Below are 112,961 nucleotides of genomic sequence, written 5' to 3'. Positions count from 1 at the left end.
AGCCCGGCGACCGCCCCAGAAGTCCACTTCGTAGCTGGCGCTGAGGCCGGCGGAGAAGGAGTCGACGGCATCGTTGTCGGAGGTCGCGTCGGTACCGCTGTAGCCCGAGTCGCGCAGGAGTTTCTGCCGGCTGGCGCCGAGCGTCGCATTCAGCTCCGGCAGCAACGGCGCGCCGGCGATCACCGCCGAGGCCTGGGCCTGGCGCACGCGGGCCACCGCTGCGCCGAGGTCCTGGCTGTTCAGCAGGGCGCGTTGCAGCAGGCTGTCCAGTTCCGGCGCGCCGAAGGCCTTCCACCACTGGCGGATCTCGCTGGCATCGCTGCGCCCGGCCGCCAGGTAGCGCCACTGAGGGGGCGCGGCCAGGCCGCTGTCGAGGGGCGCCGGCGTGCTGCCGCAGGCGCCGAGCAGCAGGCAGGCGGAAATCAGGGAGAGATTCTTCATGGACATATCCGTCATTGGCTGGCCAGGGCGGCCACCGGGTCCAGCTGGGCGGCCTTGCGCGCCGGCATGAAGCCGAACACCAGGCCGGTGACCAGCGCGCAACTGAAGGCGCCGACGATGGCCGACAGGGAAAAGGCCACCGCGACCTGGCCGAGCAGCAGCACGCCGCCGATGCACAGGGCCAGGGCGATCCCGGCCAGGCCGCCGACCACCGAGAGCATCGCCGCCTCGGTGAGGAACTGGCGGAGGATATCGCCCTGGCGGGCGCCGGTGGCCATGCGGATGCCGATCTCGCGGGTGCGTTCGCGCACGGTCATGAGCATGATGTTCATCACGCCGATCCCGCCTACCAGCAGGGAGATCGCGGCGATCGAGCCGAGCATCAGCGACAGGGTGTTCTGGGTCTTCGCCTCGGCCTGGATCATCGCCGCGTTGTTGGTCAGCTCGTAGTCGCGCTGGCCGCGGTGCAGGCGCAGCATCAACTGGTCGATGGCGCGTTCGGCCTGGTGCACGCGCTGGGCGTCGGCGGCGGCGATGATCACGTACTCGGGGTTGCGCGTGCCGAACAGGCGGATGCTGGCAGCGGAGTAGGGGATGGCGATGCGGTTGTCGGCATCCTTGTCGCCGGAGCTGGAGCCTTTCTCGGCGAGCACGCCGATGACCTGGAACGGCACGTTCTCGATGAGGATGTAGCGGCCGATCGGGTTGGCGCTGCCGAACAGCTTCTTGCGCACCTTGTAGCCGATCACCGCGACCGTGGTGGCGGCGTCTTCGTCGCGCTCGGTGAAGTAGCTGCCCTCGGCCACCGGCCAGTTGAGGATTTCCGGGAAGTCGGTGTTGTTGCCGCCGACGTAGGCGTGGTAGTCGATGTTGCCGTAGCGCACCACCAGCTCGCCGCCGTTCACCGGCATGACCTTCTTCACCTGGGGCAGGGTGGCGATGGCGGCGACGTCGTCGCTGCTGACGATGCCCATCGGCGCGCGCGGGTTCGGCGAGTAGCCGCTGAGATAGATGATGTTCGAGCCGAACGCGCCCATCTGCGCCATCACCTGGCGCTTGCTGCCCTCGCCGACGGCGAGCATGACCACCACCGAGGCGACGCCGATGATGATCCCGAGCAGGGTCAGCGCGGTGCGGAACCGATTGATCCACATCACCCGCCAGGCGGCGCGCACCGCCTCCAGCAGTTCGGCGCGCCAGGCCCCCGAGGGTTCGCTGCTGCCCTCGGCGAGGCGCTGGCTGAGATCGTCGGCCTGCAGGTGGCGCTCGACGCCGGCGCTCGGTTGCGCCGGGCGCTCGTCGTTGGCGCTGTCGCTGACGATCTCGCCGTCGCGCACCTCGATGATGCGCTTGGCGCGGGCGGCGACGTCGCGATCGTGGGTGATCAGGATCACCACGTGGCCCTGGCTGGCCAGCTCGTCGAGCAGCGCCATGACTTCCGCGCCGCTGTGGCTGTCGAGGGCGCCGGTGGGTTCGTCGGCGAGGATGATATGGCCGCCGTTCATCAGCGCGCGGGCGATCGACACCCGCTGCTGCTGGCCGCCGGACAACTGGTGCGGACGGTTGGCGGTGCGCTCGGCCAGGCCCAGGCGTTCGAGCAGGGCCCGCGCGCGGGTGTGCCGCTCGCTCGCCGGGGTGCCGGCGTAGATCGCCGGCATCTCGACGTTTTCCTGGGCCGAGGCGGAGGGGATCAGGTGATAGCCCTGGAACACGAAGCCGAATGCCTCGCGGCGCAGCCAGGCCTGCTCGTCGCTGTCCAGTTCGGCGACGTCGTGGCCGGCGAAGTGGTAGCTGCCGGAGCTGGGCCGGTCGAGGCAGCCGAGGATGTTCATCAGGGTCGACTTGCCGGAGCCGGAGGCGCCGACGATGGCGACGAACTCGCCGGCGTGGATCGACAGCGATACGCCCTTGAGTACCTCGACTTCCGGGGTGCCATTGCCGCCGTAGCGCTTGCGGATGTCGCGCAGTTCGATCAGGGGGACGGGGTGCGTGGCGTTTTCCATCAGCTGTCGCTGCCGTCGGGAGCGGCCATCAGCAGGCGGTCGCCTTCCTCCAGGCCGGCAAGCACCTGTACCCGCAGGCGGTCGCTGATGCCGGTCCTGATCTGGCGGCTCTGCGGCTTGCCGTTGCTGCCGACCACCCAGGCGACCTGGCCGCCCTTGCCGTCGTCATGAATGGCGGCGACCGGCGCGGTGAGGATGTTTTCCGCGGTGGCGGCGACGAAGAACACCTGGGCGGTCATTTCCGCCATCAATTGGTGGTCGCCGTTGTCCACGTCGACCAGCACGGTATACAGCACCACCCGGCCGCTGCCGCTCTGCCCGCCGCTGCCGCTGGTGGGGCTGCCGCCGCCCTGGTTGCTCTGGTCCAGCGGCTTGGGTGGCACCGGGAGGATCTGCCGGACCTTGCCGGTCCAGCGCCGGCCTTCGCCGCTGAGGGTCGTGAAGTAGGCCGGCATGCCAGGCTTGACCCGGCCGATGTCGGCTTCCGAAACCTGGGCCCAGACGGTCATCGGCGACAATTTGGCGATCCTCAGGATCAACGGGGTCTGCTGCTGGGCATTGAGGGTCTGGCCTTCGCGCGCATCGACCGCCACCACCGTGCCGGACATCGGCGCGTAGATGCGGGTATAGCCGAGTTCGGCTTCGTCGCTGCGCAACGAGGCCTGGGCCTGGCGGATCTGCGCCTGGTACATCTCGATCCGCGCCTGGGTGGCGAGCATCTGCGCCTGGGCGCTCTGCACGTCCTCGGTACGCGTCGCGCCGCCGGCGGCCAGCCGCTGCTGGCGCTGGTACTGCTGGCGGGCGAGGGTGTACTGGGCACGTTGCTCGGCCAGCTGGGCCTTGAGCATCTCGATCGAATAGCGGCCGGCATCGACCTTGGCCTGCTGGGTGGAGGGGTCGATCTCGACCAGCAACTGGCCTTCCGTCACATCGTCCCCGGCCTCGACGTGCAACTTGCGGATCTGCCCGGAGGCCTGGGCGCCGACGTCGACGTAGCGCCGCGGTTGCAGGGTGCCGAGCGCCGAGACGCTGCTCTCGATGCTGCCGCGGCTGACGCTCACGGTATCGAAGCTGTTGCTGCGGAACGGATAGGCCTGCCAGGCGGCCAGGGCGATCAGGGGGCTGAGGCAGACTGCGACGAGCAGTGCGCGACGAGTACTACGGGTTCGTCTCATTCGGGAATCCGGCCGGTGCGTGGAGAGACCGCCGCCGCTGGATCGGCAGGCTGGGCACTGCCAGATATACGAGGCCAGGGCGGCTAAATTTAACCTGGGTTCAGAGCTGGGCGTAACGGCTGCTGATGCGGATGCTGCCGTCCTCGCGATGTTCCAGGTCCACGGGCAGGACTTTCGGCAGGGCGTCGACCAGGCTGCGGATGTCGCGGGTGCTGTAGATCCCGCCAATGCGCAGTTTCGCAGCGCTCCTGTCGCCCAGGACCAGCGGAGCGTCGAGGTAGCGGTTGATCAGCGGCAGGGCCTTGGACAGGGGCAGGTCGTCGAGTACCAGGCGGCCCTCGCGCCAGGCTAGCGTCTGGCGGGTATCCACGGCCTCGACCAACGGTTGCAGCAGGCCCGGATAGTAGCTGGCCTGCATGCCGGGAGTCAGGCTGCTGTCGTTGCCCGAGCCTTCGCTGCGGACCTTCACCGAGCCCTCGGTGACGGTGACTACCACGTTGTCCTGGTACTTCCAGACGTTGAAGCGGGTGCCGGTGACGGTGATCGAGCCGTTGCCGGCCTTGACCACGAAGGGGTGCGCGCTGTCGTGGGTGACATGGAAGTAGGCCTCACCCCTGTCCAGGGAAACCCGGCGGATGTCCTTGAAATTGGCGAAGCTCAGCTGCGTATTGAGGTCCAGTTCGACCTCGCTGCCGTCGGGAAGAACGGCATGCCTGACGTTGCCCTCGGCCTCGTAGCGCTGGTAGTTGGAGGGAATCCAGCCTTGCAGCCAGCCGAGGTAGCCGGCCGTCGGTAACATAAGCAGGGCGAGGGCGGCGGCGCGTGCCTGGCTCTTCCAGCCCCTGCGGCGACGGCCGAACGGGCGGGTTGCGGCGTGGTTGCGAAGCTCGGGCGCCGGCGTTCGCGGCAGCAGTTCGCTGAGCGCCCAGATCTCCTCCATTTCTGCGTATTCGGCGGCGTGCCGGGGATCGGCTGCCAGCCAGCGCTGGAACTCGCCACGCTCTTCCTCGGAGAGGTCCTCGGCGTGCAGGCGCATGCACCAATGCGCGGCGTCCTGCACAAGGGTGTCGCTGTCGGCGGGAGAGGGTGTCTTCATCGAGGGTTCCAGTTATGCCTTCGGATTGCGCTGCGAGCGAAACAAGGCTTTAAAGCTTGATGAGAATTATTATAAATTTAATGATTTCATACTGCCAATGTCGCCGGCAGGCGATCCCGCCCTTGGAAGGACAGTGCCGTAGAGGCAGCGAGCAGGAGTCGTCTTGGAAAACCATTATCGGGAGCTGCTGCGATTCCTCAGTGCCAGGCTCGGGGATCGACACGCAGCGGCGGATGTCGCCCACGACGCGTATTTGCGCGTTCTGGAGCGCTCCAGTCAAGCGCAGATCGAGCATCCGAAGGCTTTTCTGTACCGGACGGCGCTCAACCTGGCGGTGGACGAGCACCGTCGCAGCCGGGTGCGCCGGGCGGAACCCCTGGAGGTCCTGGATGACGAGGAGGGCCTGGCCAGTCCCTCGCCGCAGACGGTGGTCGACCAGGGGCAGCGCCTGGACAACCTGCAGCGCGCCCTGGCCGAGTTGCCGGCCATCTGCCGCAGTTCCTTCCTGTTGCGCAAGCTGGACGGCCTGTCCCATTCGCAGATCGCCGAACATCTCAATATTTCCCGCAGCCTGGTGGAAAAGCACATCGTCAACGCGATGAAGCATTGCCGGGTGCGCATGCGCGAATGGGAAGCCGACTGATTTCACTATTCGTGTTCGGCAACGCTTAAATTTCATTTCCCTGTCCTCGTTCCTAGTCAACAGATGGCCCTCCAGGGCTGCTCTCGACTTATCGCTCCCGCTTGAAAGGGGGCCAATCCAGAGGAACTGGAAATGACTCAGGCAACTGCAACCGCCGTGGTTCACGATCTCATCGGTGTCGGCTTCGGCCCTTCCAATATCGCCCTGGCGATTGCCCTCCAGGAACGGGCCCAGGCGCAGGGCGCCCTGGAAGTGCTGTTCCTGGACAAGCAGGGCGACTACCGCTGGCACGGCAACACCCTGGTGTCGCAGAGCGAGTTGCAGATCTCCTTCCTCAAGGACCTGGTGTCCCTGCGCAACCCCACCAGCCCGTATTCCTTCGTCAACTACCTGCACAAGCACGATCGCCTGGTCGACTTCATCAACCTGGGCACCTTCTATCCCTGCCGGATGGAGTTCAACGACTACCTGCGCTGGGTCGCCAGCCACTTCCAGGAGCAGAGCCGCTACGGCGAAGAGGTCCTGCGCATCGAGCCGATGCTGAGCGCCGGCCAGGTCGAGGCGCTGCGGGTGATCTCGCGCAACGCCGACGGCGAGGAACTGGTGCGCACCACCCGCGCCCTGGTGGTCAGTCCCGGCGGCACCCCGCGTATCCCGCAGGTGTTCCGTGCGCTCAAGGGCGACGGCCGGGTGTTCCACCACAGCCAGTACCTGGAACACATGGCCAAGCAGCCCTGCAGCAGCGGCAAGCCGATGAAGATCGCCATCATCGGCGGCGGGCAGAGCGCGGCGGAGGCCTTCATCGACCTCAACGACAGCTACCCGTCGGTGCAGGCCGACATGATCCTGCGTGCCTCGGCGCTCAAGCCGGCGGACGATAGCCCGTTCGTCAACGAAGTGTTCGCGCCGAAGTTCACCGATCTCATCTACAGCCGCGAGCATGCCGAACGCGAGCGTTTGCTGCGCGAATACCACAACACCAACTATTCGGTGGTGGATACCGACCTGATCGAGCGCATCTACGGCGTCTTCTACCGCCAGAAAGTCTCCGGCATCCCGCGCCACGCCTTCCGTTGCATGACCACCGTGGAGCGCGCGACCGCCACCGCCCAGGGCATCGAGCTGGCGTTGCGCGATGCCGGTAGCGGCGAGCTAAGCGTAGAGACCTACGACGCAGTGATCCTGGCCACCGGCTATGAGCGCCAGTTGCACCGCCAACTGCTCGAACCGCTGGCGGAGTACCTCGGCGACCACGAGATCGGCCGCGACTACCGCCTGCAGACCGACGAGCGCTGCAAGGTGGCGATCTACGCGCAGGGCTTCAGCCAGGCCAGCCACGGCCTCAGCGACACCCTGCTGTCGGTGCTGCCGGTGCGTGCCGAGGAAATCTCCGGCTCCCTGTACCAGCACCTGAAGCCCGGTACTGCGGCCCGCGCCCTGCACGAGCACGCCCTGGCCAGCTGACCGGCGCCACGCCGCCACGCCCTGTGTTGCCCGTTTCCCCGCCAGGGGATGCCCGGCACGCAGGGCGTTTTCGTTGCATGTCCCGGCCGTTCCGGCCACCACTTTGCAGAGAAACGACATCGATGGGGATGCGTACCGTACTGACCGGCCTGGCCGGCATGCTGTTGGGTTCGATGATGCCGGTCCAGGCCGATATGCCGCGGCCGACCGGGCTGGCCGCGGATATCCGCTGGACCGCCTATGGCGTGCCGCACATCCGGGCCAAGGATGAGCGCGGCCTGGGCTATGGCATCGGCTACGCCTACGCGCGCGACAACGCCTGCCTGCTGGCCGAGGAGATCGTCACCGCGCGCGGCGAGCGGGCGCGCTATTTCGGCAGCGAGGGCAAGTCGTCGGCGGAGTTGGACAACCTGCCGTCCGACATCTTCTACGCCTGGCTCAACCAACCCGAGGCGCTGCAAGCCTTCTGGCAGGCGCAGACGCCCGCGGTGCGCCAGTTGCTCGAAGGCTACGCCGCCGGTTTCAACCGCTTCCTCCGCGAGGCCGACGGCAAGACCACCAGTTGCCTTGGCCAGCCCTGGCTGCGGGCCATCGCGACCGATGACCTGCTGCGCCTGACCCGGCGCCTGCTGGTCGAAGGCGGGGTCGGCCAGTTCGCCGACGCGCTGGTGGCCGCCGCGCCGCCCGGCACGGAGAAGGTCGCCCTGAGCGGCGAGCAGGCGTTCCAGGTCGCCGAGCAGCGGCGCCAGCGCTTCCGCCTGGAGCGCGGCAGCAACGCCATTGCCGTTGGCAGCGAACGTTCGGCGGACGGCAAGGGCATGCTCCTGGCCAACCCGCACTTCCCCTGGAACGGCGCGATGCGTTTCTACCAGATGCACCTGACCATTCCCGGCCGGCTCGACGTGATGGGAGCCTCGCTGCCCGGCCTGCCGGTGGTCAACATCGGCTTCAGCCGCCACCTGGCCTGGACCCACACGGTGGATACCTCCAGCCACTTCACCCTGTATCGCCTGGCGCTGGATCCGAAGGACCCGCGGCGCTACCTGGTCGACGGTCGTTCGCTGCCGCTGGAGGAGAAGTCCGTCGCGATCGAGGTGCGCGGCGCCGACGGCAAGCTGTCGCGCGTCGAGCATAAGGTCTACCAGTCGATCTACGGCCCGCTGGTGGTCTGGCCCGGCAAGCTGGACTGGAACCGCAGCGAGGCCTATGCGCTGCGTGACGCCAACCTGGAGAACACCCGGGTACTGCAACAGTGGTACTCGATCAACCAGGCCAGCGACGTCGCCGACCTGCGCCGGCGCGTCGAGGCGCTACAGGGCATCCCCTGGGTCAACACCCTGGCCGCGGACGAGCAGGGCAACGCCCTGTACATGAACCAGTCGGTGGTGCCCTACCTGAAGCCGGAACTGATTCCCGCCTGCGCCATTCCGCAACTGGTCGCCGAAGGCCTGCCGGCCCTCCAGGGGCAGGACAGCCGCTGTGCCTGGAGCCGCGACCCGGCCGCGGCCCAGGCTGGCATCACCCCGGCGGCGCAACTGCCGGTGCTGTTGCGCAGGGACTTCGTGCAGAACTCCAACGACAGCGCCTGGCTGACCAACCCGGCGAGCCCGTTGCAGGGCTTTTCGCCCCTGGTCAGCCAGGAAAAACCCATCGGTCCGCGGGCGCGCTACGCCCTGAGCCGGCTACAGGGCAAGCAGCCGCTGGAGGCGAAGACGCTCGAGGAAATGGTCACCGCCAACCATGTCTTCAGCGCCGACCAGGTGCTGCCGGACCTGCTCCGCCTGTGCCGCGACAACCAGGGCGAGAAGTCCCTTGCCCGCGCCTGCGCGGCCCTGGCGCAGTGGGACCGTGGCGCCAACCTCGATAGCGGCAGCGGCTTCGTCTACTTCCAGCGCTTCATGCAACGCTTCGCCGAACTCGACGGCGCGTGGAAGGAACCGTTCGATGCGCAGCGTCCCCTGGATACGCCGCAAGGCATCGCCCTCGATCGGCCGCAGGTGGCGACCCAGGTGCGCCAGGCGCTGGCGGACGCGGCGGCGGAGGTGGAGAAGAGCGGGATTCCCGACGGCGCGCGCTGGGGCGACCTGCAAGTGAGCACCCGTGGCCAGGAACGCATCGCGATTCCCGGCGGCGATGGCCATTTCGGGGTCTACAACGCGATCCAGAGCGTCCGCAAGGGCGACCACCTGGAGGTGGTCGGCGGCACCAGCTACATCCAGCTGGTGACCTTCCCCGAGGAAGGGCCCAAGGCTCGCGGGTTGCTGGCTTTCTCCCAGTCCAGCGATCCGCGCTCGCCGCACTACCGCGACCAGACCGAGCTGTTTTCCCGCCAGCAATGGCAGACCTTGCCGTTCAGCGACAGGCAGATCGACGCCGACCCGCAACTGCAACGGCTAAGTATTCGCGAATGATAAGCAATGCCTATCAGATCTGATGGGAAAAAAACTGACGGTTTTTCCGCGCTCGTTCGTCTTTAACCATAGAGGCGGCCCATAGCCGCCCGGTTCCAGGGAACACGTGCAGGCAGCGAGCAGGGATGCTCGGCTTCGGCGGGGACCCGCTACCCACTCGTCCACGAAAGGAGCGTCACGATGACCCATTCGCCCGTCAAACAGATGTTGAAGGAGGCCGGCCTGAAGATGAGCCTGGCCCGGCTGAAAGTGATCGATGCGCTCTGGGAAGCCTCGGGGGAGCAGGGCCGGGTGCCGATCCGCACCTTGCACCGGCGTCTCTCCGAAACCGGTACGCCGCTGTCCCTGGTGAGCATCCGCCAGGTCCTCGGGCGCCTGGTGGAAAGCGGCCTGGTGACCCTCGACGAACAGGATGTCTACAGCCCCGGCAAGGTTTCCTGGGGCGGTGCCGCCGGTTCCGCGGCGCCCGAGCGCCGCGCCGCGGCCAACGAGCAGCGGCTCTGACGCGGTATCCCTGATCTCGGGCAGCGGGTAAAGTCTGCCCCATGCTCAATCCCGACGATTTCCGTTTTCCTTCCATCGAAGCGTTGCAGGCGTTCGAAGCGGCTGCCCGGCTGGGTACCTTCGAGCGCGCCGCCGAACTCCTGTCGATCACCGGCAGCGCCGCCAGCAAGCGGGTTTCCGGTCTCGAGGGGATGCTCGGGGTGAGCCTGTTGCAGCGCGACGGCCGCTCGCTGGCGCTGACCTCCCACGGCCGCGAGTACCTCGAACAGATCGCGCCGATCCTCGCCCAGCTCGCGGCGGTTCCGCTGCATCGTCGCCAGGTCCAGCGCCAGCAGCGGCTGACCCTGCGCACGCCGCCGACCTTCGCCCGGCAGATCCTGATTCCGCGCCTGGCGTCCTTCGCCGAGGCCTGTCCGGAAATCGAGCTGGAGATTCTCCTGTCGAGTCCTTCGGACGGCCAGGACCTGCCGCTGGCCGACGTCGAGGTGCGCGGCGACAGCCATGGCGTGGCGGCCGGCGAGCGGCTGCTGGAGGAGCGCGTGCTGCCGATGGCCGCGCCGGGGCTGCTGCTCGGCCTGCCGCGGCCCTGGACGCCAGCCATGCTCGCCGGCCTGCCGTTGCTGCGCTCGCCGCTGGAGCCCTGGCAGCCGTGGTTCCGCGTGGCCGGGCTGGACTGGCCGGAGCCCTGCGCCGGGCCGCGCCTGCTCGATTTGGGCATGACCCTGGAAGCCGCCGCCAACGGCCAGGGCGTGGCCCTCGCGCGACCCTCGCTGGCGCGCGCCTGGCTTGCCGAGGGGCGGCTGGTGGTGCTGTTCCCGCTGCGTTCGGCGCCGACCCACCATTACCACCTGCGCAGCCACCAGGCCTCGCCGGCCAGTCAGCGTTTCGCCGCCTGGCTGGCGGCGATCTGCCGCGAGGCGGTGGTCCAGGGCAGGGAATTCCTTCCGGCGGCGGACGACTGAAACGGCGGAATTTCCTTCCGCCGATGCCGACAATTATTCCGCCTGCGGCGGTACGTCGCGCTCTACCATCCAGCCACCCCCGAAGGAGTGGACTGCATGAGCGTCATCACCGATATCGAAGACCTGCGCCGCCTGGCGCGCAAGCGCGTGCCGCGGATGTTCTACGACTACGCCGACTCCGGTTCCTGGAGCGAAGGCACCTACCGCGCCAACCAGGACGACTTCGCCGCGATCAAGCTGCGCCAGCGGGTCGCGCGGAATATCGAGAACCGCTCGCTGCGCACCCGCATGCTCGGCCAGGAGATGGCCATGCCGGTGGCCATCGCGCCCACCGGGCTGGCCGGCATGCAGCATGCCGACGGCGAGATCCTCGCCGCCCGCGCCGCCGCCGAGTTCGGCGTGCGCTACACCCTGTCGACCATGAGCATCTGTTCCCTGGAGGACATCGCCACGGAAGTCGGCCAGCCGTTCTGGTTCCAGCTCTACGTGATGCGCGACCGCGATTTCATCGAACGCCTGATCGACCGCGCCAAGGCCGCCGGCTGCGACGCGCTGGTGCTGACTCTCGACCTGCAGATCATCGGCCAGCGCCACAAGGACCTGAAGAACGGTCTCTCGGCGCCGCCGCGGCCGACCCTGGCCAACCTGCTGAACATCGCCACCAAGCCGCGCTGGGCGCTGGGCATGCTCGGCACCCGGCGTCGCGGTTTCGGCAACATCGTCGGTCACGTCAAGGGCGTCGACGACATGGGCTCGCTGTCCGAGTGGACCGCTCGCCAGTTCGACCCGCGACTGAACTGGGGCGACGTCGAATGGATCAAACGCCGCTGGGGCGGCAAGCTGGTGCTCAAGGGCATTCTCGATGCCGAGGATGCGCGGCTTGCCGCCGACTCCGGCGCCGATGCGCTGGTCGTCAGCAACCATGGCGGACGCCAGCTGGACGGTGCGCCCTCGACCATCAGCGCGCTGCCGGCGATCGTCGAGGCGGTGGGCGAGCGCATCGAGGTCTGGCTCGACAGCGGCATCCGTTCCGGGCAGGACGTGCTCAAGGCCATCGCCCTCGGTGCGCGCGGGACCATGATCGGCCGTCCCTATCTCTACGGGCTGGGCGCGCTGGGGCAGGCCGGAGTGACGCGGGCGCTGGAGATCATCGCTCGTGAGCTGGACCTGACCATGGCCTTCTGCGGCCATACCGACATCCGCGAGGTCGGCCGGGACATCCTGTTGCCGGGAAGCTATCCGCGATAGCCGCGAACGGCGAAGGGGAGGGAAGAGCGCAAGCCGCGCGGCTCGACGGCCGCGCGGCAAACAGGATCAGGCGGCGGAACTCCAGCGCAGGACGATGCTGCCGTCGCGCTGCGGGTCGAGCAGCCACTGGTTGGAACGGTCGAAGCTTTCCAGCAGGTGGGCCCAGTCGCCCTCGTCTTCGCCGGGCAATCGGGAAATGCAGGCCTGACAGGCCTGTTGCGCAGCCGGGGCGTGGATGATGCGCTGGATGCGGGTGTTCAGCAGGTCATAGGCCGTGGGCAGGGCGGGGATCGATGCAGTGTGGTTCATGGGTGCCTCCGCTTGCTTTCTCGGTTATGGGTGGGTGGACAAAGGAACCCTCGGTTCCGGCGAGATACCTTTGTAGCGGAACTCGTGTGAAGAAAGTATTGCAACGTTGTCGCAGGGGCGCGCCGCAGGGATGTACGGCTCTTGGCAACGGCTCTGGCGGTAGGCGACACTGCGTCGCGAGGAAAATCGTTGCGCATTGTTTCAATTCGCGGAAAGGCGTTTTTCCAGGGATGGGCTTTGACCGGCACCCAGTGCAAGGCAAGGTGACCGGTACTTCTCGACGGATACGACTGCATGGCGTTAGAACCTTCCGATGTTTTGCTCGAATCGGTGTTTTGTCAGCTGGATGCCGACACCCCGCGTTCCCTCCATGATCTCAAGGGCGACCCCAGGGCCAACCTGCTGGCGATCCGCCTGCTGTTCCGCCAGGGCCGCATCACCGGCGTGCTGCTGGACGACCCCAGCGGTGCCGAGGACCAGCATGGGCCGTTGATCTACCACGCCGAGCGCCTGCGTGTGCGGCGCGGCTAACGCCGTTTCCCCTGGCCGAGCCGCTCGCTTTTCCGGCGAGCGGCGAGGAGCGGGCCACCGGGAACGCGGCCTCGCCCGGGCGATTTCCGCCCGGCTTGGGTATCGTTGAATTCCATTCAACGATACGTTCAGTTCTGCCAGGTTATCCGCCGCAGTCCTCTCGCCAATAATCTCCCTTCAGTCCGATGAGAGACTCGCCGCGCCCATGGGGGCGGCGCAGTCGCCGTGCGACTCCATAACCAGAAACCAGAAAAGGCGTGCACCGATGATTACCCTGAACCTCAATGGCAAGGATCATCAGCTCGATGTCACCGAGGATATGCCCTTGCTCTGGGCCATCCGCGACGTCGTCGGCTATACCGGGACCAAGTTCGGCTGCGGCATGGGCCTGTGCGGCTCCTGCACCATCCATATCGACGGCCAGGCCACCCGTTCCTGCATCACGCCGGTGAGCCTGGCGCAGGGCAGGAAGGTCACCACCATCGACCACCTGCACACCGACAAGGTCGGCGAGGTCGTCCAGCAGGCCTGGCTGGACATCGGCGTGGCGCAGTGCGGCTACTGCCAGGGCGGGCAGATCATGTCGGCCACGGCGTTGCTGAAGAGCAACCCCGCGCCCAGCGACGAGCAGATCGAGGCGGCCATGGCCGGTAACATCTGCCGCTGCGGCACCTACAACCGGATCAAGACGGCGATCCACAACGCCTCCGCCAAGTTGCAGGAGGCCAAGGCATGAAGCGCTCGTACCCCGACGATCTGGTCATCGGCAATCTCAGCCGCCGCGGTTTCCTCAAGGGCGTCGGCGCCACCGGCGTGCTGCTGGTGGCTGCCAACTGGGGCTGGCGCGACGCCCTGGCCGCCGAGAAGAAGGCCTTCGGCGCCGACGCCATGCCCCACGGCTGGGTGGACAACCCGAAGATCTATGTGAGCATCGACCGGGACGGCACGGTCGGCATCGTCTGCAACCGCTCGGAAATGGGCCAGGGCGTGCGCACCAGCCTGGCGATGGTGGTGGCCGACGAGCTGGAGGCCGACTGGAGCCGGGTCAAGGTGATCCAGGCGCCCGGCGACGAAGCGCGCTACGGCAACCAGGACACCGATGGCTCGCGCAGCATGCGCCATTGGTTCGAACCCATGCGCCGCTGCGGCGCGGCGGCGCGACAGATGCTCGAACAGGCCGCGGCCAACCAGTGGAAGGTTCCGCTGGGCGAGTGCCGCGCCGAACAGAACAAGGTGCTGCATGCGCCCAGCGGCCGTTCGCTGTCCTTCGGCGAACTGGCCGAGGCCGCCGCGGGCCTCGAAGTGCCGGCGCGCGACAAGCTGCTGCTGAAGAAGCCCGAGCAGTTCCGCTACATCGGCAAGGACGTGGCGCGCGCCATCGACGGCGCCGATATCGTCAATGGCCGCGCCGGCTTCGGCTTCGACGCGCGCTTCGACGACATGCTCTACGCCGTGGTCGCCCGGCCGCCGGTCTACGGCGGCAAGCTCAAGCGCTACGACGCCGCCGCGGCGCTGAAGGTGCCGGGGGTGGTCAAGGTGATCGAGATCGAGGGCCGGCCGATCCCGTCCGAGTTCCAGCCGCTGGGCGGGGTCGCCGTGGTGGCGCAGAACACCTGGGCGGCGATCAAGGGGCGCGAGGCACTGGTGGTCGAGTGGGACGCCGGGGTCAACGGCGGCTACGACTCGGTGGCCTACCGCAAGCAACTGGAAGAGGCCGCGCGCAAGCCGGGCAAGGTGGTGCGCGACAGCGGCGATGCCGCGGCACTGTTCGCCAAGGGCGGGGATATCGTCGAGGCCGAGTACTACCTGCCGCACCTGGCCCAGGCGCCGATGGAACCGCCGGTCTCCACCGCCTGGTACAAGGACGGCGCCTGCGAGGTCTGGGCCCCGACCCAGGCGCCGCAAGTGACTCGCGAGCGCATCGCCGAGCGCCTGAAACTGCCGTTCGACAAGGTCACGGTCAACGTGACCCTGCTCGGCGGCGGTTTCGGCCGCAAGTCCAAGCCCGACTTCGTGCTGGAAGCGGCGATCCTGGCCAAGGCGTTCCCCGGTCGCCACCTGCGCGTGCAGTGGACCCGCGAGGACGACCTGCATTTCTCCTATTTCCACACGGTCTCGGTGGAGCGCCTGCAGGCCGTGCTCGGCGCCGACGGGCTGCCGCAGGCCTGGCTGCATCGCTCGGTGGCGCCGAGCATCACCGCACTGTTCGGCCCGGACAGCAAGCACCAGGGCGCCTTCGAGCTGGGCATGGGCCTGACCAACCTGCCGTTCGCCATCCCCAACGTGCGCCTGGAGAACCCCGAGGCCCCGGCGCACACCCGGGTCGGCTGGTTCCGCTCGGTCTCCAACATCCCCCACGCCTTCGCCATCCAGAGCTTCGTCGGCGAACTGGCGGCGAAGGCCGGCCAGGACCCGAAGGACTACCTGCTCAAGCTGCTCGGCCCGGCGCGGCGGATCGACACCGCCGAACTCGGCGACAGCTGGAACTACGGCGAGTCGCCGGAGCGCTACCCGCTCGATGTCGGCCGCCTGCGCGGGGTGATCGAGGAGGCGGCGCGCCAGTCCGGCTGGGGCGGCGAGCTGCCCAGGGGCAGGGCGCGGGGAATCGCCGCGCACTACAGCTTCGTCACCTACGTGGCGGTGGTGATCGAGGTGGAGGTGAAGGACGACGGCGCGCTGCTGGTGCACAAGGCCACCATCGCCGCCGACTGCGGTCCGCAGATCAACCCCGAGCGCATCCGCTCGCAGCTCGAAGGCGCCTGCGTGATGGGCCTGGGCCTGGCGGCGCTGGGCGAGATCAGCTTCAAGGATGGCAGGGTCCAGCAGGACAATTTCCACCAGTACGAGCTGGCACGCATGCCGCTGGCGCCCAAGGCGGTGTCGGTGCATCTGCTCAAGCCGGATGGCGACCTGCCGTTGGGCGGGGTCGGCGAGCCCGGCGTGCCGCCGATAGCGCCGGCGCTGTGCAACGCGATCTTCGCCGCCACCGGCAAGCGCATCCGCGAGTTGCCGATCCGCAATCAGTTGCAGGGGTGGCGGAAGGCCTAGGTCCTAGGTCCTGATCGTCGCCTGCGTGAGTTCGCGCGAGCGCAGGCGATGGATCAGGTTCTACGCGGAAGTCGTTGTCGAGGAAGAGTTTTCCGTGCCGCCGTCCCTCCCTGGCAGAGGCCTGTCGGCGGATAACGCGCGTGGCCTCGTTCGCCCTGCGCAGCGAAGGCGGCAAGCGGAGGCCAGGGCGGACAACGGGTAGCGTTATGCGCCGCCTTGTCGTCTCAACTTAAAGTGAATTCTAGTATTTTATTTATCTTATTAATCAATAGGATAAATCGTTTATTAAAAGTATTTTATAAGAAGTGGGCGTCTTCCCAGCCGCTCCAGGCCGCCTGCTTGCCGTCGAAACCTGATTGGCAATTCTCCAGGATCGACGACCCCGCGTCGTCCGTGCGCGAGGCCGTCATGGCGGTTCAGTAGATCGGCAGGTCCGGTTCGGGCAGGGCGACGATGTCGTTCGCCGTCAGCCCCAGCAGGCTCATCAGCGCCGGGTCGCGCAACGGCGACTCGCCGCGTACCGGGCCGAAGATTTCCGCCATGTGCCTGCGCAGGCTGGCCACCCGTCGGCGATCGGCCATCCAGCGGGTGAAATCGTGCACATCGACGTTCTTCAGCGACTCCAGTGGCGGCAGCCCAGGCGCTTCGCCGACGTCGGCGCGGGCGCGCCAGCCGCCGTAGCTGGACTGGAACTCGGCCGAGCCCAGGTAGGACAGCAGCAGCTTGGCCGTGGCCGGATGACGGGCGGCCTTGAAGATCGCCGCGCGCTGGTTCCAGACGATGAACGGCTCGTCGGTCGGGATGAAGTAGCCGGCCGGCGTATCGCTGTCGGTCGCATAGCCGGTCAGGTTGCCCAGCGAACCGATGGAGTCGGTGCCCACCGAGGCCGCCGGCGCCGCCGTGCCGCGCAGGAAGTTCGGCTTCTGCGCCGCCAGGGCGCGCAGGAAACCGCTGCCGTAGCGCCGTTCCAGCTTGTCGTAGACGTACAGCACCGCATCGTCGTCATGGGGATAGGTCAGCACCAGCTTGCCCTTGAAGGCCGGCTTCAGGTAATCGGCGAAGCGCGTCGGATAGTGCTCCGCTGGCAGCCGGACGGAAGCGTAGGTCGGCACGAAGGCGTTGTTGTAGGCCGTGACATAGGCGCCGTCGGGATCGGCGTAGCCTTTCTTCTGCCGGGCGAAGCCGACCGGCTTGTAGCGCAGCAGCACGTCGCGGGCCTTCCATTTGTCGAAATCGAAGGTGGTTTGCAGCATCGCCACGTCCGGCGTCAGGGTGCCGGCGGCGAGTTCCTGGTCGATGCGCAGGTCGTGGAACTTGGAGAGGTCCACCGTGACGTCCAGGATCACGCCGGGAAAGCGGCTCTCGAAGGCCGTCTTCAACCAGTCCATCTGGTTCGGCGCGTCGCCGCCGGCCCAGAGCACCACCTTGCCGCCTTCGCTCCGTGCGCGGGCGTAGAGCGAAGCGAGCCTGTCGGTCTCGCCGGGAATGACCAGGGTCGCCCCCGCGGTTTCCGGCCCTAGAGCTGGCTTTCGTGGCAATTTTCCCGCCGTTTCGCCGGCGAACGAAGAAGATGCGAAGATCAGAACCCATGCCGCCATCAGCGGCTTCACCCTGTCGATCATGTGCCGTTCCTCTGCTGAAAACGAGCGTCGCCGCTCCCGGTGAGGCCGGCGCGCAGGCGCGCCCCTCATGGATGGGACTGGTCCGCTGCGCCGGGCTTCAGCGCCGCGAGGAGACTTCGCGGAAAATCGCGGCAGACTTCTCGTTTCGGCATTCTCGGATGCTTGCGCGGGAACTCCGGGTACGGTCGCGTAGAGCCTGCCTAGAAGCCGGCCTTCGCCGCCAGCGCCGCGGCGGCCGTCCGCGTGTTCACTTCCAGGGCGCGCAGCAGCGAGGAAACGTGCACGCGCACGGTGAACGGCGAGATCGACAGCGCGCGGCCGATTTCCTTGTTCGACAGGCCATCGGCGATCAGCCGCAGTACCGCTTGCTGCCGTGGGGTCAGTGCGTCCAGGAGGGCGCGTTGCCGACTGCCGGCGCTCGACCCGCCGCCGCGCAGGCGCACCACCGGTTCGCCGCTGCCGAGCGTCTGCAACGCCGTGCCGATCTCCCCGGCCTCCAGGGATTTGCCGAGGTAGCCGTCGGCGCCGGCGGCCAGCACCTCGTCCACCAGGCGCGGGTCGTCGAGCATCGAGACGATGACGATTGCGCTGTGCCGATAGGCGCGACGCAAGCGCTCGATGGACTGGGAGGCGGCGAAGCCGGGGAGCAGCAGGTCGAGGAGGAAGAGGGCGGGAGGTTCCGGCGAGACGCTCGAGGCCAGACGCAGCACCTCGTCGAAGCTGTCCGCTTCGCTCACGGCGGCTCGCGGGAGGTAGCGGCGAACGACCCGTTTCAGGCCATCGCGGAACAAGGGGTAGTCATCGGCGACGATGACCCGTGCGGGGAGGCTTCTTGTGCTAGGCATTGTCGTCCCGTCCTTGGGGGCGGCCAGGGTGCGGCAACCCCTGCATCGACCGGCCGCGGGCCGGCCGGCGAGGGCGCTGCGGGCACCGTTCGATCCGCCGAAAATCCTTTTTCGTCGATCCCTGTCGCGGGGCTCCGCCCCGCATGACAGCGGAATTCTAGCGCCGCTGGCGACACGCATGTCGGGCATTCGTCAGAAAAACAGCAAGCCAGCCCCACGGCGAGCGCGATGGGCTGGTCTATCCTGCTACAACGCCATCGCGCTCGGGAGGACGGCATGGGCTGCCCGCAGGTCTGCGCCGGCGCCACCCTGCAATGCAGCTTCGGGGCGGCGCCGACGGTGCTCAACGTGTTGCCGCAGAACCGCACCCTGACCAGCGGGATGCCGGCGGCGAACATCATGGACCACATCCCGCTGCTGAACATTCCCACCTTCGGCCTCTGCCAGAGTCCGGCCAACCCCGTGGTGGCCGCCGCCACCGCCGCCGCCCTCGGCGTACTGACGCCGATGCCGTGCATTCCCGCCACCGCCAGCCCGTGGATCCCCGGCGGTCCGCCGACCTTGCTGCTGGGCGGGATGCCCGCGCTGGACGCCAACGGCACGCTGATCTGCACCTGGGGCGGGGTGATCAAGATCAGCGTGCCGGGACAGGTGCAGATGCTGATTCCCTGAGCGCCGCCTGGCCGATGCGCGCCTAGGGCTCCGCCAGCCTGATCCACCACCAGCGCCAGCGCGCCATGGGCCTGCCCTCGCTGTCCAGCGGCCGGCCGTCATCGGCGAACGGCTGGGCGCCGTCCAGTAGCTGGCCGTTCAGGTAGCGTCCGTCGAAGGCCAGTTGGCCATTGCCATGGAAGCGCTGGTGGACCCCGTCGCGCACGCCGTCGCGGTAATGCTCGCGCTCGGCCACCTGGCCGTTGGCGAAATAGGTGAGCGCTTCGCCGTGGAGCAGCCCGTTGCGGTAGTGCGCCTTGCGCTGCAACCAGCCTTCCGCGGCATGGAAACTGGCCGGCCCGTGCAGCTTGCCGTCGACGAAGGCGAGTTGCGCGGAGACCTTGCCGTTGGGATGGAACAGGGTGCTGGCGCCGTGCAACTGGCCCTGCCGGTAGCCGAGGCTGGCCTGCGGCCTGTCGTGCTCGTCGATGCGCAACGGACCTTCCAGGCTGCCGTCGAGCAGGTTGCCGGCGAGATGGCTGTCGCCACGAACCAGGTCGAGCTTGCCGGATGCCGCCATGCGCTTCTCCTCAGTTGACCTTTACCAGACCGCCCTTGATGGTCAGCATGCCGCCGCCGTCCACCGTCTGTTCGGCGCCGGCCTTGTTGGTCAGGCTGACGCCGGCATCGTTGGTCAGGCTGGTGCCGGCCTTGTTGGTGAGGGAGGTGCCGGCCTGGTTGGTCAGCGACGTCCCGGCCTTGCTGGTCAGCGAGGTGCCGGCCTGGGCGGCGAGGTCGGCGTCGCTCTTCAGGGTCAGGCTGCCGCCGCTCTGCAGGGCGAGGGTGCCGCTGACCTTGATGGTCAGGTTGCCGTCCACCGTCAGCTCGAAGTCGCCGCTGACCTTGTGGCTGTAGTTGCCGCCGGTGCTGTGGGTCTGGTCGGCGCCCACCGTCACCGTGCGCGTGTCCTTCACATCCAGGCTGTCGCTGCCGGTCTGGATGGTCACGCTGCGCTTACCTTTCTCCAGGGTGACGGTCTCGTCGCCTTCCTTCACCGTGCGGGTGCGGGCGTTCTGCACCGTCAGGGTCTCGTCGTGGCCGATGCTGGCGGTGCTGTCGTTGAGCACGTTGACGTTGAGGTCCTTCTGCGCCTGGAGGAAGACTTCCTCGGCGTCCTTCTTGTCCTCGAAACGCAGCTCGTTGAAACCGCCGCCGCCCTTCGACGAGTTGGTCTTGATCCCGGACTGCGTCTGGTTGTCCGGCAGCGCGTAGGGCAGGGCGTTGTCGCCGTTGTAGACGCAGCCGGTGACCAGCGGGCGGTCCGGGTCGCCGTCGATGAAGGTGACGATCACTTCCTGGCCGATGCGCGGCACGAACTGCATGCCGAAGCCCTTGCCGCTCCAGGGCAGCACCACGCGCACCCAGCAGGAGGAGGTCTCGTCGTTCTTGCCGTCGCGGTCCCAGGGGAACTGGATCTTGATCCGGCCGTACTGGTCGGTCCAGATCTCCTCGCCGGCCTTGCCCACCACCAGGGCGGTCTGGGTGTGCATGCGCGGCTTGGGCGTGACCCGCGCGGGGCGGTAGGCGGTGGCCTTGGGGATCGCCTCGAAGCGGTTGCGGTAGTGCGCGTGACTGGCGTCATGGGTGACCGAGGTCAGCACCCAGTCGATATTCAGCGAATCGTCGTCATGCCCGCTGAGGGTGAACCAGTGGCCGGGCACCAGCCAGCGGCAGTCGCTCTCGCCGATCAGGCGCGTCTCCTGGCTGCGCAGGCCGTCGATGCGTTGCTTGGTCAGGCTGTCGCCCTGGGCCTTGGCGGTGTAGCCGCCGGGGTGCTGGTAGACGCCGGCGGCGCCGGAGACCGCCTCGGCTTGGGAGTACAGCGAGGTGCTCGGGGTGGTGAACTCGTAGTCGGTGGCGCTGTAGGTCCCGGATACCGCCTGGAGGCTGTACTGCGCCGAACGCACGCCCTGCAACTCGCGCACGCCGATTCCTTGGCCCAGGTAGGCCACTTGCGGGCCGTTGGGAATCGGCGGGAAGGCGTCGTTGCTGTCGGCCAGCACCAGGGTGTGCTTGCCGGCGGCATGGGTGAAGAACCAGAAGATGCCGTCTTCCTCCAGCAGCCGCGAGACGAAGGCGAGGTCGCTCTCGCCGTACTGCACGCAGTATTCGCGGGGCTGGTAGCTGCCGCTGAGCTGCAACTGGTAGTCGCTGAAGCCGTGCTGGTCGAAGACCTGGGTGACGATGTCGCTGGTGGCGAGGTTCTGGAACACCCGGTTGTTGCTGGCCAGCGTCAGCCACCAGAGCCAGGGGCGCAACAGCACCTGGTAGCGCTCGGCGCTGGCATCGCCGGGGAGTTGGCGGATCTCCGCGACCAGGCCGTCGAGCGGACGCTGGTCGGCGTCGTTGTGCAGGGTGGCGGTGAGATGGGTGGCGATTGCGCCGTCGAGGGCTAAGGGGCTGGCGCTGTAGCCCAGCAGTTCCCAACCGGGCAGTGCGTTCAGGCGTTCTTCCCCGGCCAGACGCTCCGGGAACAGGGCTGCCAGCGCCGAGGCGGTCAGGGAGAGGCTGGTAGTGCTATCGGTGGGACGGGGCATCTGGGTCCCTCGTTTCTGTCGGGACAGCGGCGACGACTACATGTAACTGATGCGTTTGCCGATGGCCTTCCTGTTCTCTGGGTCGCTTCCGGGCACCTGCTGGCAGGCATAGCTCCACCATTCCTTGCGTAGGGCGTTTTCCGATAATGGTGCTTCGTCCCAGGGGCCGAGGCCGACGCAGCGGTATTCGAACAGTACCGTGGAGTAGTGGTTGTCGTCGTAGCCGGGTTGTGCGCCTCGGCAACTGTAGTAGGCATGCAGCAGCTCATGAGCCAGGCCGATTGCCGGAGGACGTATCCGGTTCAGCGGGTTGGTCGCTGTGGGGTTCCATCTCACATGGGCGGAACAGCCAGCCGAAGGCGGCGAAACGTCCTTAAGGGCAACTATGGTCGCAAGCCGCGCATGGTTCTGCTGGGCATCGCTGAGGCGGTGGGGTAGCGGCTGTCCGGCAAGCCAGGCCGCCACTTCGTGGTTGGTGATGGCGATGTTGTGGGCGGAGATACCGAAATGTCCGCTGTAGCTCTGCTCATTGAAATAGCCTTCATTGCTGTCGCTCCAGCGGAAGTAGCGGTGGTCGAACAGCAGCATCCAGCGGTTGGCATACTGGCGGGCGCGCTCTAGATAGCCGTAAAGGCCACCACCGTTGCCCGGCACGCCGTCCAGGGCCCAATGCGGCGAACTGTTGATGACATAGGTCAGCCACTGGGTCTGCGCCTGCGGGGCGATGCCTGTCTGATTGAGCGCGATCTGGGTCTGGGGGCCGGGACCGGTTCCTACGATGATTTCTCTGGCGACCTGATTGAGCGCCATGGGCTGATTGGTGGACTGGACATTGTTGCCCAGCGACGAGGGGGTGATGTCGACGAAATTGTTCGTCGTGTAGAGGTTCCAGAGCAGCGATGCGCCCGTCGGCGTAGCGTTTATGTAGTTCAGCGCGCGATACACCTGTCCCTTGAAGGCGGAGGGATACGGGCTTTCCTCGTAGAAGCCGGTGGCTTCGTTGAGCACCTCCCAATCGCTGTCCTGGGTCAGCACGGCGATTCCGGGCGGGGTCGCATGATACAGGCCGTTCGTGGGGCGCCAGTATTCGATGGTTCGGGGCATGACGGCAGTCCTCGAAGGTGGGGCAGTTCGGCGGGCGTTCAGCGTCGATAGAACACCAGCCCGGTGGGTGCGAAGAGGAAGATGGTGTTGTCGGGGGCGCCGTCGTAGCCGTCATCGCTGGAGACGACGATAGTACGTGGTCCGTTCTGGGCGAGCTGGCGGTAGCCGGCGCGGCAGCGCGTACAGGGTGCGACGCTCTGGCGCACGATGATGTTGCCAACGATGGCGTTGATGCGACCGACCAGGGCATCGTTGAACAGTGTGTTCTCGTAGCACACGGCGGAGCCGGCTTTCTGACCGACGAACTGGCTGGTGATGGTCAGAGACGCGCCACCGGGCACGTATTGGGCGATGTGGAAGGAAATACCGTCGGACACACCACCGCGCCTGGTCCTCGGAGCCTCGGTCAGACGTAGGGCGTCGGCAGCGTTCATCATGGCGGTCAGCGTCGCGCCGTTGGGCATTCCGGTCCTTCCACGTCGGTCGTGGTCGACGCCGGGACCGACCAGGGTCGGGATGTCTATGGCTTTTCCGGCTACCGTGTTTATTCCGCAAAGATCGTTCCAGTTCATGAATTCGTCCGCTGTTCTCTAGCCGATACGTTCTCCATCGGAAACGGGCGGATGCCGCGATGCCTCGGGACGCTCATTCGAGTACCCACTCCGCCAACTTCCCCGTCACCTGCGCCATCAGCACGTTCTCGATATCCCGCGCGCCCGCCGCGCTGCACTTGGCGAGCACGGCCTTGACGATGGCCGGGTCGAAGTCGAACTGTTTGCCGGTAGCGGCCTTGTAGCGTTCCCGCAGTTTTTCCAGCTTGGCCACGACGATGCCTTCCAGGGTGGCTTCCTCCAGCGGCCGGTAAGGCACCACGGTCATGCGCGCGAGGAACGCCGGGCGGAAGGTTTGCAGCAGGACTTTGCGCAGGCGCTCGTCGAAGGCTGGGGTGGCGACCTGTTCGGCCGGGCTGTCCAGCAGCAGTTCGGCGCCGACGTTGCTGGTGGCGAGGATCACGGTGTTCCTGAAGTCCACCACCAGGCCGGTGCCGTCTTCCATCACACCCTTGTCGAACACGTTGTAGAAGGCTTCCAGCACGTCCGGATGGGCTTTCTCGATCTCGTCCAGCAGCACCACCGAATAGGGCTTGCGGCGCACCGCTTCGGTGAGCACGCCGCCGCTGCCGTAGCCGACGTAGCCGGGCGGGGCGCCCTTGAGCTGGCTGACGGTGTGGGCCTCCTGGTACTCGGAGAGGTTGATGCTGATCAGGTTGCGTTCGCCGCCGTAGAGGGCGTCGGCCAGGGCGTAGGCGGTCTCGGTCTTGCCCACGCCGGTGGGGCCGGGCAGGAGGAATACGCCGACCGGCTTGGCCGGGTCGCTGAGTCCGGCGCGATAGGCCTGGATGCGCTGGGCGATGGCGCCCAGGGCGGCCTCCTGGCCCATCACCCGCTGGCCCATTCGTTGCGCCAGGGAACGGATGGCGTGGGCTTCGTCGGCGAGCATCTTGCCCACCGGGATGCCGGTCCAGCCGGCGATCACCGCGGCCACGGTACGCGAGTCCACCTGCTCGGGAACCAGCGGGTCGTCCTGGCGGATGGCTTCGAGGCCGGCCGCCAGGCGCGCCAGTTCGGCGGCCAGGTGGTCGATGCGACCGTCCAGTTCCTCGTCGGGTTTGGCCGCGTCGGCGCTTTCGCTGAGGGCCAGCAATTCGCGGCGGGTGTCGAGCAGTTCGCGCACCGCTTCGCGTTCCTCGTCCCAGCGGGTCTCCAGCTCGCGGATGGTCCGGCGGTTATCGCCCGACTCGCTTTCCAGGGCGGTGATACGCGCGCTGTGGTCGAGGCCGGTGGCCTGTTCCCGGCGCAGGCGTTGCAGTTCCTCTTCCAGCGCCTGCTCGCGGTGGCGCAGGCTTTCCAGCGGCGGCGGCACGTCGTGCTGGCCGAGGGCGACCCGCGCGCAGGCGGTGTCGAGCACGCTGATCGCCTTGTCCGGTAACTGGCGGCCGGAGATGTAGCGGTGCGACAGCTTCACCGCATCGACGATGGCCGCGTCCATGATCTGCACGCCGTGATGCAGTTCCAGCTTGCCGGCGACGCCGCGCAGCATCTCCACGGCGGTGGCCTCGTCCGGCTCCTCGACCTGGACCAGCTGGAAGCGCCGGGTCAGCGCCGGGTCCTTCTCGAAGTATTTCTTGTATTCCAGCCAGGTGGTGGCCGCCAGGGTGCGCAACTCGCCGCGCGCCAGGGCCGGCTTGAGCAGGTTGGCGGCGTCGCTGCCGCCTTCCGCGCCGCCGGCGCCGATCAGCGTGTGCGCCTCGTCGATGAACAGGATGATCGGCTGCGCGCTGTTGCGCACGGCGTCGATCACGCCCTTGAGGCGCTGCTCGAACTCGCCCTTCATGCTGGCGCCGGCCTGCAACAGGCCGAGATCGAGCACCCGCAGGATCACCTCTTGCAACGACGGCGGCACCTCGCCGGCGGCGATGCGCAGGGCCAGGCCCTCGACCACCGCGGTCTTGCCGACGCCCGGCGCGCCGACCAGGATCGGGTTGTTCTGCCGCCGGCGCAGGAGGATGTCGACGCACTGGCGGATCTCCCCGTCGCGCCCGACTATGGGGTCGATGCGCCCGGCGCGGGCCTCGGCGGTGAGGTCCTGGGTGTACTGGTCGAGCAGCGGGTCCGGGGCGCTTTCCGGCTTGTCACCGCCTGCCGCCGGGCGGTTCGGCGCGGGCGGCTGTTCGCGGGAGGTCTGGATCCACTCCAGCAGGTTGGCCTGCAAGGCCTCGTGGGGAATCCGCAGCAGCGACGACGCGCTGTTCAGCAGCAGGGCGCGGCGCTCCTCGCGGTCGAGCAGGGCGAGCAGCAGCAGGCCGGAACGGATCTGCGCCTGGCCGAGCACGCTGGCGTGGACCACGGCGTCCTCGAGCAGGCCGATGGTGTGCGCGGACAGCGCCGGAGTGCGGGTATTGCCGGCCTTGAACAGCTCCAGCGACAGGTTGATCTCGGCGACCAGGGCGTCGCGCTCCAGGCCGAAGTGCGGCAGCAGGCAGGCGAAGTCGCCGCCGTCGATGTCCAGCAGCTCCAGCAGCAGGTGCTCGATCTCTACGTAATGATGGGTGCGTTGCAGGCAGCGTTGCGCGGCGCGCTCCAGGGCGCGGCGACAGTCCGGGTTGAGGCGGCCGATCAGGGCGGCGAGTTCCATTTCAGGCTACCTCCGGCTGCCGCAGGTCGAGATCGATGCGCTGCCGCTGGCCGTCTTCGACGCGCCGCAGGCCGGTGTTCCAGCTCAGCCTGGGCGGTGCACCGCGCTCCAGGCGCAGCGGCGCGCCGCCGCTCACCAGCAGGCTCAGGCGACAATCCAGGTCGGGGCCGAAGTACAGCGCGGCGAGGCTGGCCAACTGGCCATGGGCGTCGCCGTCGGGGAAGAAGCGGGCGGCTTCGCGGGCATCCAGCGGACCGAGGCTGAGGGCGATGCCGGCGTGTTCGTCCCAGGTGCGCGTGCCGGCTATGGCGTCGCGGCCCAGGCGCAGGTTGCGCCCGCCGCGTTGCAGCCGGCTGCGGCTGGCCGCGGGGATTTCCTTCCAGGCGCCCTGGTAGGCATCCAGCCGTGCCTCCACGCCGAAGTGCTGGCGCACCAGGCCGGCGAAGCCGGCCAGGGAGCGACGCCCGCCGGCGAACAGCGCGGTGCGTGCCAGCACCGCGCTGTCCGGCAGCGCCAGGCGCTCTTGCAGGGCCTTCGGCAACAGGCCGCTGAGGGCGCGTAGCTGCGCCTGCACCGGGGTCGCCGCCGGCACCGCGAAACCGAGCGCCACGCGATGCTTGCGCAGCACCCGGTAGAGCAGGCTGAGCAGGCGGTGCTGGAACAGGTCGAGGAACTCGGCGGGGGCATGGTCCTTCTGCCGGGCACGCTGTTGCAGCCATTCCTGGTAGGCATAGGGCAACGGGCCGTCGGGGCCGCCGAGGCCGAACACCGGGGTGGACAGCACCGGTTGCTGCGGGTCGTCGAGCAGGCTTTCCACCTCGCTCGAGGCGAACAGCGGCAGCAGCGGCCCGCGCAGGCGCAGGGCCTCCGCCCGCGGCGCGTTGCCGGTGCCCAGCGGCAACGCCTGGGGACGCTCGCGTTCGAGCAGCAGCAGCGCCTGCAACAGTTCGAAGCGCTGCGGCGTGCGGCGCAGCCGTTGGCTCAGAGGGAGAGCGGCGAGCCGGCCTGGGGTTGCCATGTCTTCACCTCCTTGTCGGCTTCCACCAGCACCGTGCGCACGAAGCGGTTGGCGGTGGCATACAGCGAGAAGAACTGCGCCAGCACGGCGGAGAACAGCACGCCGCTGGCGCCGACGAAGTGTTGCGGATCGAGTCGCAGGCGGATTTCCAGGCCATTGCGCCAGCCGCGCCAGGCATCCTCGCCGACGTGCGCCACCACCCGCTGGCAGTCGAGTTGCCGCAGGCCTTCTATCTGCCGGCGGGCGCTGGCGTCGTCGCGCAGGTTGTGCAGGGCGAGGATTTCCCGCAGGGCTTCGAGGGCGCGCGGGCCCTCCACCAGCGACAGGTGGTTGAGGGTCAGCTGCGAGACCAGTCTCCAGCGCGACTGGCCGTCCAGGCGCGGCTGGCTCTGCGCGCTGGGCGCGTTGCGCAGGCGTGCGGCGGCGACCGGCCCGGGCCGTTCGAAGCCCAGCGCGGTGCCGGCACCCAGGCGCTCGGCCAGATAGCGATTGGTGCATAGCAGCTCGGCGGTCAGGCTGAAGGCCGGGGCCTCGCGCAACGGGTCGAAGCCGGTATCCACCAGGCTCAGCAGCAGGTCGCTGCCCAGCCGGTTCGGGGTCAGCCCGGCGATGCGCCGGGCGTGCCAGTAGAGCGTGCCGAGGTGGCTGTCGTGGCGGCAGCCATAGTAGGCCGGGACTGGCTGCACGGTGCTCCCGGCAACCGAGCGCACGGCGCGGATGCTATGGATTTCCACGCTGTTCTCGCGGTGACTGTCGGCGACCAGGCGGTACTCGCTGCGGGTGCCGTCCGGGCGCAGCGGCTCCGAGGTCCGCGGAAAGAGGTTGATCGCCGGCGCGCAGCCGAGCTGGAAGTCTTCCGCCTGCAAATGCAGGCGTGCCGTCGGTGCGCGATCGAAGACCAGGTACAGGTAGAGCGTCTGTCCGTCGGCGAGTGCGCCGGACAGCGGCAGGTCGAAGAAGTGGAACTTGTCGGGGAAGGCGAAGTACTCGGCGAGCAGGCGCAGGCCCGGATGTCCGCCGTCTTCCTCCGGCAGCAGCGCCTCGTCGGCGGCGAAGCCGACGATCTCCGGCAGTCCGCAGAGCGCCGCCGGCGGCGTGCCGGGCGCCCCCGCCATGACCTGCACGGCATGCGCGGCGAGCAGGTCGTAGAGGGTCGCGCAGCCCATCGGCGAAGCCGCCAGGTGGATGCGCAGGCGCTCGATCGACAGTTCGTCCCAGCGGTACTCGCCCAGGCAGCGCAGGCTCAGGCGCAACGCCGAGCGGGCGGCGCCGACTCCGGTCAGGGCTTGCGCCTCCTCGCCGCCGAGCAGGGTCGCTTCGTCGATCGCCAGCGGCCACAGGGTCGCCTCGGCGCTGCTGCGGAAATGCACGCTGTCGCCGCCGCGGGTGGTGACGAACAGTGCGGTATCGCGCGGCAGCCGGTAGCCCTCGGCGAGGTTGCCCTGGGTCGGGTCCGGTTCGAACTGGACGATCGCGCAGGACGGCAGCGGGCGCAGCGCCAGGGGGTAGAGCTGTTCGAGGAGGGCGTCGCTGAACTCCGCGTAGTCGTCGTCGAGGCGCCGTTGCAGGCGCGCGGTGAGCAGCGAGAAGCCTTCCAGCAGACGCTCGACGTGCGGGTCGGGGCATTCGCCGGGGGCCAGTTGCAGGCGCCGGGCGACCTTCGGATAGCGCTCGGCGAAGGCGCCGCCGGCATGCCGCAGCCAGGTCAGCTCGCGCTGGTAGTAGTCGAGCAGGTCGGCATCAATCGAATCGCTCATGGCGCACCTCGAGGCCATCGTTGCCCTGTTCGATGACGAATAGCGCAGGCATCAGGCGCGACCCGCTGCGCAGGCGGCCACCGAGCTGGATACGCAGGCGCTGCGGATTGTCCGGGTCAGGTTCGACCTCGACCTCGGCCAGTTGCAGGCGCGGCTCGAAATGCTCGACCGCCGCCCGCACCTCGCGTGCCAGCTGGCGCCGGTCCTCGGCGCGCAGGCGTTGCACGGCGGTCCAGTCGGCGAGCCCGTAGGCGAGGATGCCGCTGCGCGCATGCGCCGGGCGCCGTGTGTTGAGCAGGCGCAGCAGCTCGCCGCGGACCGACTCGGCCAGCGCCCGGTCGTCGAACGCGGGACGTTCGTCGGCCTCGGCGCTGAGGCGCTCGAACAGCGGCGGCAGGGCTCCGGACATGTCGGCGCCCGGTCACTTGACCAGCTGGTTGGCGGCCAGGTCCCAGGTCGAGGCGGCCGTGCCTTCCTTGGTGCCGTCGTCCTTCTGCGCGGTCAGCTCCCACTTGATCTTGGTGAAGTTCAGCGACAGGGTCTCCACCGGCTTGCCGCCGGCGCCGCCGCTGACGCTGACGTTGGAGAGCACCACGTTGTTCAGGGTGTAGACGATGAAGGGCATGATCTGCCCGTTGCCCTCGGCGGCGTTGCGGCCGATGGTGATGGTCGCCTCGGCGATCGGCTTGCCGGCGCAGCAGTATTCGTTGAGGGTCGGGGTCGAGGTGTCGATGAACTTGGTGAGGGTGAATTCGCCGACGTGGGGTTTGCCGGAGGTGCGCTCCGAGTTGCTGACGTCGTTGGTGACCTGCATCGCCACGTTGTGGCTGTAGGACATGATTTCGATCTTGTTTTCGTAGCCGACGAGCAGGCTGTCGCCTTTGATGTCGCTGCCGAAATCGAGAATGATCGCATCCATCGCATCTGACTCCTGGAGAGGGGCTGTCTGGAACGGGAAGGGCGCCCCGCCGGCGCTGCCGGCGGGGGCGGACTCACGCCGCTACCGGCGGCGGCAGGTTGGCGACCAGGCGGATCGACGCGCTGAGTTCCTCGAGCTGGAAGTGCGGCCGGAGGAACACCGTGGCGCGGTAGGCCCCCGGTTTGCCGGCCACCTCGCTGACATCCACCCGCGCCTCGCGCAGCGGGTACTGCGCCTTGATTTCCTGCGGTGCGTTGTCGTTGATCAGCACGTAGTCGGCGATCCAGTTGTTCAGGTAGGTCTGCACGTTGTCGCGGGTCATGAAGCTGCCGACCTTGTCGCGCATGATCACCTTCAGGTAGTGGGCGAAGCGCGATGCCGCCAGCACGTACGGCAGCATCGCCGACAGGCGCGCGTTGGCGTTGGCCTCGTTGGTGTTGTAGAGCCTGGCCTTGTTGGTGGTCTGGCCGCCGAAGAACACCGCCACGTCGCTGTTCTTCTTGTGGCACAGGGAAATGAAGCCGAGATCGTTGAGTTCCTTCTCGCGGCGGTCGGTGATCGCCACCTCGGTCGGGCACTTCAGCGACAGGTCGCCGGAGCTGGTGCGGAACGTGTGCGCCGGCAGGCCCTCGACCGCGCCGCCGCCTTCCGCGCCGCGGATCGCCGCGCACCAGCCGTACTTGGCGAAGGCCTCGGTGATGCGCTGCGCCAGGACCCAGGCGGCGTTGCCCCAGAGGTACTTGGAGTGGTCGGTGCCGTTGACGTCCTCGACATAGTTCATGCCTTCCACCGGTCGCGTCTCCGGGCCGTAGGGCAGGCGCAGGAGGAAGTTCGGCAGCACCAGGGACACGTAGCGCGAATCCTCGCTCTCGCGGAAGGCGCGCCACTTGATCAGTTCCAGGCTCTCGAAGATCTTGGTCAGGTCGCGCGGCACGGCCAGTTCGGTGAAGCTGTTCATGTCGAACAGGCGTGGGCTGGCGGCGGCGATGAATGGCGCGTGGGCAGCCGCGGCGACGTTCGACAGCTTCTCCAGCAGGCCGATGTCCTGCGGATGGCGGCCGAAGGTGAAGTCGCCGATCAGCAGGCTGAAGGGGTGTCCACCGAAGGTGCCGTATTCCTCTTCGTAGATCTTCTTGAACAGTGCGCTCTGGTCGAACTCGACCGCCTTCTCCAGATCGTTCTGCAGTTCGTTCTTGCCGACGTTCAGCAGGCGCAGCTTGAGCCGCGCGCTGGTCTCGGTGTTGCTCACCAGTTGGTGCAGGCCACGCCAGGAGGCTTCCAGCTTCTGCAACTCGGGGTGGTGGATGATCTGGTTGAGCTGGTCGCTGATCAGCGCATCGATCTGGCTGATGCGGTCGTTGATCATCGCCACGGTGTCCTTGTCGACGGCCATGCCCTCGTCGAGGACCTGGGTGGCGAATTCCGCGAGCATGTCGCGGGCGTAGTCCTGCTGGCTGTCGTCGTGGGCCATGCGGCCCTTGGCAATGATCTCGTCGAGCAGGGACAGGGTCTGGGTCGAACTCTCGCCGGATTGTTCGGCGGCGGATGACTTGGGCATGGCGGCTTCTCCGGGAAGAGGGTCAGGCCGGCTGGTCGGCCGGGGGTTCGCTGTCGCCGGCCGGGGCCGCTTCGGCTTCCGGGCGGGCCGCTTTGATTTCCTGCAGGCCTTCGGTGTTGGCCACCACGTCCTGCAGCAGCTGGTCGAGGTCGTCGTTGCCGTCGAGCTTGGTCAGCAGGTCGCGCAGGCGCTGGCGCGCTTCGAACAGGCGACGCAACGGGACCACCTGCTTCACCAGGTTGACCGGGTCGAAGTCCTCGATGTGGTTGAAGCGCAGCTCGACGTTCAGCTTGCTGTCGTCGCCGCTGATGGTGTTGTCGACCTGCAGGGTGGCGCGGGGGGAGATGGAGGAGAGGATCTCGTTGAAGTTGTCGCGGTCGATGTCGACGAAACGCCGTTCGACCAGCTTCGCCGGCGGGGTATCCGGCTTGCCGGAGAGGTCGGCGAGGATGCCGACCACCAGGGGCAGCTCCTTCTTCTCGATGGCGTTGCCGATCTCGACGTCGTAGGTGATCTGCACGCGCGGCGGGCGCACCCGGTCCAGCTTGTGCTGCGTACTCTCGGCCATGGCGGCTGACTCCGATGCAATGGTGGGGGCGCAATGCATCGGGGGATGCCCTGATCATCGCAGTCCCTTGCTGGATCACAGGCATGACAGGGAAAACGGCGCAGAACCTGTCCTTGGCGATCCCTCTGGTCCGTCACTGGCGACGAACTACAAAAGACGCTAGAACAGGTCTATGGATTTGCAAAATAAAATTTTCGTTGGACTCCCATGAAGCACGGATGTTTCACCATATGTCGGAAATTCTCCCTGGCGCTGGCGATCCTGGCGCTGTCCGGCTGCTCGTATTTCTTCGCGCCGCGGGTCGAGTTGCAGCGGCTGACCCTGGATGTCGCCGCGCGCGCCAACGACGACTCGCCGATCGCCGTGGACTTCGTCGCGGTGAAGGATGCGGAGCTGTTCAAGGAGCTGGCCGGACTGCCGGCCAGCCAGTGGTTCGCCAATCGCGAGCAGTACCGCCGCGACTACCGGCAGCAGTTCGCGGTATGGAGCCTGGAGCTGGTCCCGGGGCAGTTCATCGAGTCGGAGTCGTTCCCCTTGCGCGGCGACCGCGCAACTGGACTTTTGGTCTTCGCCGGCTATAACACACCCGGCGCGCACCGCTTGCGCCTCGACCAGCAGCAGCGCGTCTGGCTGCGTCTGGATACCCGGGAAATGCGACTGGTCAACGATCCCGCCGCGCCCTAGCGAAGGGGCAGGCGAGCGACCGTCGTGCACGACAACGTAGGACGTCGAAGGGGAGTCGTATGAGTGTTCTGCCTGACGCGGTGTGCTGGCACGAAGGGATGCAACTGCTTCCCCAGCATTTCCAGTTGCAGGGATTGCGTGCCGAGGCGCTGGCGGCGCGCACCGGACAGGCCTGCAACCCTTGGTTCTGGGGCGTGACCGCCCTGGAACTGGACCCCTCGGCGTTATGCGCCGGCCAGGTGCGGGTCCTGCACCTCGAAGCGATCCTGCCCGACGGCCTGCCGGTGAGCGTGCAGGCTGGTGTCGACGCGCCGCTGGAGTTCGACCTGGAGACAGCGCTGGCGGCCGCCGAAGGGCCGCTGCTGAACGTCCACCTGGCGGTCAGTCCGCTGTGGCGGGCGGGTCAGTTGCTGCCGCTGAAGGGCCGTCTGCAATCGCGGGTCGGCGCGCCGCTGCCGGACCTGGCCAGCGGCGAGCACCCCGAGCCGATCACCGTCTGGCGAGCGTCGCTGCGGCTGGTCGGCGACGACGGCAAGGCCGACTCCGTGTGCCTGCCGTTGCTGCGCGTGGCGAAGGAGGGCGGCGCCTACGTCAGCCTGCCCTACGTCCCGCCGACGCCATTGGTGCTGCCGGAATCGCCCCTGGGCAGGCGCGTGCAGTCGCTCTGCGCGCGGGCCCGGGAGAAGGCGCTGTTCCTCGGCGGGCGCCTGCGCCTGGCGCAGCAGGCGGGCAACCAGGACGACGCCGTGGAAGTCCGTCGCCAGCTCGCCGCGCTCTGGACCCGCCTGCCGGAGGTGGAAGGCCTGCTGGCAAGCCGCGCGGCCTCGCCGCTGGCCCTGCACGGCAGCCTGCTGGGCCTGGCCGGGGCCTGGGCGGCGCTCGATCCGCTGGCCGGCGTGCCGGCCTTCGAAGCGCTCGACTTCCTCGACCTGCGGCGTGGCTACGAGCCGCTGCTGGACTGGCTGGAGCGCGCCATCGAGTCGATCCGCGCGGGCTACCGCTGCCTGCCGTTCGAGCAGGAGGAACAGGTGTTTTCCGTGCGCCTGCCCGATCCGGCGCCGCGTCAGCGCCTGGTGGTCGGCCTGCGGATGCCCGCCGGCGCCGGCGAACAGGCGGCGGCTGACTGGCTGGAGCGCGCCATCGTCGCCTCCGATCCGCACCTGCCGTTGCTCGCCCGGCAGCGCATGAGCGGGCTGGCGCGGCAGCCGATGAATCGCCAGGAACAGGTGGCCTACAGCGTCGGCGACGACACCCGTTTGTTCGTCGTGCAGGGCGCCGGCGACTGGTTCGATGCCGGCCAGCCGCTGCGCATCGTCGCGCCGGTCAGCGGGGTCGCCAGCAGTCCCTGGCAGATCGTGCTGTTCGTCGCCGACGGCAGCGACAACACCTAGACAGGAAGGAGCCGCCAATGCCCGAAGGGAGTGCAGGGCCTTTTTCCCAGGCGTACCAGGAGCAGCCGCTCAGCACGGCATTCCGCCAGGCCTGGCAGGAATGGCTGGAGGCCTGGGGCGCCCTCGACCGCGACGCCCAGGATGTGCCGCGGATGGTCGAGCGCGCCCTCGAACTGTCCACCCGCATCACCCGGCGTCTGTGGCGCAGCGCCTTCGCCAGCGTCGGCGACGCGGCGGGCGTGCAGGTCAAGGCGATGGTCTATGCCTTCGTCGCCCTGGTCGACGAGACTCTGGTCTTCAGCGCCTGGCCGGGACAGGGCGCCTGGCAGGAAAAACCGCTGGAGTCGCATCTCTACGGCAGTCGCCAGGCGGGCGAATACCTGCCGCTGGCGATCAAGCGCCTGCTCGACGAACGCGCCCCGGCCAGTCGCGACCTGGCCAACGTCTACCTGCAATGTCTGATCCTCGGCTTCCGCGGTCGCCTGCGCGGGCCGCGCGGCGAGGCGCTGCACGAGAAGTGGCGGCAGGCGCTGTTCGCCTTCGCCTGGCAGCGCGAGGCGGACGCCGCCGACCTCGGCCGTCGCCTTGAGCAGCCTGCCGCCGCGCCGCCACGGCGCCTGCCGGTGCGCGCGGCGTTGCCGGACGGTTTCCGCCTGGGCCTGGCGGTGCTCGGCCTGGTGCTGCTGATGAGCGGCATCGGGCACCTGTTCTGGCGCGACATCCAGCATGAAATGGCGGCGGTGACCCACCTGGCCGATGCGGAGCAGGCGCCATGAGCGGCGCGACGCTGTTCATGCTGGTTCTCCTCCTGCTGCTGCTGGCGCTGCTGCTGGGGGCGCTGGGCTGGTGGTGGCGGACCCGGGGCGGTACGGAGATCCGCAGCTTCTACGCGGCGGTCCGGCAGATGGAGCGCGAGCAGGGCTGGCAGGGCCGCTACGAAGCGCCCTGGCTGCTGATGCTCGGCAACGAGACCGAGGGCGAGCAGTTGTGCGCCACCTGGCGCCTGCTGCCGGTGGCGCGTCCGGCCTGGTTCGGCCGCTGGTGGTCGGACGGCGAGGGGGCGATCCTGCTGGTGCCGGAGTCGGTGTTCCTGCCCGACGAGGGCCTGCGCCGGCAAAGCGGCGCCTGGCTGCGCCTGTTGCGTCTGTTCCTGCGCCTGCGCGGCAGGCGCGCGCTGGACGGGGTGGTCTGGAACATTCCGCTGGCGCGGTTGCAGGATGGCGAGCAGGCGGCCGCCCTCGGCCTCGCCGCCCGTCGTCGCTACGTGGAGCTGACCCAGCGCCTTGGCCTGAGCCTGCCGGTGTACGTGGTGATCACTGGCCTGGAAGACCTGCCGGGTTTCCAGGAACTTCTCGCGGCGCTGCCCGAGGAGGCGCGCGAGCGCGCCCTCGGCTGGTCCTCGCCGTTCGCCGCCGAGGCGGCCTGGCAGTCGCGCTGGTGCGAGCAGGCGCTGGAGGAAATCACCGTCACCCTGACCGAGTCGATCGTCGAACTCGGTACCTTGCGCGGCCAGGTGAACAACGACCTGTATTGCCTGCCGCCACGCCTGGAAAGCCTCCGCGGTTCGTTGCAGGCGCTGCTCGAACCGGTCTTCCAGGGCAACGCCAGGGGCGAGGCGCCGCGCTTTCGCGGTCTCTACCTGAGCGGCAGCGAGGCGGCGGGGGCGGCAAGCGACGAAGCCCTGCCGGCGGTCGACGCGCCGCGTCGGCGCAGCAGCTTCGCCAGCCAACTGTGGGCACGGCGGATCCTTGCCGAGGAAGGCCTGGCCCAGGCGGTGCCGCGCATCCTCCAGCTGCGCCAGCGCTGGCAGCGCGGTATCGGCCTCGCTGCGCTGTGCCTGTGCCTGCTCTGGGGCGGCCTGATGACCTGGGTCTGGCGCGACGCGCTGCGCGACGCCGGCGAACTGTCGCAACTGCTGCATGGCGCCAGCGAGCGCTACCAGCCGCTCGACGACGACACTCGGCGCGCCGCCCAGGTCCGGCAGAACGTCCAGGCCTGGTGGCAACTGGTGTCACAGGCGCCGCGCTGGCGCTTCACTTCGCTGGCGTTTCCCAGTTCCTGGTTTTCCTCCCTGGATGCACGTATCGACAGCGCGTATCGCCGCGTTTCCGAGCGCCTGCTGGTACGCCCGCTGCGCAGCCTGCTGGAAGGCGAGGCAAGCGACCTGCGGGCGATCCGCAGCGACGGCCAGCCCGGCCTGAAGGAGGGCGACGACCCCAGCCAGTGGAAGGACTACCTGGCGGCGAAGGACCTGGTCGCCCGCGCCACTACCCTGGAGCGCCACAATCGCCTGTTCGCCCAGGCCATCGACAACCGCAAGACGCCGCTCGACGATCTCCTGCAACTGAGCAACGACGCCCTGGGCAGCAGCTACAACGCCGGCAGCCTGGCGCGCCTGGCCTACTACAACCGCACGCTGTTCGCCGAGCGTCCGGCCGATCTCGCCGCCCTCGACCTGGGCCGGGTCGGCGCCACGGCGGCGGATAACTTCCATGACCTGATGGCCCGCTGGCTGAACGCCTACTTTCTCACCGACAGCCTGGAACGCACCGGCAATGCCCTGACCCAGGAACTCGCGCAGCTCGGCCAGGAACGAGATGCCACGGCGGCCCAGTTGCTGGGGGTCGGCGAATTGATCAACCACCTGCAGCAGCAGGTCAACCGCATCAACCTGATCTGGGGCAATGGCGTCGGCCAGGATCTCGTCCCTGGCTACCAGAACCTGCTCAAGAGCGCCCAGCAAAGCAGCCTGCTGGGAGACCGCGTGGAGGAACTGCAGAACCTCACGGTGCAGTTGCAGCAGCAGTTCCGCAGCGAATGGATCGCACCTCCGGAGGCTGCCGGCGACGGCCTGCTGGTGAAGCAGGGGGCGACCCTCAAGCTGGCCGATGACCTGCTCGGCCTGAAACGCGCCATCGATGACCTGAAGACCAAGGACTTCGTCTCCGTGGCCCTGGCCGGCAAGACGCTGGCGGAGCACTCCCTGCTGAGCATCGACGACATCGGCGTGACCCAGGCGTTGAGCTTCTTCAACGACTTCAGCGGCTACTACGAGAGCACCCTGCCGTCGCTCAACCCGCGCTATCGCTACTCGGTCCTGCACGCCGCCGCCAGCGCGACGACCGAGGCCATGTGGCAGAGCCTCGGGCCGCGCAGTCGCAGCCTGACCAGCCGCAATGCCTCGCGCTTCGACGTGCAGGTCAAGCAGGTCCAGGCATTGCAGGCGGCGCTGCTGGAGTTGCAGGACATGCAGGCCGGCGCGCGCCTGCTGGCCAGCCTCAACGCGCTGGCCGTGGCCGATATCGGCCAGGCCCTGCGCGACATCGACGAGCAGGCGGTGCTGCGCGAGCCGGTCGATTTCAGTCGCTGGTCGGGCGCGCCGAATTTCGGCCTGCAGGCGTTCCGCGCCCAGGACAGCGCCGAGCTGAAGCAGAGCCTGACCAGCCAGTTCAATGCCATGGCCGCGGTCGCCGAGCGCCACGCCCCGGCGCTGGAGTGGCTGCAGGCGCAGCAGTCCAGCCTGGCCACCGCCGACTACAACGCGTTCGTGCGCTTCAGCGCGCTCAACGCCGAACTGCAGAAATTCAAGGCCGACAACCCGGCGAGCACCGCGGCGCAGCTGGCGAAGCTGGTGGGTAACGATTTCAACCAGATGGACATCGGCAGTTGCGTCGACATTCTCAACGGCGTGCTCCTGCCGTCCAGCCGCAGCGACCTGGCGACGCGCCTGGTGGACCTGCGCCAGGGCGCGCTCGGGCGCTGCCAGTCGTTGCAACAGCAGCAGGCGGCGCAGGCCTGGAAGGACCTCGCCGACTACTTCAACCAGTACCTCGCCGGACGCTTCCCGTTCGCCTACAGCCTGGAAGCGGCCGATGCCGAGCCGGGGCGGGTGCGGCACCTGCTGAAGCTGATGGAGACGCGCTTGCCGCAGGTGCGCGAAGGGCTGGCCCAGGTTCGCTCGCCGGACCTGCCGGCCGCCGAGGACTTCGTCCGCCGCCTGGAGCAGGCGCAGCGCTGGCTCGGCCCGCTGTTCGAGCGCGACAAGTCGGGCCTGCTCGGCGTCGCCCTGGACATCGACTGGCGCAGCGACCGCAGCCTGGAACGCGGCGCCGACCAGGTGATCGCCTGGAGCCTGTACTCGGGCGTCCAGGAAAGCCGGTTCCCCGGCGCGCAGGACAAGGGCCTGACCTGGAACGTCGGCGATCCGCTGAAGATCATGCTGCGCTGGGCGAAGAACGGCTCGCAGCGTCCGGCAGACGACCCGCGCCAGGCCAGCCTGGCGGTGGCCGACCTCGAGGCCGGCTGGAGCTACCAGGGCTCCTGGGCGCTGCTGCGCATGATGCGTGCGCACTTCTCCCGGCAGCGCCCGCCGAACGTCGACTACACGGAGTTTCCGCTGGTCCTGCAACTGCCGGTGTATGCGCCCTACAGCCCGGAAAACGAGGCGCGGATGTTCCTCCGCCTGTCGTTGATGAGCCTGGGCGGCAAGACCCCGCTGTCCATCCAGCCGCTGCCGGTGCGCGCGCCGCAATCGCCGTTCGCGACGCTGTTGCCGGCCACCGTCGCCAGCACCGGAGGTATCCCATGACCCTGCCTCTTTCCGGCAACGCCCTGTCCCTGGAAGTGCTGCTCGAGCCCATCGCCGCGGAACAGCCGTGCGGCCCCAGCCTGCGCTACGACCCGGACTACGACCGCCTGCGCGAGTTGCGCCGGGAGGACGACAGCAGCCTGCCGACCGGCGTCTGGCAGGCGGAGGCCAAGCGCGCCGACTGGGCCGCGGTGGAGCAGTTGGCCAGCGAACTGTTGCAGCGGCGCAGCAAGGACCTGATGCTCGCCGCCTGGCTCGGCGAGGCCTGGCTGCAACGCGGCGGGCTGGGCGGATTGCAGCGCGCGCTGGTGCTGCTGGCGGAACTCTGCGAGCGCTACCCCGAGGAGGTGCATCCGCAAGCCCAGGACGGCGACCAGTCGTGGCGGGTGCCGCCCATCGACTGGCTGTTGCGCCGCTATGCCGAGCTGCTGCACACGCGCCTGCCGCTGATGGGGCAGGGCGCGTTCGCCGAGATCACCCTCTATGCCTGGCAGAGGTTGCAGCGCCAGCAGGTCGCCAGCGGCGACAGCAAGAGCGCCAAGGCGGCGCTGGAAGCGGCGCAACTTCAGCAGAAGAAGCTCGACGAAGCGTTGCGCGCGGAGCCCCTGGTGCAATGGCAGCGCAAGCAGGCCAGCCTGTTCGCCTGCCAGCAGCAACTGCAACGCCTGGAACAGTGGTGCGACCGCTGCCTGGGCGAACTCGCCCCCAGTTGCCAGCCGCTGCGCGAGGTCATCGCGCAATGGCTGGCCTTGCTCAAGGAGTTCATCGCCATGCACCCGCAAGCGCCGCTGCCCGAAGAACAGCCACCGGTCGCGGAGGCGGACGCCGCCGAAGGCGACGCGGACGGCGAGGAAAGCGTCCCGGCGAGCGCGCCGAGCGGACCGGCTGGCGCGCCGACCAGTCGCGAGGACGCCTATCGGCAACTGCTGCTGATCGCCGACTACCTGGCGCGCACCGAGCCGCACAGCCCGGTTCCCTACCTGATCAAGCGCGCGGTGGAATGGGGCAACAAGCCGCTGAGCGAGCTGCTGGCGGAGCTGATCAATGCGGACTCGGAGGCGCGCCGGGTCTGGTCGCTGCTTGGCGTACTGCCCTAGGAGGCGTGGCTATATCTTTTATTCGAATATATAAATACGAATTCAGAATTTTTTAATCTATGGGTTCCTGGGGCAAGATGGGCGCACATTCCCCGGCTCGGAACCCAGCATGTCCGTCATCACCCATCCCCACGCCCGCGAGCTGACCAAATCGGTGCGCGCCACCGTGCTGGTGTTCAACGACCCCCGTTCCCGCGAGCTGCTGGAGCGCATCGAGCGCCTGGCGCCCAGCGAGGCCAACGCGCTGGTCATCGGCGAGACCGGCACCGGCAAGGAGCTGGTGGCGCGCCATATCCATGCCCTCAGCGGACGCAGCGGCGGCCCGTTCGTCGCGGTCAACTGCGGTGCTTTCGCCGAGAGCCTGGTGGAGAGCGAGCTGTTCGGCCACGAGAAGGGCGCCTTTACCGGTGCGTTGCAGAGCAAGGCCGGCTGGTTCGAGGCGGCCAACGGCGGCACCCTGTTCCTCGACGAGATCGGCGACCTGCCGCCGAGCATCCAGGTCAAGCTGCTGCGCGTGCTGCAGGAGCGCGAGGTGGTGCGGCTCGGTTCGCGCCAGCCGATCCCCATCGACGTGCGGCTGGTGGCGGCGACCAACGTCGACCTGGCCGACGCGGTGGTCGCCGGGCACTTCCGCGAGGACCTGTTCTACCGCCTGCACGTGGCGACCATCCAGCTGCCGCCGTTGCGCGAGCGCCGTGGCGATATCCTGCCGCTGGCCGAGTACTTCATCGCCGAGCACTGCCGGCGCCTCGGCTACACCAGCGCGAGCCTGAGCCCGGAAGCCGAGCGCAAGCTGCTCGGGCATTCCTGGGCGGGCAATATCCGCGAGCTGGAGAACGCCATCCACCACGCGCTGCTGGTCTGCCGCAACCGCCTGATCCAGCCGGCCGACCTGCACCTCATCGACATGCGTGCGCGCCAGGAGCCGAGCGGCTTGCGCCGCGCTCCCGAGAGCGCCGCCGGCTCGGCGCTGGAAGCGGCGCTGCAGGCACTGTTCGAGGAAAACCGCGAGGATCTCTACGAGCACATCGAGGAAACCGTGTTCCGCGCCGCCTATCGCTTCTGCCACGGCAACCAGTTGCAGACCGGACGCCTGCTGGGGATCAGCCGCAACATCGTGCGCGCCCGCCTGGAGAAGATCGGCGAGCTGGAAACCTCGCCACGGCACAACGTGGTCTCGCTGGTGGGCAAGTGAGCGTGGTGCTTTACAGTCTTTCACAATTCCCCCACAAAACCGGCAAGAACCCGGACGGCGGCTGTTCTACAACGGAGCGATGAATCTCGTTGGCTGGACCAGGGACGTCGCCATGCCTCGCTCCGCTCGCCTGTGTCGCTCGCTCTCGGCAGCCGCTTTCCTGGCCGCGCCGAGTCCGCCCGGCCCTCCAGTCACAGCAACCTTGGTTTCCCGACCCGGCGAAGAGGATCGCTGCATGCCGTACTGTTCGCCGGAACAACTCGCCGACCTCGACCCGCTGCTGGATTGCCTGCGCCGCTGGCCGCGCATCCGCGAGCCGCGGCCGGGGGTGTTCTACCTGGGCGACCAGCCGTTCTGCCAGTTCCATTCGCGCAATGGCCAGCGCTGGGCCGACGTCAAGCGCCGCAAGGGGCGCCTGCCGCCGTTCGTCCTGCCGCCGGGCGACCAGTATTCGGCGCGGGCATTCCAGATATTCCTGCTCCAGGCCTACAAGCTGAACTGAACTGTTGCCCGGGCAACAGTCGGACAGCAGCGCTGTTGCGTGGCTGACAGACCGAGGCCGGAAACCTGCCGCAACTGCCCGGAAAACGCACATTTCCCCGTTGGTACGGCCCTTGCTCCAGGGCACTGCACCTAGCGCAACAGTCCACAGGGAAATCCCATGACCAGCCCCTTCAAAGTCGTCGCCGTCTCCGGCGGCACCTATCGCCCGTCCCGCACCCTGGTACTCACCCAGGCCCTGATCGCCGAGCTTGGCCAGTCGCTGCCGATCGACAGCCGGGTCATCGAGCTGACCGACATCGCCGCACCGCTGGGCGCTACCCTGGCGCGCAACCAGGCGCCGGCGGAACTGCAGGCGGTGCTCGACGAGATCGAAAGCGCCGACCTGCTGCTGGTCGCCTCGCCGGTCTACCGTGGCTCCTATCCGGGCCTGCTCAAGCACCTGTTCGACCTGATCGACCTCAACGCCTTGATCGACACCCCGGTGCTGCTCGCCGCCACTGGCGGCACCGAGCGCCACGCGCTGGTCCTCGACCACCAGTTGCGCCCGCTGTTCAGCTTCTTCCAGGCGATCACCCTGCCCATCGGGGTCTACGCCAGCGAGGCCGACTTCGACAACTACCGGATCGTCAGCGAGCCGCTGAAGGCGCGCATCCGCCTCGCCGCCGAGCGCGCCGCGCCGCTGTTCGGCGGACGCTCCGAACTGTTGAAGATCGCCTGAGGTGCGCCGATGAACGTGTTCTGGTTCCTCCCGACCCACGGCGATGGCCACTTCCTCGGCACCAGCCAGGGCGCGCGGCCGGTCTCGCTGCCTTACCTGAAGCAGGTGGCTCAGGCGGCCGACAGCCTCGGCTACCACGGCGTGCTGATCCCCACCGGACGCTCCTGCGAGGACTCCTGGGTGGTGGCCTCGGCGCTGGCGCCGCTGACCGAGCGCCTGCGCTACCTGGTGGCGATCCGTCCGGGAATCGTTTCGCCGACCGTCTCGGCGCGGATGGCGGCGACCCTCGACCGCCTGTCCGGCGGGCGCCTGCTGATCAACGTGGTCACCGGCGGCGATCCCGACGAGAACCGCGGCGACGGCATCCATCTTGGCCACGCCGAGCGCTACGAGGTCACCGACGAGTTCCTTCGGGTCTGGCGGCGCGTCCTGCAGGGCGAGGCGGTGGACTTCCACGGCAAGCACATCCACGTGGAGAACGCCAAGGCGCTCTATCCGCCGGTGCAACGGCCGTATCCGCCACTGTACTTCGGCGGCTCCTCGGAGGCCGCCCACGAACTGGCCGGCGAACAGGTGGACGTCTACCTGACCTGGGGCGAGCCGTTGCCGGCGGTGGCGGCGAAGATCGCCGACGTGCGCCAGCGGGCGGCTCGTCATGGGCGTACGGTGAAGTTCGGCATCCGCCTGCATGTGATCGTCCGCGAAACCGCCGAAGAAGCCTGGCGCGCCGCGGACAGGCTGATCGAGCACATCTCCGACGAGACCATCGCCGCCGCGCAGCAGTCCTTCGCCCGTTTCGACTCCGAAGGCCAGCGGCGCATGGCCGCGCTGCACGGCGGCCGCCGCGATCGCCTGGAGATCCAGCCGAACCTCTGGGCCGGGGTCGGCCTGGTACGCGGCGGCGCCGGCACCGCGCTGGTCGGCGATCCGCGGCAGGTGGCGGAGCGGATCGGGGAGTACGCCGAGCTTGGCATCGACAGCTTCATCTTCTCCGGCTATCCGCACCTGGAAGAGGCCTACCGCTTCGCCGAACTGGTCTTCCCGCTGCTGCCCGAACCCTACGCCAGCCTGGCCGGCCGTGGGCTGACCAACCTGACCGGGCCGTTCGGCGAAATGATCGCCAACGACGTGCTGCCGGTTCGCGCCGGCGCTTGAGCAGCCGGGCCCCCGAGGAGAAACGCCCTGTGAATGCGAAGACCCGCCCCGAGGCGCAAACGCCGTTGCAGATCGCCCGGCGCCTGGCCGCCGATTTCGCCGAGAACGCCGCCGAGCGCGACGTCGCCGGTGGCACCCCGAAGGCCGAGCGCGACGCGTTGCGCCGCAGCGGCCTGTTGTCGCTGATCATCCCGCGCGAATACGGCGGCCTGGGGGCGAGCTGGAGCGAAACCCTGCAAACCGTGCGCGAACTGGCCCGGGTCGACAGCTCGATCGCCCACGTCTACGGCTTCCAGCACCTGATGCTGGCCACCGTGCGCCTGTTCTCGCGGCCCGAGCAATGGCAGCCGTGGTTCGAGCTGACCGCGCGCAACCGCTGGTTCTGGGGCAACGCGCTGAACCCGCTGGACAACCGTACCGTGGCTCGGCGCTTCGACGGCTGGCGCGAGTTCTCCGGGAAGAAGAGCTTCTGCTCCGGCGCCCGCGATTCGGAGATGCTCATCGCCTCGGCACTGGACGGCGAGGGCGGGCCGCTGCTGATCGCCGCCATCCCCACCGCGCGCAGCGGTATCAGCCTGGGCCAGGATTGGGACAACATGGGCCAGCGGCAGACCGACAGCGGCAGCGCGATCTTCGAGCGGGTGCGGGTGGAGGAGAGCGAGTTGCTGCTCGATCCCGGGCCGCTGAGCACGCCGTTCGCCTGCCTGCGGCCGCTGATCGCCCAGTTGATCTTCACCGAGGTGTTCCTCGGCATCGCCGAAGGCGCCTTCGAGGAGGCTCGCCAGTACACCCTGCGCGAAGCGCGACCGTGGTTCCGCTCCGAGGTCGCCGAGGCCAATGCCGACCCCTATGTGCTGGCGCGCTACGGCGAATTCTGGGTCGGCCTGGAAAGCACCCGGGCGCTGGTCGAGCGCGCCGCGCAACGCCTCGACGCCGCCTGGTCCAAGGGCCCGGCGCTGGACGCCAGCGAGCGCGGCCAGTTGGCCCTGGCCATCGCCGCCGCCAAGGTCGCCGCGACGCGCAACGGCCTCGACCTGTGCAACCGCATGTTCGAAGTCACCGGCGCCCGCTCCACTCACGCCGCCCTGCGCCTGGACCGCTACTGGCGCAACCTGCGCACCCAGACCCTGCACGACCCGCTGGACTACAAGATCCGCGAGCTGGGCGACTGGGCGCTGAACCAGTCACCGCCGCAACCGACCTTCTACTCATGAACGCTTCTACCCATACTCCCGACCGGCTGCTGACGCTGCCACGTTCGCCGAACCTGGCGACCTCGATCCGCGCCACCGCCCAGGTCTTCGAGGACCCGAAGTCCCAGGCCCTGCTCGAACACCTGCGCCAGGTGGCGCCGAGCGAGGCCAGCGTGCTGGTGATCGGCGAGACCGGCACCGGCAAGGAACTGGTGGCGCGGCATATCCACAACCTCAGCGCGCGGCGCAACGGCCCGTTCGTGGCGGTCAACTGCGGGGCTTTCTCCGAGTCGCTGGTGGAAGCCGAGCTGTTCGGCCACGAGAAGGGCGCCTTCACTGGCGCCCTGGCGGCCAAGGCCGGCTGGTTCGAGGAAGCCAACGGCGGCACCCTGTTCCTCGACGAGATCGGCGACCTGCCGATGCCGATCCAGGTCAAGCTGCTGCGCGTGTTGCAGGAGCGCGAGGTGGTGCGCCTGGGTTCGCGCAAGAGCATCCCCATCGACGTGCGCGTGCTGGCGGCGACCAACGTGCAACTGGAGCGGGCGATCAACGCCGGGCACTTCCGCGAGGACCTGTACTACCGGCTCAATGTCGTCAGCCTGGAGCTGTCGCCGTTGCGCGAGCGACCCGGCGACATCCTGCCGCTGACCCGCCACTTCATCGCCGAGTACAGCCGTCGCCTGGGCTACGGCCAGAGCCAGTTGAGCCCGGAGGCGGCGCAGAAGTTGCGCGCCTATTCCTGGCCGGGGAACATCCGCGAGCTGGAGAACGTCATCCACCATACCTTGCTGATCTGCCGCGACGGGCTGATCCGCGCGGATGACCTGCACCTGTCCAACCTGCGCCTGGAGCGTGGCGAGGAGCTGGCGCGCGGGGTCCCGGCGAGCGGCGCCGCCGAGCACTTGTTGCAGCAGGCTTTCCAGAGGCTGTTCGAAGAGCAGGGCGAGAACCTCCATGGGCGGGTCGAGGATGCCCTGCTGCGCGCGGCGTACCGTTTCTGCCACGGCAACCAGGTGCATACCGCCAACCTGCTGGGACTCAGCCGCAACGTCACGCGCACGCGGCTGATCGCCATCGGCGAGCTGGTGGTGAACAAGCGCGGTGGCCAGCGGATCGATGGCGAGCGGGCGGTGCGGTTGTCGATCTGAGTTCAGGCGCTCGGGATCGCGGCGGATAAGCGCAAGCGGTTATTCGCCCAAACCCAGTCGGGCGCAGTAGACTCGGCGCTTTGCGGAGCGTCTGGCTCCGCGCTCTGCGCCAGGTGGAACCGCCCGATGCCCGATACCTCTCCCGATCTGCCGGCCACGTCGCCGCTCGCCGCCTATCGCCAGGCCGTGGAACAGCGCGGTTTCGCTCCCGACGAGGCGCAGCGGCGCGCCGCCGAGGCGCTGGAGCGTTGTTTCCAGGCCCTGCACGAGCCGCACCGCCACGGCGCGATCCAGGGCGTCTACCTGTGGGGGCCGGTAGGGCGCGGCAAGACCTGGCTGATGGACCACTTCTACCAGTGCCTGCGCGTGCCCGCGCGGCGCCAGCACTTCCACCACTTCATGCAGTGGGTGCACCAGCGCCAGTTCGAACTGACCGGCACCGCCGACCCGCTGCGCGCCCTGGCCCGCGAGTTGGCGCGGGACGTGCGGGTGCTGTGCTTCGACGAGCTGTTCGTCAGCGACATCGGCGACGCCATCCTGCTCGGCAGCCTGCTGCGCATCATGTTCGAGGAGGGCGTGGTGCTGGTCGCCACTTCCAACCAGCCGCCGGAGCAGTTGTACGCCGACGGCTTCAACCGCGAACGCTTCCTCCCGGCGATCGAGGCGATCCAGCGGCACATGGCGGTGGTCGCGGTGGATGGCGGCCAGGACCACCGCCTGCATCCCGGCCGGGCCGAGCAACGCTACTGGGTGGTGGAGGCGGGGCAGGCGGGCGGTTTCGCCGAACTCTTCGCGCGCCTGAGCGCCGGCGAAGTGGTGTCCGCGCAGCCCATCGAGCTGGGGCACCGCCCGCTGGCGGTGCGCCGGCACAGCGAGTCGGTGCTCTGGTGCAGCTATGCGCAGCTCTGCGAGGTACCGCTGTCGGCGCTGGACTTCATCGGCCTTTGCGACCGCTACCGGGCGATCCTGATGGACGACCTGCCGTGCCTGAGCGCCAGCCAGCGCGAAGGCCGCATAGCCCGTGGCACCGAGGACGGCGCGCAACTGGTGGAGGCGGGGGATCGCGAATTGCCGCAGTTGTCGGTGCACGACGACGGCGTGCGGCGCTTCATCGCCCTGGTGGACGAATGCTACGACCGCAAGGTGCCGCTCTACCTGGAGGCCAGGGTGCCGTTGGAGGCACTTTATACCGAGGGCTACCTGGCCTTCGCCTTCCGTCGCACCCTCAGCCGGCTGCGCGAGATGCAGCTGGCACGCTTCGGCAGCGACAGCGCCGGCTAGCGCCGCGCCGCCGAAGCGGGAACTGCGGATGGCCGCCCGCGCTCATCCGCCGGCCAGGCCGAGGCTCAATAGCCGTGCCGGCGCAGCAGCGCGTCCATGTCTTGCGCCGCCGGGCGGCCCTGGAACTTCAGCAGTTCCGAGGTGCGGTTGGTGAAGAAACCGTCGACGCCGGCCGCGCCTAGGGCCTTGAAGTCTTCCGCCGAGTCCACCGAGTAGGCATGGATGAACAGCCCGCGCGCGTGGGTCATGCGGTTCATCCAGGGTTTCACCAGGTCGGCGTAGCTCTGTTCGCCGCGTTCGCTGAGGGTCGCCGAGGGCCCGGTGCCCAGCGCGCCGTGGGCCTTGGCCCAGTCCAGCCAGGCGCCGAACTCGGCTTCGGACTTCACTTCCTGCCTGGCGTAGAAGGCCGCCTTGTCGGTTTCCCCGGATTCCTTGAAGGTCACTGGCGAACGGGCTTCCAGGTAGCCGTCACCGAGCCACAGCAGGAGAATCTTCGGCACTTGCGGCATGCTTTCTTGCAGCAGTTCCAGGCTGCTCTTCTCGAAGGTCTGCAGGATCACCCGGCCATTGCCGTGGGCCACGTCGACATGCCCGGCGGCGGCGCGCTCGCGGGGTTGCAGCCAGCCGCGGCGTTCCAGCAGCTTGCGCAGGTCGTCTTCGATGCCGGGGAATTGCGCCGGTACCTTGGTCTCCAGGTACAGGCCCGGCTTGTTGGCGCCGCCCTCGGCGATGTCGAGCATCTCGTCGAGGGTGAGGATGCGCAGGCCGACGAAGCCGGGCCGGGCGCGCTCGGGGAAGGCGCGATTGAACCAGGAGCCGGCGTCCAGGCGCTTGAGTTCGGCGAGAGTGAAGCTGCTCACCGGGTCCTTGGCGCGTCCCGGGAAGACCTCGGCGACGTCGGTGGTGCGCTCCAGGGTGTCGTCGTGGAGGGCGACCAGTACGCCGTCGCGGCTGCGCTGCACGTCGGCTTCCAGGTAGTCGGCGCCGAGGTCGCGGGCCAGCAGGTAGGCCGCGGCGGTTTCCTCGGGGGCGTCGTACGAGGCGCCGCGGTGGGCGATGACCGCCGGCCAGGGCACGCCGGCGGCGGCGCTGAGGGCCTTGCCGGACGGCTCCGCGGCCTGGGCGGCGAGCCCCGCCGTCAGGCCGAGGAAGCCCAGGGTCTTGAATGTTCCTTGCCAGAATCTTTGCCGCATGAGGCGCCTTTCCTTCTTTCTTTTTCACGGGATTGCCGACCAGTCTGGCGTCGCCGGATGACCGGAGGACGACAGATACAGGTCTGTCCGGCGCGGGGAAAGATGCGCTGTCGCGGCGACGCTGGTTCCTGTCGCCCTCGGCAAAGCGCCAGCCCTCCCAGGCCGGGAGGGCGGATTCTACAGGCGTTTGTTCAGCAGGCGGGCCAGGCGGTCGCCGCCGAACTGGATCAACGTGACCAGCAGCACAAGGACGATGATCACGGTGAGCATCACCTGGGTGTCGAAGCGCTGGTAGCCGTAGCGGTAGGCCAGGTCGCCGAGGCCGCCGGCACCGATCGCGCCGGCCATGGCCGAGGAATTGATCATGGTCACCAGGGTGATGGTGAAGCCGCCGACGATGCCCGGTCGCGCCTCCGGCAACAGTACGTTGCAGATGATGTGGCGGCGTTCGCAGCCCATCGCCTGGGCCGCCTCCACCAGGCCGTGGTCGACTTCGCGCAGGCTGACCTCGGCGATCCGCGCGAAGAACGGCGTGGCGGCGATGGTCAGCGGCACCACCGCGGCCCAGACGCCATAGCTGGTGCCGACGATCATCCGGGTAAAGGGAATCAGCGCCACCATCAGGATCAGGAAGGGTACCGAGCGCAGCACGTTGACCAGACCGCCCAGGATGCGATTGAGCAGGCGCGCCTCGAAGATCCCGCCCGGCCCGGTGGTGACCAGCACCAGGGCCAGCGGGATACCCACCAGCAGGACGATGGCGGAGGACGCGCCGATCATCAGCAGCGTATCGAGGAAACCTTGCCAGAGCCGTTCAAGCATGGGCGACATGGCCGAGCACCTCCACCTTGTCCGCCACCAGCGCGGCCTTGGCCAGCACGCCGGGAAGCTCGCCGGGCGGCGCGCCGACCTGTAGCAGCAGGCGCCCCAGGGCGCGGCCCTGGATCCGCTCTATGCCGCCGTGGAGCAGGTCGACGCGCTGGCCGATGGCCCTGGCGATGGCCAGCAGGTCCGGCACCCGTCGGCTGGCGCCGGTGTACTGGAGATCGAGCAGCACCGGGTCGCCGGCGCCGGGAGCCTGGCGCAGGCGCGCCTGGAGGTCGGCCGGGAGGGCGGCGCGCAGGCTGCCGAGCAGGCTTCGGGTGACGGCATGGCGCGGATCGCCGAAGACTTCCCAGACTTCGCCCTGTTCGACGATGCGGCCGCATTCGAGGACCACCACGCGGTCGCAGATCTCGCGGATGACCGCCATCTCGTGGGTGATCAGGACGATGGTCAGGCCCAGCCGACGGTTGATGTCGCGCAGCAGCGCGAGGATCGCCTGGGTGCTCTCCGGGTCCAGCGCCGAGGTGGCTTCGTCGCAGAGCAGGATCTGCGGCTGGTGCACCAGCGCGCGGGCGATGCCGACGCGCTGTTTCTGCCCGCCGGAGAGCTGCGCCGGATAGGCGTCGCGTTTTTCCTCCAGGCCGACCAGTTGCAGCAGCCCGGCGACCCGCTCCTCGATCCGTGCCCGGGGCACCCCGGCCACCCGCAGCGGCAGGGCGATGTTCTGCCGCACGGTCTTGGCCGACATCAGGTTGAAGTGCTGGAAGATCATGCCGATGCGTCGGCGCAGGGCGACCAGGCGCTGGCCGTCGTAGCCGCCGATGTCCTCGCCGTCGATCAGCACCTGCCCCTCGCTGGGACGCTCCAGGCGATTGAGGGTGCGGATCAGCGAGGACTTGCCGGCGCCGCTGCGGCCGATGATGCCGAACACTTCGCCGCGGCGGATCTCCAGGTCGATCTCCCGCAGGGCCTGGACCCCGCCGGGGTAGCGCTTGCCCAGGCCGTGGAGGCGGATGTGCGGTGTGGAGGCGCGCGTGTCGGGCGCCATCGGGAACGGTTCGAGGGGCAGCAGGCTCGGGGGAACGGTCATGGTCGTCACTCCCAGCCCGGCTGGTACAGCGTGCCATGGGCCTTGTCCAGCGCGGCGCGGACCACCGGCGAATGCTGGTAGATATCGACGAAGCGCGCCAGGCGGCCGTCGCGGTCCTGGTAGTCGCCGCGGGTGACGAACTGGATCACGTATTCCCGGTTGTCGATCCCGTCGAACAGCAGCGCCCGGGCCGGGTCGATGGTCCCGGCCAGGCGCAGGTAGTGCGGGTAGCCCTGGGCCAGGTCGAAATCGTCGAGGGCGCGCGCCAGTTGCACCGCCTCCAGCTCGGTGATGCGGATGTCCTTCGGGTTGTCGACGATATCGTCGAGGGTCGCCTTGTAGCCGACGCCGTCCCTGAGCTTCAGCAGGCCGGCCTTCTGTAGCAGTTGCAGGCCGCGGCCGCCATTGATCGGGTCGTTGGCGATGGCCACGCTGGCGCCTTCCGGCAACTCTGCGAGGCTGGCGTAGCGCTTCGAATAGAGCCCGACGTTGTTGATGATCCCCGGCGCGAACGGCTTCAGCCGGAAGCCGCCTTCGCGGTTGGCGTTTTCCAGGAAGGGCACGTGCTGGAAGTAGTTGGCGTCGATGTCGCCCTGGGCGAGGGTGATGTTGGGGGCGTTCCAGTCGCTGAACTCGACCAGTTCGACCTTCAACCCCTGCTTGCCGGCTTCGCTCACGGCGACTTCCAGCGGCGGGGCGAAGGCGGCGGTGGTGCCGATCTTCAGCGGGGCGTCGGCGGCCTGGACCGGGCCGCTGCCGAGGAGGACGGCCAGGCTCAGGGTTTTCAGGGTGTTCAGCATGGTGGGCTCCTGAACGAAAGGGAAAGTGGGGTCAGGCCTGGCGCTGGCGCGCGGCCGGGGGCTGGCGGAAGGCGGCGCCGGCGTGTTCCGCCTGCAGGCGCGCGCGGCCGCCGCCGAAGAGCTTCTCCCGCAGGGTGCCGGGGGCGTAGGCGGTCTTGTAGCTGCCGCGTGCCTGCAACTCGGGCACCACCAGGTCGATGAAGTCGGCGTAGCTCTCCGGCTCCACGGTGCGGGTCAGGTTGAAGCCGTCCAGGCCGGTATCGGCGATCCAGCCTTCGAGGTCGTCGGCGACCTGGCGCGGGTCGCCTACCAGGGTCACGTAGCGGCCGCCCAGGGCCAGTTGGTCGAGGAGCTTGCGCACGGTGGAGTCGGTGCGCGCCACGGTGAGGTTCTTCACCACCGACTCGATGGCGTTGTTCTTCTCGTAGCGGATCGGTTCGTCGAGCCCGTAGCGCGACAGGTCGATGCCGCTGGAGCTGGCGAAGTGCGCCAGGCCGGCCTCGGGGCTGGCGTAGCGGCGGTACTCGGCATGCTTGTCGCGGGCCTCGGCCGCGGTGGCGGCGACGATCACGTTGATGCCCATGAAGATCCTGATGTCCTCGGCGCGACGGCCGGCGCCGACCACCGCCGCGCGGATGCGCTGCACCAGTTGGCGGGTGGCCTCGCGGGTCTGTCCGGAGACGAACACGCATTCGGCGTGGCGCGCGGCGAAGGCCAGGCCACGCTCCGAGGAGCCGGCCTGGAACAGCACCGGGGTGCGCTGTGGAGAGGGCTCGGCGAGGTGGTAGCCCTCGACCTGGTAGAACTCGCCATGGTGACGGACCTTGTGGATCTTCTCCGGCCGCGCGTAGACCCGTCGCTGGCGGTCGGCGAGCACCGCGTCGTCTTCCCAGCTGCCCTCCCAGAGCTTGTAGAGGACCTCCAGGTACTCGTCGGCGCGGTCGTAGCGGCGGTCGTGCTCGATCTGCGCGGACTGGCCCATGGCCTTGGCCGCGCTTTCCAGGTAGCCGGTGACGATGTTCCAGCCGATCCGCCCGTCGCTCAGGTGGTCGAGGGTCGAGAGCCGCCGGGCGAACGGGTAGGGCGCCTCGTAGGTGAGGTTGGCGGTGACGCCGAAACCCAGGTGCTCGGTGACCCCGGCCATGGCCGAGACCAGCATCAGCGGGTCGTTCACCGGCAACTGGACGGCTTCGCGGGCGGTCACCTCGATGCCGCCCTGGTAGACGTCGTAGACGCCGAGGATATCGGCGATGAACAGGCCGTCGAACAGGCCGCGCTCCAGCAGCCGGGCCAGCTCGGTCCAGTGGCGCAGTTTGCGGTAGTCGCTGGAGCGGTCGCGCGGGTGGGTCCAGAGGCCGTGGTTGATATGGCCGACGCAATTCATGCTGAAGGCGTTTAGGAGAATCTGCTTCTTGCTCATGGCGGTTCCTTCGGCGTTCAGAGCGTGCCGCGGCGTGGCGGCAGGCGGCCGTTGAGGTAGTAGTCGCCGACCGCGTGGTACTTCCAGCGCACCGGGTCGTGCAGGGTGTGTACGCGGGCGTTGCGCCAGTGGCGGTCGAGACCGAGTTCGGCGAGACAGGCGCGGCTGCCGCCAAGCTCGATCAGCTTGCTGCCGGCCAGCAGGGCGACCTCGGTGGTCAGCGCGCGGGCTTCGGCGACGGCGATCGAGGCGGCCGCCACGCTTTCCGCGTCCGGCTCGGCGGTGGCCCGGTCGAGCACCCGCCCGGCACGCTCCAGCAGCGCTTCGGCGGCGTGCAGGCGGATCGCCAGGCGGCCGATCTCGTGGATGGTCAGTGGGTCGTCGCTGGCCTTGTCGACGCCGGAGTCGACCCAGGGCCGGGCGCGCTCGCGGACGAAACGCAGGGTGTCCTCGAAGGCGCCGCGGGCGATCCCGGCGTCGATCGCCGCGTGGAGGATCTGCGCCAGCGGGCCGACGGTGGTCGGGCGCTCGAAGGCGTCCTGGAACGAGACCACGTCCTCGGCGGCCACCGCTACCCGGTCGAACAGCGCCGAACCGCTGCCGGTGGTGCGTTGACCGAAGCCGGACCAGTCGTCGACGATTTCCAGCCCGGCGCTGTCGCGCGGGACGAAGGCCAGTTGCTGGCGGCCCTCGTCGTCCACCGCCAGGGTCGGCACCCGCTGCGCGTAGAGTGCGCCGGTGCAGTAGAACTTGCGCCCGTCCAGGCGGTAGCCGTCGCCGTCGGCGCGCAGGCGGGTACGGCGCTCGCTGGCGGTACGCGTGCCGATCTCGGCCAGGGCGTTGCCGAAACGCTCGCCGGCCAGGGCGGCGCCGAACAGGCGACCTTTCTGCGCCGGCGAGCCGTTCACCCGCAGCACTTCGAGGGCGTAGAAATGGTTCTGCGGAATCTGCCCCAGGGAACTGTCGGCGGCGCTGACGATCGCCACCACCTTCGCCAGGGTCACCCGCGAGACGCCGGCCCCGCCGTATTCGCGGGGCACCGCGATGCCCCACAGGCCGGAGCGGGAGAACAGTTCCAGTTCTTCCAGCGGCAGGCGCCGCTCGCGGTCGCGCTGGATGCTTTCGCGGGCGAACAGGGCGGCCAGCTCGCGGGCCGTTTCCAGGGCTTCGTCGTCGCTGCCGATGCGATGGGCAGCGGCCGTGGGATTGTCGCGCGTAGCGTGTGCGAGGCTCATCGGGCGCTCCTCAGATCCATGAGTGACGCGCCGGACGGGCGCCGTTCAGGTAGTAGTCGCCGACCGCGTGGATCTTCCAGCGTACCGGGTCGTGCAGGGTGTGGGTGCGGGCGTTGCGCCAGTGCCGGTCGAGGTTGAACTCGGCGAGCGTGGCGCGGCTGCCGGCCAGCTCGAAGAGCTTCTCGCTGGCGGCCAGGCTGATCTCGGTGCTCAGCACCTTGGCCTCGGCCACGGCGATCGAGGCGCGTGCCGCCGACTCGGCGTCCACCGGCCGCGCGGCCACTTCGTCGAGGACCTGGCCGGCCTTCTCCAGCAGGGCGTTGGCGGCGTGCAGCTCGATTTGCAGGCGGCCGACCTCGGCGATGCTGTAAAGCTCGTCGCTGGCGCGTTCGACCTGGGCGTCGATCCAGGGCCGGCTGCGTTCGCGGACGAACGCCTGGGTGTCGTCCAGCGCCGCCTGGGCGATGCCGGCGTCGATGGCGGCCTGGATCAGTTGCGAGACGGCGCCCTGGAGGCTCGGGATCTCGGCCAGCAGGCCGTTGTGGATCAGCATGTCGCCGGCTACCGGAACCTCGTCCAGCAGTACCGTGCCGCTGGCGGTGGTGCGCTGGCCGAAGCCGGACCAGTCGTCGACGATGCGCAGGCCGGGAGCGCCGCGCTCGACGAAGAGCATCACCGCGCGCTCTTCCTCGTCGATGGCCTTGACCGCCACCCAGTGGGCGAACAAGGCGCCGGTGGAGTAGAACTTCTCGCCGCTGACCCGGTAGCCGTCGCCGTCGCGACGGACCCGCGCCTTCAGCTCCAGGGTATGGCGGGTATTGCGTTCCGGGCCGGCGTTGGCCAGCCGGCGGCCGTCGAGGATGCCACGGAACAGCTTGCGTTTCTGCGCCGGGCTGGCGACGTTGTCGATCACGCTGAGCAGGCCGAACTGGTTCTGCGGAATCTGTCCGAGGGCCGGGTCGGCGGCACAGATGACACGGAACACCTCGGCCAGGGTCACATGGGAAACCTGCGCGCCGCCATGGGCGCGGGGAATGCCGATGCCGCCCAGGCCGAGGCGGGTAAAGAGTTCCAGTTCCTGCCAGGGCAGGCGTCGTTCGCGGTCGCGTAGCGCCGCTTCGCGACGGGCCAGTCCGGCTACCTCGTGGGCGGCCTGCAACGCCTGGGCGTCGTTCTCGATGAGGCGTGCCGGGAGTAGCCGGGGCGCCTGGTCACGAAGATCCTTGGGTGCGGTTTCGTCGGTCATGGTTCAGCCTTGCAGCGTGGTGGTTCCGCCAGCGGCATCGGTGTGGCGCGGCTCGCGGGTTCGGTGGTGCGGGTGGAACGCCTGGAGGAGGGAGGGGAAACAGGCGGTAACGACATGCTCGCTGGGCACCTCTGGCAGTTCGGATAGGTGGCTGGCGCGATCGCCAAGCCTCTGCCGGGTCTGTTTGCACAAGCCGTGCCGTTTGCTAATCAATAGAAAAATCAAAGAGTTGGAGGTTTGCTCCAACAGTTTCTGCTGGTCCGCGGGCGCTGCCTGTTGCTCCGCTGTTGCCAGGGCAACAGTTACCGGCGGATTACAGCCGGATGCCGCGCGCCGGCGCCGTGCTGCTAGGGTGATAGGGTTTCGCGCGCGGCGGCCTGGCGCGCGCCCACCCACTCGGATCGTCGAAGGAACTCCCATGCAGAGCGCTAACGCTTCAGAACTCACCACCGACATCGCCGTGATTGGCGGCGGCGCGGCCGGCATCGGCGTGATCGCCAGCCTGCTGAAACGTTCGCCGGGGTTGCGTATCAGCCTGATCGAGCCGGCGGACACCCACTACTACCAACCGGGCTGGACCCTGGTCGGTGGCGGCGCCTACGCCCAGGGCGACACCGCGCGGCCGATGGCCGGGCTGGTCCCGCCCGGCGTGGAGTGGCTGCGCACCCGTGTCGAGCGGGTCGACCCCGAGGCGCGCCGGCTACTGCTGGAGAGCGGCGGCAGCCTGGAGTACCGCAACCTGATCGTCTGCCCCGGCCTGCGCCTGGCCTGGGAGCGCATCGAGGGCCTGGAGGAGACCCTCGGGCGCAACGGCGTCACCTCCAACTACCGCTACGACCTGGCGCCCTACACCTGGGAGCTGGTGCGCGGCCTGCGTGGCGGCAAGGCGCTGTTCACCCAGCCGGCGATGCCGATCAAGTGCGCCGGGGCGCCGCAGAAAGCCATGTACCTGTCCTGCGACCACTGGCTACGGGAGGGCGTGCTGCAAGACATCGAGGTCGAGTTCGACCTGGCCGGCGCGGCGTTGTTCGGCGTCGCCGATTTCGTTCCGCCGCTGATGGAATACGTGCGCAAGTATTCGGCCGAGCTGGCGTTCAATTCCAACCTGGTGAAGGTCGACGGCGCGGCGCGCAAGGCCTGGTTCGAGGTGAAGGACGCCGACGGCAACACCAATCTGGCGGAAAAGGACTTCGACCTGCTGCACGTGGTGCCGCCGCAACTGCCGCCGACCTTCGTCGCCGCCAGCGGCCTGGGCGACGCGGCCGGCTGGTGCGAAGTCGACCCGGCGACCCTGCAACATGTCCGCCATGGCGAGATCTTCGCCCTCGGCGATGTCTGCGGCACCGCCAACGCGAAGACCGCGGCGGCGGCGCGCAAGCAGATCGTGGTGGTGGCCGAGAACCTTCTCGGCCTGCGCAGCGGCCGTGGCCTGCCGCTGCGCTACGACGGTTACGGCGGTTGCCCGCTGACCGTCGAGCGCGGCCGGGTGGTGCTGGCGGAGTTCGGCTACGCCGGCAAGCTGCTGCCGACCTTCCCGCTGGAGCCCACCGCGGCCAGCCGCTTCGCCTGGCTGCTCAAGCGCCACGTACTGCCCTGGGTGTACTGGAACGCCATGCTCAAGGGCCGGGAGTGGCTGGCGCGGCCGGGGCGCTAGACCGGGCGGCAGCCCTCGGCCTGACCGGCCTCAAAGCTCGTGGGCGAACGGCAGGTCCGGCCCCACCCGCGAGCAGGTGACCGCCGCCGCGCGGATGGCGAAGGCGAGCATCGCGTCGATCGCTTCCCGCGACAGCGCGGCTAGCCCGGCCGGGCTGTCGGCGTCGAGGCGGCGGAGGTAGGCGAGGGTCGCCGCCTGGAAGGTATCGCCGGCGCCGACCGTATCGCGCAGCGCCAGGGCGGTATCCGCCGGGCGACTCCAGCTGCCGTGGGCGCAGTGTACGCTGGCGCCGGCGCCGCCGTGGGTGACGAAGACCAGCCGGCAGTGCGGGTTCAGCCAGCCGCGGGCCACCTCGCCGGGATCGCGGTCGGGGTAGAGCAGGGCCAGGTCTTCCTCGCTGGCCTTGATCAGGTGCGCATGACTGGCGAAGGCCTCGACCCGGCGCCGCCAGAGGTCGATGTCCGGCTGCGGGTCGAGGCGCACGTTGGGGTCCAGGCTGACCAGGCGCCGGCCGCTCTCGCGCCGGACCAGCGCCAGCAGGGTGTCGGCCACCGGCGTCACCACCAGGGTGTAGGAGCCGACGTGCAGCCCGCGTATCCGCCCATCCAGCGTCGGCAGGTGTTCCAGGCGCACCTGGCGGTCGGCGCAGCCCTCGCCGCGGAACTGGTATTGCGCCGAGCCGCTGGCGTCGAGGCCGACCATCGCCAGGGTGGTCGGGGCGTCGCTGGGCACCAGGAAGCCGCAGTCCACGCCTTCTTCTTCGAGCACCCGGCGCAGCCGCGCGCCCAGGTAGTCGCTGGACAGCCCGCCGAACAGCGCCGCCTCCACGCCCAGCCGGCGCAGGCCGACGGCGACGTTGAACGGCGAGCCGCCGGCGATCGCGGTGAAGCCCAGCTCGTTGCTGCGCGCAGCGCTTTCCAGGCTGAAGACATCGAAAAGGGCCTCGCCACACACCAGGTACATGCAGATCTCCAAAACGCCAGAAGAGGAAGGAAAGCCGGCCATTATCGCGGAGGCAGGTGCTCCAGGTAACGCCGGTAGGCCTGTTCGTAGGCTGCCTGTCGTCGCGCCTGGGGCTGGGTGCGGGTCGCCTCGTCGAGCGCCACGCAGCGCCGGCACAGGGCTTCCAGGCTTTCACCGGCGCCGCTTTCGCGGCCCAGGCTCCAGGCCGCCTGGAGCGCCGCGCCAAGGGCGGCGGCCTCGGTCTGCCGTGGACAGACCAGCGGCAGGCCGAGCAGGTCGGCGAGCGTCCGCCGCCACAGCGGGCTCTTCGCCGCGCCGCCGACCAGGCGGATTTCCTCGCCCGGCAGGCCGCTGGCGCGCAGCAGGTCGAGGCCGTAGCGCAGGCCGAAGGCGGTGCCTTCGAGCACCGCCCGGCAAAGATTGGCGCGGCTCAGGTTGGCTGCGGTCATGCCATGCAGGCTGGCGCTGGCGTGCGGTAGCGCCGGAACCCGCTCGCCGTCGAAGAACGGCAGCATCAGCAGACCCTCGGCGCCGACCGGCGCCTGGGCGGCCAGCCGGGAGAATTCGTCGAGATCGAGGTGCAGCAGGTCCTGTACCAGGCCGCAGGCGCCGGTGAGGTTCATCGTGCAGGCCAGCGGCAGCCAGCCGCCGGACGAGGCGCAGAAGGTCGCCAGCTCGCCGTGCGGACTGACCAGCGGCCGCTCGGCATAGGCGGCCAGGGTGCCGGAGGTGCCCAGGCTGGCGGTGAGCAGGCCGGGGCGGATGTTGCCGGTGCCGATGGCGGCGAGCATGTTGTCGCCGCCGCCGCCGGCGACCCGCGTGTGGGGAGCCAGGCCAAGGGCGGCGGCCGCTTCGGGGCGCAGGTTGCCGATGCAGGCGCCGGGCTCGATCAGCTCCGGCAGCGCTGCCGCCAGGCGTCCGCCCGGCTCGACCAGCTCCAGCACGTCGCTGGCCCAGGTGCGCCGGCGCACGTCGAAGTAGCCGCTACCGGAGGCGTCGCCCGCTTCGCTGCAGACGCGGCCGGTGAGCCAGTGGTTGAGGTAGTCGTGGGGCAGGAGGATATGCGCGACGCGGGCGAACAGCTCGGGAAAGCGTCGCTTGCTCCAGAGCAGCTTGGACAGCGTGTAGCCCGGCGCGAGCACCAGCCCCAGGCGTTCCAGCGAGCCGGCCGGGCCGCCGAGGGCTTCCAGCAGCTCGCGGTTCTCCGCCGCGCTCTCGGTGTCGCACCAGAGCTTGGCCGGGCGCAGCGCCCGGCCCTCGGCGTCGAGCAGGAGCAGCCCATGCTGCTGGGCGGAAACCGCCAGGGCGCGGACCTCGCGGCCGTCCACCGCGGCTTCTTCCAGGGCCATGCGTACCGCGCTGGCCATGGCTTCCAGCCAGTCCGCCGGGTCCTGCTCGCGGCGTCCGTCGCGGCCTTCCGGCGGGCGCTGCGCGGCGCTGCCCAGGCCCAGCGTGCAGCCGCTGCCGGCGTCGAGCAGCAGCGCCTTGCTGCCTTGGGTGCCGCAATCGATGCCGAGGAACAATCCGTGCATGCGGCCCTCCGGAGTCATTCGCCGAGTACCTGGCGCAGGGTTTCGCTGACGCCGTGCCGGCGCAGGCTGTCGTAGAGCCGCTCGAAGGCCTCGACGAAGGCCGCCGAGGCCGGGATCGCCGGGCCGAACACGGTCTCCACGCCGAGCAGGCGCCGGCCCAGGCCGTGGCGTTCGGCAACCAGCGCCTGGCATTCGGCGGCGCGCGGATCGGGAATCGGGTAGTGCTCGCCATGCTCGTCGACCCCGCCCAGGTACAGCGCCCAGGCCGCCACCACCAGGGCCACCCGTTCCAGTGGGCGGCCGGCGGCGATCAGCCGATTGGCGGTGGGGACGATGAACTTGGGAAACTTCGACGAGCCGTCCGAGCAGACCCGTTCCAGTTGGTCGGCGATGGCGCGGTTGGCGAAGCGCTCGACCAGGCTGTCCTTGTAGCGCTCCAGGTCGATCCCCGGTACCGGCGCCAGCAGTGGGGCCACGTCGCGGTCCATGAAGGCCCGCACGTAGCGGCGCAGCAGCGGGTCGCCGAGGGTCTCGTGGACGAAGCGGTAGCCGCGCAGGAAGCCCAGGTAGGTGAGCGCCAGGTGGCTGCCGTTGAGCAGGCCGATCTTCATCTCCTCGTAGGGCGTGACGTCGTCGGTGAACTGCACGCCGACCTTTTCCCAGGCCGGGCGCCCAGCGCTGAAACGATCTTCCAGCACCCATTGCACGAAGGGTTCGCAGACCACCGGCCAGGCGTCTTCCACGCCGTGCCGTTGGGCCAGTTGGCGGCGGTGGGCGGGGCTGGTCATCGGCGTGATGCGGTCGACCATGGCGTTGGGAAAGCTGACGTGCGTCGCGATCCAGCGCGCCAGCCCCGGGTCGAGCCGTTCGGCGAAGGCCAGCAGCGCCTTGCGCGCCACCTCGCCGTTGTGCGGGAGGTTGTCGCAGGACATCACGGTGAACGCCGGCACGCCTGTGTCGCGGCGCCGCCGCAGAGCCTCGCAGAGAAAGCCGAAGACCCCGCGCGGGGTCCGCGGGTTGGCCAGGTCGTGGCGCACCAGCGGCAACTCGGCGAGGAACTCGCCGCTGCCGTCGTCGATGCAGTAGCCGCCTTCGGTGATGGTCAGCGAGACGATGCGGATGGCCGGCTCGGCAAGCTTTTCCAGCAGCGCCTCGGCGCCGTCCTCGGCGAGCAGCATGCCGCTGATGGCGCCGATCACGCGGACCTCGGTGTCTGGCTGGTCGCCCAGCTCGTAGAGGGTGTAGAGGTAGTCCTGGGCGGCCAGGGCGTCGCGCATGGCGCGGTCGTCGCTGCGCAGGCCGGCGCCGCAGATCGCCCAGTCGAGGGCTTCGCCGCGGTTCATCAGGGCGTCGGTGTAGGCCGCCTGGTGCGCGCGGTGGAAGCCGCCGACACCGATGTGGACGATGCCCTGGCGCAGTTGCGCGGGGTCGTAGGACGGGCGGGCGACAGCGGTCGCCAGCAGGGGGAGGTGCTGCCGGTTGAGTTTCATCGGTGGGTTCCCGCTGGCGGCTTCAGGCCGCCTGTTGCAGTCGTTTGTCGAGGGCCTGGCCGTTGCTGTCGAACAGATGGCAGTGCGCCGGATCGAAGCCCAGCTCCAGGGTTGCGCCGTAGTCCGGTGCGAAATCGCCGCGCACGCGCAGGGTGAGCATTTCCCCCGAGTCGGCGCGGACATGGCAGAAGCTGTCGCTGCCCAGGCGCTCGCTGACGTCGGCGGCGACCCGCAGCAGGCCCTGGAAGGCATGGCCCGGGCGGGCGATGTTCAGGTGTTCCGGGCGGATACCGAGGGTCACCGGGCTGCCGGTGGCCAGCTCGCCGGCGCATAGCGGCAGGCCGACGCGCGCGCCGCATTCGAGGGCGACCTCGCAGCGCTCGCCCTGGTTGCGGCTGAGATGGCCGCGCAGGAAGCCCATCTTCGGCGTGCCGAGGAAGCCGGCGACGAACAGGTTGGCCGGATGGTGGTAAAGCTCCAGCGGCGAGCCGACCTGCTCGACGCGTCCGCCGTTGAGCACCACGACCTTATCCGCCAGGGTCATCGCCTCGACCTGGTCGTGGGTCACGTAGATCATGGTCGCCGCCAGTTCCTGGTGCAGCCGCGCCAGTTCCAGGCGCATCTGCACGCGCAGGGCGGCGTCGAGGTTGGACAGCGGTTCGTCGAAGAGGAATATCTTCGGGTTGCGCACGATCGCCCGGCCGATCGCCACCCGCTGCCGCTGGCCGCCGGAGAGCTGGCGCGGCTTGCGCTCCAGCAGCGCTTGCAGTTCGAGGATGCGTGCGGCGGCGTCGACCTTGGCGGCGACCTCGCGCTTGTCGACGCCGGCCAGGTCGAGGGCGAAGGAGAGGTTCCTGCGCACCGTCATGTGCGGGTACAGCGCGTAGGTCTGGAAGACCATCGCCAGGTCGCGCTTCGCCGGTGGGGTGTCGGTGATGTCCGTGCCGTCGAGGGCGATGCTGCCGCCGCTGGCCTCTTCGAGGCCGGCGATCAGGCGCAGCAGGGTCGACTTGCCGCAGCCGGAGGGGCCGACGAAGACCACGAACTCGCGGTCGCGGACGTCGAGGTCGATGCCCTTGATGATGGCCTGGCCGTCGAAGCCTTTCTGCAGGTTGCGGATCTTGAGATCAGCCATGGCGGAATACCTCCGTGGACGAAAGGATGGGGATGCGCTTCATTTCACGGCGCCGAAGGAAAGGCCGCGTACCAGCTGCTTCTGGCTGATCCAGCCGAAGACCAGGATCGGCGCGCAGGCGAGGGTGGAGACGGCCGAGAGCTTGGCCCAGAACAGTCCTTCGGGGCTGGAATAGGAGGCGACCAGGGCGGTCAGCGGGGCGGCGGCCGAGGAGGTCAGGTTGAGCGACCAGAAGGCCTCGTTCCAGCACAGGATCAGCGACAGCAGCAGGGTCGAGGCGAGCCCGCCGCGGGCGATCGGCAGCAGCACGCGGACGATCTCCTGCCAGGTGCCGGCGCCGTCCAGGCGCGCCGCTTCGAGGATGTCCACGGGGATGTCCTTGAAGTAGGTGTACACCATCCAGACCACGATCGGCAGGTTGATCAGGGTGTAGACGATGATCAGCGCCAGCCGCGAATCGAGCAGGCCGAACTGCTTGGCCAGCAGGTAGATCGGCATCAGTACGCCGACCGGCGGAAGCATCTTGGTCGACAGCATCCAGAGCAGCGTGCGCTTGGTGCGGCGGGTCTCGAAGAAGGCCATGGAGTAGGCCGCCGGCACCGCGACGAGCATGCACAGGAGGGTCGCCGAGGAGGAGATCAGCAGCGAGTTCCAGGCATAGGCGAAGTAGTCGCTGCGCTCGTTGATGTGCAGGTAGTTCTCCAGGGTCGGCTGGAAGATGAACTGCGGCGGCGTGGCGAAGGCGTCGATCTCGCTCTTGAAGCTGGTCAGCAGCATCCAGAAGATCGGGAAGAACAGCAGCAGGGCGATGCCCCAGCAGAGCAGGCCGAGCAGGCCGTTGCGCAGGCGGCGGGATTGCTTGAGTGTCAGCATGGCGGGTTCCTCAGCTGCGCTCGGTAAGGTTCTTGCCGATCATCCGCACCAGCACGATGGCGGCGATATTGGCGATCAGCACCGCGATCAGGCCCCCGGCCGAGGCCATGCCGACATCGAACTGCAGCAGCGCCTGGTTGTAGATCAGGTAGGCGAGGTTGGTCGATTCGTAGCCGGGGCCGCCGCTGGTGGTGGTGAAGATCTCGGCGAACACCGAGAGCAGGAAGATCGTCTCGATCATCAGCACCACCGCGATGGGCCGCGCCAGGTGCGGCAGGGTCAGGTGCCAGAAGATCGCCAGCGGACCGGCGCCGTCGAGGCGGGCGGCCTCCTTCTGCTCCTGGTCGAGGGACTGCATGGCGGTCATCAGGATGAGGATGGCGAAGGGCAGCCATTGCCAGGAGACGATGAGGATGATCGACAGCAGCGGATAGTGCGCCAGCCAATCCACCGGCTCGGCGCCGAACAGGCGCCAGACGGCGGCGAGGATGCCCGAGACCGGGTGGAAGATCAGGTTCTTCCAGAGCAGCGCGCTCACCGTCGGCATGATGAAGAACGGCGAGATCAGCAACACCCGCACCGCGCCGCGACCGAAGAACTCGCCGGCCTCCAGCAGCGCGGCGATGAGCACGCCGAACGCCACGCTGATCGCCAGCACGCTGCCCACCAGCAGCAGGGTGTTCAGCGCGCCGGGCAGGAAGCCGGCGTCGGTGACGAAGAAGGTGAAGTTCTCCACGCCGACGAAGGCATTCTCGCCGGGATACAGCAGGTTGTAGCGGATCAGCGAGAAATACAGGGTCATGCCCAGGGGCACGATCATCCACAACAGCAGCAGCGCCACCGAGGGGCTGACCAGGAGCCAGCCAGGGCCGCGCCGGCGGCGCTGGAGGCGACGGTGGGCGGGACGGGCCGGGAGCGGGGTATCGAGGGCCGAGGTGTTCATGGCGACTCCGTCTGGATCTTCAAGGGCAAGCGCTCGAGCAGCGCCGCGCCGGGCGCGGCTGCGCCCGGCGGCGGACTACTTCGGATAGCCGGCGCGCTTCATCTCGCGGGCGGTGCTCTGCTGCGCGGCGGCGAGCGCCTGGTCGCTGCTCATCTGCCCGGTGAGGGCGGCGGAGAACAGCTTGCCGACCTGGGTGCCGATGGCCTGGAACTCGGGGATGGTGACCAACTGGATGCCGACATAGGGCACCGGCTTCAGCGTCGGATGGTTGGGATCGACGCGCTTCAGCGATTCCAGGGTGACCCGCGCGAACGGCGCGGCGGCCAGGTAGGCCTCGCTGTAGGTCGAGGCGCGGGTGCCGGGCGGCACGTTGGCCACGCCTTCCCTGTCCGCCACCAGCTTGCCGTACGCCTGCGAGGTGGCCCAGGTGGCGAAGGCCTTCGCCGCGTCCTTGGCGCGCGAGCTGGCGGGAATCGCCAGGGCCCAGGAATACAGCCAGGAGGCGCCCTTGTCGGTGACTTCCCGGGGGGCGAAGGCGAAGCCGGTGGCGTCGGCGACCTTGCTCTGGCTCTTGTCGGTGACGAACGAACCGGCGACGCTGGCGTCCACCCAGATCGCGCACTTGCCGCTGTTGAACAGCGCCAGGTTCTCGTTGAAACCGTTGCTGGAGGCGCCGGGCGGGCCGTACCGCTTGAGGGTGGAGACATAGAAGTCGAGAGCCTTCTTCCATTCGCCGCCGCTGAATTCGGGCTGCCATCGCTCGTCGAACCAGCGTGCGCCGAAGGCGTTGGCCAGGGTGCCGATCAACGCCATGTTCTCGCCCCAGCCGGCCTTGCCGCGCAGGCAGATACCGTACTGGCCCTGGTCCGGGCGGTTGAGCCTGGCGGCGAACTCGCCGAGCTGGGTCCAGGTCGGTTGCTCGGGCATCCGCAGCCCGGCCTGCTGGAACAGGTCCTTGCGGTAGTAGGTGATCGAGGCTTCGGCGTAGAACGGCAGGGCGTACAGCGTGCCCTTGACGGAGAGACCGTCGCGCACCGAGGGCAACAGGTCGTCCAGGGCGTAGTCGGCGGGCAGCCCGCTCATCGGCTCCAGCCAGCCCTTGGCGCCCCAAAGCGCGGCTTCGTACATGCCGATGGTGAGCAGGTCGAACTGTCCGCCCTGGGTGGCGATGTCGGTGGTCAGGCGCTGGCGCAGGACGTTCTCTTCGAGCACCACCCATTTCAGCGCGATGTCCGGGTGGCTTTCCTCGAACACCTTGGACAGGCGTTGCATGCGGATCATGTCGTTGTTGTTGACCGTGGCGATGGTCAGGGTCTCGGCGCCCTGGGCCAGCAGGGGCAGGGCGAGGCAGGCGGCGGCCAGGCAGGCCTTGATCGAGTCGTTCATCGGTGAACTCCTCTTCCGGGCCGGCGGGCGGCGCGGAAGACATTATTGTTTTTGTGTCGCTCGCTGCCGATTACACAGGCGCGTCACGCAACCGACAAAGCCTCGACTGCACTTCGACCGATACTTTTTTGCACCGCCGGGGTGGGGCGCTGGAGGCTCAGAGCAGGTTCTGCTCGGTCAGCCGCTGGGTCACCAGGCGCCGGTAGCCGGTGGGCGTCATGCCCTTGAGCTGCTGGAAGCGCCGGTTGAAATTGGACAGGTTGCTGAAGCCCGACTCGAAGCACACCTCGGTCACCGGCAGCTCGCTGCGGGCCAGCAGCTCGCAGGACTTGCTGATGCGCAGGCGGTTGACGAACTCGACGAAGCCGCGCCCGGCGGCCTGCTTGAAGAAGCGCGAGAAGTAGGTGGGGGTCATGCCCAGGTGGGCGGCGACCTGCTCCTGGGTGAGGTCCTGGGCGTAGTGCTGGAAGATGTAGTCCACCGCCCGGTTGATCCGTTCGACGTTGTGCTCGTCGGCCAGTTGCGAGGAAGTGACGGTAGAGAGCAACTGATAGTCCTCGCATTCGGCGAGCTGTTCCATGAGGATAAAAAAGTATCCCAGGCGGGTCATGCCACCGCTGTCGGCGATGCGTTGCAACAGTCGCCGGCTTTCGCCGATCAGCGCCGGGTCGCGAAACTCGATGCCGTAGCGCGCCCGCGCCAGCAGCGGGGCCAGGCGGTTCAGCTCGGAGAATACGCCGCTGCCGTCCTCCAGCACCTCGTCGGTGAAGTTCACCAGCATGTCGCGCCGGGCCACCACCTCGTCGGGCTCGACCTGGCTGATCCAGTTGTGCGGCAGGTTGGGGCCGGTGAGGAACAGGGTGTCGGGGGCGAAGTTGCCGATGTAGTCGCCGATGAATACCTTGCCGGAGCTGGCGACGATCAGGTGCAGTTCGTATTCCTTGTGGAAGTGCCAGCGCACCAGCGGGCTGGGGAAGCCGTGCTGGCGGTAGATCAGCGAATGGCCTTCGTGGTCGTCCATCAGCTCGTAGGACGGATCGGTGACTTTGCTGGCTCTGGGCATGGGCGCGGGCCGACCGGGGGAACGAAGGCACATCCTAGCCCGAAGCGGCGGGGCTGTGCAGGGGCGGGCAGCGGCCGTGGCGCTGTCCGCCGCCATCCACCCCAAGGCCGGGGCGTGGCGTGTTCCGGGTTGCCGTTGCGGACCGGGCGCTTGACGAGGCGCGCGCTCTTCGACCCCGCTTCAGCGCCGTTGGCCTGCTCGGTGCCGATCGGCCTCCGGCGATCAGCGGCTGGCCTTGCGATAGGCCCCCGGTTGCTGTCCGGTGGCCTTGTGGAAGGCGCGGGTGAAGGCGGCGGTGGACTGGTAGCCGACCGCCGCCGCGACCTCGGCGACGCTGGCGTCGGCGCGCAGCAGGGCGCAGGCGCGGTGCATGCGCAGGGCCAGCAGGACCTGTCCCGGCGACTGACCGCTGAGTTCGTTGAAGCGCTTGAAGAAGGCCGAGCGCGAGAGTCCGGTGCGTTCGGCCATCTGTTCCAGGCTCCAGGGCTGTTCGGGTGCCTCGATCAGCGCTTCCAGCAGGCCGGCGAACTGCGGCTGGCGGGCCAGTGCCACCAGGCCGCCGAGGGTCGGGTTGTCGAGCACCTGCTGGCGCAACACGTAGAGGAACAGCAGGTGGCTGAGGCGCTCCAGCAGAACCGGCGACGGCGCCGGCTGGCGGCGGCACTCGTCGACGATCAGGGCGAACAGGCGTCGCGCCGCGTCCAGCGCCGGATCGCCGGCGCGCAGGATCAGCCAGTCGGGCAGGGCGTCGACGATCAGCCCGGACAATCCCGAATGGAAGTGGAAGAACCCGCAGACCAGGCCGGCACCGTCCGCCGCGTTCCACTCCAGCGCCTGCATTTCGCCGCGCGGCTGGCAGCGCGCGGCCTCGGCGGTGGCCTCGCTGGAAAGGCGGAACTCGACGTCGCGCAGGAAGAACAGCGCGTCGCCGCTGTCCAGTCGCCAGCCCCGGGCGCTTCCGGCGACGTGCGCCCAGCAGTGTCCCTGCACCACCAGGTGGAAGCTGGCACGCGCCAGGCCGTGGGTGGAGGCATGCCAGCCGCCGCAGTAGCGACCGACATGGAACAGGCTGGTGTCGACTTCGAGGCTGTCTAATAACCAATCGACAAGCGGGTTGGACGAATTCATCTAAGGGAAAGACTCAAGAGCAAGTGATAGCGACTTTAGAATATTGAATGGATTTCTTATTACCAAGAGACTTCTTCGACACCTCAACCACCGGAGTCGAAAGCATGTCACGCGTTCCCGTGCTCACCCTGGAAAACGCCCCCGAGGCGGCGCGTCCGTTCCTCCAGACCGCGCTGAACAACTCGGGTTATATCCCGAATCTGCTCGGCGTGCTGGCCAATGCGCCGGCCGCCCTGGAAACCTACCTCACCGTGTCCGGGCTGAACGCCAAGGCCAGCCTCGGCCTGCCCGAGCGGGAAGTGGTGCAACTGGTGGCGGCCACCACCCATGGCTGCGACTTCTGCGTTGCCGGGCACACCGCGGTGGCGCGCAACAAGGCGCGCCTGCCGGAGCCGGTGATCGAGGCCCTGCGCGCCCGCGGCGAACTGCCCGATGCCCGCTACGAAGCCCTGGCCGACTTCACCCGCGCGGTGATCGCCAGTCGCGGCGCGGTCACCGACGAACAGTTCGAAGCCTTCCGCGCCGCTGGTTTCGACCAGGCCCAGGCCCTGGAAGTGATCCTCGGGGTGAGCCTGGCGACGCTCTGCAACTTCGCCAACGTGTTCGCCCGCACGCCGCTCAATGCCGAGCTGGAGCAATATCGCTGGACCAACCCGCAGGCCTGAGCCTGCGCTTGCCGGGCGGCGTGCCGCGCCGGCGCAAGGAGTGACGACCATGCTTGACCCGACCCTGAGCGACTGGCTCGACCGCCAGGCCGACGCCCTCGACCGCGGCGACGCCGATCCCGCCGCGCTGCTGCCGCGCCTGGCCGCCGCCGGCGTGCTCGGCGTGGCGGTGGAGGAACGCCTCGGCGGCGCCGGCGGCACGCTCGCCGACGCGGTGGAGCGGGTGGCCGCGGTGGCGGCGCGCTCGCTGACCGCGGCGTTCGTCTTCTGGGGCCAGCGCGCCTTCATCGAGTACCTGTTGCAGAGTCCCAACCAGGAACTGCGCCAACGCCTGCTCGGCGACCTGCTGGCCGGCCGCCTGGCCGGCGCCACCGGGCTGTCCAACGCGATGAAGTTCCTTTCCGGGATCGAGGCGCTGCAGGTGGTGGCGCACGCGGAGGAGGCCGGCTGGCGCCTGGACGGTCGCCTGCCGTGGGTGACCAACCTGCGCAGCGGCGATTTCGTGGTGGCGGCGGCGATCGAACGCGGGGAGGGCGGCAGTCCCTTCGTCCTGGCGATTCCCGAAGGACTCGCCGGCGTGCAGCGCTCGGCGGACCTGCGCCTGCTCGGCCTGCAATGCAGCAACACCGCCGCCCTCGACCTGCGCGCGGTGGCGGTCGGGCGCGACTGGCTGTTGCACGACGACGCCCGGCAGTTCCTGCCACGGGTGCGCCCGGCCTTCCTCGGCCTGCAATGCGGCATGGCCATCGGCCTGGCGCGCCGCGCGCTGGACGAAGTGCAGCGGCACCTGGGCGGCAGTCGTTCGCTGCTGGATGGCGAGCTGGCGGCACAGCGCGAAACCCTCGACGGGCACGTGGCGGCGCTGCACGCCGGACTGGCCAGCGGCGAGTTCGCCAGTCAGCCGGCACGCCTGTTCCGCATCCGCATCGGGCTCGCCGAAGCCGCCGCCAATGCCGTGCAACTGGAGTTGCAGGCCAGCGGCGGCAAGGCCTACCTGAGCGAGCACGGCGCCGGTTTCGCCCGCCGCTGGCGCGAGTCGGCGTTCGTCCCGATCGTTACGCCGAGCCTGGTGCAACTGCGCGCCGAACTGCAACGCCAGGCCGAGGCCAAGGCATGAGCGAGGCGCTCCTCGACGCTCGCGGGATCGCCCTCGGCTATCCGCGCGGTGCCGGCTGGCAGGCGGTGCTCGGCGATTTCGACCTGCGCCTGGGTGCCGGCGAGGTAGTCTCGATCCTCGGTCCCAGCGGCGTCGGCAAGTCCAGCCTGCTGCGCGTGCTGGCTGGCCTGCAGGAGCCGGCCGCCGGCAGCGTGCGGGTACTCGGCGAGCCCCTGCGCGGACCGCATCCGGGCGTCGCGGTGGCGTTCCAGGACCCCAGCCTGCTGCCCTGGCTGAACCTGGAGAAGAACGTCGCCTTCGGCCTCGATTTCGCCCGCCAGCCGCACCTCGACGCGGTCACCCGCCAGGCCCGCGTCGACCAGGCGATCGCCGCGGTCGGCCTGGAGCACGCCCGTGCCCGCTACCCGGCGCAACTCTCCGGCGGCATGGCCCAGCGCACCGCGCTGGCCCGCTGCCTGGCGCGGCAGCCGAAGGTGCTGCTGCTCGACGAACCTTTCGGCGCGCTGGACGAAGTGACCCGCGCCGACATGCAGCAGCTGCTGCTGCGGGCGATCCACGAGCGCGGCACCGCCGTGGTCCTGATCACCCACGATATCGACGAGGCCCTGCTGCTCTCCGAACGCATCCTGCTACTGGGTGACAGCCCGGCGCGGACCCTCGGCGAGTGGCGCATCGACCTGCCGCAGCCACGCGCGGAGCTGGTCGAGGAACTGGGCGCGTTGCGCATCGAGATCCTGAAAACCCTACGGCGGGCGAGCCGCACCCATGCCCATCCCATCGCTCAGCCGGAGGCCTCCCATGTGCCTGGACGACCCGACCCATTCCCGACGTGACATCCTCAAGCTCGCCGCGCTGCTCAGCGCCGCCGGCGCGTTGCCGCTGCTGAGCAGCCTGCAGGCGCGCGCCGCCGCCGAACCCGACGCGCCGGTGCGCATCGGCTACCTGCCGATCACCGACGCCACGCCCTTGCTGGTGGCCCATGCCAACGGCCTGTTCGAGGCCGAGGGCATCCAGGCCGAACGGCCGGTGCTGTTGCGTAGCTGGGCGCAGGTGATCGAGGCGTTCATCTCCGGCCAGGTCAACGTCATCCACCTGCTGTCGCCGATGACCGTCTGGGCCCGCTACGGCAGCAAGGTGCCGGCCAAGGTGGTGGCCTGGAACCACGTCGGCGGCTCGGGGCTCACGGTGGCTCCGGAGATCGCCGACGTGCGCCAGCTCGGCGGCAAGAGCGTGGCGATCCCGTTCTGGTACTCGATCCACAACGTGGTGTTGCAGCAACTGCTGCGCGACAACGGCCTGCGCGCGGTGAGCCGCGCGGTGGGCGCGGCGCTGGCCGCCGACGAGGTCAACCTGGTGGTGCTGCCGCCTTCGGACATGCCGCCGGCGCTGGCCAGCAAGCGCATCCACGGCTACATCGTCGCCGAGCCGTTCAATGCCCTGGCGGAGAACCTCAAGGTCGGCCGGGTACAGCGCTTCACCGGCGATGTCTGGCGCAACCACGCCTGCTGCGTGGTGTTCATGCACGAACACGACCTGGAGCGGCGGCCGCAGTGGTCGCAAAAGGTGGTCAACGCCATCGTCAAGGCCCAGCTATGGACTCGCGAGCACCGCGCCGAGGCCGCACAGTTGCTGTCCAAGGCCGGAGCCAACCGCTACACGCCGCACGCGCCGGAGGTCCTCGGCCGGGTGCTGGCGCCGGGCGCCGAGGAGCAGCAGGCCTATCTCGCCAGCGGAGCGATCCGCCACGCCGACTGGCAGGAGCGGCGCATCGACTTCCAGCCCTATCCCTATCCGAGCTACACCGAGGAACTGGTGCGGCGGCTGAAAGACACCCTGATCGAAGGCAATAATGCCTTCCTCGCCAGCCTCGATCCGCGCCAGGTGGCCAGTGATCTGGTGGACGACCGCTTCGTCCGCCAGGCCCTGGCAGAGGTCGGCGGGTTGCAGGCGTTCGGCCTCGCCGAGGGCTTCCAGCGCAGCGAGGAGATCAGCCCGTGAGGCAGACCCTGCGCCAGGGTGCGCTGGGCGTTGCCGGGCTGCTGGCGCTGTTCGCCCTGTGGTGGCTCGGCGTGGCCCTGTTCGGCGCCGCCGACGGCCTTTCGGCACGCTTCTCGCCGCAGGCGACGTTGCTCAGCCTGGGTGAACTGCTGGAGCGCCGCGAACTCTACGAGCATGTGCTAGTGAGCCTGAAACGGGTCCTGCTGGGCTTGTTCCTGGCGCTGCTGGTGGGAGTGCCGCTGGGGCTGCTGGTGGGCGCCTCGCGCAACCTGGAAGCGGCGACCACTCCGGCGTTCCAGTTCCTGCGGATGATCTCGCCGCTGTCGTGGATGCCCATCGCGGTGATGCTGATGGGCGTGGGCGACCAGCCGATCTATTTCCTGCTGGCCTTCGCCGCGCTCTGGCCGATCCTGCTGAATACCGCCGCCGGCGTGCGCCAGCTCGACCCGCGCTGGCTGCAACTGAGCCGCAGCCTCGCCGCCACGCCCTGGGAAACCCTGCGCCGGGTGATCCTGCCGGGCATCCTCGGCCATGTGCTGACCGGCGTGCGCCTGGCCATCGGCATCCTCTGGATCGTCCTGGTGCCCTGCGAGATGCTCGGCGTCAGCGCCGGGCTCGGCTACTACATCCTCGACACCCGCGATCGCCTGGCGTACTCCGAGCTGATGGCGATGGTGCTGCTGATCGGCCTGCTCGGCTACCTGCTCGACGCCGCGGCGCGCGGACTCTACCGGCGCTGGGCGCACGGAGCGCTCGGGTAGGACGGGGTTCCGGTGCGTTGGCGGATAGCGCCGGGGCGCTATTCGCCCTACGGGTCAATGGGGATGCTCGGGTAGGGCGAATAGCCGCTCGCGGCTATCCGCCGGGTGGGGTTCCGGTGCGCTGGCGGATAGCGCCGGGGCGCTATTCGCCCTACGGGTCAATGGGGATGCTCGGGTAGGGCGAATAGCCGCTCGCGGCTATCCGCCGGACGAGGTACCGGTGCGCTGGCGGATAGCGCCGGGGCGCTATTCGCCCTACGGGTAATGGGGATGCTCGGGTAGGGCGAATAGCCGCTCGCGGCTATCCGCCGGGCGGGGTTCCGGTGCGTTGGCGGATAGCGCCGGGGCGCTATTCGCCCTACGGGTCAATGGGGATGCTCGGGTAGGGCGAATAGCCGCTCGCGGCTATCCGCCGGACGGGGTTCCGGTGCGTTGGCGGATAGCGCCGGGGCGCTATTCGCCCTACGGGTAATGGAGAGGTTCGGGTAGGGCGAATAGCCGCTCGCGGCTATCCGCCGGACGGGGTTCCGGTGCGCTGGCGGATAGCGCCGGGGCGCTATTCGCCCTACGGGGTTCGGGGCTCGGGTGGGGCGGGCGAATGTGTTGATCCACCAACACTTGCCCAGCAGTTGCGCCCGCCCAGCGACAGGGGCTTGTCACCCAGGCCTTGTCCGGCGCGGCCCCGCGGCCCGGCACGGGCTGTGCACGGGGTGCCGGATGCACAGGCAAACCAAGGAGTCCCCATGCCGCGCGAAATCCGTCTCAACGCCTTCGAAATGAACTGTGTCGGCCACCAGTCGCCCGGCCTCTGGGCGCATCCGCGCGACCGTTCCTCGCAGTACAAGGACCTGGAGTACTGGACCGACCTGGCGCGGTTGCTCGAACGCGGCCGTTTCGACGGACTGTTCATCGCCGACGTGCTGGGCATCTACGATGTGCTCGACGGCAATGGCGACGCGGCGATCCGCCAGGCCGCCCAGGTACCGGTGAACGACCCGCTGGCGCTGATCACGCCGATGGCCGCGGTGACTCGCCACCTGGGCTTCGGCCTGACCGCCTCGCTGTCCTTCGAGCATCCCTATCCCTTCGCCCGCCGACTCTCGACCCTGGACCACCTGACCAAGGGCCGGATCGGCTGGAACGTAGTGACCTCCTACCTGGAAAGCGGCGCGCGCAACCTCGGCCAGCAGGCCCAGCTCGACCACGACCGCCGCTACGACTATGCCGACGAATACCTGCAGGTGCTCTACAAGCTCTTCGAAGGTAGTTGGGAGGACGGCGCGGTGCTCCGCGACCGTCGCCGACGGATCTTCAGCGACCCGGGCAAGATCCACGAGATCCGCCATGTCGGCGAGCACTTCCAGGTACCCGGCATCCATCTCTGCGAACCATCGCCGCAGCGCACGCCGGTGCTCTACCAGGCCGGCGCGTCGAGTCGCGGCAAGCGCTTCGCCGCCGAGCACGCCGAATGCGTGTTCGTCGCCGCGCCGTCGAAGACCGTGCTCAAGCAGGCGGTCGCCGACATCCGCCAGCGCGTCGCCGAGGCCGGCCGCGATCCGCGCAAGGTACTGGTGTTCAACCTGCAGACGGTGGTGCTCGGCGAGACCGACGCCAAGGCCAGGGCCAAGTTCGACGAATACCGCGCCTTCGTCAGCTACGAAGGGGCCCTGGCGCTGATCTCCGGCTGGACCGGGATCGACTTCGGCCAGTATCGGCCGGAACAGGTGCTGCGGCATATCCATACCAATGCGATCCAATCGGCGGTGGAAGCGTTTTCCAGCGCCGATCCGAAGCGCACCTGGACGGTCCGCGAGCTGGCCGACTGGGTCGGTATCGGCGGCTTCGGCCCGCTGTTCGTCGGCAGCCCGGCGACCGTCGCCGACCTGTTGCAGGAGTGGGTGGAGGACACCGACGTGGATGGCTTCAACCTGGCCTATGCGCTGGCCCACGAAACCTTCAGCGACGTGGTCGAATTGCTGGTGCCGGAGTTGCAGAAGCGCGGGGTGTACAAGACCGAATATGCGCCGGGAACCCTGCGCGAGAAGTTGTTCGGCGACGGCCCGCGGCTGCCGGATTCCCATCCGGCGGCCGGCTATCGCGACCTGCGGGCGCTCTGGGAGAAGGAGGCCGGGCGCAACGCGCTGCCGGCCTGACCTGGGCGGACGGCGGATGACGCCGGTGGCGCTATCCGCCCCCAAGGCCCGGGACGGCTCCTAGAGCCAGGCGTGCCGCGGTGGCTTCACCCCATTCAACTGGTAGTTGCCGATGGCATGGTATTTCCAGCGCACCGGGTCATGCAGGGTGTGGGTGCGGGCGTTGCGCCAGTGACGGTCGAGATTGAGTTCCTCCAGGGTCGAGCGCGTGCCGGCCAGTTCGAACAGCCGGTTGGCGGCGAGCAGGGCGGCTTCGGTGGTGAGCACCTTGGCCTCGGCCACGGCGATCGAGGCGGCGGCCACGCTCTCCTCGTCGGGGGCGGCGAGCGCGGCTTCGATGGCGTCGGCCGCCAGGTCGAGCACGGCTTCCGCGGCGCGCACGCGGATGCGCAGGTCGCCGACCTGCTGGATGGTATAGGGGTCTTCCCAGGCGTGCTGCTGGTTGGCGTCTATCCATGGCCGCGCGTGGCGGCGCACCTGCTGCACGGTCTCGGCGAGGATGCCACGGGCGATGCCGGCGTCGATGGCGGCCTGGATGAACTGCGATACGGCGCCGGCGGCGGTGGGGCGGTCGAAGGCGCGGTGCACCGGGATGACGTGCTCGGCCGGCACCCGCACGTTGTCCAGGATGACGGTGCCGCTGGCGGTGGTGCGCTGGCCGAAGCCGGACCAGTCGTCGATCACCGTCAGCCCCGGCGCGTCGCGCGGGATGAACGCCAGGTGCGCGCGCTGCTCGGCGTCGAGGCCGACGGCCGGTACCCAGTGGGCGAGCAGGGCGCCGCTCGAATAGAACTTGCGGCCGTCGATGCGGAACCCGTCGCCATCCGCCAGCACTCGTGTCTGGAATTCGGCGACGGTACGGCTGTGGCGTTCGGAGAAGGCGTTGCCGAAGCGCACGCCGTCTAGCACCAGGCCGTAGAAGAAGCGTTTCTGCTCCTCGCTGCCGTCCAGGCGCAAATGATCGAGCACCGCCAGGTGGTTCTGCGGCAACTGCGCCAGGGACGGGTCTACCGCGGCGATGGTCTTCAGTACTTCGGCCAGGGTCCGGTAGCCGACCTCGGCGCCGCCGTAGGCGCGCGGTACGCTGATGCCCCACAGGCCGCTCTGCGAGAAGGCTTCCAGTTCGGCCACCGGCAGCCGGCGCTGGCGGTCGCGCAGCGAGGCTTCCTCGGCGAACAGCCCGGCCAGTTCGCGGGCGACGCGGATCGCCTCGGCGTCGTCGGCGATGCGCCGGGCCGGGGTCCGTGGCAGCGGTTGCCGATAGGGATCGGCGGCGTTCTTTTCCAGTGCGCTCATGGCGACTCCTTGCGATGGGATGGGCGAGGTTCAGCGGGACGCCGTGGCCGGACCGCTGCCGATCTGCCAGACGTAGGGCGGCTCGCTGCCGTTGATCTCCCAGTCGCCGACGATCCGTTGCTTGTAGATCAGGGGATTGTGCGAGGCGGCGGTACGCGCATTGCGCCAGTGGCGGTCGAGCTGCTTGCCGCGGCCGACGGCGGAAGCGCCGCTGGCGTCGAACAGCTCGCTGGTGGCCTGCAACACCAGTTCGGCGACGATCGCCTGGGCCTTGGCCGATTCGATCTCGGCGGCGACATTGGCCTCCTTCTCCGCCTGCGGGTCGCCTACGAAGCGCGCCAGGTAGGCGCGCTGGGCCGCTTCGGCGGCGCGCAGGGTGGCCGCCTCGGCGGCGTAGACGCGCGCGGCGATGCGCCCGACCACCTGCTGCACCTGGGGATCCTGGCTGACTCGCGGGGCATTGCCGTGGCTGTAGATGCGGGTCCGCCCGCGCACCTCGGCGGCGACGTCGCGCAAGGCGGCGCGGCCGGTGCCGGCCAGCACCGCGAGCAGGACCAACTGGTAGAACGCGGTCTGGTACTTGAAGCGGCTGGCGAAGTCGATGAGGTTCTCTTCCTCCACCTCGGCGTCCTCGAACCGCGACGTGCCGCTGCCGGTGGTGCGCTGGCCGAAGCCGTCCCAGTCGTCGCTCTGGCGCACGCCGGGCTGGTCGGTGCGGATCGCCGCGATCACGTCGGCGCCGGTGTCGTCGCGCTGGGCATACAGATCGATCCAGTCGGAGAAGAGGCTACCGGTGCTGTAGTACTTGCTGCCGTTCACCACCCAGCGACCGTCGTCCTTGCGCGAGACGCGGGTGAGCACTTCGCCCAGCCGTACCGAACCGACCTCGGTCCAGGCGCAGCCGACCAGGTCGCCCTCGACGAAGCGCCGCAGCCAACGGTCGCGGCCAGGGCCGGGCTCGGCATTGAGACGGTCCTCGACGAAGGCGAAGTGGCCGCGCAGGGCCTGGGTGATGTTGGAGTCGGCCTCGGCCAGTTCGATCAGCAACTGAACCAACTGCGGCAGCGAGGCGCCGGCGCCGCCGTGCTCGCGCGGCACGCGCACGGCGCCGAAGCCGGCCTGCTTGAGCCAGGCGATCGCCTCGTGGGGCAGTTCGCGTTGCCGTTCGCGCTCGACGGCGCCTTCGGCGATGCGCGCGAAGATCGGTCGGAAACGCTGGGCGAGCAGTTCGTAGTCGGCGCCTTCGGAGAGACTGGCGGCGGTGGCTTCGGGATGGACGCGGGCGTTCATGCGGACTCCTGGTAGGCAGCGGGGCCGTCCGGTCGACGGCTACCCTGGAGTCCGGGCCGTTGCACAGCCTGTGCCGAACCGCGCAGGCCACTGGTTGCGCGGGTTCGCGCGAGCAGGAGGTGTTGCCGGGGCGGCAGCCTGTTGCGCGGCTGCTGCCTGGCGGACAGTGGCGGGAGGCGGCAGGCCCCTCTCCCGGCGGGAGAGGGGCAGGCGCTTCAGAAGATGTAGTCGGTGGTGAGGAAGTTCGACGCGCGGTTGCGGATGATCTCGCTGACCAGGGTCTTGTTCGCCTCGGTGTCGCGGGTCGCCACCAGGGTGCGGATGGAGAACACCCGCAGCGCGTCATGGACCGACAGGGTGCCTTCCGCCGAGTTCTTCCGGCCGTTGAACGGGTAGCTGTCCGGGCCGCGCTGGCACTGGGCGTTGACGTTGATCCTGCCGACCTGGTTGGCGAAGGCGTCGACCAGCCGGCCGATCTGCGCCGGGTCGTTGCCGAACAGGCTCAACTGCTGGCCGTAGTCGGAGCGCAGGACGTAGTCGATCACCTCGTCCAGTTCGCGATAGGGCACCACCGGCACCAGCGGGCCGAACTGCTCCTCGTGGTAGAGGCGCATGTCCGGGCTCACCGGACTCAGCAGGGCGGGGTAGAAGAAGCTCTGCCGATGCTCGCCGCCGCCCGCATTGACCACCCGCGCGCCCTTGGCCAGGGCGTCGTTCAGCAGGCCTTCGAGGTAGTCGACCTTGCCCGGCTCCGGCAGCGGCGTCAGCGCCACTCCGGGTTCCCAGGGCATGCCCGGCTTGAGGCTGGCCAGGCGCGCGCTGAACTTGTCGAGGAACGGTTGCAGCACGCTTTCGTGGACGAACAGGATCTTCAGCGCGGTGCAGCGCTGGCCGTTGAAGGACAGCGCGCCGGTGACCGCCTCGTTCACCGCGTTGTCCAGGTCGACCTGCGGCAGGACGATGCCCGGGTTCTTCGCGTCCAGGCCGAGGGCGGCGCGCAGGCGGTGCGGGCGGGGGTGCAGCTTCTTCAGGTCGCTGGCGCCGGAATGGGTGCCGATGAAGGCGAATACGTCGACCTTGCCGCTGGCCATCAGCGCCGACACGGTTTCCCGGCCGCGCCCGTAGATGACGTTGATCACTCCTGGCGGGAAGCTGTCGCGGAAGGCTTCCAGCAACGGGCGGATCAGCAGCACGCCGAACTTGGCCGGCTTGAACACCACCGTATTGCCCATGATCAGCGCCGGGATCAGGGTGGTAAAGGTTTCGTTCAGCGGGTAGTTGTACGGCCCCATGCACAGCGCCACGCCCAGCGGAACCCGGCGGATCTGGCCGAGGGTGCCCTGTTCCAGTTCGAAACGGCTGGAGCGGCGGTCGAGTTCCTTCAGCGCTTCGATGGTGTCGACGATGTAGTCGCAGGTACGGTCGAACTCTTTTTCGGAGTCCTTGAGGTTCTTGCCGATTTCCCACATCAGCAGCTTGACCACCGCCTCGCGTTGCTCGCGCATCCGCGCCAGGAAGCGTTCGACGTGCTGGATGCGCTCGGCCACCCGCAGGTTCGGCCACAGGCCCTGGCCGTGGTCGTAGGCCCGCACCGCGGCGTCGAGGGCGGCGAGCGCGGCGTCGGCGTCGAGCAGCGGGGTGCTGCCGAGGATCACCTGGCGCTCGCCGTCGGCCTCGGCGAGGAATACCGGGCTGCGTACCGGCGCCAGCGGGCCGTCCCAATGTCGCAGTTGGCCGTCGACCAGGTAGTCGCGCTGCTCGATGGGGGCGTCGGGGCGGTACTGCTCGGGAATGGCGTCGAGGCTGGGAAACAGCGAATCGAGGTGGAGCGGGGCGGTCATGGCGGGTCCTCGAATGACGTGGGTGAAAGGCATGGGACTGTTGTAGCGCGGTCCGGGGCGAAGGTAAATCGTTTCAGCAGGAAAACCGTCGCGCCCTTGCCGGAAGTCAGCCTTTGCTCCCGCTTCGCGGGGAGGCGGGAGCAAAGGCACGGCACCGTCTGGCTTCAGGCGTCGGCGGTAGGCTCTTCGCGGGGCTGCGCCGGCGGTGGCTCAAGCAGTTCCTGCTGCTCGGCATAGCGCTGGCGGATATCGAAGTCGCGCGGCCAGCGCGAGGCTTCGTGGTCGGGGCGTTGCATCGGTTCGGTCATGGCTGGACTCCGGTCGGGCTGGTGCTCAGAGCACCAGCGACAGCAACAGGATGAAGACCAGGCCGACCACGGAGAGGATGGTCTCCATCGCGGTCCAGGTCTTGAAGGTCTCGCTGACGCTCATGTTGAAGTACTGCTTGACCAGCCAGAACCCGGCGTCGTTGACATGGGAGAGGATCAGCGAACCGGCGCCGGTGGCGAGCACCAGCAACTCGCGGTTGACGCCGGGAATCAGGTCGATCACCGGCACCACGATGCCGGCCCCGGTGATGGTGGCGACGGTGGCCGAGCCGGTGGCGATGCGGATCACCGCGGCCACCAGCCAGGCCAGCAGGATCGGCGAGATCTGCGCGTTCACCGCGAGATGGCCGATGACGTCGCCGACCCCGCTGGCCACCAGCATCTGCTTGAAGCCGCCGCCGGCGCCGATGATCATCACGATGGCGGCGGTCGGTGCCAGGCTCTGGTCGAGCAGCCTGAGGATCTTCTTCGAGTCGAAGCCACGGGCGTAGCCGAAGGTATAGAGCGCCACCAGCAGGGCCAGGAGCAGGGCGCTGATCGGATGGCCGATCATGTCCATCCAGGCGCGGAACGCGTGGCCATCGGGGAAGGCGACGTCGGCGAAGGTCTTCAGCAGCATCAGGAACACCGGCAGCAGCACGGTCGCCAGGGTCACGCCGAAGCTGGGCAGGTCCTGGGTCTCGGGCTCGTGGGCGATCTGCTCGACCAGTTCCGCCGATGGCGTGCCGGGGATGTAGCGCGAGACCAGCGCGCCGAACAGCGGGCCGGCGATGGCGGCGGTGGGCAGGGCGACGATCAGGCCGTAGAGGATGGTCTTGCCTATGTCGGCGCCGAACACGCCGATCGCCAGCAGCGGGCCGGGGTGCGGCGGCACCAGACCGTGCACCGCGGAAAGGCCGGCGAGCAACGGGATGCCGATCTTGATCAGGGACACGCCGCTGCGCCGGGCGACGATGAACACCAGCGGGATCAGCAGGATGAAGCCGATCTCGAAGAACAGCGGGATGCCCACCAGGAATGCGGCGAGCATCATCGACCAGTGCACCCGCTCCTTGCCGAAGGCGCGGATCAGGGTGCGGGCGATCTGGTCGGCGCCGCCGGAATCGGCCATCAGCTTGCCGAGCATGGTGCCCAGGGCGAGGATCACGCCGACGAAGCCGAGCACGCCGCCGAAGCCGTCCTGGAAGGATTTGACGATCTTCTCCACCGGCATCCCCGAGGTCAGGCCGAGGAAGCCGGCGGCGATGATCAGGGCGATGAAGGGATGCACCTTGAAGCGAGTGATCAGCACGATCAGGCCGATGATGGTCACCAGGGCGTCGAGGAGCAGGTAGGCATCGTGTGACATGCCGAACATGGAGGGCTCTCCTTTTGTCGTTGTTCTACCGGAGTTGCTGTTTCATTGAAGCGCTTTTTCGGGGTAGCGCTATCTTTGTCGGACAAGCGAAAGACTTCAGGCGGCGGCGTGCTCCAGCCACCAGGCGTGGGCGGCCTGCGCCAGGCATTCCACCGGCAGGGTGGCGTCCAGGCGCAGGGTCAGGGGTTCGTCGAGCGGCGGCTCGAGGGCGGCGAACTGGCTGTCGATCAGGGTCGCCGGCATGAAGTGGCCGGGGCGCTGGGCGACGCGCTCGGCGGCGACCGCCGGGGTCAGTTCCAGGTAGACGATGCCGAGGCCGGGCACCGCGCGGCGCAACCGGTCGCGGTAGGCGCGCTTGAGGGCGGAGCAGGTCAGTACCGGCAGCTTGCCGGCGGCCACCGCCTGGCGCAGCTGCTCGGCGAGGGTGTCCAGCCAGCCGGCGCGGTCGTCGTCAGTGAGGGGGATGCCGGCGCTCATCTTGCGGATGTTGGCGGCGGGATGGAAGCTGTCGCCTTCGATGCCGTGGGCGCCGCTGCGCTGGCAGAGGGCCTGGCTGACGCTGGACTTGCCGCAACCGGCGACACCCATGATGACCAGGGCTTGGAGGGGTGGATGCATGGAACACCTCAAGCGTGAGACAGCGCTGTCTTTGCGACCTGGAAAAAATCGCGCGAGCCTGGCTCCGCCTTCTTGTCGTTGTGGTCTGTCGAATCCCGCGCGGGCAGTGGCGGACAGGCCGCCTCAGGCGATTGCCCAGGTCGCGAGACAGCGCTACCTTAGTGCCTGGAATTTTGTTTGGCAAGCAGGCCACGATGAGCATCACCAAGAACGACAAGAACACGCGAACCACCGGACGTCCCACCCTCAACGAAGTCGCGCGCCGCGCCGGGGTCAGCCCGATCACCGCGTCGCGCGCGTTGCGCGGCGTCGCCAGCGTCGCCGAAGAACTGGCGCAGAAGGTCCGCGACGCCGCCCGCGAACTCGGCTACGTGGCCAACCCCGCGGCGCGCGCGCTGGCCTCGGCGCAAAGCCACAGCGTGGCGGTGCTGGTGCCGTCGCTGGCCAACCTGCTGTTCATCGAGACCCTCGAGGCGATCCACGCGGTACTGCGGCCGCAGGGCCTGGAGGTGCTGATCGGCAACTTCCACTACTCGCGCAACGAGGAAGAGGACCTGATCCGCAACTACCTGGCCTACCAGCCGCGCGGCCTGCTGCTGACCGGCTTCGAGCGCACCGAGAGTGCCCGGCGGATGATCGAGGCCAGCGGCATTCCCTGCGTGTACATGATGGACCTGGACTCCGGCGCCGGGCTCAATTGCGTCGGCTTCTCCCAGTTGCGCGCCGGCGAGGCCGCCGCCGAGCACCTGCTGGCACGCGGCCGCAGGCGCCTGGCCTACATCGGCGCCCAGCTCGACCAGCGCACCCTGCTGCGCGGCGAGGGGTTCCGCCGCGCCTTGCAAAAAGCCGGCTGCTACGACCCGGGGCTGGAAATCCTTACGCCGCGGCCGTCCTCGGTGGCCCTCGGCGGCGAACTCTTCGTGCAGTTGCTGGCCAGCCAGCCGCAGGTCGACGGGGTGTTCTTCTGCAACGACGACCTGGCCCAGGGCGCGCTGCTGGAGGCCCTGCGCCGTGGGGTCAAGGTGCCGGAGCAGATCGCCGTGCTCGGTTTCAACGACCTGCCGGGTTCGGACTGCACGGTCCCGCGCCTGAGCAGCATCCGCACCCCGCGCGAAGCCATCGGCCGGCGCGCGGCGGAGCAGTTGCTGGCGCTGATCGCCGGCAAGGAGGTGCGCGATAGCGCGCTGGACATGGGGTTCGAGCTGATGGCGCGGGAGAGCACCTGAACCCGCGGCCCGACGGTGCGGCCGTTCAGGGACATGTCGAGGGCTGGGCAGCGCCGCCGGGCGGAACGGCTTGCCGGGTAGGGCGAATAGCGCCGCAGGCGCTATCCGCGGTTACGCCGGGTTTCACGGCGGATAACCGCGAGCGGTTATTCGCCCTACGGGACATGTCGAGGGCTGGGCAGCGCCGCAGGCGCACGCCTTTCGTAACGGCTCGCCGTCTCTTCGGTGTCTCAAGCCACCGCGTAGTAATGCTTGACGAAGCCGCCGTCGGCAACCTCCCAGAGCACCGGGGTGCCCTTGCTGACGAACCAGCTGTCGCCGGCCTTGTAGAGCGTGCTCTGGCCGGTGGACTCGTCGGTGAGGCGGACCTCGCCGCTGACCACCGTGGCCTGTTCGCTGAACGGATAGGTCATGCGAAACTTGCCGGCGGTGGTGCCGAAGTAGGCGGCGCTGACCGGGTCGGTGGGGGCTCCGGCGGTCATCTTGCCGAAGGCTTTCACCTCGCCTTCGAGGATCTCCGAGCCGAGGTCGGCGACGCTGCCCCAGGCGTCCAGTTCGTCGAGGGTAATGCCGTGGCGGATAACGGTAATGGCCATGGGAATGCTCCTTGTAGAGTGATCGGTAGGTTTCAGCGCCGGCCGTTCCAGTAGCCGGAGAGCTGGTGCCAGGTCTTGCCCGCGCTGAGCAGCAGCGGGCGGAAGTGGTCCTTGCCGTGGATCGGGATGCGGCGCACCGAGCTGAGCAGGTCGTAGCGCGCCGAGCCTTCGCTCATGCCTTCGGCGAGGACCTTGCAGACGATGTGGCTGGGGGTCACGCCGAACCCGGAATAACCCTGGACGAAGAACGCGTTGGGCCGCCCCGAGAGGCTGCCGATCTGCGGGAACAGGTTGGCGCTGCAAGCCATCGGCCCACCCCAGGCGAGGTCGATGCGGACGTGCTCCAGGTAGGGGAAGATCTTCAGCATCAGCTTGCGGTTCCAGGCCTTGAGGTCGCCGGGAATGCGTTCGACGAAGGGCGTGGCGGCGCCGAACAGCAGGCGGTTCTCGTTGGTCACCCGGTAGTAGTCGATGACCGGGCGGATGTCGCTGTAGGCGCCGCGGATCGGGCTGATCCGCTGGATCAGTTCGTCCGGCAGCGGCTCGGTCATCATCTGGAACGCGTAGGTATTGATGGTGGTGCGGTGCAGCTCGGGCTCGAGCCGGTTGAGGAAGCTGTCGCAGGCCCAGAGCAGCTTGTTCGCGGTGACCGAGCCCTTGGCCGTGCGCACGCGGATGCGCTCGCCGTATTGCACCTCCAGCGCCGGGCTGTATTCGAATATCCGTGCGCCGAGGCCGGCCAGCGCCTTGGCTTCGCCGAGCAGCAGGTTGAGCGAGTGCACATGGCCGCCGCCCATGTGCAGCAGGGCGCTGCCGTAGGCGTCCGAGCCGATGATCTGGCGCACCTCGGCACCGTGCAGGTAACGGATCTCATGGGGCGAGCCGAGCGACCGGAATTCCTTTTCCCAGGCCTGCAGGGTCTTCGCCTGGCGTGCGTTGAAGCCCATGTAGCCGTAGCCGTGGCAGAAGTCGGCGTCGATGGCGTACTTCTCGATGCGGCCCTTGATGATGTCGGCGCCGAGGTCGCTGATCTCGAAGATCGCCCGCAGGCCGTCCTCGCCGACGTCCTTGCGGATCTTCTCCAGGTCGTGGCCGATGCCGGCCATGATCTGCCCGCCGTTGCGCCCGGTACCGCCGAAGCCGAGGTGGCGGGCCTCCAGCACGACGATGTCGGTGATGCCGTGCTCGGCCAGCTCAAGCGCGGTGTTGATCCCGGAGAAGCCGCCGCCGATCACCACCACGTCGGCGTCCAGGTCGGTTTCCAGGGAGGGGAAGGACAGCTCGTACTTCTTGGTCGCCGTGTAGTAGGTCGGCGTCTCGATGTTGATCATGGATGCGGCCTGGCAAGGGGTGGATGTACCTATTAGACGCTCCGTGGCCGCCGCGGTCTTGTTCCTGTCTGCCGCCGGCTTGACCGGCCCTGCCAGGCGCGCTTCAGCCCAGCGTGGCGATCACCCGTGGCGCGACGAAGTCGATGAAGGCGCGCAGCTTGGGCGAGACCTGGCGGCCGGACGGCCAGAGCAGGAAGAATCGCGCGCGGCGCTCGCAGAAGGTGTCGAGGACGCTGACCAGGCGCCCTTCGCGCAGCGCCTCGCGGATCGAGAAGTCCGGCAGGCAGGCGATGCCCTGGTCGCGCAGGGCGAAGCAGACGCGGGTCTCGATGTTGTTGCAGACCATCGACACCGGAATCTGCGGCGGGGCTTCGCCGTCCGCGCGGCGCAGCGGCCATTCCTCGAGGCGGCCGGTGTTGGAGAAGCGGTAGTGCAGGCAGGTGTGCCGCAGCAGGTCTTCCGGGCAGCGTGGCGTGCCGTGGCGGGCGAAGTAGGTCGGCGAGCCGACCAGCTTCAACTGGAACTCGCCCAGTTCGCGCATGGACAGCCGCGAATCCACCGGCTGGCCGGTGCGCAGGACCACGTCGAAGCCTTCGTCGACGACATCCACCACGCGATCGCTGAAGTCGAGGTCTAGCTCGATGTCCGGATAGGCCTGCATGAAATCGGCGAGCGCCGGCAGGACCAGCCCGCTGACCAGCGGCAGGCTGACCCGCAGGCGCCCGCGCGGGGTCTCGCGGCTTTGCGACAGCTCCAGCTCGGTGGCTTCGATCTCGGCCAGGATGCGCCGGCTGCGCTCGAGGAACAGGCTGCCTTCGGCGGTCAGGGTGATGCTGCGGGTGCTGCGGTGGAACAGGCGCACGCCGAGCTTCTCTTCCAGGCGGGCGACCCGCTTGCCCACCGCCGAGGCGCTGACGCCGAGGGTCCGGGCGGCGCCGACGATGCTGCGGGTCTCGGCGACGCGGACGAAGACGGTGAAACCGCTGAGGCTGTCCATGCAAGGCTCCGATTACGGACATGAAGGTCCGGATAGAGCGGAACTCTATCCGTCTTTTTCCGCTTTTGCAGCGCTCTTAGCCTGTCCGCATCCTTCATCGTCCGCGGAGAGTCCTGCATGTCAGGTTTCGAACGAGGGCCAGGGCGCAGCCTGGCGGAACATGTCGATCAGGCGATCGAGGCGGCATTCGCCGACCAGCGCCTGGTGGGAGCGGTGGTACTGGTGGCGCACCGGGGGCAGTGGCTCTATCGACGGGCTGCCGGCCTGGCCGACCGCGAGGCCGGCCGGACAATGGGCGAGGACAGCCTGTTCCGCCTGGCCTCGGTGAGCAAGCCGATCGTCAGCGTCGCCGCCCTGAGCCTGGTGGACGAGGGCCGGCTGGCCCTCGACGAGCCGATCGCCGACTGGTTGCCGGCGTTCCGTCCGCGCCTGGCCGACGGCCGCGAGGCGCGCATCACGCTGCGGCAGTTGCTGAGCCACAGCGCCGGCCTCGGTTATCGCTTCCTCGAAGCCGATGCAGACGGCCCCTATGCCCGCGCCGGGATTTCCGACGGCATGGACCTGCCGGGTTTCGACCTGGCCGAGAATCTCCGTCGCCTGGCCTCCGTGCCCTTGCTCTACGAACCCGGCCGCGCCTGGGGCTATTCGCTGGCCACCGACGTGCTCGGCGCGCTGGTGGCGCGGGTCGACGGGCGGCCGCTGGCGGAAGCGCTGCGGCAGCGGGTCGGGATTCCGGCCGGCATGCGCGACAGCGGCTTCCTCTGCGCCGACGCGCAACGCCTGGCGGCGGTCTACGTCAGCGACCGGCCACGCCCGCGGCGGATGGCCGAGCGGGAGACCGTCACGCCGTTCGAGGACTGCGTCGGCATTCGCTTCGAGCCGCGTCGGGCCTTCGAGCCGTCTGCCTATGCGTCTGGCGGGGCGGGGATGATCGGCAGCGCCGGCGACGTGCTGCGCCTTCTGGAGGTCCTTCGCCAGGGCGGCGCGCCGTTGCTGACGCCTGGCCTGGTGGAGGAAATGGGCCGCGACCAGGTACCCGGCCTGGAACTGCCGGCCAATCCCGGTTTCGGCTTCGGCCTGGGCTTCTCCGTGCTGCGTGACCCGGCCATCGCGCAATCGCCGGAGTCTCCCGGCACCTGGCGCTGGGGAGGCGCCTACGGGCATTCCTGGTTCGTCGACCGGGCCCGCGAACTGTCGGTGGTGGCGCTCACCAACACCCTGTTCGAGGGCATGTCGGGACGCTTCGTCAACGACCTGCGCGACGCCGTCTACCGTTCCGCGGAGCTGCGCTGATGGGACGCCGCGAAGCATTTCCGGAGAACGCCGGGGCCGCTGCGTCGGCCGTGGCGCCGCGGCTGCCGCTGAGCGCGTTGCTGGCGATGGCGATGTCCGGCTTCGTCGCCATTCTCAGCGAAACCCTGCCGGCCGGCCTGCTGCCGCAAATCGGCGCGGGGCTGGCGGTCAGCGAGGCGCTGGCCGGGCAGCTGGTCAGCGTCTATGCCCTGGGTTCGCTACTGGCCGCGTTGCCGGCGGCGAGCCTGACCCAGGGCTGGCGGCGGCGCCGGGTGCTGCTGCTGGCGCTGCTGATCTTCTTCGTCTGCAACAGCTTCACCGCCGTTTCCTCGGATTACCGCCTGACCCTGCTGGCGCGCTTCGGCAGCGGCGTCGCCGCCGGCCTCGCCTGGGGCCTGCTGGCCGGCTACGCGCGGCGCCTGGTGCCGCCGGAGCAGCAAGGGCGGGCGCTGGCGGTGGCCATGCTCGGTGCGCCGCTGGCGTTGTCGCTCGGCGTTCCGCTGGGCACCTGGCTGGGCGGCCTGCTCGGCTGGCGCTGGGCCTTCGGCCTGTTGTCGCTGATCGCGCTGTTGCTGGTCGGCTGGGTGCTGCACAGCGTGCCGGACTTCCCTGGCCAGCCGGCCGGGCGGCGCCTGCGCCTGCTCGGGGTGCTGCGCACGCCGGGCGTGCGTCCGGTATTGCTGGTGATCGTCGCCTGGGTGCTGGCGCACAACATCCTCTACACCTATATCGCGCCGTTCCTCGCCAAGGTCGGCCTGGGCGCCTCGGTGGACCTGGCCCTGCTGGTATTCGGCAGCGCCGCGGTGGCGGGAATCTGGCTGGTCGGCGCGCTGGTCGACCGGCACCTGCGGCGGATGGTCCTGGCCAGCCTGGCGCTGTTCGCCGTGGCGGCGCTGGCGCTGTGCCTGGGCGCTCGCTGGAGCTGGCTGGCGTTCGCCGGCCTGGCCCTCTGGGGGCTGACGTTCGGTGGCGCGGCGACGCTGCTGCAGACCGCTTCGGCGGACGCCGCCGGGGAGGGCGCCGACCTGGCCCAGTCGATGATCGTGGTGGCCTGGAACCTTGCCATCGCCGGCGGCGGAGCGTTGGGCGGCATGGTGTTGCAGCGCTGGGGCAGCGAGATGCTGCCCTGGACCCTGCTGCCGCTGATCGGGCTGGCCGCGGCGCTGGCCTGGGGCAATGCCGCGCACGCGTTCCGCGTCGGCCCGCGCGGTTTCCCCAGGGCATCGTCCGAACGCCGGAAAGCGGCGGAATAGAGGGGCGGCGCCGGGCAAGGCAAAAAACGCGACGGGTCTTAGAACGTTTATTCACTTGGGTTATTTGGATAGGCCCGATTCGAATATCCATCGCGTCGAAATACCTGCCGCGACGATGCGCTCCTCCGTCATGCAGCGGAATCCGCTGTCATTGCGCCGAACGCCTTCGCTGCCTCGCCGGTAGCCGCCATGCAGCGCCCGGCGCGGCTGTTGCACCGGCATCTTGCCGGTGCGCCGGCGCTGCCTAGAATCGGCCCCAGTCGCACTTACCCCCGCTTCGCCTACAGGAGTTACCGCCATGATGAATGCCATGCAGATGCCGATGAACATGAATGCCGCCATGCCGATGATGCCCATGATGGGCATGCCGATGATGATGGCGAGCATGCAGTGCGAAACGATGGACGACGGCATGCTGTGCAAGATGATGCCGGCGATGGGCATGGACATGGGCCAGTTCCGCAACAGCGCCGAGATGATGGCGATGATGATGAACTGCGGCATGCCCATGATGATGCAGTGCGGCAACCTGGCGATGATGGGCATGTCCCAGGCCTGCATGGCGATGATGCCGACGATGGGCATGGGGATGGGCATGCCGATGATGGGCATGGCTCCGATGAAGTGCATGATGGAGTGCTCCATGCAGGGCGACGCCCTGCATTGCAGGATGATGCCGATGCAGGGCATGGACATGGAGATGTTCAAGAACTGCTGCATGCTGATGGCGAAGATGATGGAGTGCGGCATGCCGATGATGATGAGTTGCAACGGCATGCCGATGATGTGCTGCACCTGCTGATCCGTCGCCGGATGGAAAAGGCCCGCCCGGGATGACCGGGCGGGCCTTTCTTCGTCCATGGCAGCAAGGCCGGGGTCAGTCCAGGCGCTCCGGGTAGGTCATCACCAGGTACGCCAGCGCTTCGCTATCGGCGGGGTTGCGGTAGCTGTGCGGTTGGTCGGCGTAGAACAGGATCGAGTCGCCGGTGGCGAGCAGGAAGCGCTCTTCGTTGACCCGCACTTCCAGTACCCCCTGCGCCACCACCAGGTTCTCCTGGGTGCCGGGGGCGTGGGCTTCGGCGTCTTCCTGGCCGAGGCCGCGCAGGCGCAGTTCGTAGAACTCCACCTGGCGCGCCACATCGAAGGGGAACAGCGCGCGGCTGGTGAAGGCGCCGTCGGCGCTGACCAGGCGCTTGCTCTGTTGCGCCGGCAGCACGGCGACACCGGCGAAGGCGCGATCGTCGAGGAAGGCTGCCACCGACACCTTGAGGCCCTGGGCGATCTTGCACAGCACCTTGATCGACGGCACGCTGCGCCCGGACTCGATCTGCGCCAGCATCGCCCGGCTGACGCCGGAAATCCGCGCCAGAGCGTCCAGCGAGAGATTGCGCTTGCCGCGCAGGCGCAGCAGGTTGTGGGCGACGCGCTGGCCAATCAGATCATCGGGTTCGGTATGCACGCCGGCGGCCAGTTCCAGGTGGGCGACGCCATCGCTGGCGGGCAGGTTCATCGGTCAGGCCCGGCGGCTGCGCTCGTCGTGCCTGGCTGGCGGTTGCGGCACGGCGTAGCCGGCCCGCCAGGCGTACACCGCCCACATCATTTCGCCCAGGCGGCGTGCCTGGCGGCGCGAGCGGTAGCGGGAGAAATCGATGACGTTGTCGGTGCGGTCCATGAGGCATTCCTCGGGCGGCGGGTTCGATGGCAGCCAGACTATCCCTTCGCCGCTTAGAGCCATAAATACTAAGTTTTTATTTATTAATTCACTTTTGTGCTTACAAGGAACACCGAACCGTACCGAGCAGCATATTTATATTCTTTAAAGGTATTTAAATTAATTTTCTTATTCCAATAAATTAAAGGCTCTCGCGTACCTGCCGACCAATCGGCGCGCCGCACCGAATCCATGCCGCCTCGCGCGGTATCTCGTGCCCGGCGTGTCCGGGCTTGCGTGGGAGTCAGCGATGTCCGTTTCCCTTCCGGCGCCAGCGCGCGCCGACGTTCCCTTGCAGATCCGTGCCCTCGACGCTGCGTTCGGCGCCGAGGTGCTCGGCCTCGACCTCGGGTTGCCCCTGGCCGCCGAGGACTTCCGCCGTATCCATCGGGCGCACCTGGACCACCATGTGCTGGTGTTCCGCGAGCAGCGCATCACCCCGGCGCAGCAGATCGCCTTCAGCCGGCGCTTCGGTGAGTTGCAGATCCATGTGCTGAAGCAGTTCCTGCTCCCAGGGCATCCGGAGATCCTCATCGTTTCCAACATCGTCGAGAACGGCCAGCCCGTCGGTCTCGGCGATGCCGGCAAGTTCTGGCACTCCGACCTTTCCTATAAGGAGCTGCCGAGCCTCGGCTCGATGCTGCATGCCCAGGAGCTGCCGGAGGAGGGCGGCGATACTCTGTTCGCCGACATGCACAAGGCCTGGGACAGCCTGCCGGAGGCCTTGCGCAAGGCGATCGAGGGACGCACGGCGGCGCATTCCTATACCGCCCGCTACAGCGAACCGCGCTTCGAGGGTAACTGGCGGCCGACCCTGAGCGCCGCCCAGCTCGCCGAGGTGCGCGAAGTGGTCCATCCGATCGTGCGCACCCACCCGGAAAGCGGGCGCAAGGCGCTGTTCGTCAGCGAAGGTTTCACCACCCGCATCCTCGGCCTGCCGGCCGACGAGAGCGCCCAACTGCTCACCGAGCTGTATGCGCACAGCGTGCGCCCCGAGCACATCTACCGGCATCGCTGGCAGGCGCATGACCTGGTGTTCTGGGACAACCGCTCGCTGATCCATCTCGCCGGCGGTTGCCCGGCCCACCTGCGGCGCAAGCTCTACCGCACCACCATCCAGGGCGACGCACCGTTCTGACGACGGCGCGCGCTTCCCCCTTTTCGCCAGGAGCGTTTCCATGAACCGCATTCCCCGTTTCACCCGCCTGGTCGCCGCGCTCGGCCTGGGCCTGAGCCTCGCCACCACGCTGCTGGCCAGCCGGCCGGCGCAGGCCGAGGGCGAGATCCGCATCGCCGAGCAGTTCGGCATCGTCTACCTGCTGCTCAACGTGGTCCGCGACCAGCGCCTGATCGAAAAGCACGGCCAGGCCGAGGGCCTGCAAATCAAGGTCGACTGGACCCAACTGTCCGGCGGCGCGGCGGTCAACGATGCGCTGCTGTCCGGGGCGATCGATATCGCCGGTGCCGGCGTCGGTCCGCTGCTGACCATCTGGGACCGTACCCGCGGGCGCCAGAACGTCAAGGCGGTGGCCTCGCTGGGCAACTTCCCCTACTACCTGCTGAGCAACGACCCGCGGGTCAGGAGCATCGCCGACTTCGGCGCCGGGGATCGCATCGCCGTGCCGGCGGTGGGGGTTTCGGTGCAGTCGCGCTTCCTCCAGTACGCCGCGGCGAAGCAGTGGGGCGACAAGCAGTTCGACCGCCTCGACAAGTACACCGTGGCGCTGCCGCACCCGGACGCCACCGCCGCGCTGGTGGCCGGCGGCACCGAGCTGACCGGGCATTTCTCCAACCCGCCGTTCCAGGACCAGGCGCTGGCCAACCCGAAGGTCCACGTGGTGCTCGACAGCTACGAGCTGTTGGGGCCGAATTCGCCGACCGTGCTGTTCGCCACGGAGAAGTTCCGCCAGGACAACCCGAAGACCTACCGGGCCTTCGTCGAGGCGCTGAAGGAAGCGGCGGCCTTCGCCCAGAACGACAAGGCGGCGGCCGCCGACACCTATATCCGGGTGACCGGGGCGAAGATCGATCGCGCCGCGCTGCTGAAGATCATCGCCAATCCGCAGGTGGAGTTCAGCGTCACGCCGAAGAACACCTATCCGCTGGCGGAGTTCCTCTACCGGGTCGGTGCGATCCGCAACAAGCCGGCCTCCTGGCAGGACTATTTCTTCCAGGACGGCGCGCCGTTGCAGGGGAGTTGAGACGCCGATGAACGCCGCCTCCCGCCAACCTTCCACGCTCCCCGCCGACGCCCTGCTGGCGGTGGACGGAGTCAGCCTCGAATACCGCACCCGCTCGCGCGTGGTGCGGGCCACCCAGCGGGTCAGCTTCGAAGTCGACCCCGCCGATCGCTTCGTCCTGCTCGGCCCGTCCGGCTGCGGCAAGTCGACCCTGCTCAAGGCGGTGGCTGGCTTCATCACGCCCAGCGAGGGCGAGATCCGCCTTCAGGGACAGGCGGTCAGGGCGCCCGGCCCCGACCGTATCGTGGTGTTCCAGGAGTTCGACCAGTTGCCGCCATGGAAGACCGTACGGCAGAACGTGCTGTTTCCCTTGCGGGTGTCCGGCCAGGTGGCGCGCGACGAGGCCGAGCGACGCGCCGACGAATGCCTCGAGAAGGTCGGCCTGGCGGGCTTCGCCGAGGCCTACCCGCACACGCTGTCCGGGGGCATGAAGGCGCGGGTGGCGATCGCCCGGGCGCTGGCGATGCAGCCGAAGATCCTGCTGATGGATGAGCCGTTCGCCGCGCTGGACGCGCTGACCCGGCGAAAGATGCAGGAAGAGCTGCTGCGCCTGTGGGAAGAGGTGCGTTTCACCCTGCTGTTCGTCACCCATTCCATTGAGGAGGCGTTGGTGGTGGGCAACCGCATCCTGCTGCTGTCGCCGCACCCGGGGCGGGTCCGGGCCGAAGTGCACGGCCACCCGTTCGGGCTGCACAGCCTGGGCGGCGAAGCGCTGCAAGCCGCGGCGCGACGCATCCACCGCTTGCTGTTCGACGAGGGCGGCGAACCGACGGCGGCCGAGACGCTCGACTTCGCCGATATCCGGCTGGCCCACTGAGCAGAGGAACCGATCGATGAGTCGAGTCACGCGCGTCCGCGAAGAATACGAAATCCAGCTCGAACCCCTGCTGGAGGTCCCCCTGGAGCGGCGCCTGCCCCTGGGCCAGCGTCTCTGGCAACAGGGCTGGCTGCGCAAGGGGCTGATCCTGGCGCTGCTGGCGCTGGCCTGGGAGCTGGCGGCGCGGGTCCAGGGCAACGACCTGCTGCTGCCAGGCTTCCTGCAGACGGCCAGGGCCCTCGGCGAGGGCCTGGCCAGCGGCGAACTGCCGGCCAAGGCGGGGATCTCCCTGCTGGTGCTGTTCAAGGGCTACCTGCTGGGGATCGTCCTGGCCTTCGTTCTGACCAGCCTGGCGGTCTCCACGCAGTTGGGCCGCGACCTGCTCGGCACCCTCACAGCGATGTTCAACCCGCTGCCGGCGATCGCGCTGCTGCCGCTGGCGCTGCTCTGGTTCGGCCTGGGCCAGAACAGCCTGATCTTCGTGCTGGTGCATTCGGTGCTCTGGGCGCTGGCGCTGAACACCTATGCCGGTTTCCTCGGTGTCTCGGAGACCCTGCGCATGGCCGGGCGCAACTACGGCCTGCGCGGCCTGCGCTTCGTCCTGCTGATCCTGGTGCCGGCGGCGCTGCCGTCGATCCTCGCCGGGCTGAAGATCGGCTGGGCCTTCGCCTGGCGCACGCTGATCGCCGCGGAACTGGTGTTCGGCGCGAGCAGCGGCAAGGGCGGGCTCGGCTGGTACATTTTCCAGAACCGCAACGAGCTGTATACCGACAAGGTATTCGCCGGCCTGGCGGTGGTGGTGCTGATCGGCCTGCTGGTGGAGAACCTGGTGTTCGGCAGCATCGAGCGCCTCACGGTGAAGCGCTGGGGAGTGCAACGCTAGGGCGGCGGACGGGTGGAGTGTTACGGCAACTTTCTCGGCAACTGTTGCGCTGGCGCGGCGGCAAAGCGGAGTAACGTCTTGCCCGCACCCACTTCAAAGGATGGAACGAATGTCGCTCTCCGTGGATCTGCTGCTGGCGTTCTCCCTGTTCGCCTTCGTCACCTCCGTCACGCCCGGTCCGAACAACACCATGTTGCTGGCCTCGGGGGTCAACTTCGGTTTCGTTCGCTCCATCCCGCACATCCTCGGGATCAGTTGCGGCTTCTTCATCATGGTGATGGCGGTGGGTTTCGGCCTGGGCACGGTGTTCGAGGCCTACCCGGTGCTGTACACCATCCTGCGCTATGTCGGCGCGGCCTACCTGCTGTACCTGGCCTGGAAGATCGCCACCTCCGGCCCGGCCGGCAACGACCCGGAGGGACGTGGCAAGCCGTTGAGCTACTGGGGCGCGGCGGCGTTCCAGTGGGTCAACCCGAAGGCCTGGGTGATGGCGGTCGGCGCCATCAGCACCTACACCCCGTTGCAGGGCTACTTCACCAACGTGGTGGTGATCTCGACGGTCTTCGCCCTGATCAACGCGCCGACCATCGGAATCTGGGCCGGTTTCGGCAGCATGCTGCGCAACGTGCTGCGCGATCCGCGCTGGCTGCGGGTGTTCAACGTAGGGATGGCGCTGCTGTTGGTCGCGTCGCTGTACCCGATCCTGGCGGAAAATCATTCGGCCTGACCTGTCACCACCCTATCAGTTGTATTAGCTCGTAACTCGTCGCCATTTCGTGAAGAGTTTTTCGCTCGGTGCCCAGCCTCGGAAGGGGGAGAGCGATGCAGGAGCGACATGGCTTACCGTTACGCAGCTTTTCGTCGGGCAAGGCGCTGACCGCGGGACGCGCAGCGCGCCCGGAGGTTGCGCAGGAGCGACGCTACCTGCAAGGCGCCCCGCTGGGGTTGGAACTGCCGGGGCGGATCGCCTTGCGCGACCCGCATTGCGCCTGGCAATGGTTCGAGCCGGAGGCGGCCGCGCAAGCGTTCCCGGCGGCGCACTGGCTGGCGGCGTTCCTGGTACTGCTGGGACGCTACGGCAACGAAGAGATCACCCTGGGTTTTCCCGAGCCGATCACGGTGCGCGGGCGGCAGGCGCCCGCGCTGCTACGTTCCGCCTACCGGGCGCTGGAGTCGTCCGCCGAACGTAGCGCGCGGCTGGCGGAAGAACTCGACGATGCCCGGCGGCAGCTCTCCGCCGAGGGCCAGGAGCGCGCCGCCCTGGCCGGGCGCTGCGCGGTCCAGGTGCTGGCGGCGCGGCCGACGGCGAGCAGCCCCGGCTGGCTGGCCCTGGTGCTGGCGGCGGACGGCAGCGTCGGGCTGGCTCTGCGCGATCCCCAGTACGACGGATTGCGGCGCATCGCCGGCCATCTCGCGCGCCTGGCGCGCGGCCTGGTCGACGCCCAGGCCTGCGTCGGCCGGCTGCCCTGGCTGGACGCCGACGAGGAGCGCCGTTTGCAGGCCCTGCGCAGCGAGCCCCAGGCCGCGCCGCCGCGCGGCGTACTCCACCATCTGTTCGAGGCCCAGGCGCGGCGCACGCCGCAGCGCATCGCCGTGCACGCCGCCGACCGCAGCCTCAGCTATGCCGAGCTGGAGCGCGAAAGCGCCGCGCTCGCCGCGCGCCTGCGCGCCGCCGGGGTGGCTCCGGAGCAGCGGGTCGGGGTCTGCCTGCGGCGCGACAGCGGCCTGCTGGTCGGCCTGCTCGGCGTGCTCCGCGCCGGCGGTTGCTACGTCCCGCTGGACCCGGCCTACCCAGAGGAACGGGTGGCCTACATGCTCGACGACGCCGACTGCCTGCTGGTGCTGGTCGACGCGAGCACCCGCGAGCGGGTCGCCGCGCTGGGCCGGCCATGCCTGGCGCTGGAGGAGGGCGGCGACCAGGCGAACGACCTGGCGCTGCCCGCGAGCGAGGTCGGCGCCGAGCACCTCGCCTACATCATCTATACCTCCGGATCCACCGGACGCCCCAAGGGCGTCGCCATCGAGCACGGCAGTGCCCATGCCTTCCTGCGCTGGGCCGGCCAGCACTACGCCGCCGAAGAATGGAGCGGGGTGCTGGCGGCGACCTCGGTGTGCTTCGACCTGTCGGTCTACGAGCTGTTCGGCACCCTGGCCGAAGGCGGCACGCTGCACCTGGTGGAAAACCTGTTCAGCCTGCCGGACTACCCGCGCCGCGACGAGATCAGCCTGCTCAATACCGTGCCCTCGGTGTGCGCCGCGCTGCTCGCCCTCGGCGACCTGCCGGGCGGAGTGCGCACGCTGAACCTGGCCGGCGAACCGCTGCGCGGCCACCTGGTGCGACAGATTCGTGGCCAACCCCAGGTACGGCGCCTGGTCAATCTCTACGGGCCGACCGAGGACACCACCTATTCGACGGTGCACGAACTGGACCTGCACGCCGAAGCGCTCGACGAGCCGCCCATCGGCCGACCGCTGCCCGGTACCACGGTGGAGGTGCTCGACGGCTTCGAGGCGCCGCTGCCGCTGGGTGTGGCCGGGGAGCTGTACCTCGGCGGCATCGGCCTGGCGCGTGGCTATTTCGGCAAGCCGGAGCAGACCGCCGAGCGTTTCCGCGTCGATCCGGGCAGCGGCGAGCGCCGCTATCGCACCGGCGACCGCGTACGCATGCGCGAGGACGGCGTGCTGGAACACCTCGGCCGGCTCGACGACCAGGTCAAGTTCAACGGCTTCCGCATCGAGCTGGGCGAGATCGCCTCGTGCCTGGCGAGTTTTCCCGGGGTGAGCGAAGCCTGCGCCATGCTCACCGAGGACAGCGCCGGCCTGCGTCGGCTGGTCGGCTACCTGGCGGCGCCGTTCGCCCCGCCGCTCCAGGCGCTGAACGAGCACCTTGGGCAAAGCCTGCCGCACTACATGTTGCCGTCGGCGTTCGTGGTCCTGACGGAGCTGCCCAAGACGCTCAACGGCAAGATCGACCGCAAGGCCCTGCCGCGTCCCCAGGCGACCGACGCCGAGCCGCAGGCGCTGCCCGGCGATCCGCTGGAACAGGCGCTGCACCAGGCCTGGCAGGCGCAGCTTGGCGCGCCGCCGCGCGCCGGGCAGGGTTTCTACGCCGCCGGCGGCGATTCCCTGCGGGCGGTGCACCTGCTCGCGACGCTGCGCCAGCGACTGTCCCGCCGCGTACCGTTGCAGGCGTTCGCCGGTGGCCCGGCGACCCCCGAGGCCCTGCTGGAATTGCTGCGCCAGGCCGCGCCCGAGGGCGACGAGCCGGAGCCGAGCGCCGGCGCCGCCGGGCTGAGCCTCGCCGAACGGCGCCTGTGGGTGGCCCAGCAACTGGCGCCGGAGGACACCTCCTACAACCTGCTGGCCCACCTGCGCATAGTCGGCGCCACGGCCGACGCCATCGAACAGGCCTTGCGCCAGTTGCTGGAGCGGCATGTGGCGCTGCGCCGGCGTGTCGAAACGGGCGTCGACGGGCCGCAGCCGCATGCGCTGGCGGCGCATGCGGTGCCGCTGCAACGCCTGCTGGCGAGCGACGCCGCCCACGCCGAGCGGCTGCTGGAGGATGGCGTGCGCCGTGAGGGCGCGCGAGTCTTCGACCTCGCCCATGAGGCGCCGGCGCGCCTGCTGCTGGTCGTCACCCGCGACAGCGCGCGCGCCGACCTCCTGCTCAGCGTCCATCACTACGCCTTCGACGATGTGTCGCTGGCGGTCTTCGCCGCGGAGCTGAAGGCGCTGCTCGATGGCGGCCCCCTGGCCGCGCTCGCCAGCACGCCGGAACAGGTCGCCGCCCGTGAGCGCGCGGCGTTGGCCTCGGGCCGCCTGGAGCGCATCGCCGAGCGCTGGGCGGAGCGTCTGTTGCCGCTGGCGAAGGCTCCCGGCGCCGCGGCGGCGCGCCGGGAGGAGCGCGGCGGGCGCGCCGGCCAGCGCCTTGCCCTGCCGGTTTCCGCCGCCGCCCATGCCGCCTGCCGGACGCTGGCCGAACGCGCCTCGGTAAGCCCGTTCAGCGCTGCGCTGCAAGCCTTCGCCGAAGTGCTCGGCGCCGAACTGGGCGTCGACGACCTGCTCGTCGGCGTGGCCCTGGCCGGGCGTTCGCGCCTGGAAATGCAGGGGCTGGTCGGCTGCTTCGTCAACCTCCTGCCGCTGGCGGTCGGCCTGCGTCCGGGGCAGTCCGCGGAGTGGCGCCTGCGCCAGGTCGGCCATGACCTGCTGGAACTGCTCGAACACCAGGACGTGCCCCTCGAATGCGTGACCCAGGCCCTGCGCCAGCGCGGCGCCAGCGGCCTGCCGATCCGCATCGCCTGCGGCGCGCACAACGGTCGGGCGGCCCCGGCGGTGGATGCCGGGGTGCGCGTCGAAGCCGACTTCATCCCGGTGCCCGGCGCGCGCCTGGACCTGACGCTCTGGCTGGAAGACCAGCCGCAGGGCTGGCTGGCGGTCTGGACCGGGGCCAGCGCGATCTTCGACCTGCACCGCATCGAGCGCCTGCACCAGGCCTGGGAGCGGCGCCTGCTGGCGAACGCCGGCGAACCTACCTCGAAACGCATGTCGCCGGAGGGCTGCAACGCTTCCTGACGACTCGAGTCCCCCACGGAGAACAGCGATGGAACGAACAGCTCCCAGTCTCACCGGTCGCGGCTTCGCCCGGCCGCGCAATCTCACCCCGCGCAGCAGCGAGGCGCTGGTGCGGCGCCCGGCGGCGGAGCGCGACGGCCTGCCGCTGCTGATCGAGGCACAGGCTCCCGGCCTGTCCCTGGCCGACTGGATCCGCGAGCAGGGCCAGTCCCTGCACGACGACCTGAATCTGGCTGGCGGCCTGTTGCTGAGAGGCTTCGAGGTCGACTCGGCAGAGCGCTTCCGCGCAGCCGCCGCCGCCTTCGCTCCGCAACTGCTCGACTACAAGGAGCGTTCCTCGCCGCGTAGCCAGGTCAGCGGCGAGGTCTACACCTCCACCGAGCATCCGCTGGACCAGCCGATCTTCCTGCATAACGAGCAGTCCTATACCGCCGACTGGCCGCTGTACATCATGTTCCATTGCCAGGTGGCGCCGCTCGAAGGCGGCGCCACCCCGGTGGCGGCCAACCGGTTGGTGCTCCGCCACCTGCCGGACGAATTGCTGGAGCGCTTCGAGCGCCTGGGCATCCTCTACGTGCGCAACTACCGCGCTGGCCTCGGCCTGTCCTGGCGCGAAGCGTTCCAGACCGACAGCCGCGCCGAGGTCGAGGCGTTCTGCGCTGAGCACCGGATCGCCCATGCCTGGATCGGCGACGAGCACCTGCGCACCTGGCAGAGGCGCGCGGCGTTCCAGCGCCACCCGCATACCGGCGAGCGCCTGTGGTTCAACCACGGCATGTTCTTCCATGCCAGCAGTCTCGAGCCGGGCCTGCGCGATGCGCTGTTGCGCAGCGTCGCCGAGGAAGACCTGCCGTACCAGACCTACTACGGCGATGGCAGCCCGATCGAGGCGCAGACCCTGGCGACCATCCGCAGCGCCATAGACCGCGAGACGCGGCGCTTCGACTGGCGCGTGGGCGACGTGCTGATCCTTGACAACATGCTCGCCCAGCACGGCCGCGAGCCGTTCCGCGGGCCGCGCCGGATCCTCACCATCATGTCCACGCCGTATTCCGGCCTGGCCTCCGCCGATGTCCCGCCGACACCTTCGCGCCTGGCGCTCGGAGGTGCCGCATGAGCGCCTCGTTCAGCGCGCCGCGCCTGCGCCCCCGGCAGCTCTCGGCCGGCGACCTGGTGGAGGAGAGCCTGCTCGACCCGGCCAACGGCTACCTGCGCATCGTCCGTGCGCGCCAGCCGGGCATGGACCTGCGGCAATGGATCGCCGCCGCCGGCGCAGGGCTGCGCGACAGCCTGCTGCGGCATGGCGGCATCCTGTTCCGTGGCTTCGCGGTGGACGGCGCGGAGGGCTTCTCCCAGGCCGTGCAAGGCTTTTCGCCGAACATGCTCGACTACCTGGAGCGCGCGGCGGCGCGCCAGGAAGTGGCGCACCGGGTGTTCACTTCCACCGAGTTCTCGCCGGATGGCTGGATTCCGCCGCACCACGAAATGTCCTACTCGCACAACTGGCCGAGCTACATCCACTTCTACTGCCAGACGCCGCCCGCCACCCAGGGCCGCACGCCCCTGGCCGACGAGCGCCGGGTCAGCGCCCGGATACCCGAGGCGATCAGGCAGCGCTTCCTCCGCCATGGGGTGTGCTACGTGCGCAACTACGGGCCGGAGATCGACCTGACCTGGCAGGAAGGCTTCCAGACCGACAGCCGCGCCGAGGTCGAGGCCTACTGCCGGCAGACCGGTACCCAATGGACCTGGCTCGACGACCAGCGCCTGAATACCCGCCAGGTGCGCCAGGCGATGGTGCGCCACCCGCTCAGCGGCGAGCCGCTGTGGTTCAACCACGCGCACATGTTCCATGTCTCCAACATGCCGCCGGCCCTGGCCCGGGCCTTGCTCGACGAGGTCGGCGAACAGGGCCTGCCGCGCAACGCCTACTACGGCGACGGCAGCCCGATCGAGGCGGAGGTGCTGGACACCATCCGCGCCGCCTACCGCGAGGAAACCCGCGCGTTCGCCTGGGAGCGCGGCGATGTCCTGATGCTCGACAACTTCATCAGCGTCCACGGCCGCGAGCCGTACACCGGCGAGCGCAAGGTGCTGGTGGCGATGACCGACCTGCATGTCCACCAACCCTGAACCCGTGCGAGGGATAGCCATGAGTGCGTCAGAAGACCTGCAATCCGCTGTGCAACCGGCCGCGAGCGAAGCGCTCGAAGGATTCCCGCTGTCCCCCTTGCAGACCCGCGCCTGGCGCCGTCATGCCGAGCGGCCGGAAAATGCCGTTGTCGGCGTGCGCCTGCACGCCCCGGCCGATCCCGCGGCGACGCTGGAGCGGCTGCGCCGGGCGCTGGACGGCGAGGCGCAACTGCGCGTGGCTTACCGGACGATGCCGGGCATGAGCCTGCCGGTGCAGGTACTGGATGGACGCGCGGCCGATCTGCTGGTCGAGCGCCTGCCGGGAGACGGCGACTGGGCCGGGCGCTTCGCGCGCGAAAGCGCACGTCTCGCCGCTGCGCCCCTGGGCGGGGAAGGCCAGCCGGTGCTGGCGCTCGGCCTGCTGCTGGACGCCGCCGGAGAGACGCTCCAGGGGCTGTTGCTGGCGGCGCCGGCGTTCGTCGTCGATGCGGCCAGCCTGGCGGCGCTGCTGCGCCGCGGCCTGGGGCAGGCCGGCCCGGCGAGCGCGGACGAGGGGGCCGAGGCGCTGCTGTTCCAGCATTTCTCCGAATGGGCCAACGATGCGCTGGCCGGCGAAGACGGCGAAAGCGCCAGCGGCTACTGGCGCGAGCAGGCGGCCGCTGCGGCGGAGAATCCGCTGGCGCTGGCGGACGACCTGGGCGAAGGCGAGTGGACGGCGCGGCGCCTGCTGCCGCGCGCGCTGCTCGAACGCCTGGCCGCCAACGGCTTGCCGGAGGCGGCCGCCCTGCTGGCCTGGACCCAGGTCGCCGGGCAGTTCCAGGGCGACGAGGGACTGCCGCTGGAAATGGCGCGACTGGTCTCGGGGCGCCTGTTCAACGAGTTCGCCGAGCTGGCCGGACCGTTCGCCGGGGTCGCGCCGCTGTGCCTGGAGAATGTCCGCGCGGGCAGCGTCGGCGAGCGGCTCGACGCCCTCCAGGCGGCGATCCTCGCCCAGGAGGAGGCGGCGGCCCTGCGCGATCCCTTTGCCCCCGACTGGCCGCTCGCCGAGTTGGGCTTCGCCTGGCTGGCGGGCGAACTGGATGGCGCCGGGGTGGCCGAGCTGGATTGCCGGCAGCCGCTGCTGGGCGGGTTCCTCGAGTTGCAGGTGCTGCCCCACGGCGAAGGCCGGCTGGCCAGCCTGCGGGTCCGCCGCGACCATGACGGAACGCTGGCCGGGCGCTTGCTCGACGCCTGGGTCGAATGCCTGGAAAGCATCGCCGCCGACAGGCAACTGCCACTGGCCGGGCTGCCGTTGATCGGCGCGGCCGAGCGCGAGCGCTACCAGGCGTGGCAGGGCGAGCGCGTGGAGCCCGCGCCGGTGGAATCCCTGGTGGCCGCGTTCGATCTGCGCGCCGCCCTGCAGCCGCAGGCGCCGGCGTTGCTGGATGCCCACGGCAGCCTGGATTTCGCCACGCTGCGCGCGCGCAGCGAAGCGGTCGCCGAAGCGCTGCTGGCTGCCGGCGTGCGGCCCGGCCAGGCGGTGGCGGTGATGACCGGGCGCAACCGCGAGGCGATCGTCGCCCTGCTCGGGGTGATGCGCGCGGCGGCGGTGTACACCCCGGTCAATCCGGAGTTTCCGGCGGCGCGGGTGGAGCGGATGCGCGAAGCGGGCGGGATCGTCTTCGCCCTTGCCGATGCCGAGTGCGCCGGGCGCGCCCGCGAGGCCTTCGCCGGGGCCTGCCTGGACCTGTCGACGCTGCCGCTTGCCGGCAGCGGCATGAGCCTGCCGGCGCCGGGCGGGCGCGATGCGGCCTACATGATCTTCACCTCGGGCACCAGCGGCCAGCCCAAAGGCGTGGTGGTCGAGCACGCCAGCGCGCTCAACCTGTCCCAGGCCCTGGCGCGCACGGTATACGCGAACGTGGTGGGCGAGGGCCTGCGGGTGACGGTCAACGCGCCGTTCTCCTTCGATTCCTCGATCAAGCAGATTCTCCAACTGCTCTCCGGCCATTGCCTGGTCCCGGTGCCGCAGGAGGTGCGCAGCGATCCGCAGCGGATGCTGGGGTTCCTCGAAGAACGGCGCATCGACGTGCTCGATTGCACCCCGTCGCTGTTCCGCCTGCTGCTCCAGGCCGGCCTCGACGATGCCCATCCGGCGCTGCCCGGGCGCATCCTGGTAGGGGGCGAGCGCTTCGACGAAGCGTCCTGGGAGGTCGCCGCCGGCTGGCGCCGCTGCCAGGTGTTCAATCTCTACGGTCCTACCGAAGCCACGGTGAACGCCAGCCTGGCGCGGGTCGCCGAGCATGCGCGGCCGACCATCGGCCGCGCCCTGGCCAACGTCGACCTGCATGTGGTCGATGGCCTCGGTCGTCGCAAGACCCGTGGCGCCAGCGGCGAACTGTGGATCGGCGGCGCCGGGGTGGCGCGCGGCTATGCCGGCGACGCCGGCGAGGCGGCCGGGCGCTTCCTCGAGGAGGGCTGGCCGGGCAGCGGCCGCCTGTACCGCAGCGGCGACCTGGTGCGCTGGCGCGCCGACGGTTGCCTGGAGTTCCTCGGGCGGATCGACGAACAGGTGAAGATCAACGGCTACCGCATCGAACTGGGCGAGATCCGCAGTGCGTTGCTGGAACACCCGGCAGTGGGCGAGGCGGCGGTACTCACCGACGAGGCCGATGCGGCCGAACCGGGCGCGGATCGCCGGATCGTCGCCTTCGTCACCGCCGCCGGGGAGACCGCGGACGAGTCCTGGCTGGAAGTCGACCTGCCCAGCGGGCACCGGGTCGCCGGACTGAACCTCAACGAAACCGAGTACGTCTACCAGGAAATCTTCGTCGACGAGGTCTACAGCCGCGACGGCATCGTCCTGCCGCCGGACGCGGTGGTCCTCGACGTCGGTGCCAACATCGGCCTGTTCTCGTTGTACATCGCCAGCCGCGCGCCGCGCGCGCGAGTGGTCGCCTTCGAGCCGCTGGCGCCGATCCGCCGGCGCCTGGAGGCCAACCTCGGACGCTACGCACCGCAGGTCGAGGTATTCGGCATCGGCCTGTCCGACGCCGAGCGCGAGGAGACCTTCACCTACTATCCGGGCTACTCGACCTTCTCCGGGATCGCCGAGTACGCCGACGCCAGCGGCGAACGCGACGTCATCCGACGCTACCTGAGCAACCAGGGCGAGGAGGGCGGGGCCAACCTGCTGCTGGACAACATCGACGAAATCCTCGACGACCGCCTGCGCGCCGAAGCCCACCGCTGCCGCCTGCGCCGCCTCGACCAGGTGATCGGCGAACTGGGCCTGGAGCGTATCGACCTGCTGAAGATCGACGTGCAGCGCGCGGAAATGGATGTGCTGCTCGGTCTCGACGACGCGGCGCTGGCCAAGGTCCGGCAGATCGTCCTGGAGGTCCATGACAAGCGCGACGGTGCCACCGCCGGCCGCGCCGATGCCTTGAGCGACCTGCTGCGCCGCCATGGCTTCGAGGTGAGCATCCGTCAGGACGCGCTGCTGGAGGGTACCGACCGTTACAACTGCTACGCGGTGCGCCCGGGCTATGCCGAGTCGCTGGCCGAGCGCATCGACTGGCGTGCGCTCGCGCCGCGCCCCGCCGCGGCCCTCGGCGGCGAGCTGAGCGAGCAGGCCCTGCGCGGCTTCCTCGAGGCGCGCCTACCGGCCTACATGCTGCCGAGCCGGATCGCCCGGGTCGAACGCCTGCCGCTGACCGCCGAAGGCAAGCTCGACCGTCGCGCGCTGTTGGCGGCGCTGGCCGCCGAGGCGGCCGCGCAGCCCCTGGAAGCGCCGGCCAATGCCACCGAGGCGGCCCTCCTGGAGATCTGGAAGAGCGTGCTGAAACGCCCGGCGATCGGCGTCAGCGACAATTTCTTCCAGGTCGGCGGCGACTCCATCCGCCTGATCCAGATGCAGGTCATGGCGCGCCAGGCCGGGCTTGCCTTTACCCTGCGCGACGTGTTCAACCACCAGAGCATCCGCGAACTGGCGCGCCTGCTGGCCGCTCCGGCGAGCCCGGCGGATGCGCTCGGGACCTCGGCGCCGCAGACGCTGGAGCCGTTCGCCCTGTTGTCGGCGGCGGAACGCAAGCGCCTGCCGGAGGGGCTCGACGACGCCTATCCGATGACCAGCCTGCAACAGGGCATGCTCCTGCAAAGCGAGGCCAGCGGCGATCCACGGCTGTTGCACAACGTCGTCCTGCACGAGGTGCATGGACGCCTGGACAGCGAGTTGCTGGCGCGCGCCTGGGCGATCCTGATCGGCCGCCACGCGATCCTGCGTACCGGCTTCGACCTGCACGGCGGCCAGGCGCCCTTGCAATGGGTCCACCCGGCCACGGCGGTCGCCGCCGAAGTGCCGGTGCACGACCTGCGCGGCCTCGATGAGGAAGCCCGGCGCCTGCGCCTGCGTGCCTGGATCGAGGAAGAGCAGGCCACCCCGTTCGACTGGAGCCGCCCACCGCTGGTGCGCCTCGCCGCGCTGGCGCTGGACGAGTGGCGCTTCGCCCTGGGCGTCGCCGAACACCATAGCGTGCTGGACGGCTGGAGCCTGCAAAGCCTGGTGGACGAGCTGCTGGCGGTCTACGCCGACCTCCTCGCCGGTGTCGTCGCGCGGGAAGCGGAAGCGCCGGCGGTAGGTTTCCGCGACTACGTGGCGCTGGAGCGCGAGGCCGAGGCCAACGCCGCCTCGGCGCTGTTCTGGCTCGACTACCTGGCCGGCGCCCGTTACCGGCCGTTGCCCGGCCTGGCGGAGGAGGGGCCCCGGCGGATGGCGGCGGTCCGCGTGGACGTGCCGGCCGACAGCCTGCCGCGCTTGCGCGCCCTGGCCGAACGCAGCGGCCTGCCCTTGCGTTCGTTGCTGCTGGCGGCGCATGGCCGGGCGTTGTGCCGCTTCAGCGATGCCGACGAAGTGGTCAGCGGCTTCGTCAGCCACGGGCGCCCCGAGGAGCCGGGAGCGGACCGCCTGCTCGGCCTGTTCCTGAATACCCTGCCGTGCCGGCTGTCGGCTTCCGTCGATCTGCTCGACAGCGCCCGTCGCGCATTCGACTACGAGCGCGCGAGCCTGGAGCATCGGCGCCATCCGCTGGCGGCGATTCGCAGGCGCAACCGCGAGTTGCGCCTGGACAGCCTGTTCAACTTCGTCGATTTCCACCAGGACGACGCCGCGCCGACGGCGGGAGTAAGGCACGGCGGCATCCTCGACCAGGTGGTGGTGGACGTCGACGTGCCGCTGGCGGTGGACTTCGAGGTGGCCGGCGAACGCCTCGAGGTGGGCTTCCAGTACGCCGCCGGACGTTTCCCCGCCGAGCGCGCCGAGGCATTGGCCGACGCCTACCGCGAGGCGTTGCTGGCGCTGCTCGAGGACCCGGCGCAGCCGCCCGCGGCGGTCCAGTCCGAGGACAGCGTGGAGCTGCGGCGGGTGCTCAAGGTGTTGTCCCGGGTGCTCGGCCGGCCGCTGGCGGCCGACCAGGGCTTCGCCAGCGCCGGCGGGCATTCGCTGCTGGGCGTGCAGGCGATCGCCGAATTGCGCCGGCTGACCGGCAGGCAACTGAGCCTGGGGCTGTTGCAGGGCGATCCGGATGCCCGCGAAGTGGTGCGCCGCTGCCATGCCGCCGACGCGCCGCCGTTGCCGCCCGCCACCGAGCGCGCCCGGGCCCTGTGGTTGCAGCGCAGCGGGAGCGCGCAGCCGCGCCTGCGCCTGATCGCGCTGCCGCCCGCGGGCGGCAACGCCGGCACTTTCCGCGGTTGGGACGCGCGCCTGCCGGCGGACGTGGAGCTGCTGGCGATCCAGTATCCGGGGCGCCAGGAACGCCAGGACGAGCCATTCGTCACCGATGTAGAGGCCATGCTCTGTGCCATCGACGACGCGCTCCTGCCATTGCTCGACCGTCCGTTCGCCCTGGTCGGCGCCAGCCTCGGCGGCATGCTCGCCTACGAACTGGCGGCACGCCTGGAAAGCCTGCACGGCCTGCGCGCCAGGCAGTTGTTCGTGATCAGCAGCCGCGCTCCGGGGCCGGACCTGGAATACCCGCGCTTCCATGCGATGGGCGACGCCGAGTTGCTGCGAACCCTGCGCGAGTACGACGTGCTGCCGCTGGAAGTGCTCGACGACCCGGAGCTGCGCGAGATCAGCCTGGCTACCCTGCGCGCCGATTCGCGCCTGGCCGCCGACTATCGCTACCGGCCGCGCGAGCCGTTGGCCATACCGATCACCGCGATCCTCGGCGAGCAGGACCCGGGCGTCTCCAGGGCGGCCATCGACGGCTGGCGGCGGCACGCCAGCCGCTACGAGCTGGAGACCCTGGCCGGCGGTCACGGCCTGGTGGTGACGGCGGCGGAGGAGGTCTGCGCGATCCTGCGGCAGCGCCTGGCGGCCGATGTGCCTGGCGGCGTGCCGGCGAACCTGGCAACCTGAACCGCCGGCCCCTGCCGCCCGCCTGGCGGCAGGGGCCGGTGCCGTCCGTCTTCATTCGAGGTTGCCCATGGTTCTGCGCGAATACACCCAACGCCACCGGCTCGACGCCGTCGCCCCGGCCGACTACCACCGCCACCTGCCGGACCAGGTCGCGCGCGGCCTGCCTTCCGCCGAGCTGGTGGTGTTCCGCGTCGCCGACGAGCATTCCGACACCGCGGCGTTCAGCGCACGCTACGGCTTTGGCCTGGAGGACTGCGCCAATACCCTGGTCCTGCGTTACAAGCGCGACGGCGCCGAAGGCTATGCCGCGGTGGTCAACCTGGGCTCGCGGCGGCTCGACGTGAACGGCGCGGTCAAGGCGCTGCTCGGGGCCCGCCGGCTGTCCTTCGCCGCCCGCGAGGTCGCCACCGAGCTGACCGGCATGCAGTTCGGCGGCATCACCGCGTTCGGCTTGCGCGAAGGCATGCCGCTGCTGGTCGACGCGGCGGTCTTCGAACGGCCGTTGGTGGTGATGGGCGCCGGGGTCCGCGAGACCAAGCTGCTGCTGTCCCCGGCACTGCTGAAAGACCTTCCCGGAGTGGTGGTCGCCGAACTCAGCGAAGCCGGTTGAACCCGGCGCGGAGCATCGCCGCCGCGACTCTGCCAATTGTGGTAGGTGAAGCCTTCCGCCGTCTCTGCAACCATGCCCCCGCCCTGATCGCGACAAACGCCGGAATGCCCTGCGGTAGACGTTCGCGCCTGTGTTTCGAGGCGTTCGCGGCGGCCACGGCGGCGGTTCGTCGGACAGCCCCTCCGGATGCATTTCCTACCTTCATCCGAGGAGCGGTAAATGATCAGGATCGACTTTTCCCAGTTGCACCAGGCCCGCGAAGATGCCGCGGCGGCCATGCCGAGCATCGCCGGCAAGAAGATTCTCATGGGCTTCTGGCACAACTGGCCGGCCGGCGCCGCCGACGGCTACCAGCAGGGCTCGTTCGCCAACATCGCGCTGGAAGACGTGCCGAGCGAGTACAACGTGGTCGCCGTGGCCTTCATGAAAGGGCGCGGCATCCCGACCTTCCAGCCATACAACCTGTCCGACGCGGAGTTTCGCCGCCAGGTCGGCGTGCTCAACGCCCAGGGCCGCGCGGTGCTGATCTCGCTGGGGGGCGCCGACGCGCACATCGAGCTGCACGCCGGGCAGGAGCAGGCGCTGGCCGCCGAGATCGTCCGCCTGGTGGAAACCTACGGTTTCGACGGCCTGGACATCGACCTCGAGCAGAGCGCCATCGACCTGGCCGACAACCAGCGGGTGCTGCCGGCGGCCCTCAAGCTGGTGCGCGAGCACTACGCCGGGCAGGGCAAGCACTTCATCGTCAGCATGGCCCCGGAGTTCCCCTATCTGCACAAGAACGGCAAGTACGTGCCTTATCTGCAGGCCCTGGAAGGCGTCTACGATTTCATCGCGCCGCAGTACTACAACCAGGGCGGCGACGGCCTGTGGGTCCAGGAGGCGAACGGCGGCAAGGGCGCCTGGATCGCGCAGAACAACGACGCGATGAAAGAAGACTTCCTCTACTACCTCACCGAGAGCCTGGCCACCGGCAGCCGCGACTTCGTGCGGATCCCGGCGCAGCGCCTGGCCATCGGCCTGCCGAGCAACGTCGATGCGGCGGCCACCGGCTACGTGATCGATCCCGCCGCGGTGAGCAATGCGTTTCGCCGCCTGGAGGCCGCCGGTCATGCGATCAAGGGCCTGATGACCTGGTCGGTGAACTGGGACGATGGCCTGAACAAGCGCGGCGAGCGCTACAACTGGGAGTTCCGCAAGCGCTACGCCAGCCTGATCCATGACGGCGAGGGCGGCGACCAGCGCCCGGCGGCGCCGCAGGGCCTGCGTCTGCTGGAGCGCGGCGAGACCAGCCTGGTGCTGGCCTGGAACGCCTCCAGCGGGCAGCGTCCGATCGATTACTACAGCCTCTATCGCGACGGCGCCATGGTTGGCCAGAGCGCCGCGCTGGGTTCCACCGACAGCGGCCTGACGGCGGACACCCGCTACAGCTATTTCGTCACCGCCACCGATACCCAGGGCAACCAGTCGCTGCCCAGCGAAGGCCTGGAGGTCAGCACCAGCGGCGGGGCGGTGGATCCGCAATTCCCGCAGTGGCGGGAGAACCAGGCCTACCGGGTCGACGATGGGGTGACCTACGAGGGGCTGCGCTATCTCTGCCTGCAGGCGCACACCTCCAACAGCGGCTGGACGCCGCCGGTAGCCTTCACCCTCTGGCGGCCGCTGCGCTGAGGGGGCGGGCCGGTCCGCGCCGCGGGCCGGCCCTTTGGCCGGCGAGAACCACGCACGGGGCGGTGGCCTATCCATATGCGTTTTCGGTATTTCCGCTTGATCGTTCATGGCGTTTACCATCACAGCATAACTTGTTATAACAAGTGTCCGAGCCACTCCGACGAGCGAATCCGACCATGGGCAAACTGCTCCCGCTTTCTCCCGTGCCGCTGTACAGCCAGCTCAAGGAGCTGCTGCGCGGGCGCATCCTCGACGGCGTCTACCCGCCGCTCAGCCGCATGCCTTCGGAGAACGAGCTGGGCAAGGCCTTCGACGTCAGCCGCATCACCGTGCGCCAGGCGCTCGGCGACCTGCAGAAGGAAGGGCTGATCTTCAAGATCCACGGCAAGGGCACCTTCGTCGCTCGGCCGAAGGCGTTCCAGAACGTCAGCACCCTGCAAGGCCTGGGCGAGTCCATGACGCAGATGGGCTACGAGGTCATCAACCGCCTGCACGGCCTGCGCTACGTGCCGGCCGGCGCGCAGGTGGCCGAGCGCCTGCGGGTGGAAGAGGGCAGCCCTGTGTGCGAGATCAAGCGGGTGCGGCTGGTCAACCGCGAGCCGGTTTCGCTGGAAGTCACCTACCTGCCGCAGGCGCTCGGCGAGCGCCTGGAGAAGGCCGACCTGGTGACCCGCGACATCTTCCTGATCCTCGAGAACGATTGCGGCATTCCCCTCGGCCATGCCGACCTGGCCATCGACGCGGTGCTCGCCGATGCCGACCTGACCCGCGCCCTGGCGGTCGAGGAGGGCGCGCCGATCATGCGCATCGAGCGCCTGACCCATGCCGCCGACGGCGCGCCGCTGGACTTCGAATACCTCTACTACCGCGGCGACGCTTTCCAGTATCGCCTGCGCATCGATCGGCAGAAGGGAGAGCGGGCATGAACACCCTGGAGCAGGAATACGACATCGTGGTGATCGGCGGCGGCACCGCCGGGCCGATGGCGGCGATCAAGGCCAAGGAACACGACCGCGAACTGCGCGTGCTGCTGGTGGACAAGGCCAACGTCAAGCGCAGCGGCGCCATCAGCATGGGCATGGACGGGCTGAACAACGCCATCGTCCCCGGCCACGCCACGGCCGAGCAGTACACCCGGGAAATCACCGTGGCCAACGACGGCATCGTCAACCAGGCGGCGGTCTACGCCTATGCCAGCCACAGCTTCGAGACCCTGCGGCAACTGGATCGCTGGGGCGTCAGGTTCGAAAAGGACGAGACCGGCGACTATGCGGTGAAGAAGGTCCACCACATGGGCGCCTACGTGCTGCCGATGCCGGAAGGGCACGACATCAAGAAGGTGCTCTACCGCCAGCTCAAGCGTGCGCGGATCCCCATCGCCAACCGCCTGGTCTGCACCCGCCTGCTCACCGATGCCGAGGGTGCGGTGAACGGCGTACTCGGTTTCGACTGCCGCAGCGGCGACTTCCATGTGATCCGCGCCAAGGCGGTGATCCTCTGCTGTGGCGCGGCGGGCCGCCTGGGCCTGCCGTCCTCGGGCTACCTGATGGGTACCTACGAGAACCCGACCAACGCCGGCGACGGCTACGCCATGGCCTATCATGCCGGCGCCGAGCTGGCCAACCTGGAATGCTTCCAGATCAACCCGTTGATCAAGGACTACAACGGTCCGGCCTGTGCCTACGTCACCGGCCCGCTGGGTGGCTATACCGCCAACGCCAGGGGTGAACGCTTCATCGAATGCGACTACTGGAGCGGGCAGATGATGTGGGAGTTCCACCAGGAACTCGAAGGCGGCAACGGCCCGGTGTTCCTCAAGCTCGACCACCTGGCGGAGGAAACCATCCAGACCATCGAGGACATCCTCCATGGCAACGAACGCCCCAGTCGCGGGCAGTTCCACGCCGGGCGCGGCACCGACTACCGCCAGCAGATGGTCGAGATGCACATTTCCGAGATCGGCTTCTGCTCCGGCCACTCGGCCTCCGGCGTGTGGGTCAACGAGAAGGCCGAGACCAGCGTGAAGGGCCTCTACGCCGCCGGCGACATGGCCGCGGTGCCGCACAACTACATGCTCGGCGCCTTCACCTATGGCTGGTTCGCCGGGCGCAACGCCGCCGAATACGTCGCCGGGCGCGCCTTCAGCGCGGTCGACCGCGCCCAGGTCGAGCGCGAGCGTGCGCGGATCGAGGCGCCACTGCTGCGCGAGCATGGCCTGCCGGCGGCGCAGGTGGAGTACAAGCTGCGCCGGCTGGTCAACGACTACCTGCAACCGCCCAAGGTGACCCGCAAGATGGAATTGGGCCTGCAACGCATCCAGGCCATCGCCGAGGACCTGGAGCGGATCAAGGCGGACAACCCCCACGAGCTGATGCGCGCCCTGGAGGTCAGCGCGATCCGCGACTGCGCGGAGATGGCCGCGCGCGCCTCGCTGTTCCGCACCGAGAGCCGCTGGGGCCTGTACCACCATCGGGTGGACTATCCGCGGCGCGACGACGAAGCCTGGTTCTGCCACGCGCACCTGAAGAAGGACGAACAGGGGCGCATGGCCAGCTTCAGGAAACCGGTCGAACCCTACCTGTTCGCCATCGACGAGGGCGAACAGCAGGCCTACCAGCGCCTGCGGCTGAGGAACGACGCCGCCTAGGGCCCCGCGCCCCGGCGTAGTACCGCTAGACACCGAGCCCGCCGCCACGAAAGCGGGCCAGATCGAACCACGAGGACCGCGTGCCATGGCCTACCGACCCCAGGACATCTTCTTCCGCAGCAGCGCCCCGGTGACCATCGACGAAGACCGCTGTATCGCCGACAAGGGCTGCACCGTCTGCGTCGAGGTCTGCCCGATGGACCTGCTGGCCATCGATCCGACGACCCGCAAGGCCTACATGGCCTACGACGAGTGCTGGTACTGCATGCCTTGCGAAAAGGACTGCCCGACCGGCGCGGTGAAGGTGGAGATTCCCTACCTGCTGCGCTGACGCCCCCTCCCGGCAAGCGAGGCACAACCCGCCATCCGGCCCACTCCCGGACGCCACCCTGAAACACCCCCGTTTCCCACCACCGTCCGGGTGGCGGAGACGATTCCCATGACCCTGATTCGAGGGGAATCCCCATGCGACTGCGTGCAATCCTGGCCAGCCTGGCGCTGGATTTCCCGCGCCCTCGCGACGCCCGGCTGGTGACCAGCGCCGACTTCGTGCGCCTGAAGCGCCACTGCCTGGAACTGCTCGACCACGACGACGGCCGCCAGTGGCCGCGCCTGACCCTGCTCGGCCTGCCGCCGGGCATTACCCCGGACCGACTGCGGATCGCCATATGACCTGTGAAAACGCCACACTGCCCGAAATCCTCGAACTGTCGCCGCGCCTGGAGGACGCCGATCCCGGCGTGCGTCGCCTGGCGCTGATCGAACTGGCCGACCTGGAGCTGCCGGAGGCGCTGCCGTTGCTGGTTGCGGCCCTGCGCGGCGATCCCGACCCCGGCGTGCGCGGCGAGGCCGCGCGCCTGCTGGAGGCCTGGGAGGAAGACGCAGTGGTCGATGCGCTCTGCGCGGCGCTGGCCGATCCGCTGCCGGCGGTGGCCGAGGCCGCCGCGCAGAGCCTTGGCGAACTCAAGGAACCGGCCGCCGGGCGGCGCCTGCTGCCGTGGCTCGAGCATGCCGATGCCTTCGTCCGTGCCAGCGTATTGCGTGCGTTGCGCGAACTGCGCCTGGAGGAAAGCGCCGCACCGGCCCTGGCCGCCCTCGGCGACCCGCAGGCGGCGGTGCGCCGCGAGGCGGTGGCGGTGCTCGGCTGGCTCCGCCACCAGCCGGCCCTGGCCGAACTGGCCAGGCTGGCCAGCGCCGACGCCGACCCGGAGGTGCGCCGGGCGGCCACCGGCGCCCTCGGCCTGAGCCGCGAGGCGGCGGTGCTGCCGGCGCTCTGCGCGGCGCTGGCGGACGCTCAATGGCAGGTTCGCGAAGAGGCGGCGACGACCCTTGGCAAGCTGGGCCGGGAGGAGGCCGGCGAGCCGCTGCTGAAGGCCCTGGCGGACGACTACTGGCAGGTCCGCCTGCGCGCCGCGCGGGCGCTCGGGCGCTTGCGCCACCGCCCGGCGCGGGAGGCGCTGGAAGCATTGCTCGGCCATCCCATCGGCAACCTGCGCAAGGAGGCCGCCCTGGCCCTCGGCGAACTGGCGGACCCGGCCTCGGCCCAGGCCTTGCGGGTCGCCGAAGGCGACGGCGATCCCGAGGTGCGCAAGGCGGTGCGCATCGCCCTGGCGCAACTGCGGGTGCCGGCATGACCCAGCCGCCGCTGCGCCTGCGCAATGCCGCCAGGGACGGCTGGCTGATTCTCGAATGGGCGGACGGTGCGGTCAGCCGGATCGACCATGCCCGCTTGCGCGCCGCCTGTCCCTGTGCGCAATGCCGGGCGCAGCGCCTGCGCGGACGGATCGACGCGGCGGAGCAGGGCGTGCGCCTGCGCGATATCCGCCTGCAGGGCTACGGCGTGCAGTTGTTGTTCGACGATGGTCACGAGCGCGGTATCTACCCCTGGTCCTATCTACGCGACGAACTCTGAGCGGAGGATTGTTTCGCTATCGGAAACAACGTGAAGCGCGCTCATGGGTATCAGGTTGTTTCCGCGCTCCGCGATCTTCACCGTAGCCGCTCTGCGCCTCGGTCGTCCGGAGCGAGAGCGCCAGGGCTTGGCTTCGTTGTCGTTTACGTAACAGTGTTTTCCAGCCTGAAACGTTTCAGCTTTGCCCGCAAAGTCCTTATCATTCGCAAATTAACCATTGTTCTGCTTGGCTCAGATCATGAGCCCTCTTCATATACCCTTGTTCCTGGCAAGGGTATCGAGGGAGTAGAGCGGTCGCTGCATGCGACCAGTCGACCATTCGCAACGAGGAAGCGTTCGCGTGAAATCCCATCTTCTCCGTCCGGCCCTGCGCCCCGTGGCGGGCAGCCTGCTGTCCGCCTCCCTGCTGTGCAACGCGGCGCACGCCGCCGAGGCGTTCTCGCCGAACTCGAAATGGATGCTCGGCGACTGGGGCGGCAAGCGCACCGAGCTACTGGAGAAGGGCTACGACTTCAAGCTGGAGTATGTCGGCGAGGCGGCGGCCAACCTCGACGGCGGCTATGACGACGACAAGACCGGGCGCTACACCGACCAGTTCGCCCTGGGCGTGCACATGGACCTGGAGAAGATCCTCGGCTGGAAGGCCAC

Annotated in this window: 95 protein-coding genes and 2 pseudogenes (1 of these 97 running past the window's edge); 51 read left to right on the top strand and 46 right to left on the bottom strand. The window is 69.0% G+C overall.

The features are described 5' to 3' along the window. The 4 genes from ompQ to fpvR form a co-directional block, all read right to left on the bottom strand. A protein-coding gene (gene ompQ / locus AC4OR5_RS25815; RefSeq protein ID WP_071534331.1) for a pyoverdine export/recycling transporter outer membrane subunit OmpQ crosses the window boundary here: on the bottom strand, window positions 1–447 show its beginning. 978 nt of this gene lie to the left of the window's left edge; the window shows 447 of its 1,425 coding nt (coding positions 1–447); the start codon lies at window positions 445–447; its stop codon lies beyond the left edge, outside the window. Between the two features lie 5 nt (window positions 448–452). Next, window positions 453–2,444: a pyoverdine export/recycling transporter ATP-binding/permease subunit PvdT gene (gene pvdT / locus AC4OR5_RS25810; protein ID WP_003110610.1), complete on the bottom strand. Its 1,992-nt coding sequence runs from the start codon at window positions 2,442–2,444 to the stop codon at window positions 453–455. After that, window positions 2,444–3,619, bottom strand: coding sequence for a pyoverdine export/recycling transporter periplasmic adaptor subunit PvdR (gene pvdR / locus AC4OR5_RS25805; protein WP_003089547.1), 1,176 nt, complete (start codon window positions 3,617–3,619; stop codon window positions 2,444–2,446). Before pvdR ends, pvdT begins: the two co-directional genes overlap by 1 nt. A gap of 100 nt (window positions 3,620–3,719) precedes the next feature. Further along, window positions 3,720–4,715 carry a pyoverdine signaling pathway anti-sigma factor FpvR gene (fpvR, locus tag AC4OR5_RS25800; protein ID WP_012614142.1) on the bottom strand — a complete coding sequence of 332 codons (996 nt, stop codon included), beginning with the start codon at window positions 4,713–4,715 and terminating at the stop codon, window positions 3,720–3,722. Between the two features lie 163 nt (window positions 4,716–4,878). On the opposite strand from fpvR, the gene fpvI reads away from it, so the two are divergent. The 6 genes from fpvI (at window position 4,879) to lldA (ending at window position 11,947) form a co-directional block, all read left to right on the top strand. Beyond that, entirely contained in the window at window positions 4,879–5,358 is a 480-nt protein-coding gene (gene fpvI, locus AC4OR5_RS25795; RefSeq protein ID WP_003103620.1) for a pyoverdine signaling pathway sigma factor FpvI, read from the top strand. Between the two features lie 132 nt (window positions 5,359–5,490). Continuing rightward, window positions 5,491–6,822, top strand: a complete 1,332-nt coding sequence (gene pvdA / locus AC4OR5_RS25790; protein ID WP_003114509.1) for an L-ornithine N(5)-monooxygenase PvdA — start codon at window positions 5,491–5,493, stop codon at window positions 6,820–6,822. Between the two features lie 122 nt (window positions 6,823–6,944). Beyond that, the gene (pvdQ, locus tag AC4OR5_RS25785) at window positions 6,945–9,233 is read left to right on the top strand and encodes a bifunctional acylase PvdQ (RefSeq protein ID WP_003139299.1); all 2,289 of its coding nucleotides are present in this window, start codon (window positions 6,945–6,947) and stop codon (window positions 9,231–9,233) included. 180 nt (window positions 9,234–9,413) lie between these two features. Then, the gene (locus AC4OR5_RS25780; protein WP_022580995.1) at window positions 9,414–9,737 is read left to right on the top strand and encodes a transcriptional repressor; all 324 of its coding nucleotides are present in this window, start codon (window positions 9,414–9,416) and stop codon (window positions 9,735–9,737) included. 41 nt (window positions 9,738–9,778) lie between these two features. Beyond that, entirely contained in the window at window positions 9,779–10,699 is a 921-nt protein-coding gene (locus AC4OR5_RS25775; RefSeq protein WP_003114511.1) for a LysR substrate-binding domain-containing protein, read from the top strand. Window positions 10,700–10,795: 96 nt separating this feature from the next. Beyond that, entirely contained in the window at window positions 10,796–11,947 is a 1,152-nt protein-coding gene (gene lldA / locus AC4OR5_RS25770) for an L-lactate dehydrogenase LldA (protein WP_003104946.1), read from the top strand. Between the two features lie 66 nt (window positions 11,948–12,013). On the opposite strand, the gene AC4OR5_RS25765 is transcribed toward lldA, so the two are convergent. Next, window positions 12,014–12,256, bottom strand: coding sequence for a DUF1654 domain-containing protein (locus AC4OR5_RS25765; protein WP_003089526.1), 243 nt, complete (start codon window positions 12,254–12,256; stop codon window positions 12,014–12,016). A 294-nt stretch (window positions 12,257–12,550) separates the two neighbouring features. Between AC4OR5_RS25765 and AC4OR5_RS25760 the strand changes: the two genes are divergently transcribed. The 3 genes from AC4OR5_RS25760 to AC4OR5_RS25750 all read left to right on the top strand — a co-directional run bounded on the left by AC4OR5_RS25760 (window position 12,551) and on the right by AC4OR5_RS25750 (window position 15,835). Then, the gene (locus tag AC4OR5_RS25760) at window positions 12,551–12,787 is read left to right on the top strand and encodes a hypothetical protein (RefSeq protein ID WP_003104944.1); all 237 of its coding nucleotides are present in this window, start codon (window positions 12,551–12,553) and stop codon (window positions 12,785–12,787) included. Between the two features lie 265 nt (window positions 12,788–13,052). Then, window positions 13,053–13,523 carry a (2Fe-2S)-binding protein gene (locus tag AC4OR5_RS25755; protein ID WP_003089521.1) on the top strand — a complete coding sequence of 157 codons (471 nt, stop codon included), beginning with the start codon at window positions 13,053–13,055 and terminating at the stop codon, window positions 13,521–13,523. Beyond that, window positions 13,520–15,835 (top strand): xanthine dehydrogenase family protein molybdopterin-binding subunit, encoded by a 2,316-nt coding sequence (locus AC4OR5_RS25750; protein ID WP_023108141.1) that lies wholly within the window; start codon window positions 13,520–13,522, stop codon window positions 15,833–15,835. The genes AC4OR5_RS25755 and AC4OR5_RS25750 overlap by 4 nt, the downstream gene beginning before the upstream one ends. 416 nt (window positions 15,836–16,251) lie before the next feature. Here AC4OR5_RS25750 and AC4OR5_RS25745 read toward each other — a convergent pair whose 3' ends face one another. Further along, window positions 16,252–17,457: an ABC transporter substrate-binding protein gene (locus AC4OR5_RS25745; protein WP_171960335.1), complete on the bottom strand. Its 1,206-nt coding sequence runs from the start codon at window positions 17,455–17,457 to the stop codon at window positions 16,252–16,254. Between the two features lie 200 nt (window positions 17,458–17,657). Further along, on the bottom strand, window positions 17,658–18,302 hold the full coding sequence (locus AC4OR5_RS25740) for a LuxR C-terminal-related transcriptional regulator (protein WP_058159978.1): 645 nt from the start codon (window positions 18,300–18,302) through the stop codon (window positions 17,658–17,660). Window positions 18,303–18,578: 276 nt separating this feature from the next. Between AC4OR5_RS25740 and AC4OR5_RS25735 the strand changes: the two genes are divergently transcribed. Then, entirely contained in the window at window positions 18,579–18,974 is a 396-nt protein-coding gene (locus tag AC4OR5_RS25735) for a DUF4280 domain-containing protein (RefSeq protein WP_003089513.1), read from the top strand. A 22-nt stretch (window positions 18,975–18,996) separates the two neighbouring features. Here AC4OR5_RS25735 and AC4OR5_RS25730 read toward each other — a convergent pair whose 3' ends face one another. The 11 genes from AC4OR5_RS25730 to tssB form a co-directional block, all read right to left on the bottom strand. Next, entirely contained in the window at window positions 18,997–19,533 is a 537-nt protein-coding gene (locus AC4OR5_RS25730; protein WP_034027298.1) for a toxin-antitoxin system YwqK family antitoxin, read from the bottom strand. Window positions 19,534–19,543: 10 nt separating this feature from the next. Next, window positions 19,544–21,550, bottom strand: a complete 2,007-nt coding sequence (locus AC4OR5_RS25725) for a type VI secretion system Vgr family protein (protein WP_031639367.1) — start codon at window positions 21,548–21,550, stop codon at window positions 19,544–19,546. A gap of 36 nt (window positions 21,551–21,586) precedes the next feature. Next, window positions 21,587–22,654, bottom strand: a complete 1,068-nt coding sequence (locus AC4OR5_RS25720; RefSeq protein ID WP_003124577.1) for a type III secretion system effector protein — start codon at window positions 22,652–22,654, stop codon at window positions 21,587–21,589. Between the two features lie 38 nt (window positions 22,655–22,692). Continuing rightward, complete coding sequence (locus AC4OR5_RS25715) at window positions 22,693–23,226, bottom strand: hypothetical protein (RefSeq protein ID WP_003124578.1); 534 nt, start codon at window positions 23,224–23,226, stop codon at window positions 22,693–22,695. 73 nt (window positions 23,227–23,299) lie between these two features. Beyond that, window positions 23,300–25,849, bottom strand: coding sequence for a type VI secretion system ATPase TssH (tssH, locus tag AC4OR5_RS25710; protein WP_058159979.1), 2,550 nt, complete (start codon window positions 25,847–25,849; stop codon window positions 23,300–23,302). A 1-nt stretch (window position 25,850) separates the two neighbouring features. Continuing rightward, window positions 25,851–26,867, bottom strand: a complete 1,017-nt coding sequence (gene tssG, locus AC4OR5_RS25705) for a type VI secretion system baseplate subunit TssG (protein WP_003114517.1) — start codon at window positions 26,865–26,867, stop codon at window positions 25,851–25,853. Next, window positions 26,831–28,624, bottom strand: a complete 1,794-nt coding sequence (tssF, locus tag AC4OR5_RS25700; protein WP_058159980.1) for a type VI secretion system baseplate subunit TssF — start codon at window positions 28,622–28,624, stop codon at window positions 26,831–26,833. Before tssF ends, tssG begins: the two co-directional genes overlap by 37 nt. After that, window positions 28,608–29,033 carry a type VI secretion system baseplate subunit TssE gene (gene tssE, locus AC4OR5_RS25695; protein ID WP_009316132.1) on the bottom strand — a complete coding sequence of 142 codons (426 nt, stop codon included), beginning with the start codon at window positions 29,031–29,033 and terminating at the stop codon, window positions 28,608–28,610. Before tssE ends, tssF begins: the two co-directional genes overlap by 17 nt. Window positions 29,034–29,045: 12 nt before the next feature. After that, a complete protein-coding gene (locus tag AC4OR5_RS25690; RefSeq protein ID WP_003089495.1) occupies window positions 29,046–29,543 on the bottom strand; it encodes an Hcp family type VI secretion system effector in 498 nt (165 codons plus the stop codon). 73 nt (window positions 29,544–29,616) lie between these two features. Next, the gene (gene tssC, locus AC4OR5_RS25685; protein ID WP_003089494.1) at window positions 29,617–31,101 is read right to left on the bottom strand and encodes a type VI secretion system contractile sheath large subunit; all 1,485 of its coding nucleotides are present in this window, start codon (window positions 31,099–31,101) and stop codon (window positions 29,617–29,619) included. 22 nt (window positions 31,102–31,123) lie between these two features. Beyond that, a complete protein-coding gene (gene tssB, locus AC4OR5_RS25680; RefSeq protein ID WP_003089493.1) occupies window positions 31,124–31,669 on the bottom strand; it encodes a type VI secretion system contractile sheath small subunit in 546 nt (181 codons plus the stop codon). Window positions 31,670–31,876: 207 nt separating this feature from the next. Between tssB and AC4OR5_RS25675 the strand changes: the two genes are divergently transcribed. From AC4OR5_RS25675 to zapE, 12 genes are all read left to right on the top strand, one after another. Then, window positions 31,877–32,353: a hypothetical protein gene (locus AC4OR5_RS25675; RefSeq protein ID WP_023434891.1), complete on the top strand. Its 477-nt coding sequence runs from the start codon at window positions 31,877–31,879 to the stop codon at window positions 32,351–32,353. A 59-nt stretch (window positions 32,354–32,412) separates the two neighbouring features. Next, on the top strand, window positions 32,413–33,744 hold the full coding sequence (tssK, locus tag AC4OR5_RS25670; protein WP_023094023.1) for a type VI secretion system baseplate subunit TssK: 1,332 nt from the start codon (window positions 32,413–32,415) through the stop codon (window positions 33,742–33,744). 17 nt (window positions 33,745–33,761) lie between these two features. Beyond that, on the top strand, window positions 33,762–34,520 hold the full coding sequence (locus AC4OR5_RS25665; RefSeq protein ID WP_003131567.1) for a DotU family type IV/VI secretion system protein: 759 nt from the start codon (window positions 33,762–33,764) through the stop codon (window positions 34,518–34,520). Continuing rightward, window positions 34,517–38,332, top strand: a complete 3,816-nt coding sequence (locus AC4OR5_RS25660) for a type VI secretion system membrane subunit TssM (RefSeq protein WP_058159981.1) — start codon at window positions 34,517–34,519, stop codon at window positions 38,330–38,332. Before AC4OR5_RS25665 ends, AC4OR5_RS25660 begins: the two co-directional genes overlap by 4 nt. After that, a complete protein-coding gene (gene tssA, locus AC4OR5_RS25655; protein WP_034016716.1) occupies window positions 38,329–39,429 on the top strand; it encodes a type VI secretion system protein TssA in 1,101 nt (366 codons plus the stop codon). Before AC4OR5_RS25660 ends, tssA begins: the two co-directional genes overlap by 4 nt. Before the next feature lie 109 nt (window positions 39,430–39,538). Continuing rightward, window positions 39,539–40,624, top strand: a complete 1,086-nt coding sequence (locus tag AC4OR5_RS25650) for a sigma-54 interaction domain-containing protein (protein WP_043105085.1) — start codon at window positions 39,539–39,541, stop codon at window positions 40,622–40,624. A gap of 235 nt (window positions 40,625–40,859) precedes the next feature. Then, window positions 40,860–41,126: a hypothetical protein gene (locus AC4OR5_RS25645; protein WP_058159982.1), complete on the top strand. Its 267-nt coding sequence runs from the start codon at window positions 40,860–40,862 to the stop codon at window positions 41,124–41,126. 159 nt (window positions 41,127–41,285) lie between these two features. Further along, complete coding sequence (gene msuE, locus AC4OR5_RS25640) at window positions 41,286–41,846, top strand: FMN reductase (protein WP_003089470.1); 561 nt, start codon at window positions 41,286–41,288, stop codon at window positions 41,844–41,846. 9 nt (window positions 41,847–41,855) lie between these two features. Continuing rightward, window positions 41,856–43,001: an FMNH2-dependent alkanesulfonate monooxygenase gene (gene ssuD / locus AC4OR5_RS25635; RefSeq protein ID WP_058159983.1), complete on the top strand. Its 1,146-nt coding sequence runs from the start codon at window positions 41,856–41,858 to the stop codon at window positions 42,999–43,001. Between the two features lie 29 nt (window positions 43,002–43,030). Continuing rightward, window positions 43,031–44,215 (top strand): acyl-CoA dehydrogenase family protein, encoded by a 1,185-nt coding sequence (locus AC4OR5_RS25630; RefSeq protein WP_003089464.1) that lies wholly within the window; start codon window positions 43,031–43,033, stop codon window positions 44,213–44,215. Further along, window positions 44,212–45,342, top strand: coding sequence for a sigma-54 interaction domain-containing protein (locus tag AC4OR5_RS25625; RefSeq protein ID WP_003089463.1), 1,131 nt, complete (start codon window positions 44,212–44,214; stop codon window positions 45,340–45,342). Before AC4OR5_RS25630 ends, AC4OR5_RS25625 begins: the two co-directional genes overlap by 4 nt. Before the next feature lie 126 nt (window positions 45,343–45,468). Further along, window positions 45,469–46,623: a cell division protein ZapE gene (gene zapE / locus AC4OR5_RS25620; RefSeq protein ID WP_023108154.1), complete on the top strand. Its 1,155-nt coding sequence runs from the start codon at window positions 45,469–45,471 to the stop codon at window positions 46,621–46,623. Between the two features lie 65 nt (window positions 46,624–46,688). On the opposite strand, the gene AC4OR5_RS25615 is transcribed toward zapE, so the two are convergent. The 7 genes from AC4OR5_RS25615 to AC4OR5_RS25585 form a co-directional block, all read right to left on the bottom strand. Next, window positions 46,689–47,816 carry a glycerophosphodiester phosphodiesterase gene (locus AC4OR5_RS25615; RefSeq protein ID WP_003131579.1) on the bottom strand — a complete coding sequence of 376 codons (1,128 nt, stop codon included), beginning with the start codon at window positions 47,814–47,816 and terminating at the stop codon, window positions 46,689–46,691. A gap of 177 nt (window positions 47,817–47,993) precedes the next feature. Beyond that, entirely contained in the window at window positions 47,994–48,647 is a 654-nt protein-coding gene (locus AC4OR5_RS25610) for a methionine ABC transporter permease (protein WP_003111646.1), read from the bottom strand. Beyond that, window positions 48,631–49,740, bottom strand: a complete 1,110-nt coding sequence (locus AC4OR5_RS25605) for a methionine ABC transporter ATP-binding protein (RefSeq protein ID WP_079992395.1) — start codon at window positions 49,738–49,740, stop codon at window positions 48,631–48,633. Before AC4OR5_RS25605 ends, AC4OR5_RS25610 begins: the two co-directional genes overlap by 17 nt. Beyond that, a complete protein-coding gene (locus AC4OR5_RS25600) occupies window positions 49,737–50,531 on the bottom strand; it encodes a MetQ/NlpA family ABC transporter substrate-binding protein (protein WP_058159985.1) in 795 nt (264 codons plus the stop codon). The genes AC4OR5_RS25605 and AC4OR5_RS25600 overlap by 4 nt, the downstream gene beginning before the upstream one ends. A 31-nt stretch (window positions 50,532–50,562) precedes the next feature. Further along, window positions 50,563–51,951: an LLM class flavin-dependent oxidoreductase gene (locus AC4OR5_RS25595; protein ID WP_031636140.1), complete on the bottom strand. Its 1,389-nt coding sequence runs from the start codon at window positions 51,949–51,951 to the stop codon at window positions 50,563–50,565. A gap of 17 nt (window positions 51,952–51,968) precedes the next feature. Then, window positions 51,969–53,186, bottom strand: a complete 1,218-nt coding sequence (locus AC4OR5_RS25590; RefSeq protein WP_003089457.1) for an SfnB family sulfur acquisition oxidoreductase — start codon at window positions 53,184–53,186, stop codon at window positions 51,969–51,971. 10 nt (window positions 53,187–53,196) lie between these two features. Continuing rightward, complete coding sequence (locus AC4OR5_RS25585) at window positions 53,197–54,432, bottom strand: SfnB family sulfur acquisition oxidoreductase (protein ID WP_034048270.1); 1,236 nt, start codon at window positions 54,430–54,432, stop codon at window positions 53,197–53,199. A 418-nt stretch (window positions 54,433–54,850) separates the two neighbouring features. Between AC4OR5_RS25585 and AC4OR5_RS25580 the strand changes: the two genes are divergently transcribed. Then, on the top strand, window positions 54,851–56,086 hold the full coding sequence (locus AC4OR5_RS25580; RefSeq protein WP_003131586.1) for an NAD(P)/FAD-dependent oxidoreductase: 1,236 nt from the start codon (window positions 54,851–54,853) through the stop codon (window positions 56,084–56,086). 30 nt (window positions 56,087–56,116) lie between these two features. On the opposite strand, the gene AC4OR5_RS25575 is transcribed toward AC4OR5_RS25580, so the two are convergent. The 9 genes from AC4OR5_RS25575 to AC4OR5_RS25535 form a co-directional block, all read right to left on the bottom strand. Next, complete coding sequence (locus AC4OR5_RS25575) at window positions 56,117–57,049, bottom strand: carbohydrate kinase family protein (RefSeq protein ID WP_058159986.1); 933 nt, start codon at window positions 57,047–57,049, stop codon at window positions 56,117–56,119. A 41-nt stretch (window positions 57,050–57,090) separates the two neighbouring features. Continuing rightward, window positions 57,091–58,599 (bottom strand): xylulokinase, encoded by a 1,509-nt coding sequence (gene xylB / locus AC4OR5_RS25570; RefSeq protein ID WP_073668271.1) that lies wholly within the window; start codon window positions 58,597–58,599, stop codon window positions 57,091–57,093. After that, window positions 58,596–60,071, bottom strand: coding sequence for a mannitol dehydrogenase family protein (locus AC4OR5_RS25565; protein ID WP_003131590.1), 1,476 nt, complete (start codon window positions 60,069–60,071; stop codon window positions 58,596–58,598). Before AC4OR5_RS25565 ends, xylB begins: the two co-directional genes overlap by 4 nt. A gap of 22 nt (window positions 60,072–60,093) precedes the next feature. Next, window positions 60,094–61,206, bottom strand: a complete 1,113-nt coding sequence (locus AC4OR5_RS25560) for an ABC transporter ATP-binding protein (protein ID WP_023097596.1) — start codon at window positions 61,204–61,206, stop codon at window positions 60,094–60,096. Window positions 61,207–61,245: 39 nt separating this feature from the next. Continuing rightward, window positions 61,246–62,079, bottom strand: coding sequence for a carbohydrate ABC transporter permease (locus AC4OR5_RS25555; RefSeq protein ID WP_003111700.1), 834 nt, complete (start codon window positions 62,077–62,079; stop codon window positions 61,246–61,248). Between the two features lie 10 nt (window positions 62,080–62,089). Continuing rightward, complete coding sequence (locus AC4OR5_RS25550) at window positions 62,090–63,022, bottom strand: carbohydrate ABC transporter permease (protein WP_003111701.1); 933 nt, start codon at window positions 63,020–63,022, stop codon at window positions 62,090–62,092. A 75-nt stretch (window positions 63,023–63,097) separates the two neighbouring features. Further along, window positions 63,098–64,408 carry an ABC transporter substrate-binding protein gene (locus tag AC4OR5_RS25545; protein WP_003105362.1) on the bottom strand — a complete coding sequence of 437 codons (1,311 nt, stop codon included), beginning with the start codon at window positions 64,406–64,408 and terminating at the stop codon, window positions 63,098–63,100. 157 nt (window positions 64,409–64,565) lie between these two features. Next, the gene (locus AC4OR5_RS25540; protein ID WP_003089438.1) at window positions 64,566–65,471 is read right to left on the bottom strand and encodes an AraC family transcriptional regulator; all 906 of its coding nucleotides are present in this window, start codon (window positions 65,469–65,471) and stop codon (window positions 64,566–64,568) included. A 222-nt stretch (window positions 65,472–65,693) separates the two neighbouring features. Further along, window positions 65,694–66,599: an AraC family transcriptional regulator gene (locus AC4OR5_RS25535; protein ID WP_003089436.1), complete on the bottom strand. Its 906-nt coding sequence runs from the start codon at window positions 66,597–66,599 to the stop codon at window positions 65,694–65,696. Window positions 66,600–66,703: 104 nt separating this feature from the next. On the opposite strand from AC4OR5_RS25535, the gene AC4OR5_RS25530 reads away from it, so the two are divergent. From AC4OR5_RS25530 to AC4OR5_RS25505, 6 genes are all read left to right on the top strand, one after another. Then, a complete protein-coding gene (locus tag AC4OR5_RS25530) occupies window positions 66,704–67,264 on the top strand; it encodes a carboxymuconolactone decarboxylase family protein (protein WP_003089433.1) in 561 nt (186 codons plus the stop codon). Window positions 67,265–67,313: 49 nt separating this feature from the next. Then, on the top strand, window positions 67,314–68,381 hold the full coding sequence (locus tag AC4OR5_RS25525) for an acyl-CoA dehydrogenase family protein (RefSeq protein ID WP_023094025.1): 1,068 nt from the start codon (window positions 67,314–67,316) through the stop codon (window positions 68,379–68,381). Next, window positions 68,378–69,214 carry an ABC transporter ATP-binding protein gene (locus AC4OR5_RS25520; protein ID WP_058159987.1) on the top strand — a complete coding sequence of 279 codons (837 nt, stop codon included), beginning with the start codon at window positions 68,378–68,380 and terminating at the stop codon, window positions 69,212–69,214. The genes AC4OR5_RS25525 and AC4OR5_RS25520 overlap by 4 nt, the downstream gene beginning before the upstream one ends. Then, window positions 69,180–70,379, top strand: a complete 1,200-nt coding sequence (locus AC4OR5_RS25515; RefSeq protein ID WP_003107732.1) for an ABC transporter substrate-binding protein — start codon at window positions 69,180–69,182, stop codon at window positions 70,377–70,379. The genes AC4OR5_RS25520 and AC4OR5_RS25515 overlap by 35 nt, the downstream gene beginning before the upstream one ends. Next, a complete protein-coding gene (locus AC4OR5_RS25510; RefSeq protein WP_003089428.1) occupies window positions 70,376–71,140 on the top strand; it encodes an ABC transporter permease in 765 nt (254 codons plus the stop codon). Before AC4OR5_RS25515 ends, AC4OR5_RS25510 begins: the two co-directional genes overlap by 4 nt. A gap of 743 nt (window positions 71,141–71,883) precedes the next feature. Next, entirely contained in the window at window positions 71,884–73,293 is a 1,410-nt protein-coding gene (locus tag AC4OR5_RS25505) for an LLM class flavin-dependent oxidoreductase (protein WP_058159988.1), read from the top strand. 60 nt (window positions 73,294–73,353) lie between these two features. Here AC4OR5_RS25505 and AC4OR5_RS25500 read toward each other — a convergent pair whose 3' ends face one another. The 6 genes from AC4OR5_RS25500 to AC4OR5_RS25475 all read right to left on the bottom strand — a co-directional run bounded on the left by AC4OR5_RS25500 (window position 73,354) and on the right by AC4OR5_RS25475 (window position 80,024). After that, window positions 73,354–74,589, bottom strand: coding sequence for an SfnB family sulfur acquisition oxidoreductase (locus AC4OR5_RS25500; RefSeq protein WP_003107493.1), 1,236 nt, complete (start codon window positions 74,587–74,589; stop codon window positions 73,354–73,356). 30 nt (window positions 74,590–74,619) lie between these two features. Beyond that, entirely contained in the window at window positions 74,620–75,879 is a 1,260-nt protein-coding gene (locus tag AC4OR5_RS25495) for an acyl-CoA dehydrogenase family protein (protein WP_009316108.1), read from the bottom strand. Between the two features lie 215 nt (window positions 75,880–76,094). Further along, window positions 76,095–77,720 (bottom strand): NADP-dependent glyceraldehyde-3-phosphate dehydrogenase, encoded by a 1,626-nt coding sequence (locus AC4OR5_RS25490; protein ID WP_003089420.1) that lies wholly within the window; start codon window positions 77,718–77,720, stop codon window positions 76,095–76,097. A gap of 164 nt (window positions 77,721–77,884) precedes the next feature. Then, window positions 77,885–78,028, bottom strand: coding sequence for a hypothetical protein (locus tag AC4OR5_RS25485; RefSeq protein WP_003111383.1), 144 nt, complete (start codon window positions 78,026–78,028; stop codon window positions 77,885–77,887). A gap of 25 nt (window positions 78,029–78,053) precedes the next feature. Beyond that, a complete protein-coding gene (locus AC4OR5_RS25480; protein ID WP_003107128.1) occupies window positions 78,054–79,406 on the bottom strand; it encodes a GntP family permease in 1,353 nt (450 codons plus the stop codon). A 96-nt stretch (window positions 79,407–79,502) separates the two neighbouring features. Next, window positions 79,503–80,024, bottom strand: coding sequence for a gluconokinase, GntK/IdnK-type (locus tag AC4OR5_RS25475; RefSeq protein ID WP_003107130.1), 522 nt, complete (start codon window positions 80,022–80,024; stop codon window positions 79,503–79,505). A gap of 194 nt (window positions 80,025–80,218) precedes the next feature. Here AC4OR5_RS25475 and gntR point away from each other — a divergent pair, with 194 nt between their 5' ends. After that, window positions 80,219–81,250, top strand: coding sequence for an HTH-type transcriptional regulator GntR (gene gntR, locus AC4OR5_RS25470; protein WP_003111384.1), 1,032 nt, complete (start codon window positions 80,219–80,221; stop codon window positions 81,248–81,250). A gap of 230 nt (window positions 81,251–81,480) precedes the next feature. Here the strand turns inward: gntR and AC4OR5_RS25465 are convergent, their stop codons facing one another. The 3 genes from AC4OR5_RS25465 to AC4OR5_RS25455 all read right to left on the bottom strand — a co-directional run bounded on the left by AC4OR5_RS25465 (window position 81,481) and on the right by AC4OR5_RS25455 (window position 84,174). After that, window positions 81,481–81,846 (bottom strand): cupin domain-containing protein, encoded by a 366-nt coding sequence (locus AC4OR5_RS25465; RefSeq protein ID WP_003089408.1) that lies wholly within the window; start codon window positions 81,844–81,846, stop codon window positions 81,481–81,483. 32 nt (window positions 81,847–81,878) lie between these two features. Further along, window positions 81,879–83,177, bottom strand: coding sequence for an NAD(P)/FAD-dependent oxidoreductase (locus AC4OR5_RS25460; protein WP_003089406.1), 1,299 nt, complete (start codon window positions 83,175–83,177; stop codon window positions 81,879–81,881). 103 nt (window positions 83,178–83,280) lie between these two features. Beyond that, window positions 83,281–84,174 (bottom strand): LysR family transcriptional regulator, encoded by an 894-nt coding sequence (locus AC4OR5_RS25455; RefSeq protein ID WP_003089404.1) that lies wholly within the window; start codon window positions 84,172–84,174, stop codon window positions 83,281–83,283. A gap of 117 nt (window positions 84,175–84,291) precedes the next feature. Here AC4OR5_RS25455 and AC4OR5_RS25450 point away from each other — a divergent pair, with 117 nt between their 5' ends. Both AC4OR5_RS25450 and AC4OR5_RS25445 read left to right on the top strand, forming a co-directional pair. Continuing rightward, window positions 84,292–85,467 carry a serine hydrolase domain-containing protein gene (locus tag AC4OR5_RS25450; protein ID WP_058159990.1) on the top strand — a complete coding sequence of 392 codons (1,176 nt, stop codon included), beginning with the start codon at window positions 84,292–84,294 and terminating at the stop codon, window positions 85,465–85,467. Then, window positions 85,467–86,720, top strand: coding sequence for an MFS transporter (locus AC4OR5_RS25445; protein ID WP_023095597.1), 1,254 nt, complete (start codon window positions 85,467–85,469; stop codon window positions 86,718–86,720). The genes AC4OR5_RS25450 and AC4OR5_RS25445 overlap by 1 nt, the downstream gene beginning before the upstream one ends. Before the next feature lie 60 nt (window positions 86,721–86,780). Here AC4OR5_RS25445 and AC4OR5_RS25440 read toward each other — a convergent pair whose 3' ends face one another. Next, complete coding sequence (locus AC4OR5_RS25440) at window positions 86,781–87,107, bottom strand: hypothetical protein (protein ID WP_162291215.1); 327 nt, start codon at window positions 87,105–87,107, stop codon at window positions 86,781–86,783. Here AC4OR5_RS25440 and AC4OR5_RS25435 point away from each other — a divergent pair. After that, window positions 87,019–87,522: a hypothetical protein gene (locus tag AC4OR5_RS25435; protein WP_003089400.1), complete on the top strand. Its 504-nt coding sequence runs from the start codon at window positions 87,019–87,021 to the stop codon at window positions 87,520–87,522. The two genes, AC4OR5_RS25440 and AC4OR5_RS25435, sit on opposite strands and share 89 nt — an antisense overlap. A 75-nt stretch (window positions 87,523–87,597) precedes the next feature. On the opposite strand, the gene AC4OR5_RS25430 is transcribed toward AC4OR5_RS25435, so the two are convergent. Next, complete coding sequence (locus AC4OR5_RS25430; RefSeq protein ID WP_003122724.1) at window positions 87,598–88,179, bottom strand: helix-turn-helix domain-containing protein; 582 nt, start codon at window positions 88,177–88,179, stop codon at window positions 87,598–87,600. A gap of 54 nt (window positions 88,180–88,233) precedes the next feature. Next, on the bottom strand, window positions 88,234–88,392 hold the full coding sequence (locus tag AC4OR5_RS25425; RefSeq protein ID WP_023095598.1) for a hypothetical protein: 159 nt from the start codon (window positions 88,390–88,392) through the stop codon (window positions 88,234–88,236). Window positions 88,393–88,681: 289 nt separating this feature from the next. Between AC4OR5_RS25425 and AC4OR5_RS25420 the strand changes: the two genes are divergently transcribed. The 18 genes and pseudogenes from AC4OR5_RS25420 to AC4OR5_RS25335 form a co-directional block, all read left to right on the top strand. Further along, the gene (locus AC4OR5_RS25420; RefSeq protein ID WP_058159991.1) at window positions 88,682–89,569 is read left to right on the top strand and encodes a TauD/TfdA dioxygenase family protein; all 888 of its coding nucleotides are present in this window, start codon (window positions 88,682–88,684) and stop codon (window positions 89,567–89,569) included. Window positions 89,570–89,609: 40 nt separating this feature from the next. After that, a complete protein-coding gene (locus tag AC4OR5_RS25415; RefSeq protein ID WP_003089389.1) occupies window positions 89,610–90,632 on the top strand; it encodes an ABC transporter substrate-binding protein in 1,023 nt (340 codons plus the stop codon). A gap of 7 nt (window positions 90,633–90,639) precedes the next feature. Further along, window positions 90,640–91,488 (top strand): ABC transporter ATP-binding protein, encoded by an 849-nt coding sequence (locus AC4OR5_RS25410; protein ID WP_003089387.1) that lies wholly within the window; start codon window positions 90,640–90,642, stop codon window positions 91,486–91,488. 16 nt (window positions 91,489–91,504) lie between these two features. Further along, on the top strand, window positions 91,505–92,371 hold the full coding sequence (locus tag AC4OR5_RS25405) for an ABC transporter permease (protein ID WP_003089385.1): 867 nt from the start codon (window positions 91,505–91,507) through the stop codon (window positions 92,369–92,371). A 109-nt stretch (window positions 92,372–92,480) separates the two neighbouring features. Further along, window positions 92,481–93,098, top strand: a complete 618-nt coding sequence (locus AC4OR5_RS25400; protein WP_003089383.1) for a LysE family translocator — start codon at window positions 92,481–92,483, stop codon at window positions 93,096–93,098. Window positions 93,099–93,193: 95 nt separating this feature from the next. Continuing rightward, window positions 93,194–96,943, top strand: a complete 3,750-nt coding sequence (locus AC4OR5_RS25395) for a non-ribosomal peptide synthetase (RefSeq protein ID WP_058159992.1) — start codon at window positions 93,194–93,196, stop codon at window positions 96,941–96,943. 28 nt (window positions 96,944–96,971) lie between these two features. Further along, complete coding sequence (locus AC4OR5_RS25390) at window positions 96,972–98,060, top strand: TauD/TfdA family dioxygenase (protein WP_003089373.1); 1,089 nt, start codon at window positions 96,972–96,974, stop codon at window positions 98,058–98,060. After that, window positions 98,057–99,076 carry a TauD/TfdA family dioxygenase gene (locus AC4OR5_RS25385; RefSeq protein ID WP_003089370.1) on the top strand — a complete coding sequence of 340 codons (1,020 nt, stop codon included), beginning with the start codon at window positions 98,057–98,059 and terminating at the stop codon, window positions 99,074–99,076. Before AC4OR5_RS25390 ends, AC4OR5_RS25385 begins: the two co-directional genes overlap by 4 nt. Before the next feature lie 19 nt (window positions 99,077–99,095). Next, window positions 99,096–105,473 carry a non-ribosomal peptide synthetase gene (locus AC4OR5_RS25380; RefSeq protein ID WP_058159993.1) on the top strand — a complete coding sequence of 2,126 codons (6,378 nt, stop codon included), beginning with the start codon at window positions 99,096–99,098 and terminating at the stop codon, window positions 105,471–105,473. A gap of 67 nt (window positions 105,474–105,540) precedes the next feature. Next, the gene (locus AC4OR5_RS25375) at window positions 105,541–106,083 is read left to right on the top strand and encodes a YbaK/EbsC family protein (RefSeq protein ID WP_058159994.1); all 543 of its coding nucleotides are present in this window, start codon (window positions 105,541–105,543) and stop codon (window positions 106,081–106,083) included. Between the two features lie 219 nt (window positions 106,084–106,302). Continuing rightward, entirely contained in the window at window positions 106,303–107,754 is a 1,452-nt protein-coding gene (locus AC4OR5_RS25370) for a carbohydrate-binding protein (protein ID WP_003089363.1), read from the top strand. A 176-nt stretch (window positions 107,755–107,930) separates the two neighbouring features. Then, window positions 107,931–108,680 (top strand): GntR family transcriptional regulator, encoded by a 750-nt coding sequence (locus AC4OR5_RS25365; protein WP_003089358.1) that lies wholly within the window; start codon window positions 107,931–107,933, stop codon window positions 108,678–108,680. Further along, window positions 108,677–110,401: a fumarate reductase/succinate dehydrogenase flavoprotein subunit gene (locus tag AC4OR5_RS25360; RefSeq protein ID WP_003139390.1), complete on the top strand. Its 1,725-nt coding sequence runs from the start codon at window positions 108,677–108,679 to the stop codon at window positions 110,399–110,401. Before AC4OR5_RS25365 ends, AC4OR5_RS25360 begins: the two co-directional genes overlap by 4 nt. 85 nt (window positions 110,402–110,486) lie before the next feature. Next, a complete protein-coding gene (locus AC4OR5_RS25355; RefSeq protein ID WP_003089354.1) occupies window positions 110,487–110,732 on the top strand; it encodes a 4Fe-4S dicluster domain-containing protein in 246 nt (81 codons plus the stop codon). 149 nt (window positions 110,733–110,881) lie between these two features. Continuing rightward, window positions 110,882–111,073, top strand: a pseudogene (locus AC4OR5_RS25350) (ABC transporter ATP-binding protein); the annotation flags it as partial. Further along, on the top strand, window positions 111,070–112,035 hold the full coding sequence (locus AC4OR5_RS25345; protein ID WP_024947886.1) for a HEAT repeat domain-containing protein: 966 nt from the start codon (window positions 111,070–111,072) through the stop codon (window positions 112,033–112,035). The pseudogene AC4OR5_RS25350 and the gene AC4OR5_RS25345, both read left to right, overlap by 4 nt. Then, on the top strand, window positions 112,032–112,313 hold the full coding sequence (locus tag AC4OR5_RS25340) for a DUF971 domain-containing protein (RefSeq protein ID WP_003117826.1): 282 nt from the start codon (window positions 112,032–112,034) through the stop codon (window positions 112,311–112,313). Before AC4OR5_RS25345 ends, AC4OR5_RS25340 begins: the two co-directional genes overlap by 4 nt. Before the next feature lie 340 nt (window positions 112,314–112,653). After that, window positions 112,654–112,961, top strand: a pseudogene (locus tag AC4OR5_RS25335) (porin); the annotation flags it as partial.

The sequence above is a fragment of the Pseudomonas sp. YA1 genome (assembly GCF_058680555.1).
The sequence above is the reverse complement of the archived record's forward strand: the minus strand, read 5'-3'. Positions and strand labels throughout refer to the sequence as shown.

What these genes read in the sequence shown, in the direction of transcription:
- AC4OR5_RS25745 (WP_171960335.1), bottom strand. Translation starts at nt 17,457, where the DNA reads ATGATCGACAGGGTGAAGCCGCTGATGGCGGCATGGGTTCTGATCTTC.
- AC4OR5_RS25445 (WP_023095597.1), top strand. Translation starts at nt 85,467, where the DNA reads ATGGGACGCCGCGAAGCATTTCCGGAGAACGCCGGGGCCGCTGCGTCG.
- AC4OR5_RS25390 (WP_003089373.1), top strand. Translation starts at nt 96,972, where the DNA reads ATGGAACGAACAGCTCCCAGTCTCACCGGTCGCGGCTTCGCCCGGCCG.
- AC4OR5_RS25735 (WP_003089513.1), top strand. Translation starts at nt 18,579, where the DNA reads ATGGGCTGCCCGCAGGTCTGCGCCGGCGCCACCCTGCAATGCAGCTTC.
- AC4OR5_RS25660 (WP_058159981.1), top strand. Translation starts at nt 34,517, where the DNA reads ATGAGCGGCGCGACGCTGTTCATGCTGGTTCTCCTCCTGCTGCTGCTG.
- AC4OR5_RS25560 (WP_023097596.1), bottom strand. Translation starts at nt 61,206, where the DNA reads ATGGCTGATCTCAAGATCCGCAACCTGCAGAAAGGCTTCGACGGCCAG.
- AC4OR5_RS25425 (WP_023095598.1), bottom strand. Translation starts at nt 88,392, where the DNA reads ATGGACCGCACCGACAACGTCATCGATTTCTCCCGCTACCGCTCGCGC.
- AC4OR5_RS25740 (WP_058159978.1), bottom strand. Translation starts at nt 18,302, where the DNA reads ATGCCTAGCACAAGAAGCCTCCCCGCACGGGTCATCGTCGCCGATGAC.
- pvdR (WP_003089547.1), bottom strand. Translation starts at nt 3,619, where the DNA reads ATGAGACGAACCCGTAGTACTCGTCGCGCACTGCTCGTCGCAGTCTGC.
- pvdA (WP_003114509.1), top strand. Translation starts at nt 5,491, where the DNA reads ATGACTCAGGCAACTGCAACCGCCGTGGTTCACGATCTCATCGGTGTC.
- AC4OR5_RS25465 (WP_003089408.1), bottom strand. Translation starts at nt 81,846, where the DNA reads ATGGCCATTACCGTTATCCGCCACGGCATTACCCTCGACGAACTGGAC.
- AC4OR5_RS25360 (WP_003139390.1), top strand. Translation starts at nt 108,677, where the DNA reads ATGAACACCCTGGAGCAGGAATACGACATCGTGGTGATCGGCGGCGGC.
- AC4OR5_RS25420 (WP_058159991.1), top strand. Translation starts at nt 88,682, where the DNA reads ATGTCCGTTTCCCTTCCGGCGCCAGCGCGCGCCGACGTTCCCTTGCAG.
- gntR (WP_003111384.1), top strand. Translation starts at nt 80,219, where the DNA reads ATGAGCATCACCAAGAACGACAAGAACACGCGAACCACCGGACGTCCC.
- xylB (WP_073668271.1), bottom strand. Translation starts at nt 58,599, where the DNA reads ATGACTCCGGAGGGCCGCATGCACGGATTGTTCCTCGGCATCGATTGC.
- AC4OR5_RS25365 (WP_003089358.1), top strand. Translation starts at nt 107,931, where the DNA reads ATGGGCAAACTGCTCCCGCTTTCTCCCGTGCCGCTGTACAGCCAGCTC.
- AC4OR5_RS25720 (WP_003124577.1), bottom strand. Translation starts at nt 22,654, where the DNA reads ATGCCCCGAACCATCGAATACTGGCGCCCCACGAACGGCCTGTATCAT.
- AC4OR5_RS25765 (WP_003089526.1), bottom strand. Translation starts at nt 12,256, where the DNA reads ATGAACCACACTGCATCGATCCCCGCCCTGCCCACGGCCTATGACCTG.
- AC4OR5_RS25485 (WP_003111383.1), bottom strand. Translation starts at nt 78,028, where the DNA reads ATGACCGAACCGATGCAACGCCCCGACCACGAAGCCTCGCGCTGGCCG.
- AC4OR5_RS25585 (WP_034048270.1), bottom strand. Translation starts at nt 54,432, where the DNA reads ATGACCGACGAAACCGCACCCAAGGATCTTCGTGACCAGGCGCCCCGG.
- AC4OR5_RS25410 (WP_003089387.1), top strand. Translation starts at nt 90,640, where the DNA reads ATGAACGCCGCCTCCCGCCAACCTTCCACGCTCCCCGCCGACGCCCTG.
- AC4OR5_RS25375 (WP_058159994.1), top strand. Translation starts at nt 105,541, where the DNA reads ATGGTTCTGCGCGAATACACCCAACGCCACCGGCTCGACGCCGTCGCC.
- AC4OR5_RS25345 (WP_024947886.1), top strand. Translation starts at nt 111,070, where the DNA reads ATGACCTGTGAAAACGCCACACTGCCCGAAATCCTCGAACTGTCGCCG.
- AC4OR5_RS25565 (WP_003131590.1), bottom strand. Translation starts at nt 60,071, where the DNA reads ATGAAACTCAACCGGCAGCACCTCCCCCTGCTGGCGACCGCTGTCGCC.
- AC4OR5_RS25340 (WP_003117826.1), top strand. Translation starts at nt 112,032, where the DNA reads ATGACCCAGCCGCCGCTGCGCCTGCGCAATGCCGCCAGGGACGGCTGG.
- AC4OR5_RS25500 (WP_003107493.1), bottom strand. Translation starts at nt 74,589, where the DNA reads ATGAGCGCACTGGAAAAGAACGCCGCCGATCCCTATCGGCAACCGCTG.
- pvdT (WP_003110610.1), bottom strand. Translation starts at nt 2,444, where the DNA reads ATGGAAAACGCCACGCACCCCGTCCCCCTGATCGAACTGCGCGACATC.
- AC4OR5_RS25580 (WP_003131586.1), top strand. Translation starts at nt 54,851, where the DNA reads ATGCAGAGCGCTAACGCTTCAGAACTCACCACCGACATCGCCGTGATT.
- tssK (WP_023094023.1), top strand. Translation starts at nt 32,413, where the DNA reads ATGAGTGTTCTGCCTGACGCGGTGTGCTGGCACGAAGGGATGCAACTG.
- pvdQ (WP_003139299.1), top strand. Translation starts at nt 6,945, where the DNA reads ATGGGGATGCGTACCGTACTGACCGGCCTGGCCGGCATGCTGTTGGGT.
- tssA (WP_034016716.1), top strand. Translation starts at nt 38,329, where the DNA reads ATGACCCTGCCTCTTTCCGGCAACGCCCTGTCCCTGGAAGTGCTGCTC.
- AC4OR5_RS25690 (WP_003089495.1), bottom strand. Translation starts at nt 29,543, where the DNA reads ATGGATGCGATCATTCTCGATTTCGGCAGCGACATCAAAGGCGACAGC.
- AC4OR5_RS25530 (WP_003089433.1), top strand. Translation starts at nt 66,704, where the DNA reads ATGTCACGCGTTCCCGTGCTCACCCTGGAAAACGCCCCCGAGGCGGCG.
- AC4OR5_RS25545 (WP_003105362.1), bottom strand. Translation starts at nt 64,408, where the DNA reads ATGAACGACTCGATCAAGGCCTGCCTGGCCGCCGCCTGCCTCGCCCTG.
- AC4OR5_RS25415 (WP_003089389.1), top strand. Translation starts at nt 89,610, where the DNA reads ATGAACCGCATTCCCCGTTTCACCCGCCTGGTCGCCGCGCTCGGCCTG.
- AC4OR5_RS25370 (WP_003089363.1), top strand. Translation starts at nt 106,303, where the DNA reads ATGATCAGGATCGACTTTTCCCAGTTGCACCAGGCCCGCGAAGATGCC.
- AC4OR5_RS25490 (WP_003089420.1), bottom strand. Translation starts at nt 77,720, where the DNA reads ATGACCGCCCCGCTCCACCTCGATTCGCTGTTTCCCAGCCTCGACGCC.
- AC4OR5_RS25595 (WP_031636140.1), bottom strand. Translation starts at nt 51,951, where the DNA reads ATGAGCAAGAAGCAGATTCTCCTAAACGCCTTCAGCATGAATTGCGTC.
- AC4OR5_RS25715 (WP_003124578.1), bottom strand. Translation starts at nt 23,226, where the DNA reads ATGAACTGGAACGATCTTTGCGGAATAAACACGGTAGCCGGAAAAGCC.
- ssuD (WP_058159983.1), top strand. Translation starts at nt 41,856, where the DNA reads ATGAACGTGTTCTGGTTCCTCCCGACCCACGGCGATGGCCACTTCCTC.
- AC4OR5_RS25515 (WP_003107732.1), top strand. Translation starts at nt 69,180, where the DNA reads ATGTGCCTGGACGACCCGACCCATTCCCGACGTGACATCCTCAAGCTC.
- AC4OR5_RS25755 (WP_003089521.1), top strand. Translation starts at nt 13,053, where the DNA reads ATGATTACCCTGAACCTCAATGGCAAGGATCATCAGCTCGATGTCACC.
- AC4OR5_RS25625 (WP_003089463.1), top strand. Translation starts at nt 44,212, where the DNA reads ATGAACGCTTCTACCCATACTCCCGACCGGCTGCTGACGCTGCCACGT.
- AC4OR5_RS25395 (WP_058159992.1), top strand. Translation starts at nt 93,194, where the DNA reads ATGCAGGAGCGACATGGCTTACCGTTACGCAGCTTTTCGTCGGGCAAG.
- AC4OR5_RS25760 (WP_003104944.1), top strand. Translation starts at nt 12,551, where the DNA reads ATGGCGTTAGAACCTTCCGATGTTTTGCTCGAATCGGTGTTTTGTCAG.
- AC4OR5_RS25780 (WP_022580995.1), top strand. Translation starts at nt 9,414, where the DNA reads ATGACCCATTCGCCCGTCAAACAGATGTTGAAGGAGGCCGGCCTGAAG.
- AC4OR5_RS25505 (WP_058159988.1), top strand. Translation starts at nt 71,884, where the DNA reads ATGCCGCGCGAAATCCGTCTCAACGCCTTCGAAATGAACTGTGTCGGC.
- AC4OR5_RS25380 (WP_058159993.1), top strand. Translation starts at nt 99,096, where the DNA reads ATGAGTGCGTCAGAAGACCTGCAATCCGCTGTGCAACCGGCCGCGAGC.
- AC4OR5_RS25480 (WP_003107128.1), bottom strand. Translation starts at nt 79,406, where the DNA reads ATGTTCGGCATGTCACACGATGCCTACCTGCTCCTCGACGCCCTGGTG.
- AC4OR5_RS25650 (WP_043105085.1), top strand. Translation starts at nt 39,539, where the DNA reads ATGTCCGTCATCACCCATCCCCACGCCCGCGAGCTGACCAAATCGGTG.
- AC4OR5_RS25535 (WP_003089436.1), bottom strand. Translation starts at nt 66,599, where the DNA reads ATGAATTCGTCCAACCCGCTTGTCGATTGGTTATTAGACAGCCTCGAA.
- AC4OR5_RS25590 (WP_003089457.1), bottom strand. Translation starts at nt 53,186, where the DNA reads ATGAGCCTCGCACACGCTACGCGCGACAATCCCACGGCCGCTGCCCAT.
- AC4OR5_RS25385 (WP_003089370.1), top strand. Translation starts at nt 98,057, where the DNA reads ATGAGCGCCTCGTTCAGCGCGCCGCGCCTGCGCCCCCGGCAGCTCTCG.
- AC4OR5_RS25615 (WP_003131579.1), bottom strand. Translation starts at nt 47,816, where the DNA reads ATGCGGCAAAGATTCTGGCAAGGAACATTCAAGACCCTGGGCTTCCTC.
- AC4OR5_RS25555 (WP_003111700.1), bottom strand. Translation starts at nt 62,079, where the DNA reads ATGCTGACACTCAAGCAATCCCGCCGCCTGCGCAACGGCCTGCTCGGC.
- AC4OR5_RS25400 (WP_003089383.1), top strand. Translation starts at nt 92,481, where the DNA reads ATGTCGCTCTCCGTGGATCTGCTGCTGGCGTTCTCCCTGTTCGCCTTC.
- AC4OR5_RS25440 (WP_162291215.1), bottom strand. Translation starts at nt 87,107, where the DNA reads ATGCTCGCCATCATCATCGGCATGCCCATCATGGGCATCATCGGCATG.
- zapE (WP_023108154.1), top strand. Translation starts at nt 45,469, where the DNA reads ATGCCCGATACCTCTCCCGATCTGCCGGCCACGTCGCCGCTCGCCGCC.
- AC4OR5_RS25665 (WP_003131567.1), top strand. Translation starts at nt 33,762, where the DNA reads ATGCCCGAAGGGAGTGCAGGGCCTTTTTCCCAGGCGTACCAGGAGCAG.
- AC4OR5_RS25550 (WP_003111701.1), bottom strand. Translation starts at nt 63,022, where the DNA reads ATGAACACCTCGGCCCTCGATACCCCGCTCCCGGCCCGTCCCGCCCAC.
- AC4OR5_RS25525 (WP_023094025.1), top strand. Translation starts at nt 67,314, where the DNA reads ATGCTTGACCCGACCCTGAGCGACTGGCTCGACCGCCAGGCCGACGCC.
- AC4OR5_RS25475 (WP_003107130.1), bottom strand. Translation starts at nt 80,024, where the DNA reads ATGCATCCACCCCTCCAAGCCCTGGTCATCATGGGTGTCGCCGGTTGC.
- AC4OR5_RS25435 (WP_003089400.1), top strand. Translation starts at nt 87,019, where the DNA reads ATGATGAATGCCATGCAGATGCCGATGAACATGAATGCCGCCATGCCG.
- tssF (WP_058159980.1), bottom strand. Translation starts at nt 28,624, where the DNA reads ATGAGCGATTCGATTGATGCCGACCTGCTCGACTACTACCAGCGCGAG.
- tssE (WP_009316132.1), bottom strand. Translation starts at nt 29,033, where the DNA reads ATGTCCGGAGCCCTGCCGCCGCTGTTCGAGCGCCTCAGCGCCGAGGCC.
- AC4OR5_RS25675 (WP_023434891.1), top strand. Translation starts at nt 31,877, where the DNA reads ATGAAGCACGGATGTTTCACCATATGTCGGAAATTCTCCCTGGCGCTG.
- AC4OR5_RS25355 (WP_003089354.1), top strand. Translation starts at nt 110,487, where the DNA reads ATGGCCTACCGACCCCAGGACATCTTCTTCCGCAGCAGCGCCCCGGTG.
- AC4OR5_RS25730 (WP_034027298.1), bottom strand. Translation starts at nt 19,533, where the DNA reads ATGGCGGCATCCGGCAAGCTCGACCTGGTTCGTGGCGACAGCCATCTC.
- AC4OR5_RS25460 (WP_003089406.1), bottom strand. Translation starts at nt 83,177, where the DNA reads ATGATCAACATCGAGACGCCGACCTACTACACGGCGACCAAGAAGTAC.
- tssB (WP_003089493.1), bottom strand. Translation starts at nt 31,669, where the DNA reads ATGGCCGAGAGTACGCAGCACAAGCTGGACCGGGTGCGCCCGCCGCGC.
- lldA (WP_003104946.1), top strand. Translation starts at nt 10,796, where the DNA reads ATGAGCGTCATCACCGATATCGAAGACCTGCGCCGCCTGGCGCGCAAG.
- AC4OR5_RS25495 (WP_009316108.1), bottom strand. Translation starts at nt 75,879, where the DNA reads ATGAACGCCCGCGTCCATCCCGAAGCCACCGCCGCCAGTCTCTCCGAA.
- AC4OR5_RS25520 (WP_058159987.1), top strand. Translation starts at nt 68,378, where the DNA reads ATGAGCGAGGCGCTCCTCGACGCTCGCGGGATCGCCCTCGGCTATCCG.
- AC4OR5_RS25775 (WP_003114511.1), top strand. Translation starts at nt 9,779, where the DNA reads ATGCTCAATCCCGACGATTTCCGTTTTCCTTCCATCGAAGCGTTGCAG.
- tssC (WP_003089494.1), bottom strand. Translation starts at nt 31,101, where the DNA reads ATGCCCAAGTCATCCGCCGCCGAACAATCCGGCGAGAGTTCGACCCAG.
- AC4OR5_RS25645 (WP_058159982.1), top strand. Translation starts at nt 40,860, where the DNA reads ATGCCGTACTGTTCGCCGGAACAACTCGCCGACCTCGACCCGCTGCTG.
- AC4OR5_RS25610 (WP_003111646.1), bottom strand. Translation starts at nt 48,647, where the DNA reads ATGTCGCCCATGCTTGAACGGCTCTGGCAAGGTTTCCTCGATACGCTG.
- AC4OR5_RS25725 (WP_031639367.1), bottom strand. Translation starts at nt 21,550, where the DNA reads ATGCCCCGTCCCACCGATAGCACTACCAGCCTCTCCCTGACCGCCTCG.
- AC4OR5_RS25455 (WP_003089404.1), bottom strand. Translation starts at nt 84,174, where the DNA reads ATGGACAGCCTCAGCGGTTTCACCGTCTTCGTCCGCGTCGCCGAGACC.
- msuE (WP_003089470.1), top strand. Translation starts at nt 41,286, where the DNA reads ATGACCAGCCCCTTCAAAGTCGTCGCCGTCTCCGGCGGCACCTATCGC.
- AC4OR5_RS25575 (WP_058159986.1), bottom strand. Translation starts at nt 57,049, where the DNA reads ATGTACCTGGTGTGTGGCGAGGCCCTTTTCGATGTCTTCAGCCTGGAA.
- AC4OR5_RS25405 (WP_003089385.1), top strand. Translation starts at nt 91,505, where the DNA reads ATGAGTCGAGTCACGCGCGTCCGCGAAGAATACGAAATCCAGCTCGAA.
- AC4OR5_RS25450 (WP_058159990.1), top strand. Translation starts at nt 84,292, where the DNA reads ATGTCAGGTTTCGAACGAGGGCCAGGGCGCAGCCTGGCGGAACATGTC.
- AC4OR5_RS25540 (WP_003089438.1), bottom strand. Translation starts at nt 65,471, where the DNA reads ATGCCCAGAGCCAGCAAAGTCACCGATCCGTCCTACGAGCTGATGGAC.
- AC4OR5_RS25600 (WP_058159985.1), bottom strand. Translation starts at nt 50,531, where the DNA reads ATGCTGAACACCCTGAAAACCCTGAGCCTGGCCGTCCTCCTCGGCAGC.
- tssG (WP_003114517.1), bottom strand. Translation starts at nt 26,867, where the DNA reads ATGGCAACCCCAGGCCGGCTCGCCGCTCTCCCTCTGAGCCAACGGCTG.
- AC4OR5_RS25750 (WP_023108141.1), top strand. Translation starts at nt 13,520, where the DNA reads ATGAAGCGCTCGTACCCCGACGATCTGGTCATCGGCAATCTCAGCCGC.
- tssH (WP_058159979.1), bottom strand. Translation starts at nt 25,849, where the DNA reads ATGGAACTCGCCGCCCTGATCGGCCGCCTCAACCCGGACTGTCGCCGC.
- fpvR (WP_012614142.1), bottom strand. Translation starts at nt 4,715, where the DNA reads ATGAAGACACCCTCTCCCGCCGACAGCGACACCCTTGTGCAGGACGCC.